The sequence below is a fragment of the Paraburkholderia silviterrae genome (assembly GCF_004353915.1).
Lineage (GTDB): Bacteria > Pseudomonadota > Gammaproteobacteria > Burkholderiales > Burkholderiaceae > Paraburkholderia > Paraburkholderia silviterrae.
Genome location: NZ_SMRP01000001.1, coordinates 857,472 through 939,484 on the forward strand (window position 1 = coordinate 857,472; position 82,013 = coordinate 939,484).

Here is an 82,013-nt window from a genome sequence, read left to right on the forward strand (position 1 = left end):
ACCGACCGTCGCCGCAAGGCCGTTCTGGCCGATGATCGAACCCGCCGCGTTGTTGAGCGCACCGGCCTGCGCCACGATCTGACCGTTGCTCTGGATCGTGCCGCCAGCGTTCGAGAGCGATCCCGCGCCGCTGTCTGCATCGATCGTCATCTTGCCCTTACCGGCGTGCGTGATCGTGCCGCCATCGTTGTCGAGCGAGCCGGTCGCGAGCGTGAGATCCGTGCTGTTGGTCTGGAGCGAGCCGCCGTTCGAATTGTCGAACGTGCCGCCAACATTGAATCCCATCGCCGACGTGCCGTACTGCGTAATCACGCCGCCGTGGTTCAGCACGTTCGCCGCAATCAGCGCGATCTGGTTCGCCTCGATGTCGCCACTGCTGTTATCGAGCGTGGAACCGATTGAGAGCGTCAGATTCGGCGCAACGATCGAGCCACCCTGGTTGGTCAGCGGGCCGCTATGGATCGTGGTGTTCGCGCCGGCGTTAATCTGGCCGCCATCGTTTTTCAGTGCGCCGCTTGCGAGGCTCAGATCGGTATTCGAAAGCAGCTTGCCGTTCGCGTTGTTCAGCACACCGTTGACCGTTGCCGCGAGACCGTTCTGTCCGATGATCGAACCCGACTCGTTGTTGAGCGTGCCGGCCTGCGCCACGACCTGGCCGTTGCTCTGGATCGTGCCGCCAGCGTTCGAGATCGATCCCGCGCCGCCGCCCGCGTTGATCGCGAGCTTGCCGCTACCGGCATGCGTGATCGTGCCGTTGTCATTGATGAGCGCCCCAGGCGCGAGCGTGAGATCCGTGCTGTTGGTCTGCAGCGTGCCGCCCGCCGCGTTGTCGAACGTGCCGCTGACGTTGAAGCCCATCGCCGACGTGCCGTACTGCGTAATCACGCCGCCGTGGTTCAGCACGTTCGCCGCGGCCAGCGCGATCTGGTTCGCCGCGATATCGCCACGGCTGTTGTCGAGCGTGGCGCCGATTGTGAGCGCCAGATCGGGAGCGACGATCGAGCCGCCGCTATTCGTGAGCGATCCGCTGTGGACCGTTACATTCGAACCCGCGCCGATCTTGCCGCCATCATTGTTCAGCGTGCCGCTGGCAAGGCTCAGGCCGGTATTCGAGACCACGTTGCCGTTCGTGTTGTTGAGCGCGCCGCCGACCGTTGCCGCAAGACCGTTCTGCCCGATGATCGAACCCGATGCGTTGTTGAGCGCACCGGCCTGCGCCACGACCTGCCCGTTGCTCTGGATGGTGCCGCCAGCGTTCGAGATCGATCCCGCGCCGCCGCCCGCGTTGATCGCGAGCTTGCCGCTACCGGCGTGCGTAATCGTGCCGTGGTCGTTGATGAGCGTGCCGGGCGCAAGCGTGAGGTCCGTACTGTTGGTCTCGAGCGTACCGCCCGCCGAGTTGTCGAGCGTACCCGATACCGCAACGCTCATCGGCCCCGAGCCCGTCTGCGTAATCCTGCCGCCTTCGTTCACGAGGTTACCCGGCGTCGAGATGGCGACCGCGACCCCGTCGATCGTGCCCTTCGTGTTGTCGATGGACGCGCCGCCAGCGGTTGTCGACGTGCCCGAGAGCGTGCCGCCAGCGTTGTTCAGTGCGCCAGTCGCGTTCGCCGTGAGCGAGCCGCCCGCGGTGATCTGGCCGCTGTTGGCGAGGTTCCACGCCTGCAATACCGCGCTCGAAAGCGCCGAGATCTGCCCGGCGTTCGTGAAAGAGTAGGCGCTCGCACTGATGTTGCCGTTGCCGCCGATTACGCCGTCCATGCCATTGAGCAGCGTTCCGGTCACCCCGAGGTTCAGACCGTCGCCGTTCAGCGAGAGGATATGACCGCCCGTATTGTCGAGCGACGACCCTGACACCGACAGACCGGCGGCACTCTGCATCGTCCCCTGGTTGTTCGCGATGGCGCCGCCGCGCACCTGCATCGCGCCCTGCGAGACGAACGAGCCGCCCTGGTTCGCGATCTGCCCGGCTGCCTGCGCGACCAGCGGCCCGTGTGCAGAGACCGCGCCGCCCTGGCTCGACAAGTTGCTCGCGCTGAGCGTCACGCTATTGCCGCCGGTGAGCGTACCGCGGTCGTTGACAAGCGTACCCGCTGCGTTTGCCGTAAGCGCGCCCCCGGCGCTTGTCGTGGCACCGGCGAGATTCAGGTCGCCGGCGTTCGCCGTCAGCGACAGATTGCCGTTGGCCGCCGTCTCGCTGCCCGCGAGATACACGCTGCTGCCCGAGAGATTCGCGTCGCCGCCCGAGACGTTCTGGCCGGTGGCCGTCAGCGTGCCCGACGAGCTGACGTTCAGGCTTGCGGCCCGCGTGACGTAGCCGTTGCTGTCCACACCCGAAGCGAGCGCGCCAGTCGATGACACGGAGCCCGCGCCGACATTCACGGCCTGCTGCGCGGCCAATGTGCCGCTGTTGACAAGCGCTCCCGCTGTGCTGGCCGAGAGCGCCTGCTGTGCGTACGTGGAGCCGCTGTTCTCGATGCCCTGCGTGGCGTTGAGCGCCACGTTGCCGCTCGCGCTGGTCTTGCCCGAGAGCACGAGCTTGCCGTCTGCCTGCAAGGTCAGGTCGCCCGACTGTGCCGCGAGCGTTCCGGCATTGCCCACGCCCACCCCGTGCTCGTTGCTCACGAGCAGGATTCTCCCGGCGTACATCCCACCCAGCTGACTGACGTCGATCGAGACGGGCGAAGGGGCGCCGTTACCCGCGATGGGTGTGGCCGCGAGCGTGTCATGGTTGACGTTGTTCGCACCAGCGATGACGTTCAGGGAGTTCGCATAGATCGCCGCATTGACCTGCAGGGCCCGCGTGATCAAGTCCACCTGATCGACGTTCGAGCCGTTGAACCCCTGGCCCTGCACGGCGATGTTGCCGCCCGTGACGTTGTAGCCGGTGAGTGCTCCGTTGGCGTCGATGAGCGGCACGCCGGTTGTCAGGACCGCGCGCGAGGTATTGATAAAGGAGCCGCCATTCACCGACAGGCCCGATGGATTGGCGATGACGACGGTCGCCCGCTGGCCTGCAACTTCGAGCGCCCCATTGAACTGCGAGGGATTCGGGCTATTGACCTGGTTGACGATGACTCTGGCGGACTGGCCCGGCGCAAAATTCGGGTTGCCGTTGATGTAGCCCGCCTGCTGCGTCTGGACGAGGGTCGGCGAGTTATTGAGGATCGCGCCGTTCCTCTGCACATCGAACTGGCCGTACGTATTCATCGATACGCCAGCGCCGCTCGGTCGATTGATGTTGACTTGAGGCAGACCATTGGCGGTCTGCTGCACCGTCGGCGCGTTTGCCCCTGACGGGACGATCTGCGCGAAGGCGCCGAGCGGCACGCCCGCGAGCAGCACCGCCGTGACGGTTGCCGTCACAACCGTTTCACCGCGTCCCCCCTTGCCGCTTGCGCTTGCCGTCTCTTCCACGGCCACGAACATCCCGCGCAGACGGCTATAAACCAGCCTGTAGTTTTGATTCACCGATCAACCCCGCGTCGCATTTATTTATCACGCGAGCCTGACTGCGGAGTGATCTCAAAACACTTCAAAAATTGTCAAAATCGCCCAAACAGGAACGACTTCAGATTTTTCTCAAACAATTTGATGCGCAGCACATATTTTCGTCGCTTGCTTACAACAAGCATTCACCAAGTCCCCCCGGGTCAGCCGCGCCCCACGAACGGCATCTTGGTCGCCATGATCGTCATGAACTGCACGTTCGCCTCGAGCCAGTCATGGTCTCTGCCTCGTTGCGATCCATTTCAATCGATTCCATCGTTCAAGTCGTTGCCGTTGCGCTACGGGCCAGGCTCGCTCAGCGCGCGGCCAGCATCGCGCGCAGCACGTCCACGAACGCGTTGCCGGCCTGCGAATCCATGCCGCCGTCGCGCCACACCGCGAACACGCCCACGCTCAGCTCCGGCTCCACGCGGCGGATCGCGACCGGCTCGCCCGCGCTCCTGGCGGTGATCTCGTCGAGCAGCACGCGCCCGATGCCGCGCGCCGCCAGCGAGCGCGCCACGTACCAGGTCTGCGCCTCGACGGCGGCAAGCCGCCCATCCACCCCCTGCGTCTCGAGCAGATGGCCGATGGTCTCGCCAAGCGGATCGACGTTGCCGATGCTGATCCAGTCGCCGTCGACGAATTCCTGCAGCGCGAGCGGAACGTGGGCAGGCGTGGGATCGTCGGGCGGCGCCACGCACACCACGGCCGTGCGGCCGAGTTCGAGCGCTTCGATGCCGGGCCGCGCGGGCGGGTTGAGCGCAACGCCCACGTCCAGCTCTCGTGTGAGCAAGGCGTTGAGCAGCTCGGCCGTATGGCGCGTCTGGACCTTGAGCGAAACGGCCGGGTAGCTCGCGCGAAACGCCTGCACGGCCTGCGGAATGAGGCTGAGCCCGAGGCTCGGCAGACAGCCGATGCGCAGCAGTCCTTGCGGATGCAACGCGAGATTGCGTGCGAGGTCGCGAATGCTGTCGAGGTTCGACTGGAGCTTCTGCGTTTCGGCGAACAGCAATTCGGCTTCGCGCGTGGGCTGCAGGCGGCCGTGCGCGCGCGCGAACAGCTTCAGGCCCGCGCTGCGCTCGGCATGCGCGAGCACCTTGCTCACGGCGGGCTGCGAGACGCACAGGAGCTCGGCGGCCTTCGAGAGCGAGCCCGTGCGCATGATTGCGTGGAAGACTTCGATATGACGTAGACGCATGAGACTCGAACGCAAAAATCAGATGCGAAAATCGGCGGCCATGTCCTCGTCGCTGCGCGCCACGATCTCGCCGCTGCGCGCGGCCTTGATGAACGCCTCGTAGTCGCGTTCCACTTGATCGGCGTAGCCGGCTCCATAGCCGGCCATCGCTTCGGCGAACTGATCACCGCGCCCGATATACGAAGCGATCTCGATGGCGGCGTTGCCCGACTTCGCATGCGCGCGCGCCATCGCCCAGCCGCACATGCGCGCATAGCCCGCGAGCAGCGTGCTGTCGAGCGTCTCGAGGTCCACCGAGAGCTTCATGTCGCGCAACTGGCGGAAGTAGAAATGACGCCCCGAGGGCCCCGTGGACCAGCCGAGGAAGAGATCGCTCGCGGCCTGCAGCAGGCGCTGCCCCTGCACCACACGCGCCCCCTCGTGCTTGAACGCCGGCGCCTTGAAATACTGGGAAATGACGGACTGGCGTGCCTCCTTCAACTGCAGGAAGAGCGGCTTGCCGTGATGGTCGACGAGCAGCATGACGAGGCAGCGCGTGCCCACGCTGCCCACGCCCACCACCTTGAAAACGAGATCCTGGATCTCGAAGTGCTCGAGCAGCTCGCGGCGGTCGGGGGCGAGCGTCTTCAGATAGGCCTCGTAAGTGGGCGTGATCAGCGAGCGCCAGTCGCCGAGCGTGAGCCAGTTGTCCTCGCGCTCGTAAAGCGAATTCGGGCCGTGAACGTGAAAGAGCGCGGGCGGCGCGTCGCGGATCGTCCAGTGGGTATTGGCTTTCCCTTCGCGCTCGTCGCGAAAGGCGAGCTTGTCCAGCATGCTCTCGTGCGTGCGGCCCGCGGCCTTCTCCATGCCGCGGCGAATCAGGCGGCGGCCCTCGGGCGTGAGTGCGGTCTCCACCATGCGGTCGAACGTGATCTTGTCGTACCAGAGTTCCAGCGCGCCGAAGTCCGCATACTGGCGCATGCGGTCGCGATAGGTGGTCACGGTCGTCATCACGAGCTCTTCGGCCACGCCGCGCGAGTAGCGCATGTGGCGCGCCGCCACCACGAGACTCGCGACGAGCCGCTTGAGATCCCACTCCCAGGGGCCGAGCGCCACTTCGTCGAAGTCGTTCAGATCGAACACGAGCTGGCGCTCGGGCGTGGCAAAGCCACCGAAGTTCAGCAGATGGCCGTCGCCGCAAATCTGCATGGCCATGCCCGTGTTCTGCACCTGGGCGAGATCGTGTGCCTGCAGGATCGCGCTGCCGCGAAAGAACGTGAACGGCGAGACGATCATGCGCCCGTAGCGCAGCGGCACGAGATTGGGCACCCGCCCCTCGCTGTTCTTCTTGAGCAGCGCGACCGGATCGCGCCGCAACTCGCCCAACTGCCTGTGGCTCGAACGCTTCGCGCGCTCGCGCGCGGCACGGCCGGCCGCCTCGCGTTCTGCAACGGTCCTTCCATTCATGAACGGCTCCCTTTCTCGAGGATGTTCGTGGATGCTCGTGATGCGCACCGCATTGGCTTGCAGGTAAAGCCTGACGCGCTGGCATATTTAAGCGTGCGGCCCCATTTTGTGCAAGCCGGCGCAGTCAGCGCGCACGGCATGCGCCGCTCATGTACCGTGCCCACTGGACGCCGCGCGCATTGACGCCATCGGCGGGTAGCGCCCCGGTAATATGCCCGAGCCCGTTCCTTCCCGCATTGCGAGGTCACCATGAACGTCGATGTCTACGGAACACTCGTCGCCGCGTCGCTCGTGCTGTTGCTCGGCAACCGGCTCGTGGCCGCGCTGCCGCTGCTGCGCAAATGGACGATTCCCGAGCCGGTGGCGGGCGGCCTCGTGGCCGCGCTGGCCGTGTTCGGCCTGCATTCGTTCGCGCACGTCGATGTGCGCTTCGACGTCTCGCTGCAAACGCCGCTCATGCTTGCGTTCTTCGCGACCATCGGACTGAACGCCAAGCTCGCGAGCCTGAAGTCCGGCGGGCCCATGCTCGCGCGCTTTCTTGCCGTGGTGGTCGGGTTGCTCGTGCTGCAGAACGTGATCGGCATCGGGCTGGCGTACGCGCTGGGCGCCGACCCGCTCTTCGGTCTGCTGGGCGGCTCGGTCGCGCTCTCGGGCGGACACGGCACGGGCGCCGCGTGGGGCAAGGTCTTCACGGAGCGCCACGGGCTGCAGTCGGCGACCGAGGCCGCCATCGCCTGCGCGACGTTCGGGCTCGTGATGGGCGGCATCCTCGGCGGCCCGGTCGCGCAGCGGCTCATCAAGCGCCTCGGACGCGGCGACCCTGCAGCGGCGCGCGCGGCCGGCGCAGGGACCGATCACCGTGCTCCTGCCGCCGAGCCAGGCCCGCAGGCGTTCGAAGAACCCCAGGCCGAGCAGCCGACCACCGCCGCCGCCTTCATCGAAACGCTCACGCTGATCGCCGTTAGCCTCGCCGCCGGCAACGTGCTCGCGCGCTGGCTCACAGGCACGGCATTCGAGCTGCCCGCCTTCGTGTGCGTGCTGTTCGTGGCGGTGCTGCTCGCCAATGGCCTTGCCGTGCTCGGCTTGCCCGCGATCGAGCACGCCGTGGCGCTGATCGGCAATGTGAGCCTCGCACTCTTTCTCGCGATGGCGCTCATGACCCTGCGGCTGTGGGACCTCGCCGCGCTTGCGCTGCCGGTGTTCACGATCCTCCTCGCGCAGACCGTGCTGATGGTGCTCTACGCGAGCTTCGTCACATTCCGCGTGATGGGCTCGAACTACGACGCCGTCGTGCTCGCGGCAGGCCATTGCGGCTTCGGACTCGGCGCGACGCCCACCGCCATCGCCAACATGCAGGCGGTGACCGCGCGCTTCGGCCACTCGCATCTCGCGTTTCTGGTCGTGCCGATGGTGGCGGCTTTCTTTATCGACATCGCCAACGCCATTGTCATCAAGCTATTTCTCGCGCTGCCCATTTTTCACTGAGCAGCCTCGCGCACGAAAGCGCCGATCCGCCACGGATGAACTTCGCGCTAGAATCGCTCGATGCGCCACCACGCGCGCTGCACCGAGCACGATCATGTCCCTCACTGCCTGGCTCCTTTTCCTGCCCGCCTGCTTCGCGCTGAACATGGCGCCCGGGCCGAACAACCTGCTGTCGATCAACGTGGCCGCGCGCCACGGCTTCATGCGCGCGCTGGTGGGCGGCACGGGCCGGCTGGTCGCCTTCGCCGCGATGATCGCGCTCGCGGCCACCGGGCTCGCATTCGTGCTGCGCGCCTCGGAGGCCGTCTTCTTCGCCATCAAGCTTGCAGGCGCGGCCTATCTCGTGTGGCTCGCCGTGCAGCTCTGGCGCAGCGACGCCGGCCCGATCGGCATCACGGGGATGAAGCTCGACGACGATACCACCCTCGCGCGCATCGCACGGCGCGAATGCCTCGTGGCGGCGGGCAACCCGAAGGCGATTCTCGTATTCACCGCGTTCCTGCCGCAATTCGTCAACCTCGCCAAGCCGATGCTCCCGCAATTCGGCGTGCTGGGCGCGAGCTTCCTCGTGCTCGAATGCGTGGCCATCGCGCTCTACTCGCTCGCCGGCATGTACCTGGGGCGCTGGCTCACGCGCGCGAGCGTGCGCCGCTGGTTCAACCGCGCGTGCGGCGCATTTCTGGGCGTCATCGGCGTGAGCTTCCTGCTCGTGCGCCGCGCCTGATCCCTTGCCTTCGCTTCGTCTCTGCGCACATCGGGAAAACGCGTAGTTCATAACGCATTCCTGATGATTCAGCCGAGAAACTTTAACTGTCGTTAATCGACGGCACCCCCTATGCTCGAACCATCGTCCGCATCCCAAATGCGGACACGCGGTTTTCAACGTCATTGGGGAATCCATATGAAGATCTGCATCTTTGGAGCGGGCGCCATCGGCGGCATGATGGGCGTGCAGCTGGCCCGCGCGGGCGCCGACGTGAGCTTCATCGCACGCGGCCCGCATCTGGCCGCCATGCGCGAGCGCGGCGCGCGCCTCTTGATGGACGGCGAGGAATATGTCGCAAAGGTCCGTTGTACGAACGATCCGCGCGAGCTGGGCGTGCAGGACGTGGTGATCATCACGCTCAAGGCGCATTCGGTGGCGGGCGTGATCGACGCGATGCAGCCGCTCATCGGCAAGCACACCGCCATCGTGACGGGCACCAACGGCATTCCCTACTGGTACTTCCACCGCCACGGCGGCAAGTTCGAAGGCTCGCGGCTCGAAAGCATCGACCCGGACGGCTCGCAATGGACGCGTCTCGGGCCCGAGCGCGCGATCGGCTGCGTGCTCTACCCCGCCGCCGAGATCGACGCGCCGGGCGTGATCCGTCACGTGTACGGCAAGAAGTTTCCCCTCGGCGAGCCTTCGGGCGAGCGCACCTCGCGCATCGTGCAACTGCACGAAGCCATGACGGCGGCCGGCTTCGACGCGCCGATCCGCGAGAACATTCGCGACGAGATCTGGCTCAAGCTGTGGGGCAATCTCTGCTTCAATCCGATCAGCGCGCTCACGCACGCCACGCTCGACGTCATCACGGAGGACCCGGCCACACGCGCCGTCGCGCGCACCATGATGCTCGAAGCGCAGCGCATTGCCGAGCAGTTCGGCGTGCATTTCCGCGTGGACGTGGAGCGGCGCATCAATGGCGCGGGCGCGGTGGGTGCGCACAAGACCTCGATGCTCGTCGATCTGGAGCAGCGCAGGCCGATGGAGATCGATCCGCTCCTCACCGTCGTGCAGGAGATGGGGCAGCTCGTGGGCGAGGCCACGCCCGCCATCGACACCGTGCTCGCACTCGTGAAGCAGCGCGAACGCATGGCGCAACGGGCAGCGTGAAAGCAGGCAGCCAATGCTCAGACGGGCCGCGTGAAAGCGCGGCCCGTTTTGCGTTGACCGCCAAGTTCTCTCTGTTTGGCGAAAGAGGGAAAAGCAAGACAAAAGGAAACGCGCTCGCGTATTGCGCGAATGGCCGACGACGGCCGGCCGGGAGGGAGGGATCAATCGATGCGCGCCAGTGCGGCGGCATCACGCTGGAAGCCGTCCGCTACGTGCGCAACGTGGTTCGCCGGGCCATCGGCGGCGGCGTCCGTCACAACGTGCCCGTCCGCGGCGAACTGCGACCAGGACGCCTGCGCGCAAGGACGCAATGAACGATCGCGGCGCCGCACGAGCAGCGCGCTCACCATCATGACGGGATGCAGCACGCGCGCGACGAGCGGCCCCGCCGGCATCGGCCAATGGCAGGCTGCGCCCGCCGCATCGCCGTGCGTCGCACGCGCGCCGCCGCCTTCGCTACTGATGGGCAGGATGCCAATGCCCATCCCCAGTTGCACCATGCGCGCAACGCCTTCGACGTGGGCGAGCTCCTGCACGGGTCGCCCTTCGGGCCGCAGCCCCTGGAGCGCGCGCATGACCACGCCACGGCAGCCCGCATCGCGATTGAGCGTGACGAGCGGCTCGCGCGAAAGATCGTCCCAGCGCAGCGCGCCCTGCAGCGCGAGCGGATGATGCGAGGGCAGCACGGCGCACAACGGCGCGGCGCCAAGCGGCTGCACCTCGAGGTTGGCGCTCTGGAACGGCATGGCCTCCGCAATCACGCCAAAATCGGCTTCGCCCTGCTCGACGGCCTGCAAGACCGCGTCTTGCGGCAAGTCGCGCAGTTGCAGCGCGAGCGAGGGAAACGCCGCGGCACAGCGCGCGAACGCAGCGGGAACCCAGCCCGACGAAAGCGCGGGATTGCTCGCCACGAGCACGACCCCGCTATACGCCTCGCGCGCGTCGCGGCCTTCGCTCAACGCCATCTCGATCTCGTCGAGCAGTCGCCCGATGCGCCGCTCAAAACCGCTGCCCGCGAGCGTGAGCTCGACCTGGCGTGTGGTGCGATCGAAAAGCTTCAGATCGATGGCCTCTTCGAGATCGCGCACGCAGCGGCTGACCGCCGACTGCGTGAGCCCGAATTCGCGCGCGGCGCGCGTGAAGCTGCGCTCGCGCGCCACCGCGACGAATACCTTGAGTTGCTGGAGCGAAACGTTCATCGACATGGTCGGGCCTGTTCCCCTGGAGCGCCGCTCATTCGCCCGCCTGGTTGGGCCAGGGCTGCAGGCCAGCCGGATTGGCGGCAAGCATGGCGGAGTGTTCGTCGCTGCGCTCGATCAGGCGTTGGCGCATGGGCGCGAGGATGAACTTGGCGCTCACGCCCGCCGCGATCGTGATGACGGCAGCCGCAACGAACACGGCGCTCCAGCCGCCCGTGGCCGAGAGCACGGAGGCCACCGGCACGAGCAGCGCGGCCGTGCCCTTCGCGGTATAGAGCGTGCCTGCGTTGGCGGCGGCGTACTTGCTGCCGAAGGTGTCGGCGCAGATCGCCGGGAAGATCGAGAAAATCTCGCCCCAGAACAGGAAGATGAGCGCGGCGAACGTGATGAACGCATACGGGTTCGTGCCGTACTGCATCATGCCGAGCAGCGCGAGGCCTTCGCCCACGAAGATGAAGAACATGGCGTTCTCGCGGCCGATCTTGTCGGAGATGAAGCCGCACAGCGGCCGCGTGAAGCCGTTGCAGATGTTGTCGATCGACAGCGTGAGCGTGAGCAGCGGCAGCGTCGCGCCGAACACGGTCATCGGCATGCGTGCGAGGCCCCAGTCCTTCGCGATCGGGCCGATCTGCGCGGTCGCCATCAGGCCGCCCGCGGCAACGGCAACGAACGCCAGATAGATGACCCAGAACACGGGCTGCCTGACCATCTGCCCCGGCGTGTAGTCGATGCGCGTGACGAGACGGCGGCCAGCCGCCATTGCGGCGCGCGGCACGGGCTTCACGAGCAGCAGCGCGAGCAGGAAGATCGCAACGCCCTGGAGGACGCCGAAGACAAAGAACGTGTGCTCGTAGCCCGAGCGCGTGATCATGTTCGCAATCGGAATCACGGTGACGGCGGCGCCCGCGCCGAATCCCGCTGCCGTGAGGCCCGCAGCCAGCCCGCGACGATCCGGGAACCACTTGAGCGCATTGCCCACGCAGGTGCCGTACACACCGCCCGCGCCCACGCCCGCGAGCACCGACCCCGCGTAGAGCATCGGCAGCGTCGTGGCATACGAGTAAAGCACCCATGCAAGGCCCGCACATACGGCACCGCCCATGACGACCGGGCGCGGGCCGAACTTGTCGACGAGCCAGCCTTCGATTGGGACGAGCCAGGTTTCAGTCAGGATGAAGATCGAGAACGCCAGCTGGATCGATGCTTCTCCCCAATGATGGCGTGCGTTCATGGGCGCGACGAACAGCGTCCATGCGTACTGCAGATTGGCAACGAGCGCCATGCATAGCATGCCCAGCACCAGTTGACTCCAGCGGCTCGTCCAAAACGGACCGCCCTCGCTCCTCTGACTGATTGCATTCATCCCGGTTGTCTCCACTATTCATTCACGGATTGCAGCCGCTTTGCCGGCATGCATAGATATTGATTTATGATCCTGAGCCCGCCCTCTTTTACCGCTCTTTCTTATTCGATCCGGCACACGAAAATTCGAATGGAAATTCGCAATCCCGCTTTCCTTCATTTAATTCATTAAATGCCTGAAAAGCCCATCCTCGAAGCCTTCAATTACGGGTTTTCCCGCTACAAATCACCTATCCCAAGCGTTAACCCGCACACCGACACACGGCATTCGAACTCCTTTCAAATCATGGTATGGTGAATACTCGATTACTAATAATTAAAGTTTGTTATTATCTTGATTCAGTATCCCTTATGGATCGGCCATGACCATGCGAAACGCCACGCTGCGCCAGTTGAAGGTCTTCGAGACCGTGGCGCGCCACCTCAGTTTTTCGCGAGCGGCGGAGGAGCTTCATCTCACGCAACCGGCCGTCTCCACCCAGGTCCGGCAGCTCGAAGACCACGCGGGCCTGCCGCTCTTCGAGCAGCTCGGCAAGAAGATCTATCTCACGCCTGCCGGCACGGAGATGCTGCACTACAGCCGCTCGATCATGCAGCAGTTCCATGAAGTCGACGAGGCCATGAGCCAGCTGAAGGGCGTCTCGGGCGGCAAGCTCAACGTGGCCGTGATCAGCGCAGGCGATTACTTCTTTCCGCGCCTGCTCGCCGAATTCACGCGCCGCTACAAGGGCGTGCAGCTCAATCTCTCGGTGCACAACCGCGAGCAATTGCTACAGCAGCTCTCGACCAATCAGACCGATCTCGCGGTCATGGTGCGTCCGCCGCACGCTACCGACGCCATCAACGAAGCGTTTGCCCCCCACCCCTACGTGATCGTGGCGGCGCCCACGCACCCGCTTGCCCACAAGCGCGGCATCAAGCTCAGCACGCTCGCGAACGAAGCGTTCATCGTGCGCGAACGTGGCTCGGACACGTGGAACTCCATGGAGGAAGGCTTCGCAGGCAAGATCACGAACCTGAAGATCGCGATGGAGATCCAGAGCACCGAGACGATCAAGCAGGCGGTGATCGCAGGCATGGGCATCGCGTTTCTCTCGGCGCATACCATCAGCCTCGAATTGCAGGTCGGGCACCTCACCGTGCTCGACGTCGAAGGCTTTCCGGTCATGCTCAACTGGTACCTCGTGCACCGCAAGAACAAGCGCCTGCCGCCCGTCGCGCTCGCGTTCAAGCGCTTCCTCCTCGAGGAAGGCGCGCAGCTCATCGAAAACATTACACGTGTGTCAGAGTTGACAGTTCATAAGTAAGGTTTGATGGGTCGATGCAAAATCATCAGGCGTAGTTGATCCTTCGCGCCCTTTGCCGCCAGACGGCGCTGCGCCAGACGGCGTTGCCATGGGGTCCGAATCGATGCCGTGCCCTTCCCCGACTATTTGAATGTCTTGCTTCAGTGTGGCCCCTGTCGCTGCCTGAGCGCGCCGTGGCGGCTGCGGTTGCGCCTTCGGCGCGGCAGGTCCTGCGAGGCATGATGCGATGCACGTGGCGCTTCGCAGGGCGGGTCGCAGTCCGCGAGCCACATGTCGAGGCTCGCGGACTCGAAGGCGTCACGGCCGCCAGCCGCGACAAGCCATTGGCCAGGCACGCCCACGAAGTGCGCTCGCGCGGGCGGCCTCGACGCGATCTGCGAAGGCACGCTGGCCTGCGCGCCGGCGGACGCGAGCACGGTGCCCGGACGCGGCGCAGCAGGTCGGCGCGCGCCGCCCATCAGACGCACGCCGAGCGCGGCAGCAAGCACACAGGCGGCCACGAGCACCGAGAGCCCGAATTCGGCCGAGGCCATACGCATCGCCGCGAAACCGTAGCCCAGTATCGCGAACAAAGCGAACGCAATGGCATGGATCACACGATCGCCCTGGCGGAACGGCAAGCGGCTGCGCTCGCTCGCGCGTGCACCGCATATGAGCGCGTTCGCAGCGGCGCCTGAAAGCACCGCGCCGAGCGTCGCCGTGATGTAGAGCGCGGCGCGCCCGGATGCGGGCAACTCAGGCAGCAGGAGAAAACTGGCGAAAGCGACGCAGATGGACGCCGCACCCACCATGCAGCCCGCCGCCGCCATTGCCCGTGCGCGCTTCGCGAGGTCGTGCCGTGCGCCCAGCCACAACCCGGCCAGCGCGCCGCATTCCGCAGCGGCGAGCGCATCGGGCACATGCGCAACGAGCGCCGCCAGCAAACCCGGCGGCACGGTCACGAGCAGTGCGAACGAAATGGCGAGCGCGATGCGCGATCGCGGCTTCACCTCGCGCACACGCTTGCAGCGCGGCTTCGCGCGCTGCGGCGCGCGAAGCGCCCATGCCGGCGCGAACGCAGACAATTGTGCAAATGCACATACAAGCCACGCGAACAGCAGGCCGCCACCCAGCCATGCCAGGTCGCCCGCCAGTTGCTCCGGCATCTCTCCTCCTCGCACGCGGCGCTCATGCCGCGCGCGTCATCAGTTCGAGCTTCGTATGCCTGCTGCGGCGCCTGCTGCCATCGCGCCCTCGATCGACCGTCTCGGCGCGCGATGCATCACGCCGTGCATCGCGCCCCGCTTCGGCACGCCGTCCCACTCGTTTTCCCGCTATGCAACCGTCGCCGACTGGCGCTCGCGGCCCGCGCCCGCCGGATCATGCGCGTCGCCGTCCGGTCTCGACCCCAGCGCGTTCGACAGCGTGCCAATGCCTTCGATGCAGACCTCGACCGTCGCGCCATCGCCGATCGAGCCCACGCCCAGCGACGTCCCGCACGCAATCACATCGCCCGGCTCGAGCGTGAGGTCCTGCGAAATCAGGCTCACTTGCTGCGCAGGCGTGAAGACCATGTCGTCGAGCGGATAGTTCTGCCGCTCCACGCCATCGAGCCGCGTGACGACGCGCGCGCTGCGCCAATCGAAGCCCGAGACGATGGCAGGCCCCAGGCAACAGAAAGTATCGAAACCTTTGGCGCGGCACCATTGCGGGAAGTGCGGATTTTCGGCGAGCAAGCCCGCAGCGGTCACATCGTTGACGATCGTGTAGCCGAAGATCGCGTCCTCGGCCTCAGCGAGGCTCGCGTTGCGGCAACGCTTGCCGATCACGATGCCAAGCTCGCCTTCGAAGACGATTTTTCCCGCATAGTGGGCCGGACGGCGAATCGGCATGCCCGAGCCGATCACCGATTGCGCCGGCTTGATCAGAAAGAGCGGATGCTCGGGCACCGCCTTCTCGAGCTTTAACGCGAGCGCGTGGAAGTTATTCCAGAGTGCAACCACTTTGCCCGGCGCGCACGGCGCAAGCGGCGCGAGTGTGCGCAGCGAGAGCACCGCGCCCGTGGGCACCGCTTGATCGAGCCCTTCGTATTCATGCAGATAGCCATCTTCTACGCGGCCGAACACGATACTGCCGTCGTCCGCCATCAAGCGCATCCATGTGTCCATGCTTCGCTCCATCGTTGCGTGGCGCGCGGCACACCTGCGCCGCGCGGTCCATCGGTTCAAAGACTCACTCGTTCATGGGCGCGGGCTTATAGTTGCGCCCGCATCGATATCCGCATGCTGCTTTTCATGTCGCTACGCGTGGCGACGCGCAGTGGTGTTCAGATCGCACCCGAAGCGCGCAGCGAGCGAATATCCGCGGCGCTATAGCCGAATTCGGCGAGCACTTCGTCCGTGTGCTCGCCCAACAGCGGCGAGCGCGTCACATCGGTGGGGCTGTCCGAGAGCTTGATCGGATTGCCGACCGTGAGGTACTTGCCACGCACGGGATGGTCGACCTCGACGATGGTGCCGGTGGCGCGCAGCGACTCGTCGGCGGCGATCTCCTTCATCGAGAGAATCGGGCCGCACGGAATGTGCTGACGATTGAGCACGGCCATCACTTCGAATTTGGTGCGATGCATGGTCCAGTGCTCGATCTCGGCGAAGATCTCCTTCAGATGCGGCAAGCGTGCATTGGCCGTGGCGTAGAGCGGGTCGTCGAGCCATTCCTCGCGGCCGATCAGCTTGCAGATGCGGTCCCACACGGGCGCCTGCGCGATGAAATAGATGTACGCGTTCGGATCGGTCTCCCAGCCCTTGCACTTGAGAATCCAGCCCGGCTGGCCGCCGCCCGAGGCGTTGCCCGCGCGCGGCACGGCATCGCCGAAACCGTCGTTCGGGTATTGCGGATACTCCTTCATGACGCCGGTGCGTTCGAGCCGCTGCTGGTCGCGCAGCTTCACGCGGCACAGGTTGAGCACGCCGTCCTGCATGGCGGCCAGCACCTTCTGGCCGCGCCCGGTGTGGGTGCGCTGATACAGCGCCGTGACGATGCCGAGCGCGAGATGCAGGCCCGTGCCGCTGTCGCCGATCTGCGCGCCGGAGACGACTGGCGGGCCGTCGTCGAAGCCCGTGGTGGAGGCGGCGCCGCCCACGCATTGCGCGACGTTCTCGTAGACCTTGCAGTCCTCGTAGGGCCCGGGGCCAAAGCCCTTCACCGAAGCGACGATCATGCGCGGGTTGAGCGACTGGATGTGCTCCCAGCTGAAGCCCATGCGCTCGAGCGCGCCGGGGGCGAAGTTTTCTACGAGCACGTCGCAGTCGCGAATCATCCGTTCGAGCACGCGCTTGCCCTGCGGATTCTTCGTGTCGAGCGTGAGCGAACGCTTGTTGCCATTGAGCATCGTGAAGTACAGGCTGTCCGCGTCGGGGAGGTCACGCAACTGCTCGCGCGTGATGTCGCCGGCGCCGGCGCGCTCCACCTTGATGACGTCGGCGCCGAACCATGCAAGCAGTTGCGTGCAGGTCGGACCCGACTGGACATGCGTGAAATCGAGAATGCGCACCCCATCCAGTGCCTTGCCCATGTCATGTCTCCCTTGGTTAGTCGTGGCCGGGCGAGTTTCGAAAATCGGTGGACTGCGGGAGCGCCTGGGCGTCCGCGGGTTACTGCCTTGCTGCGTCCTTGATCAATACAGTATGTGATATATCACAACGAAGCAAGAGGGGATTTACCGCGTGCAAATGCAGGTCGAATGAGTTGGAAGCCTTATCTGGCATGGCTTCGACGGGATTGATGGGCTCTCGTCGTGCCACGGGGGAGGGAAAACCCCGAGTCGATAGTCGCGAGATATTTCAGATTCAGTGTGCGACATGCTGCGACCGACCTTGATGCGCATAAAGTCTCGTGGGGCCTCTCCGACCGTCGCGCCCAAAATGAAAAAGGCGGAAGACCATGAGGTCTCCCGCCTGTCTCACGAGGAGGACTGCCCCGTCGCGCCGCTCAGTCGAGAAAGTCGCAATGCTTCTCGACGTACGCCGCGAGATCGAGTGAATGCTGGCGCACGAGCCGCTCCGCGAGTTCCGTATCGCGCTTCTCGAGCGCCTCGATAATGCGCAGGTGATCGACGATCGAGCGCGAAGCGCGGTCGCTCTGCGAGATCGTCATGCGCCGGATCGCGCGCACGTGCACGAAGATGTTCTTGATCGTATCGAGGATCAGTTGCGACTTCGACAGCTCGACGATCGCCTGATGGAACGCGATATTGGCGTCCGAATACTCGGCGATATGCTCGGCCGGCGTGCTGTCGCGGAAATTGTCGAACATGTGGCGCAGCTTCGCGATTTCCTCGTCCGTTGCGTGGATCGTTGCGAGGCGCGCGGCCATGCTTTCGAGCGCGGCCCACATCTGGATCATCTCGACGATCTCGCGCTTGCTCTTGCGCACGATATAGATGCCACGGCGCGGCACCATGCGCAGGAAGCCTTCCTGCTCCAGCAGCGTCATGGCCTCGCGCACCGGCGTGCGGCTCACGCCAAGCGTTTCGCTCAGCACGCGCTCGTCCAGCCGGATCTCTTCACGCGTCTGGTAGATATCGGCGTCGGCGATAGCCTGGCGCAACATCGCATAAGCCTGATCGCGCAGGCTCAGGGTGGCGTTGATGGGCTGCAGCGCCAGCTTGAGCGGCGCGGCGTCCCGGGTGGCGACTGCTTCAGTGTGTTCTGACGACATTCATTGCCTCTTTAACAACCTGCACGCCGGCTCGCGGGCGACGCTGTGCATGCTCGGCCGGCTTCGCGCGCGACGCCTCGCCGAGACCGACATAGCGGCCGTGTTCCGCCGCCTGTTCGATGGCCGACTGCGGCAGCCATTTGGCGATCATAACCGTAGCCGCCGCGCCCAAGCCCACAACTGCCAAACCGAAGAGTGCGAGAGAAACCAAATCCATTTGAAGCTCCGCAAGATTGAATCATCGAATGACTCAATCATATGCTGCGTCGCGGCAAAAATCAATATTTTGTATGTGATATATCAAATGCAGATACTCGACATGCAAGGACCCCATCCTGGAGGAAACCGCCGCGCGCGGCAAGGGGCGGGATGACCGCCAAGGAACACAACAAAGCAGCCGCACCGGGGTGTGTGCTGCCACCGCCGGCCACTGATCATGCAAATCTTGTTGACAGTGCATGCGCGCCCCCCGTCTACGGTGCGCGCATCTGGCTCACGCGCGCCCGTTTCCCCTACGACCATTGGCTGCCCCCCGGCGAAATGCTGCGGGTCTACCGCGGCGAACGTCTCTGGCTCAGCGCGGACGGCGGCAACGCCGCAGCGCGCGTGATGCTCACGAGCGCATGGCGGCCGCCCGCTGCGCCGGCCGGCTGGCGTAGCTCACGGTGCGTCTCGCGCGCTAGCGGCTGCGGCCGGTCAGCCATCGAGGGCGGTGCCGCAGCGCAAGCAAGCGGCGCCTCACGCCCTGCCCTCATGCGAAAAGGCCAGACGCGCCGCCCATGCGGCGCGTCTGGCCTTCGCGAAGCAAAGCGCGCTCGCGTCAGAACTTGTGCCGCAGGCCGAGGTTGAACATGGTCTGCGTGGACGTTCCGTTATAGCCGTATGAGCCGATCGACGCTTCGGCCGGCATCGAGCCGCCCAGGCCGTCACCCTGATCGCCGCTCGCGTGCTGCCAGCCCGCGGTCATGTAGACGTCGGTGCGCTTCGAGAGGCTGTAGTCCGCACCGATCGACACCTGATGGTAATTCGCGCTCGTGTCGCCGTTGGCATGCGTGTAGGTATAGCCAAGGCCGAGCAGGAGCACCGGGCTCAGCTGGTAGTTCAGGTAGCCCTGGCCCGTGTTGTACTTCTCGGTGCTGCGGAACACCGAGCTCGCGTCCGGCGCGTATTGCGAGTTGCTGTAGCCGAGGCCGAACGTGAACAGGCCCAGCGAGTATTGCGCCGCTGCCCGTGCGATGGAAAGTGAGTGAGCGCTCGCATAGCCGCTGTTGATGGGGCCGTCGAAGGTGCCGTCCGAGGTGCTGCTCCAGCCGGTCGAGCGAATGCCGAGGCCGGCCTGGCTGTTGGCCGCATAGAAGTAGCCGCCCGCCAGCGCGATGGGTCCGTTGTTATAGGCTACGGCCGCCGAGTACGACTGTTCGGAACCCGTGGAGCCCGCGATGCCGCCAAACGAATACATGGCGGCGGCTTGCAGGCCGTTCCAGACCGGCGTCGTGTACTTGACGGCGTTGTTGACGCGGAAGCTGTTGTCGTAGTTGTCGACGTCGCCGGGCGTCGCGAAGACCGAGCCGAAGTAGTTGTCCTCGGTGATGCCCTGCACGAGGTCGATCAGCGGGTCATATTGGCGCCCGAGCGTGAGCGAACCGTACTGCGCCGCGGTCAGGCCCACATAGGCCTGGCGGCCGAACAACCGGCCGCCCTGGGCCAATTGGCCCGTCGACGGATTGAAGCCGTTTTCCAACTGGAAGATGGCCTTGAGGCCGCCGCCCAGATCTTCGGCGCCCTTCAAGCCCCAGCGCGAGCCCGAGAGATTGCCGAAGCTGCTGTTGCCGAGCGCCCAGAGATTTTTGGTGCCGTTTGCGTGATTGACGTAGGTGATGGAAGTGTCAATGGTGCCGTACAACGTGACACTGGTTTGTGCATGCGCCACGCCGGCAGCGCCGAGCGCGACGAACGAAAGCGAAGTCAGGACGAGTCTCTTCACGTCTTTCTCCCGGCGCAGTCAAACTTCCGCAGTCAAACAGCACGTGATCGGATCAGACTACCTCCACCGACACGCGAAGTAAAAGAATTAAAAAGCGTGTCTCGAATTGGTAACAGCAGCTTCAGGAAGAGTCGCGCGCGGCCGTAAATCATTGCCTCGCGCGGCGCACTCATGCCAGACCACGCGAGCGTTGCAGCGCGTCCAGCCATGTACGTAGCGCATGATTCATTAAGGCCCCCGAGGCATCCGCCTCAATTGATCAGACAAAAGACGGAGCAACGCGCGGTAAAATCCGGGTCTGCGCTTTTTTAGGCGCTCATCCGGTCCCGTTTGGTCCCGTTTGCGGTTTCGTCTGACGTTTCTTCCGAGGCTCGGTCAACCGCTCATCCCCTCCGCGCGTTTGCTGCTTTACCAGTTATTTACTAAGCGTTTACGGTTGGGTTCGCCGCTACGGCCTGCCGTCCAGGCTCGCCGCTACGGCCCCTCGCACTGCGTGCCGCGAAAGCGCCCAGCAGCCGGACCAACGTAACGAACAACACACAATGCCGCCCCCGAGGACGCCGGCCACGGCGCCAGGGCGGCATCTGAGAATCGCCAGGCCAACCCACATGCTTGACTCGCCCCCTTCGCGCATTGCGCGCGCCGCCGTCGTGGCGCTGCGCCGCCGCGCCCGCGTTCTGCGCCTGCAGCGCTTCGTGGCGCCGGCCCTGGCCATCGGCATCTGCGCGCTCCTGCTGCTGGTGTTTCAGCATCTCTCGCGCTCCGTCGACTATCGCTCGGTGATCCGCCAGCTCTGGCACCTGAGCCCGACGCAATGGACGGGCGCGCTCGGCGCCACTGCCATCAGCTTCGTCGCACTCGTCGGGCGCGACGCCATCGGCCTGCGCTACCTCGGTGCGCGCGTCTCGCGCGGCGCGCTTTGGGTCGGCGCCATCGCCGGCTCGGCGCTCGGCAACGTCACGGGCTTCGGCGCGCTCACGGGTGGCGCCGTGCGCTGCCGTGTCTACGGCGGCGCGGGCGTCACGGCAGCGCAGATCGGCCGCATGACGGTGTTCACGAGCGCCACGCTCGCCATCGCCCTCGCACTCATGACCGCGCTCGGCATGGTGGGCGCCGCCGACACGCTAGCGGGACTGCTGCACCTCTCCCCCGTGGCGCTGCGCTGGATCGGCGGCGTCGTGCTCGCGCTCGGCGCCGCGCTCATCGCGGCCTGCCCCGCGCAGGCGCGCGAGATCGAGCCGTTCAAGCGCGCCTGGCTGCGCTTCGCGGTGCCGGCGCGGCGCGACCTCGTTGCGCAGTTGCTGCTCGCGGCGCTCGACGTGGCGGGCGCGGGCCTCGCGCTCTGGTCAGTGATGCCGCACGCGCATATCGGTTTCGCCGACTTCCTCACCGTCTACACCGCCGCCATGCTGCTCGGCCTGATCGGCCATACGCCGGGCGGCATCGGCGTGTTCGAAGCGGCGATGGTGTTCGCGCTCGGCGCAAGCGTGCCGGCTCCCAAGGTGTTCGCCGCGCTGCTCGCCTATCGCGCGATCTACTTCGGCGCGCCGCTCGCGCTGTCGGCCGCGCTGCTCGCCGTATTCGAAGGCAGCGCGCTCAAGAATCCGCTCAACACGAACCTCGCGCGGCGCGGCGCGCTGGGCGTCTCGCAACTCGCCCCGCTGTTTCTCGCCATCGTCACCTTCGTGACCGGCAGCATGCTCGTGATCTCGGGCGCCACGCCCGCGTTCACCCAACGCATCGAACTGCTGCAAAACTTCATCCCGCTCTGGGTGCTCGAAAGCTCGCAGTTGCTCGGCAGCCTGTTCGGCGTATTGCTGCTGTTCGTCGCGCGCGGCCTGTTGCGCCGGCTCGACGCCGCATGGTGGCTAGCCCTCGTACTCGCGGTGGCCAACCTCGCGCTCTCGCTCACCAAGGGTCTCGCCTTCGTCGAAGCGGGTGTGCTGTGCGTGTTGATCGCGCTCCTCGTCGTCACGCGCCGCCGCTTCAACCGGCATTCGTCGCTGTTCGCCGAGCCCTTCACGCCGGCCTGGCTCGCCTCGGTGGGCTGCGTGATCGCACTCGCCGTGTGGGTGCTGTTCTTCGCCTTCCGCGACGTCGAGTACACCCAGCATCTGTGGTGGCAGTTCGCCTTCGACGAACGCGCGCCGCGCGCGCTGCGCGCGACGCTCGGTGCAGGGGTGTTCGCGGCGGCGCTCGCCTCGTGGCAACTGCTGCGTCCGGCGGCGGGCCGTTTCGTGATCCCCGCGAGCGAGGATCTGGCCGAAGCCGCGCGGATCGTGCGCGCGCAGGAGCGCAGCGACGCGGGCCTCGCGCTCATGGGCGACAAGAGCTTCCTGTTCTCTTCGTCGCGCAACGCATTCCTCATGTACGCGAAGCACGGACGCACGTGGGCCGCGCTGCACGATCCGGTGGGCCCGCGCGACGAATGGCCCGCGCTGATCCGCCAGTTCGTCTCGCTCGCGCACGCGCACAGCGGCCGTGCCGCGTTCTATCAGGTGCGCGCCGACGCCCTGCCGCTCTATCTCGACGCCGGCCTCACACTGATGAAGCTCGGCGAGGAAGCGCGCGTGATGCTGCAGGAGTTCGATCTCAAGGGCCCGCAGCGCGCGCATCTGCGCTATGCGCTCAAGCGCGGCGAACGCGATGGCTTCACCTTCGAGCACCTCGACCCGGCGCAGATGACCGACAGCCTGCCGGTGCTGCGCGCGATCTCCGACGCCTGGCTCGAAGAGCGCGACGTGCGCGAGAAGAGCTTCTCGGTGGCCGCCTTCGACGACGACTATCTCGCCGCGCAGAACGTGCTGCTCGTGCGCCAGAACGGCGCGCCGCTCGCCTTCGTCACCTTCATGACGACCGACCTCAACACCGACGCGACGGTCGGCGTCATGCGCCATCTGCCGGGCGCCTCGCCTTATGCGATGGAGTATCTGTTCACGCAGCTCGCGCTGCATCTGAAGGCCGCCGGCTATCAATCGCTCTCGCTCGGCATGGCGCCGCTGGCCGGCATGGGCCCGACGCCGCTGGCTTCGTCGTGGCACCGCCTCGCCGGGCTGATCTGGCGTTTCGGCGGCAAGTTCTACAACTTCCGGGGGCTGCGCGGCTTCAAGAACAAGTTCGCGCCGCGCTGGGAACCGCGTTATCTGGCCGCCTCGGGCTCGATCAGCGTATTCATCACCCTCGCGGATCTTTCGTTGCTGGCAGGAGGCTGGCGCTCATGATTCTTCGTATTCTCTCGCTGCCGCGCCGTGCAGGCGCCGCGGCGGGCGGCGCCTTGCTCGCGCTTTGCGCGGCTCAGGCCCATGCGACGCTGCCGCCCGCGCACACTGCGGTCTCGCACGTCTCGGGCGGCCGCTATGGCGAGGTCGCCGTGACGAAACCCATCGGCGCGATGCGCGGCTTTACCGTGTTGTTCTCCGCGGGCGAGCACTGGAGCGACGCCGACCAGACCCGCGCCGACGCCCTCGCGCAACACGGCGCCATGGTCGTGGGTGTCGACACGGAACGCTACGCGACCAACCTCGCGGCAGTGAAGAACGAGACCTGCCACAAGCTCTACGGCGACGCCGAAGCGCTCAGCCATCAGCTCGAACGCCAGGAAGCGTCGCACCAGTATTTCGCGCCGATCGCGATCGGCAGCGGCGAAGGCGCGCTCATCGCGCAGCGCATGCTCTCGCAGGCGCCCGCGAACACGATGGCCGGTGCGGTGTCGCTCGATCCCGCCGCCAGGCTCGATGCGCGCTTCGCCCCCTGCCCCGCCGATCCGACGCTTTCGCGCGGCAAGGGCTTGCCCGGCTTCTTCGAGCAAGGCGTGACGACCGTTGCCGATGCAACCAAACCGGCAGTGGCCGGGTCCGGTGCAACAGGTGCAACAGGAGCGGCCGGCGCGACACCGCGAGCGTTTGCCGCAAACCTCGCCGACGCCGACAAGCTCGTCGCGCTGACCGCGCCGCATCTGCGCGTGCAGGCGGAGAACGAGGAAGACGTGTCGGACCTGCCGCTCGTCGAGCTGCCCGCCGCGCAGCCGACCGACATGCTCGCCGTCGTGATTTCCGGCGACGGCGGCTGGCGCGACCTCGACAAGACGATCGCCGAGGCCCTCCAAAAGCAGGGCATTTCGGTGATCGGCTGGGATGCGCTGCGCTACTTCTGGAGCGAGAAGACGCCCGCGCAGACGAGCCACGATCTCGCGCGCGTGCTCAAGACCTATGGCGCGCGCTGGCACGCGAAGCACATCGCGCTCGTGGGCTACTCGTTCGGCGCGGACGTGATGCCGTTCGCCTACAACCGTCTGCCCGATGCGCTGCGCGAGAAGGTGTCGTACATGTCGCTGCTCGGCTTCGCGCCCGACGCCGATTTCCAGGTCCGCGTGACGGGCTGGCTCGGCATGCCCGCGAGCGAGAAAGCGTTGCAGGTGCGTCCGGAGCTCGCGAAGGTGCCGCCTGCGATCGTGCAATGCGTCTATGGCGCCGATGAGAAAGACACGCTGTGCCCGGCGCTGGCGAACACCGGCATCGAGCTCGTGAAGACGAACGGCAGCCATCACTTTGACGGCGACTACGGCGCGCTCGCGGCGAAGATCATTGCCGGGTGGAAGAAGGAGATTGCGGCGCGGGGGTGAGGCAGCAAGGTTTTGTTGGAGTCCCTTGACTCCAGGCAGATTTTGGACCACTATAACGCCACGCGTCATATGATGCGTGGCGTTATGCTTTGGCATGGCGATCCAAAACTTCGAAGACCGGGAAACTGCGCTCATCTGGACAGGCGAGCGTTCGCGGCGTCTGCCTGCTGAAATGCAGCAGATCGCCAGGCGAAAGCTGCGCATGCTCCACGCCGCACATGAGCTGTCGGACTTGCGCATTCCGCCCGCGAATCGGCTTGAACTACTGAAAGGCGACCGTATCGGCCAATACAGCATCCGCATCAACGACCAATGGCGTATTTGCTTTCGTTGGCGAAACGCAAACGCATACGACGTCGAAATCGTCGACTATCACTGAGGCGCAGACTATGAAAAAACTCGCGAACGTTCATCCGGGAGTGGTTCTCCAGGAAGAATTCCTCACGCCGATGGAAATGAGCCAGAACGCGCTCGCGCGCGCCATGAACGTGCCGCCGCGCCGCATCAACGAGATCGTGCACGGCGAGCGCAGCGTCACCGCCGACACGGCGCTGCGCCTCTCCTTCGTGTTCGGCACCACGCCGCAATTCTGGATGAGCTTGCAGGCAGACTACGACCTCGAAGAAGCCGCGAAGCACGTCAACCTGACCGATCTGCGCCGTCTGGCCGCCTGAGCACCGCGCCTGCGGTGCCACCCTTACAGGCAAAAAAACGCCGGCTAAAGGCCGGCGCATTCAAAGAGAGACAAACTTGTCTGGCCTTCGGGGCTCAAGCCTCCACGGCCGCAGCTCTCGCGTCTTCTTCCTGCTCCACCGACGAGCGGATCAGGTAGTCGAACGCGCCAAGCGAAGCTTTCGCGCCTTCACCCACGGCAATCACGATCTGCTTGAACGGCACGGTCGTCACGTCGCCCGCGGCGAACACGCCCGGCACCGAGGTCTGGCCCTTCGCGTCCACCTCGATCTCACCGTGCTTCGAGAGCGCCACCGTGCCCTTGAGGAATTCCGTATTCGGCACGAGACCGATCTGCACGAACACGCCTTCGAGCTCGACGTGATGCTTCTCGCCCGAGGTGCGCTCGAGATACGCGAGACCCGTGACCTTCTGGCCGTCGCCGGAAATTGCCGTCGTTTGCGCGTTCACGTGCACCGTGACGTTCGGCAGGCTGCGCAGCTTGCGCTGGAGCACTTCGTCCGCACGCAGTTGCGCGCCGAATTCGAGCAGCGTCACGTGGCTCACGATGCCCGCGAGGTCAATGGCCGCTTCCACGCCCGAGTTGCCCCCGCCGATCACGGCGACGCGCTTGCCCTTGAAGAGCGGGCCATCGCAGTGCGGGCAGTACGCCACGCCCTTGTTGCGGTATTCCTGCTCGCCCGGCACGTCCACGGTACGCCAGCGCGCGCCCGTGGCCAGCACCACGCTCTTCGCGCGCAGCGTCGCGCCGCTTTGCGTGCGCACTTCGAAGCCATTGCCCACTGCGGTGAGCGCTTCGGCGCGCTGCAGATTCATGATGTCGACGTCATAGGCGCGCACGTGCTGCTCGAGCGCCGTCGCGAACTTCGGCCCTTCCGTTTCCTTCACCGAGACGAAGTTCTCGATGGACATCGTGTCGAGCACCTGGCCACCGAAGCGTTCGGCGAGCACGCCGGTGCGGATGCCCTTGCGCGCTGCGTAGATCGCGGCCGCGGCGCCAGCGGGGCCGCCGCCGACGATGAGCATGTCGAAAACGTCCTTCTGGTTCAGCTTTTCGGCGGCACGCGCCGAAGCGCCGGTATCGAGCTTCGCGAGAATCTCCTCGACGCCCATGCGGCCCTGGCCGAACACTTCGCCGTTCAGGAAGATCGTCGGCACAGCCATGATCTGGCGCTTCTCGACTTCGTCCTGGAACAGCGCACCGTCGATCGTGACGATCTGCACGTTCGGGTTGAGCGCGGCCATCGCGTTGATCGACTGCACGACTTCCGGGCAGTTCTGGCACGACAGCGACATATAGACTTCGAATGCGAACGTGCCGTCGAGCGCCTTCACCTGTTCGATCACTTCGTTCTCGAGCTTGACCGGGTGGCCGCCCACCTGCAGTAGCGCGAGCACGAGCGACGTAAATTCATGGCCCATCGGAATGCCAGCGAACGTCACCTTGACGTCGGAGTTCGCGCGCCTGATCTCAAACGAAGGGGCACGCGCGTCGCCAGCTTCGGCGCCACGGCGTTCCTCGAGCGTGATGCGATCCGAGAGCGATGCGATGTCCTGCAGCAATTGCTGCAGTTCTTGCGACTTCTCGCCGTCGCCCAGGTACGCAACGATCTCAATCGACTGCGTGACTTTTTCGAGGTAGCTTTTTAGTTGGGTCTTGAGATTTGCGTCGAGCATGGCGTGTTCCGGCTAGAGAAGAAGCGTGGGAATGCTAAGTAATTTTTGCTGTTGCGAAAGCCTTTTGGGCCTTGCAGCAAGGCGCCGGGCCGCAACCCGCTAGAGTGCGGCCCGGAGAACTGCTCAGTGTGATATCAGCGTCATGCGTTTCAGGCGAAACGCATTGAATGAGCGACGCTTAGATCTTGCCGACGAGGTCGAGCGACGGCTTGAGCGTTTCAGCGCCCGGCGTCCACTTGGCGGGGCACACTTCGCCCGGGTGAGCAGCAACGTATTGAGCAGCCTGAACCTTGCGCAGCAGTTCCTTGGCGTCACGGCCGATGCCGTTGTCGTGGATTTCGCACAGCTTGATCTCGCCTTGCGGGTTGATCACGAACGTGCCGCGCAGCGCCAGGCCTTCTTCTTCGATCATCACGTCGAAGTTGCGCGTGATCGCGCCGGTCGGGTCGCCAACGAGCGGGTATTGGATCTTGGCGATCGTATCCGACGTGTCGTGCCATGCCTTGTGCGTGAAGTGCGTGTCGGTCGACACGCCGTAGACTTCAACGCCCAGCTTCTGGAATTCTGCGTACTGGTCGGCCAGGTCGCCGAGTTCAGTCGGGCACACGAAAGTGAAGTCGGCCGGGTAGAACACGACAACAGACCACTTGCCGAGGAAGTTCTCTTCAGAGACCGGAACGAACTTGCCATTGTGGAATGCGGTGGCCTTGAACGGCTTGACTTGCGTGTTGATGAGAGACATCAGTTGTTTCCTCGCTCTGGGTTGGAAAAGGTATGGACGAAGGTTACGGGAACCGCGACCATTTGAAAAATTGATTACGTTGATCGCCGGAATAAAGCGGGTCTATCGATCCCCATAGAAAATCCTGGAGGGGCCTTCGAAGCCCGCCAGCACGGCGTTGCGCGCCCGCGTCAAGCGGCCCGAGCAACCCTCGGGGCGGTGAGCATACAACGAAATTGCGACATTGCGCCTCATGTGCCCGATGCGCGAATGCTTCATGGCCGTGCATTCGCGCGCCTTGCCGGCCGCACCTTGCCGGCCGCACCTGCTCAGCCTCAGCGCCAGTCGGCCGGCCGCGCCGGCAGTCTCCTAGATGCGGGCACAACCGCCGAATTTCAAGACCTGCGCACACATCCCGCAGACTGTCCGCATCAAAGCGCACCACCGCGCGCGGTTGCCGCACGGGCAGTCAAGCGCTCGCGCAGAAATTGCGTGAACGCGCGTATGGTCACGGAAGCTTCACGATGCTGCGGATACAGCGCGTGCAGCGCGTTGGGCGGGGGAATGTACGGCTCGAGCACCTCGACCAGCAGCCCCGCATCCACCGATCCCGCCACGATGAAGTCGGGCAGATAGCAGATGCCGAGGCCCGCCACGGCCGCATCGCGGAGCACCTCGCCGTTGTTGGCCCGCAGCGGCCCGTGCACCTCGAACGGCGTGCGCACCCCGTCGATCATGAACTCCCACGCGGCGCGCCCCTGCTGCCCGTATGGCAGGCAGGCGTGCTGCGCGAGGTCGTCAGGCGTTTGCGGCGCGCGGTGGCGGCGCCGGTAGCCCGGGCTGCAGCAAGGGATCATGCGCACATCGATGAGCTTCTGGGCGATCAGCGTGGAATCCGCGAGCCGCCCGATGCGCAGCGCCATGTCGAAGCCTTCTCCGATCACGTCGACGTTGCGGTCGCTCAGATCCATGTCGAAGTGCACGTCGGGATGCGCGCGCAGGAATTCGGCAACGAGCGGCGAGAGATGCGCCATGCCGAACGACATCGGCGCGCTCACCTTGAGCAGGCCGCGCGGCTCCGAGCGCCGGGCCGACATGGCCTGCTCCGTGTCGGCCACATCGGCGAGGATGCGCCTGGCGCGCTCGTAGAACTCCTGGCCGAGATCCGTCACGGCCAGCTTGCGCGTATTGCGCACGAGCAGGCGCGCGCCAAGGTCGGCTTCCAGCGCGGCCACGCGGCGGCTCACGAACTGCTTCGAAAGCCGCAGGCGGTTGGCCGCCGCCGTGAAACTGCCCGCGTCCACGGTGTTCACGAAGATTCGCATGTCGTCGAGTTGCATGGTTATTGTCTACTCATATATGACAGTGAGTCGTATTTTACGACGCTTCATCTCATGCTGGTTGACCTAAACTGACGTTCATCGCAGCAGGATATTGATCAACCGGCCTGGAGCAAGACGCCTCGGCGCCCACTCCGGCCAACAGGAGAAACGAACATGATCGAACTTCGCAAGGCAGATCAACGCGGCCGTGCCGAACATGGCTGGCTCAGCTCGCGCCACACGTTTTCGTTTGCCAACTACTACGATGCGCAGCAGACCGGCTTCTCGGACCTGCTCGTGATCAACGACGACCGCGTCGCCCCGGCGCGCGGCTTCGGCAAGCACCCGCACCGCGACATGGAAATCTTCTCGTACGTGCTGGAAGGCGCGCTCGAGCACAAGGACTCGATGGGCACCGGCTCGGTGATCGTCCCCGGCGATGTGCAGCTGATGAGTGCCGGCACGGGCGTCGCGCACAGCGAGTTCAACCACTCGGCCGAACAGCCGGTGCACTTCCTGCAGATCTGGATTGCGCCGAACGTGAAGGGCGCGCAGCCGCGCTATCTGCAGAAGAATATTCCGGGCGAGGAAAAGCGCGGCAAGCTGCGCCTGATCCTCTCGCCGGACGGCGCCGCCGAGTCGCTCGAGCTGCGCCAGGACGCGCGGGTCTACGCGGGTCTCTTCGACGGCGCGGAAAGCGCGAAGGTCGAGATCGGCGCCGATCGCTACGCCTACGTGCACGTGGCGCGCGGCAGCGTGAAGGTCAACGGCCTGGAGCTGGGCGAAGGCGACGGCGCGCGCATCCGCTCGGAGCGCGAGCTGACCTTCACCGACGGACACGATGCCGAGGTGTTGGTGTTCGATCTGCGTAATATCGAGGTGTCGGAGCTCTGGTCGTAACCGAGGCCCTGGCGTCAGCCTTTCATTCGACTGGCGCCGGCGGCCCGACGCGGTCCCGCAAACCAGCGGGCCGCGCCGCCGACAGGCGCAACAAAGCAAACAAACGACTTAAACGACACATTGGAGAAATAACATGCGATACAACCTCTTCGGCCAAGGCAACGACGCCGCCCTGCTCGTCTCGCGCATCCTGCTGGTCACCCTGTTCGTGATCTTCGGCTGGTCCAAGCTCACCGGATTTTCCGGCACCGTCGACTACATGACGCACGCGGGCGCGCCCATGCCCATGATCTCTGCCGTCATTGCCGTCGTCATGGAATTCGTGGTGGGCATTCTGCTCCTCGTTGGCTTCTATACGCGTCCGCTCGCAGTGCTGCTCGCGATCTACACCATCGCCACCGCGCTCATCGGCCACCGCTTCTGGACCATGACGGGCATGGATCAGTACATGAACATGATCAACTTCTACAAGAACGTCAGCATCGCGGGCGGCCTGATCGCGCTCGCCGTGACGGGTCCGGGCAAGTTCTCGATCGACAGGAAGTAACGCCGGCGCCGTAAAGGCGCGGTGCGGAAAAGCGCGATGGCCTGCAAGGCATCGCGCTTTTTTTGCGTCTCCTGCCGGTCTCTTTGCAGCCTCTTTGCGCTCTCTTTGCGCCGTGCTGGCCGCCTTGCCTGGCATAGCCTGTGACGCATGGCCTATGCCGTATGTCCGAATGTACTTCGATGCATGCGCATGCGAGGATCAGTCCAGATCCATACACGGTTCGCACGCGCTTCGCCTTGCACGCGCAGCGTCGAACCCAGGCATAGCCAGCACACGAGGAAACCTCCATGCAAGACCGCCCAGGCGTGAACCAGGAGCGTGCGCAGCGCATCCTGGCACGCGAGCGCGACGCCTTTGTCGCCGCGCGCCCGAAATCGCAAAGCCTCTCCGCGCAAGCCGCGCAGCATCTGCTGTTCGGCGTGCCGCTGCACTGGATGAACGACTGGTCCACGCCGTTCTCGCTCTACGTGGATACGGCGCGCGGCGCCGCCTTCACCGACGTGGACGGTCACCGCTACATCGACCTCTGCCTCGGCGACACGGGCGCGATGTTCGGCCATGCGCCGCCCGCCGTCGCGCGGGCGCTCGCGCGCCAGGCGCAGCGCGGCTTCACGACGATGCTGCCGGGCGCCGACGCGGTGGCCGTGAGCGCGGCGCTCGCGCAGCGTTTCGGCCTGCCGTACTGGCAGTTCGCGATGACCGCGAGCGACGCCAACCGCTTCGCGCTGCGCTGGGCGCGCGCGGCCACCGGGCGCGACAAGATCGTCGTGTTCAACGGCTGCTATCACGGCACCGTGGACGACGTGTTCGTGGATCTCGTCGATGGCCGGCCCACTCAGCGCGCGAGCCTGCTCGGCCAGGTGCACGACCTGCTGCCGCACACGCGCGTGGTGGAATTCAACGACCTCGATGCGCTCGCACGCGCGCTCGCCGACGGCGAGGTGGCGTGCGTGCTCGCCGAGCCCGCCATGACCAATGTGGGCATGGTGCTGCCCGAACCCGGCTTCTGGCGCGAGGCGCAGGCGCTCATGAAGCGCCACGGCACGCTGCTGCTGATCGACGAAACCCATACGATCAGCAGTGGCCCGCGCGGCTATGCGCGCGAGCACGGCATCGAGCCCGATCTCTTCGTGCTCGGCAAGCCCGTGGGCGGCGGCGTGCCGTGCGCGGTGTACGGCTTTTCCGCCGAGCTCGCCGCGCGTGCGCAGAAGGCGAAGCTCGATGCGCCGCCGGGCCACTCGGGCATCGGCACGACGCTCACGGCGAACGCGCTCTCGATGAGCGCGATGCGCGCGACGCTCGACGAAGTCATGACCGACGCTGCTTATGCGCATATGTTCGCGCTCGCCGAGCGCCTCGCGCAGGGCCTCTCCGCCACGATCGCGCGCCATGCGCTGCCGTGGTGCGTCACGCGCGTAGGGGCGCGCAGCGAGTTCCAGTTCTGCGCCACGCCGCCGCGCAACGGCAGCGAGGCGCGTGCGGCAATGGACGACGAACTCGAGCACATCATCCATCTGTATCTGCTCAACCGCGGCGTGCTCATCACGCCATTCCACAACATGATGCTCGTGTGCCCCGAGACGACTGAAGCCGACGTCGAACGCCTGATCGGCGCGTTCGACGCCTGTCTCGACGAGTTGTGCGCCCGATAAATAGAATCGGGCTGTAACGGCATGCGGAATTGCTATGCTTGACGGCCAGGCGGCGCGGCGCCCGGCCGCCTTTCCATTTCGCCTTCAAGCCGATCACAGCCGATGCACGACCCGCAAGAAAACCTCTTCGCCTATCTCACCTCGCTGCAGCAGTCCGCACTGAGTGCGCTCAAGCTCCTGCCGCTCAAGAGCCGCGCCGCGCAGGGCGCGCTGATGGCGCTGCGCGCCGTCTGCGGCGCGGGCCTCGCCTATAGCATCGGCCGCGCGCTGCACACCGAGCAGGCGTTCTGGGCGGCGATCACGGCCATCGCCGTCACGCAGCACGATTACGCCGATACGCTCACGCAGTCGCGCGACCAGTTCATCGGCGCGATCGCGGGCGGCATCGTGGGCTTTGCGGCGGCCACGCTCGGGCCGGAGAACATGGCCGCATACCTCGTGGCGGTAGCCGTGGTGATCGTCGCGTGCTGGTGCCTGCGCGTGAGCACCGCCGCGCGGCTTGGCGCGATCACCACCACCATCGTGCTGCTCGTGCCCAGCCACGGCCCCGTGTGGGGCGTGGCGCTCTTTCGCGTGGCGGAGGTGGCCATCGGCATGGCCTGCGCGCTGCCCGTGTGCTGGGGGTTTTCGTATCTCGAGCGGCGGTGGCTGCGTGTTTAGGCGATCAATGGGGGTAAGAATCTGCGCTATCATCGTATCCAGTACGCACTTCGAATGACTGCCACCCGACGAGAGATCACCGTGAGACCCTCCGCTGCCCTGAATGCGCATCGCACCGAAATCCGCGAAATCGTCAAGGCCAATAGGGCAATGAACCCGCGCGTGTTCGGTTCGGTGGCGCTCGGCGACGATAAGGACGGCAGCGACCTGGATATTCTGGTCGACCCGACACCGGAAACGTCGTTGCTCGATATTGGCATCATCCAGGACACCTTGGCCCAGTTGCTCGGCGTGGAAGTAGACGTATTGACGCCCAAGGCGTTACCCGAATCCTTCCGGGAGACCGTCATTGCCGAAGCGGTACCCGTATGAGTCGCGACAAACTCCGTCTGCCCGAATATCTGCAACACATTCTCGATGCCATCGCTCGCATTAGTCGATACACCGCCGGTATGGACAAACAGGCATTCGAATCCGACGAATTGGTGCGCGACGCCGTTATCCGAAATATCGAAATCGTCGGCGAAGCAAGCTACAACATCCGCAAACATCATCCCGATTTCGTCGGCGCACATGCGAATCTCCCTTGGGGTGGTGCATATGGGATGCGCAATGCACTGGCCCATGGCTACTACGCCGTCGATCTCGATGTTGTCTGGAATACACTGCTGAACGATCTTCCTACGCTCGCACGCGACGTCCAAGAATTGCTCGACGAGCTCGTTCGCCGGGGTTGACCGCGTGCTATAGGGGCGCCTCTAATGGCCGCCGCACCCTTCCGCTCTCAACCCTCGCGAAATAATCCATCTCCCAACGCTGTGCAATAAATGGCGCATTAGCGGCGATAATCAGGGCCGCCGTGCGCAATGCTTCCACGAGCCGCGCGCCCGCCTATTTGGGTGCGGCCAGTGGGCGCGGTTAGCGCCGAATCGCCCCGTGGATGCGAAAAACGTGCGAAACTCGTCGCCCCGCGCCGTTTCGGGCGCAAGCAACGCATCGCACACCCATCGCACGCAAATGAACACGAACCGCCAATCCGTCCCCGCCACCCCGAACGCCCCCGCGCGCAAGTCCATCTCGCTTCTGCAGATGCTCGCGCTAATCGCCTTCGGCGGCATCGCGGCCTCGCTGCTGCTCAGACAGTTCGTCTGAGCGCCGCGCCGCACGGGACGCCCGCTCTACCCCGTTTTCGCTTATGTACAAGAAAGGCGTCGCCCTCGAAATCCAGTTCTCACCCGAGCGCCTGAACGACGGCGCAGGCGATCCCTACTGGATCGACCTCACCGCCGAAGAAGCCGCCGCACTGCTCGAAACGCTGCAAACGAAGCTCGCCGCACGCGAGAGCACCTCGGCGCCGCTCGTCGTGGCGCTCGACACGCCGCGCGAGCCGTCCGCCGCCGATGGCACGGCGCCCGCCGCCGCTGCAAGCCCGGCAATCTCCGCCCCCGCCGACCATGGCCTCAAGCAATGGGTCTGCGTGATCTGCGGCTGGGTGTACGACGAAGCGGCCGGCGCCCCCGACGACGGCCTCGCACCCGGCACGCGCTGGGCCGACGTGCCCGACGACTGGCGCTGCCCGCTGTGCGACGTGGGCAAGGAAGATTTTGCGCTGGTCGAGTTCTAACGCGTGTGCCTCGCATGAGCGCCTGAATGCGTGCTCATGCACGCACACATCATGCGCTCACCCATTCACGCCCTGCCCTACGCCCCTTCGCGCCCGTTCTGCTCGTAGAAAAGCGCAAATAGTTCAGACTGCGAACTAACGCCGAGCTTCGCGTAAATGTGCTTCTTGTGCGCACGCACGGTCTCGAACGAGATTTGGAGCCGCTCGGCAATCGCGCGCGTCGAAAAACCGGAAAGACTCTGGCGCACCACCTCGATCTCGCGCGCCGTGAGCGCCGTGCGGCCGCTTTGCCGCGCCACCGCTTCGAAGCGGCTCGCGTAATCCACGTCGCGTGCGCCAGGCGCGGCCTCGCTCGCCGCGACGGCCTCCGACTGCGGCATACCCGCATCCGCTTCTGCCGCTTGCGGCGCGGTGAGCGGCTCATAGGGCAGCCGCTGCCGCAACAACGCCATCACCCATGGCGCGAACATCGCGAACATCGCAATGTCGCGCTCCGTGTAATGGTGCTTTGCACCGAGCGAGATAATCAGCGTGCGGCGCGCATCGAGCGGGTGATTGAACTGCACCTCGTCGCCGATGATGTTGCTCTTGAAATAGCGCTGGTAGTAGTCCGTCATGCGGAAGTTGTCGGGCGCGACTTCGGCGAGCGTGACGAGCCCCGCGCGCGGCCTTTCGCATGCGTTGATATAGAACGGATCGAGCTGGTACATCCCCTCCAGATACGCGCGGAACAAGAGATCCACGGTGCCGTCGGGCATCGGTGACTCGGCGCAGACCAGCGGCGCGCGATCGCGTATGAAGACGAGCGCGACCCAGTTGTCGAAGGCGATAAACCGCTCGATCACGCGCGTCATGCGGGTCCAGAAGTCGGGGCCGTCGAGGGCGTCGATGAGCGTCGCGATATGGTGATGGAATGCGCGGTCCTGCCAGTCGGGTTCCATCGTTCCTCCGGTCAGGGTAACCCTGCAGGGTAATTTCTATCCAAAAATAACGTGGTGATAATAGCCGCTCCTGAAGCTTGCGCGGCCAATTATCCAGACCGGCTGCCCGCGAGCCCGAAAAATCGAGGCCCATGGAACCCGCACAAAGCGCCATGGGACCGGAGCACGGAGACAAGCATGCAACTCGAACTCGCGCAGATCCCTCTCGTTGACGGCGTCGTCGCGCCCAACCTCGCGCGCACGCTCGACGCGATCGGCAAGCGCCGTGCGGGCACCGACCTGATGGTGTTCCCCGAAGCCACGCTCACCGGCTTTCCCACGCGCGAGACCGTGCGCGACGTGGCCGAAACGCTCTCTGGCCCCTCGCTCAGCGCCGTGCGCGATGCCGCGCGCCACGCCAATGTGGCCGTGGCGGTGGGCCTGGCCGAGCGCGACGGCCAGACTTTCTACAATACGACAGTCCTGATCGACGAGCGCGGCGAAATTGCGCTGCGCTATCGCAAGACCCACCTGTGGGCGACCGACGTAGGCGTGTTCACGCCCGGCGAGCGCTTCGAGGTCTGCGAATTCAAGGGCATGACCGTCGGCCTCCTGATCTGCTACGACATCGAGTTTCCCGAGACCGCGCGTGCGCTCGGCATGCTCGGCGCCGAGATGATGGTCGTCACGAACGGCAACATGGATCCGTTCGGCCCCGTGCATCGCCGCGCCATTGTCGCGCGCGCGATGGAGAACCAGGCGTTCGCGGCGCTCGTGAACCGCACGGGCGACGGCGACGACAACCTCACGTTCCCCGGCGAATCCGCACTGATCAGCCCGTTCGGCGACGTGCTGGCCGAGCTCAAGAACGAAGACGCGGTCCTGCCCGTCACGGTGGACCGCGCGCTGCTCGCGCAAAGCCGCGAGCACTACAGCTATGTGCACGACGCCCGCATCGCGCTGAATCTCGCCGACGAAAACAACGCGCAAGGGCGCCGCACGCTCAACATCCGCCCCCGCACTACCCGCTAAATCGGCGACGCAGCTCTCTCGAGGGCTGCGCTCGCGGTAATAACAATAAACGATTGACGCTCACGAGGCGCGCGCTGCCCTGCTGCTGGGGCCGCACGCTTGCGTGCGGGCTTCGCACGACCACGCCTCAAGGCAGGTCTTAAAAACCCGCGCAGACAAAACCCGCAGTACTCTGGAGACAACTGCATCATGAAGCCTTCCTCAACGCCGGCCACAAGCGGCACGAACGGTTCGAGCAGCGCACGCGAACCGCATCTCAAACGCACGCTCGGCCTGCCCTCGGTGCTGCTGTTCGGCCTCGCCTACATGGCGCCGCTGATCGTCTACGGCACTTACGGCGTGCTCGCCGGCGCGAGCCAGGACACCGCCGCGCTCGCCTATCTCATCGCGCTCATCGCGATCGTGTTCACGGCGCTCAGCTACGGCAAGCTCGCGCGCCTGTTCCCCGTGGCGGGCTCCGCCTACACCTACACGCGCAAGAGCTTCAACGCGCATCTGGGCTTCATGATCGGCTGGGCCACGCTGCTCGACTACTTCTTCCTGCCGATGGTGATCTGGCTGATCGGCGCGGCCTATCTGAACGCGGCCTTCCCGCATGTGCCCACGTGGATCTGGATCGTCTCGTTTATCGTGCTCACGAGCGGGCTGAACATTGTCGGCATCGAACTCGCCGCACGCTTCAACATCGTGCTGATGATCGTGCAGCTCGGCATTACCGCGATGTTCGTCGTGCTGTGCGTGCACTATGCCGCGGCAGCGGCGGGCCCCGGCGGCCTCATCGCCGCGCAGCCGTTCTTCCAGCCGCACGTGCCGCTGTCGGCCACGATGGCCGGCGCCGCCATCGCCGCGTATTCGTATCTCGGCTTCGACGCCGTTTCCACGCTCACCGAAGAAACCATCGAGCCGGAAAAGAACATCCCGCGCGCCATCGTGCTGATCGCGCTGGTGGGCGGCGCGATCTTCGTGATCGCCGCGTACACGCTGCAGCTCGCGCATCCGGGCGCCGTGTTCAAGGACCCCGATTCGGCCGCGTTCGAAATCGCACGCAAAGTGGGCGGCGACATCTTCGTGACGATCTTCCTCGCCGGCCTGATCCTCGCGCAGTTCGCCTCCGGTATCTCGGCGCAAGCGAGCGTGGGACGTCTGCTCTACGCGATGGGCCGCGACGAAGTGCTGCCCAAGTCGATCTTCGGCTTCATTCACCCGCGCTTTCGCACGCCCGCCATCAACATCGCGATTGCCGGCGCCGTCGGCCTGATCGCGCTGAAGCTCGACGTGGCCACGTCCACCTCGTTCATCAACTTCGGCGCGTTCCTCGCGTTCACCTCGGTGAACCTGTGCGTGATCCGCCAGTACCTCAGCCGCGCGCCCGGCACGCAAGGCTTCGGCGTCTTCGGCGGCATCGTGTTCCCGCTGCTTGGCGCCATCACGGACATCTGGTTGCTGGTCAGCCTCGAGAAGACCGCGATCATGCTCGGCGTGATCTGGTTCGTGCTGGGCCTCGCGTATCTCGGCTGGATCACGCGCTGCTTCCGCCGCGCGCCTCCGGAAATGGCCGTGTAAGACAGACTGCCGCTGGCGGCATCCACTCGCGCCCGCTCACGCGGCGAGCACGAGTGCGAGTGTGAGTGTGTGTGTGAGTGGCGATGCCGCTCCGCAAGCCGCCGCGTACGGTGGATCGAATCGGGCTTTCGCATCGCGCGAAAGCCCGATTTTTTATTCGCAGGTCGCGTGCAGGCGCGGGATTCGTGCGCCCCAGGCGCTTCGGCACGGTGCGTGCGCCGCGTAACGGCCTGCGCGGTTGCACGATTGCGGGGTCGGGGTGAAACAAGCGTTCGGTCACGCGGACCCGAACCGAACTACAATGCATGCCGTCCTCCGATTTGCAGGCACGTTCGTCGCCTCGTTAGTACGCACCATGCCCCGTTTTTCAAGAGTTGCCCCGTTCCTGCTGATTTCGCTCGCCGCCGCCCTCAGCGCCTGCTCGTCGACCAAGCCCGCGTTTCAAGACGACCAGCTGTTGAGCAGCGCCCCGAGCCCGTTCTCGCACGGCTTCAACAACGCCAGCACCGATGCCTGTGAGGCCTCGCGCCGCGCATTGCTGAGCCAGGGCTACATGACGACGATGACGCGCAACGACACCGTCGACGCCACCAAGAACTTCCAGCCGACGGTCGACCAGCACATCGTCGTGGAAGTGCACGTGGTCTGCACCCCCGCCGACGCGACGAACACGAGCATGGTCTACGTGAATGCCGTGCAAAACGGCTATACGCTCAAGAAGAGTGCGACGTCGGCGAGCGTGGGGCTGTCGATTCTCGGGTCGGTCTCGCTGCCGATCCATTCGAACAGCGACGAAATGGTGAAGGTCTCGAGCCAGACGATCCAGTCGGACGCGTTCTACAAACGCTTTTTCGATCTGGTGGGGCGCTATCTGAACACGGTCGCGCGCAGCGAGCCGGTGCCGGGCAGCGGCGATATCAAGTCCACGCCGTTGCCGCCGCCGCTGGAGCCGGACCCGATGCTGATCAACACAGCGGCGCCGGGCGCTTCCGCGGCGCCTGCGGCAGCCGCCGCAGCGGCTGCTGCCGCGGCGACCGGGGCGGCAGTGCTGCACACCGGCGTGCCGCCCGCGACGCCCGTGCAAGGTTCGCAAGCGGCGGCGCCTGCTGCCGCGGCAAGCGGCGTGCACGCGGTCTTCCCGGCGTCGCCCGCCTCGCAGGCGACGCTGCTCACGCCGGTCTTGCCAGCGCCGGCTGCATCTGCACCCGCTGCGGCGACGAGCCCGGCTTCGTCGCCCGCTGCTGCGAGTGCGCCTGCCGGGGCCAATCGTGCCGCGCAGCCGGGCGCGGCTGCAGCGCCGGCTTCTGGGGCTTCCGCAACTCAGGCGGCTGCGTCAGCCTCCGGCGCTTCCGCAACTCAAGCGGCTGCACCGGCCTCCGGCGCTACCGCGGCTCAGGCGGCCGCGCAGCCCGCTGCGGCGTCGGCTGCCGCACCCGCAGCCACCGCAACGGCACCCTCGAGCGCTACGCATTCGGGGACAGCCACTTCCTCGCCGGCACCCGCCGGCGGTACGCAAAACGTCGTGGCGGCCAACGCGTCAGGAGCGGCCAACGCGCCCGCCTCGAACTCCGCACCGGCCGCAGCCACGACGCACTAAGGCCCCACTAAGCGCCCCACGGTGCGCCCACCCGCGCGCACCGAACAACAGCGCCAGCACACCCGGTTCGGGTGCCTGCCCGGGCATCCGGTGAATGCCCCACAAGCCAGACGCGCGGCGCGCCTAGCGCAAGCCCGCCATCATCGCCCCCATGCCCACCAGCAAGCTCCCCATCAGCCGGTTGACCGCGCGCAGGCGCCGGGGCCGCTGCAGCACATGGCGCAGCCGGTGCGAGAACAGCGCCATCGACGCCACACCGCCCGCGAACAGCAGCGCGAACGTCGCCGCCAGCACGAGGTACTGCCGGTTCGCGCTCCAGGGCGCATCCGCGCTGATGAACTGCGGGAAGAACGACGGAAAGAACAGCAAGGTCTTGGGATTGAGCCCCGAGGTGGCAAACCCGCGCCAGAACAGATCCCGCCGGGAAGTGAGCGCCTGCTCCGCAGGCTCGGCGCCGGTCTCGCCCCCGAGCGTGCGGCTGCGCCATTGCTTGCAGCCGAGCCATACGAGATAGGCCGCGCCCACCCAGCGCAGCACGGTAAGTGAGTGTTCACTAATGAGCAGCAGCGAATTCAGGCAGAGTGCCGTGAAAACGAGCTGCAGCAAAACCGCGAGCGTGCCGCCCCAGACGCAAGGCAGCGCGCGCCGCCAGCCGGCGTGCAGCGCGTGGCTCATCGTAAGTACGTTGACGGGACCGGGGGTATAGACGAGGACCAGCGCGGCGGCGAGAAACGACAAATACAGCTGGAGCGACATTTCTGGGAGTTCTGGCGAAAACGTGGTGACGGACGGCGCTTGAGGATCAAAAACCGGCAACAAAAAACCGCGCTTGAGGCGCGGTTTCAAATGCCATCTGCCCGATCGGACGTCGCTGGCTGCGTGATGAACGCGCGCAACGCCCAATGGCCGCCGCAGGGTGCAACGGAAACCGGCTCTGACGGTCCACCGCGGCTCGTGGCTGCGGCGGCGCAGCCCAACGCGAGGAGGTGGCCGCGTGGGTCGTGCCGGGCAAGAAAGCATGGGGAAAATATACCGGGGATGAGCCTGTAAAGGCTTCCTGTTTTCGGGTAAATGGCCCCTATTTGCGGAATCTTCTTCCGCTAGAATGGCAATTCCCTGTAGAGAATTCCATTCATCATGAGCACCCGCGAACGCCCGCCCAAAACGCTCGACAACCAGGACCGCAAGATCCTGCGTGCGCTCCAGCAAAACGCCCGCCTTTCCAACGCCGAGCTGGCCGAGCAGGTTGGCATGTCGACCACGGCGTGCTGGAACCGCACGCGCCAGCTCGAAGCCGACGGCTACATCGACGGCTATGTCGCGCTCGTGAACCAGCGCAAGCTGGGTTTCGCCGATATCGTGATTCTCGAAGTCACGCTAGACCGCCACGAAGACGACGCGCTCGCGCGCTTCGGCTCGGAGCTCGCGGCGCTGCCCGAGGTGCTGGAGGCGTATCTCGTCTCCGGCGAATACGATTACTGGATCAAGGTGGCCGTGGACGGCACAGCGGGCTACGAGCGCTTCCTGCGCGAGAAGCTCTATCGCATTTCGAGCATCCGGCATAGCCGCTCGATGTTCGCGCTGCGCTGCATGAAGGACGTGGCGTCGATGCAGGTGTGAGCCTGCTCAACGCGCCACACTAATTAGTTCGGTATCCATATCAAATCTTCCACGTAGCTCACGCATCCGGCGAGCGCGCCCCGCTCGCGCGCAGAATCATCTTCACAACCTCTTCAGTCGTGGCTTCGAAGCTCGCGGCGGAAAGCGCGCGCTTGCCCGCGAGCGCGCGAATCTGCGCTTCGAAATCCGCGTAATGCTGCGTGGTCGCCCAGATCATGAAGAGCAGCGTCTTCGGCTCCACCGGCGCGAGCAACCCTTCGTCGATCCAGCGCTCGATCAGTTGCACGCGCGACTCCATCCACGGCTTCACGCGCTTGAGCAGAATGTCCTGCATGTGCGTGGCGCCGCTGATGATCTCGTTCGCCCACACCTTCGAGCCCAGCGGCCGGCGCCGCGAAAGCTCCATCTTCGCGCGCACGTAGCCGCCTATCGCGACGACCGGGTCGTCGCTCGCGTCGAAGGTGTCGGCGGCGGCATTCCATTCCTCGAACAGGTCGTCGAGCACGCGCCAGTAGAGCGCAAGCTTCGTAGGGAAGTAGTAATGCAGATTGGCCTTGGGCAAACCAGCACGCTCGGCGATCAGCGCCGTGCTCGCGCCCTCGAAGCCGCGTTCCGCAAAAACCGCCTCTGCGCATGCCAGCAAATGCGTTTCGTTCGACGCGCGGATCGACGCCTTGCGGCGCGGCTTGTGCGTTGCATCAGCGTCGTCGCGCACGCTCGCAGTCGTGCGCATTGCAAGGTTCGCGGCTGGCGTTTTCGTGTCGTCGTCGCGCATGGCATTCGGTCCGCTCAAGGATGGAAAGGCGTCGCGCGCATCGTCCGCCGCGCAACACCGGTTTCATTGTAGTCATGACGTAAGCACAACGTGCGTATGCACATGACGAACCTCAGGGTAAACCTGCGCGCCGTGTGTGCGCTTTCACGCACTGCAACATCGATGGCACGCTTTTCGCTCGTAACACCGCATTGAATTCCCGAAGTTTATCGGCTACAACCTGTCCAATCGGACAGGATTCGACTAACGCAGTTCAACGGCGTAGACCCACCGGCTCGACGCATGCACCGTAGTAGCGCAATGCGCCCCGGACGATGGCACGAATGCTCAACAGGAGAGCACGCATGAACACAGTAAGCGAAGCCGCGCTGACCACCGCGATTCACGTGAATGGTCAGCGTCTCTGGGACAGCCTCATGGAGATGGCGAAGATAGGCGCGACCGCGAAAGGCGGCGTCTGCCGTCTCGCGCTCACCGATCTCGACAAACAGGGCCGCGACCTCATCGTGAAGTGGGCGAAGGAAGCGGGCTGCACGGTGAGCGTCGATCAGATGGGCAACGTCTTCATGCGCCGCGCGGGCCGCAACAACGACCTGCCGCCGGTGATGACCGGATCGCACGCCGACTCGCAACCCACGGGCGGCCGCTTCGACGGCATCTACGGCGTGCTCGGCGGCCTGGAAGTGATCCGCTCGCTCAACGACCATGGCATCCAGACCGAGCACCCGATCGAGACGGTGATCTGGACCAACGAGGAAGGCTCGCGTTTCGCGCCCGCCATGGTGGCGTCCGGCGTGTTCGCGGGCGTGTTCACGCTCGATTACGGTCTCTCGCGCAAGGACGTGGACGGCAAGACCATCGGCGAAGAACTGCAGCGCATTGGCTATGCGGGCGAGCTGCCGTGCGGCGGGCGCAAGATTCATGCGGCGTTCGAGCTGCACATCGAACAAGGGCCGATACTCGAGGCCGAGCACAAGACCATTGGCGTCGTGACCGATGCACAAGGCCAGCGCTGGTACGAAGTCGTGCTCACGGGCCAGGAGGCGCACGCGGGCCCCACGCCCATGCCGCGCCGGCGCGATGCGCTGCTCGGCGCCTCGCGCGTGGTGCAGCTCGTCAACGAAATCGGCCTGCGTCATGCGCCGCTCGCATGCTCGACGGTCGGCATGATGCAGGTGCATCCGAACTCGCGCAACGTGATTCCGGGCCGCGTGTTCTTCACCATCGACTTCCGCCATCCGGAAGACGAAGTGCTCGCAAAGATGGACGCCGAGCTGCGCGAAGGCATCACGAAGATCGCGGAGCAAGGCAAGCTCGAAGCCCAGGTCGAACAGATCTTTTATTACGCGCCGGTGCCGTTCGACAAGGCCTGCGTGAAGTCCGTGCGCGCGGCGGCCGAACGCTTCGGTTATTCGAACCGCGACATCGTCTCGGGCGCGGGCCACGACGCGTGCTATCTCGCGACGGTCGCGCCCACTTCGATGGTGTTCGTGCCGTGCATCGATGGCATCAGCCATAACGAAGTCGAAGACGCGACCCAGGAATGGATCGAGGCCGGCGCGAACGTGCTGCTGCACGCGATGCTCGAACGCGCCTGCGAGCCTGGCTGACGCGGCTTAGGCGGCTGACGCAACACGAGCATCACGAGCATCGCGAGCGGCCATAGAGCCGCGTAGCCAACCCGCTGTTTCCCCACGTACCGGCTGCCGCGCACCGCGCGCAGCCGGCGGACCCGTGTTTTGCCTCGCAAGGAGCATCCGGATGTCCCACTCGAACTCGCGTGCCACGCATGGCATCGCCGCAGGACGCCTTGGCGCAGAGGAACTCGGCTGCAATTTCGCCGATGTCTCTCCGCCCCTTTCCGCCGACGCCGCCGTGGTCGCCGCCGACCGCTGCCACTATTGCTACGACGCGCCCTGTGTCGCGGCCTGCCCCACCGGCATCGACATCCCGAGCTTCATCCGCAAGATCGGCAACGGCAATCTCAAGGGCGCGGCGCGCGATATCCTGAGCGCCAATCCGCTCGGCGGCATGTGCTCGCGCGTGTGCCCCACCGAGATCCTCTGCGAAGGCGCCTGCGTACGAAATCATCAGGATGGCGAACCGGTTCGGATCGGCGCGCTGCAGCGCCATGCCACCGACTTCCAGATGGCGCGTGAAGCCGCGGGCGCGGAGCCGCTCTTCAAGCGCACGAGCGAGACGGGGCGGCGCGTGGCCGTGGTCGGCGCCGGTCCCGCGGGGCTCGCGTGCGCGCATACGCTCGCGCTGGCCGGGCATGCCGTCACGGTGTTCGACGCGCGCGAGAAGCCCGGCGGGCTCAGCGAATATGGCATTGCCGCGTACAAGACCGTCGACGACTTCGCCCAGCGCGAAGTCGAGTGGCTGCTCTCGGTCGGCGGGATCTCGATCGAGCAAGGCAAACAATTGGGCCGCGATCTCAAGCTCGAGGCGCTGCGCGAGACCTTCGACGCGGTGTTCATCGGCATCGGCTTGGGCGGCACGCAGGCGCTTCGCATCGAAGGCGAGGCGCTCGAGGGCGTGCGCGACGCCGTCGATTTCATTGCGCAACTGCGCGAGGCGCGCGACCTGGCCACGCTGCCCGTGGGCCGCCGCGTCGTGGTGATCGGCGGCGGCAACACCGCCATCGACGCCACCGTGCAAAGCCGCAAGCTCGGAGCCGAGCACGTCACGCTCGCGTACCGGCGCGGCAGCGCCCAGATGAGCGCCACATGGGCGGAGCAGGAATTCGCACGCACCCAAGGGGTGACGATCGTCGAGTGGATGAAGCCGCTGCGGATTGTGGGCGCGGGCCGAGTCGAGGCCGTCGAATTCGAGCGCACAGCGCTCGACGCGAATGGCGCGCTGCAAGGCACCGGCGAGATCGAGCGCATCGAAGCCGACATGGTGCTCAAGGCAATCGGCCAGAAACTGCTGCCGGCAGGGCTGGAAGCGTTGCAATTGACCGATGGCGGCGTGCGCATCGCCGTGGATGCCGATGGCGCGACCTCGCTCGAAGGCGTCTGGGCCGGCGGCGATTGCGCGGGCCACGGCGCCACCGATCTCACCGTGCAGGCCGTGCAGGACGGCAAGCTCGCCGCGCGCGCGATAGACCGCTACCTCGCCGCGCAGGCCGTGAAAGCGGCGTGAGCCGCACAAGCACGACGCGTACACCCGATAAAACGAACGCCCCATGTTTTGCATGGGACCGGAGCGAGCACCCAAGCGCTCACTCCGGATCGACAAGGAGCCGCATCATGGCCGATCTACGCTGCACGATTGCCGGTATTGAATCGCCCAACCCGTTCTGGCTCGCTTCCGCGCCGCCCACCGACAAGGCCTACAACGTAAACCGCGCCTTCGAGGCGGGCTGGGGCGGCGTGGTCTGGAAGACGCTCGGGCTCGACCCGCACGTGGTGAACGTGAGCTCGCGCTACGGCGCCACCACCTGGCGCGGCCAGCGCATCGCCGGGCTGAACAACATCGAGCTCATTACCGACCGGCCGCTCGACGTGAACCTCAAGGAGATCGCGCAAGTGAAGCGCGACTGGCCCGATCGCGCGCTGATCGTTTCGCTGATGGTGCCGTGCAACGAGCAGGACTGGAAATGGATCCTGCCGCTAGTGGAAGACACCGGCGCCGACGCCGTCGAGCTCAACTTCGGCTGCCCGCACGGCATGAGCGAGCGCGGCATGGGCGCGGCGGTGGGCCAGGTGCCCGAGTACATCGAAATGGTCACGCGCTGGGTGAAGGAAGGCACGCGCCTGCCCTGCCTTGTGAAGCTCACGCCCAACGTGACCGACATCCGCCACGGCGCGCGCGCCGCGCACAAGGGCGGCGCGGACGGCGTCTCGCTCATCAACACCATCAACTCGATCGTGGGCGTGGACCTCGACGCCATGGCACCGCTGCCCACCGTGGACGGCAAGGGCACGCACGGCGGCTACTGCGGCCCCGCCGCGAAGCCGATCGCGCTGCACATGGTGGCCGAAATCGCGCGCGACCCGCAAACCCAGGGCCTGCCGATCTCGGGCATCGGCGGCATCTCCGACTGGCGCGACGCGGCCGAGTTCATGGTGCTGGGCGCGGGCAGCGTGCAGGTGTGCACCGCGGCCATGCATTACGGATTCCGAATCGTCAACGACATGATCGACGGGCTCTCGAACTGGATGGACGACAAGGGCTACGCGAACCTCGACGCGATTCGCGGCCGCGCCGTGCAAAACGTCACCGACTGGCAATACCTGAACCTGAACTACGACATCAAGGCCCGCATCGACCAGGACCGCTGCATCCAGTGCGGCCTGTGCCATATCGCCTGCGAGGACACCTCGCACCAGGCCATCACGGCCACGCGCGACGGCAAGCGCCACTTCGAGGTGGTCGATGCGAATTGCGTCGGGTGCAATTTATGCATGCATGTCTGCCCGGTCGACCAATGCATCACGATGGAGCGCGTCGACTCGGGCCGTTACGCGAACTGGACCACGCATCCGAACAATCCGGCCCGCGTGGCCGACCCGAAGGCGGCCTGAACCTCACAATTCCAACCGCAACGAGCAGTCACGGAGAAACCGCACCATGAGCCAGCCCGCAGCAAGCGGCGGTGTAGACAGCGACGCGAGCGCGCGCCGCAGCGCCAGCGAGTTATATAACGACGACCTCGCGCCCACGGGCGCCGCACAGCGCACGTGGCGCTGGTACCACTTCGGCGCGCTATGGGTGGGCATGGTGATGAACATCGCCTCCTACATGCTCGCGGCCGGGCTCACCGAGCAGGGCATGTCGCCATGGCAGGCGGTGTTCACGGTGCTGCTCGGCAACATGATCGTGCTCGTGCCCATGCTGCTGATCGGTCATGCGGGCGCGAAATACGGCATTCCCTATGCGGTGCTCGTGCGCTCGTCATTCGGCACCCAGGGCGCGAAGCTGCCGGCCATGCTGCGCGCCATCGTGGCGTGCGGCTGGTACGGCATTCAGTCGTGGCTCGGCGGCAGCGCGATCTACACGCTCGCCAATATCCTCACGCACAACGCGCTGGTGGGCGACGCGCTGCCGTTTCTCGGCATTTCGATCGCCCAGGGCGCGTGTTTCCTGATCTTCTGGGCGCTGCAACTCTATTTCATCTTGCACGGCACCGACTCGATCCGCTGGCTCGAAAGCTGGTCCGCGCCCATCAAGGTCGTGATGTGCGTGGCGCTGGTCTGGTGGGCGTGCTCGAAGGCGGGCGGCGTGGGCTCCATGCTCTCGCAGCCCTCGCAGTTCGCAGCCGGCGGCAAGAAGGCCGGGCTCTTCTGGGCCACCTTCTGGCCGAGCCTCACCGCGATGGTGGGCTTCTGGGCCACGCTCGCGCTGAACATTCCCGACTTCACGCGCTTCGCGAAGACACAGAAGGATCAGTTCGTGGGCCAGGCGCTGGGCCTGCCGATTCCGATGGCGCTGCTCTCCGTGGTCTCGGTCGTGGTCACCTCGGCCACCGTCGTGATCTACGGCAAGGCGATCTGGGACCCCATCGATCTCACGAGCCGCATGGAAGGCATCGGCGTGGGCATCGCGCTCGTCATCCTCACGCTCGACACCATGTGCTGCAATCTCGCGGCGAACCTGGTCGGCCCCGCCTACGATTTTTCGAGCCTCTGGCCCAAGGGCATCTCGTACAAGGCCGGTGGCCTGATTACGGCCACCATCGCCGTCGTGATGATGCCGTGGAAGATTCTCGCCACCACGCAGGGCTATATCTTCACGTGGCTCGTCGGTTATTCGGCGCTGCTCGGGCCGGTGGCGGGCATTCTCATGGTCGATTACTTCCTCATTCGCGGCACGCGGCTCGACACCGCGCAGCTCTTCGAGGAAAACGGCGAATACGCCTACTCGAATGGCTGGAACCCGGCCGCCGTGATCGCGCTGGTGGCGGGCGTGCTGCCGAATCTGCCGGGCTTTTTGAACGTGGCGTTCCCGAACGCCTTCCCCTCGGTGCCCGACGCGTTCAAAGGACTCTATACGTACGCGTGGTTCGTGGGACTCGCGATTGCGGCCATCGTCTATGGCGTGCTGATGAAGCTCAGCAAGAGCCGCAGGCCGAGCATCGCGAGTGCGTGAGCACATAGACCAGACAACCGAAGGAGACATTGCATCATGGCGATCCTGATTCGAGGCGGCACCGTGGTCGACGCGGACAAGAGCTATCGCGCGGACGTGCTCTGCGAGAACGGCACGATAGCGGCGATCGGCGAGAACCTTGACGCGCCCGCCGGTGCCACCGTGGTGGACGCGGGCGGGCAATACGTGATGCCGGGCGGCATCGACCCGCACACGCACATGGAACTGCCCTTCATGGGCACGACGGCGAGCGACGACTTCTTCAGCGGCACGGCGGCGGGTCTCGCGGGCGGCACGACGTCGATCATCGACTTCGTGATTCCGAACCCGAAGCAGCCGCTCATGGACGCGTTCCGCGAATGGCGCGGCTGGGCCGAGAAAGCTGCCGCCGATTACGGCTTTCACGTGGCGGTCACGTGGTGGGACGAGAGCGTGCACCGCGACATGGGGCTGCTCGTGCAGGACCACGGCGTGTCGAGCTTCAAGCACTTCATGGCGTACAAGAACGCCATCATGGCCGACGACGAGATCCTCGTGAACAGCTTCGCGCGCTCGCTCGAGCTGGGCGCGCTGCCCACCGTGCACGCAGAAAACGGCGAACTCGTGTTTCAGCTCCAGCGGCAGTTGCTCGCGCGCGGCTTCACCGGACCGGAGGCGCATCCGCTCTCGCGTCCGCCCGAAGTGGAAGGCGAGGCCGCGAACCGCGCGATCCGCATTGCGCAGGTGCTGGGCGTGCCCGTGTATATCGTGCACGTCTCCGCGAAAGAGGCGCTCGAAGCCATCACGCGGGCGCGCGCCGAAGGCCAGCGCGTATTCGGCGAAGTGCTCGCGGGCCACCTCGTGATCGACGAGGCCGTGTACCGCGACCCCGACTGGACGCGCGCGGCCGCGCACGTGATGAGCCCGCCGTTCCGCACCAGGGAGCATCGCGACGCGCTCTGGCGGGGGCTGCAAGGCGGCTTGCTGCACACCACGGCAACCGATCACTGCGTGTTCTGCGCCTCACAGAAAGCCATGGGCCGCAACGATTTCACACGGATTCCTAATGGATGCGGCGGCGTGGAGGACCGCATGGCCGTGCTATGGGATCAGGGCGTGAACACGGGTCGGCTCACGCCGAACGAGTTCGTGCGCGTGACGTCCACGAACGCGGCGCAGATCTTCAACCTCTACCCGCGCAAGGGCGCGGTGGCCGTGGGCTCGGATGCGGATCTCGTGGTCTGGGACCCGCAGGCCACGCGCACGATCTCCGTGAAGACGCATCATCAGAACGTGGACTTCAACGTGTTCGAAGGGATGACGGTGCGCGGCGTGCCCACGCATACGGTCTCGCAGGGCGAGCTGGTGTGGGCGGACGGCGACCTGCGTGCGCGGCGCGGCGCGGGGCGCTATCTGAAGCGGCCCGCGAATCCGGGCTATCTGCAGGCCTCGCGGCTCGCGAAGCAGTTGAAGGAGACGCAGCCGGTGCATCGCGAGGGGGATCAGCCCGCCTGAGCGCCCGTCGCGACCGCAACGTCAATACTGCACCACGATCGTCACGCGCCGGTTGAGCGCGCGGCTTGCGGGGTCGGTGGCGGCAACGAGCGGAAAGTTGTCGGCCCGGCCGATCGCAGCAAGCCGATGCGGCTCGACACCCCGCTCGACCAGATAGCGCACGACGGCCCCCGCGCGCGCCGAAGAAAGCTCCCAGTTCGACGCGTAGCGCGCGTTCGAGATCGGCGTGCTGTCGGTGTGGCCTTCGACGAGAATATTGCCGTTGGGCACCTGCGCCAGCACGCGCGCGATGCGGCTTAGCACGCCGAACGAATCGGGCAGCAGCGCCGCATCGCCGGCATTGAAGAGAATCTTCGCGTTGATGCCGATCTCCACGCCGTGGGCCACCGGCACGATCGTGATCTCGCCGCGCTCGCGCAGCGGGTCGAGCGACGCGAGCAATGCGCTTGCGGCCGCCTGCGGTTTCGCGGCCGGCGCGGCGGCAACCGGCGCTCGCGCCGCCAGCGACTGTCTGCGAATCGCCTGTTCGCTGTGCTTCGCGAGCTGCATCGCGTAGAGCGCAAGGAACAGCACCATCATCGTGGTGATGAGATCCGCGTAGGAGAGCAGCCAGCGGCCGGACTGCTCACCGCCTTCGTCCTCTTCGCGGTCGAAGGCGCTAACGAGCATGTCATGCGCCGGCCGGCTTTCGGATGAGATCTTCATAAGTGAAAGCGCGCTGCGTTCTCAGTTTACGGGCGCGTTTGCGTGCACGCTTGCCTGCGCGCCCTGCCGCGACCACGCGTTCGCCTCACCGGGCAAGCCAGCGCCGCGCCCACCCACTTCGCCTGCGAGCCGCGTCGCGATCGTATGCGGGGTTTCCTTGCGTGAAATGGCGAGCAACCCGTCCAGATAGAGCTTGCGCAGCCGCAGTTCGCTTTCGATGTGCGCGCGCATCTTGCCGTAGAGCGGCAAGAACACGAGATTGGCCAGCGCGAGCCCGTAGAGCGTGGCGACGAACGCCACCGCGATGCCCTGCCCCAGCTGCGAGGGCTCGACCAGATGCGAGGTCACCTGGATGAGGCCCAGCACCGAGCCCAGAATGCCGAAGGTCGGCGCATAGCCGCCAGCCTGCTGCCAGACGCGCGCGGCCGCCAGATGCGTGCGTCCATACGCTTCCAGCTCGCGATTGAGCGCGTCTTCGAGCACGGCGGTCGAGACGCCGCTTGCCAGCAGTTCGAGGCCACGCCGCGCAAACGGATGAATGCCGCGCCAGTCCATCGACTCGAACGCGAGCAGGCCGTTGAGCTTGGCCTGGTCGCCCCATTCCAGCACGGCGGCGAGACTCGTTTCGTCCACCTGCTGCGCGCGCACGAACACCGTGCGCAGGCGCAGGACCGCGTCGAAGAAGCGCGCCCACGGGTTCTGGATCATCACCGCGGCCAGCGTGCCGCCCAGCACGACGAGCAGCGCCTCGGGCTGCAGCAGCGAGGTGAACTGCCCGCCTTCGAGCGCAAAGCCGATCGCGATGGCCGCCCCACCCAGCAGGACTCCGAACAAAGTCGAAAGATCCATACGCCTCCCTTATTGCACGCCGTTCGCCTTGATCTCGCGCACCGCGCCGACAAGACGCTGCTCGATCGCCTCGATCTCCACCGGATCGGCTTTGATCTCGCGCCGCATGAGCCACGAGACCTCGTTCTTGCGCGTCTCCGACATCACCGAAAGCAGGCGCTCGGAAACCGCCTTGTCTTCGAGCGAGGCGAGCAGCTTGGCGAGATCGTAGCTATCGAGCGAATTGACGGCCTCGAACAGCGTGCGCTGATCGACGAACAGCAGGTCGTCGAGCGCGTTGAGCTCGCCCGAGCCGCGCTTCACGCGTTGCGTGAAATACGCCACGCCCTTCTGCTCGACGAAATTGAGCACCTTCGACTTTCTGAACGCGAACAGCTCCTCGGCGATCTCGTCGTGCGAGAGCTTGTTGAGCAGCAGCTTGCGCTCGACGCCGATCAGCGCTTCGAGGTCGGCGAGTTCGATCAGTTCGAGTTCGCTGTTGATCGAGACGTCGAGGTCGTGATCGGCCACCAGCGAAGCGCGCTCCACGATACGAACGGGATCGAACGTGACGACCTGGCGGCCCAGTGCGCCCTCGCCAGCATTGCCGCCGGCCAGATTCGAGGACACCTGGCCCGCCTCGATCGCGACGAGATTGAGCTTTTCCATGCGCCGCAGCATCGTCATCACGTGCGGGCGCGAATGCCCCGCCACGGCGCGGCATTTCTGCACGACCTCGGCGAGCGCCACGCTCACCTCACCCGCTGCCGCACCAGGGCGCGGCCAGCCGCCCTTCGCATCGCCGCGCTCGGCACGCTCGGCGCCTGCAAGCAGCGAGAGCACGTGGGCATACGAGAGAATGCCCGGCAGGAAGTCGGCGTGCGTGTAGGTGGCGAGCAGATCGTCCTTGGCCTTCGTGCGGCGGATCATCGTGCGCAAAACGTGGCGCAGGAGCGGCGAAACGCGTTCGAGCTCGTCTTCGATGATGCTCGCGGGCACGACGGTCAACTGGCAAAACGTCAGCGCCTTGGCGGTGCTCGGGCGCGGCTCGGCGCCCAGCAGTGCGCTTTCCCCGAAGAATTCGCCGCGGCCGAGCGTTGCGGTCACGACCCGCTTTTCGTCGCAGCGCGTGGAGATTTCGACTTTGCCTTCGGCGATGACGAAGAGCACGCGCTCGCCCGCGAAGCCCTCCGAATAGATCACTTCGCCCGGCGCCGCGGTGCGCGACCATGTTTGACTGCGATTCAAGGTAATACCCCGTAGCGGATGTCTTTCTTTTCGATCCCGTAAGCTGTCCGGTCTGCGCCAGCGCAGTCAAACGGGGTCTCTCGTCAGTGCCGTTTACGGCTTGCGAGCGGGGGTTCTTGAATCGGTTTTCAAGGCGGCACGCGGGACTTGCGGCCTGGTCGATGGCAAGCTCACGCAGCAAACGATGCGCGCAATGCGTTTGCGGGCAAAATCGGCAGGCGCAAACGATTGCGCCCGCAAAAGCGCGATCGCGCGAAATGGTGGCTGGGCACACGATGCGCCCGACCATGTTTGAGTTGCTTAATGCTTACATCGATGAAGCCCGAGCTCAGGCTGCAAGCTTGCCGACAGCTCCATTCGCGGGCGGCACGACCACGCCAGCGCGCGCGAAGCGGATGGCCTCCATCAGTGCCTCATGGTCGCCCACGTGATTCGCGAGCAGCAGGATCAATTGCGCATTGGCCGACTGGCTCTGCGCTTCGTCGAGATCGCGATGCATGTCGATGAGCGCTTCGTAGAAGTCGTCGGGGCGCGTGAGGTTGGGTTGTGTGTTGAGCATCGTTGTCTCCATACAAGGCTGAATTCTTGTCATCTGCGCAATGAAATCGAAAGGCGGCCACAGCTCGCGTGCGCCCGCCTTTCGCATCACCACATCAAGCCGTACCGGCCACGCACAGCGCCCGCTTGAGCGCGCGCTCGACACGCGGCGCATCGGCACGACGCCAGCGCGCGCACACGTGCTGATCCGGCCGGATCAGATAGAACGCGCCGTCCTGTGCGCCGTAGCGTTGCGCGGCCAGACCCTCGGCATCGCGCACGACCGCCGTGCCCGGCGGCAAGCCCTCAGGCGCAGCGCCCTCGCCGTCGAGCACCGCCACGAAATGCATCGGCACCGGGCCTCGCGCAAGCGCATCGAGCGCCGCGCGCGTATCGCTTTCGAGCGCGAACCCCGCGCGGCAGAACAGCAGCCCCGCAAAGCGCCCGCCGAGCTGCGCGAGCAGCCATTGCGGCGCACCCTGCGCATCGACGAGAGGCGCATCGGCGCATGACGCGCCCGGCACCATCTGGCCTGAGAACGTCTCTTCGTCGGCCGTATTGAGCGTCGATTCGTGCAGCACCGCAGGCACCGAGAGCCTCCCGCTGTTCACCAATTGCCGCGCGAACGCATGCTCGCGCGCGAGTGTCAGCACGGCGTCGCGGAACACGCGGCTCACCGCGCTCTTGGGCGTGATGAAGTCGGTCGAGCGCGTGGAGTTGCGGATGTTTTCGTCGGCGGCGTATTCGCGCTCGCTCGCATAGGTGTCGAGCAGCGCGTCGGAGGCGCGCTGCTCCAGCACCATCGCAAGCTTCCAGGCGAGGTTCTCGCCGTCCTGGAAGCCGCTATTCGCGCCGCGCGCGCCGAACGGCGACACGAGGTGCGCCGAGTCGCCCGCGAACAGCACGTTGCCGTGGCGGAAGCTGTCCATGCGCAAACACGAAAACGTGTAGATGCTCACCCACTCCAGCTCGAACTTCACGTCGGGGCCGAGCAGCGCACGCACGCGCGGGATCACGCGCTCGGGCGTCTTTTCGAGCACCGGGTCGGCGTCCCAGCCCAGCTGGAAGTCGATGCGCCAGACGTTGTCGGGCTGGCGATGCAGCAGCACCGACTGGTTCGGATGGAACGGCGGGTCGAACCAGAACCAGCGCTCGGTGGGGAAGTCGGCTTCCATCTTCACGTCGGCGATCAGGAAGCGGTCCTTGAACGTGCGGCCGTGGCTGTCGAGGCCCATGAGCTTGCGCACCGGGCTGCGCGAGCCGTCCGCCGCCACCGCGTAGCGCGCGAGCAGTTCGTACTGGCCGTCGGGCGTCTCGATCTCGAGCGCCACGTGCGCGTCTTCCGCGCCCGGCGTGCCGCGCTGCGCGATGCCCGTCACCTTGCTCTTCCAGCGGATCTCGAGGTTGGGCAGTGCCTGCGCGCGTTCGAGCAGGAAGCCTTCCACGTAGTACTGCTGAAGATTGATGAACGCAGGCCGGTGATGTCCGCTTTCCGGCAGCAGGTTGAAGGTGTAGACCAGTTCGTCCTTGCGGAACACCTTGCCCACGTTCCAGCTCACGCCTTTCTCGACCATGCGCTCGCCGCAGCCGAGCCGGTCGAAGATATCGAGCGAGCGCTTCGAAAAGCAAATCGCGCGCGAGCCCGTTGAGAGCGTGCAATCGTCGTCCACGAGCACCACGGGCAAGCCGTGCTGCGCAATGTCAATCGCTGTGGCGAGGCCCACCGGCCCCGCGCCCACCACCACTACCGGACGCACGCACGCTGCGGCATCCGGGCTTTGCTCGCTACAACGCGTGTATTCGAAGGTCAGCGTTTGATAGTCGATCATCGTTGTGTCTCCCGTCCTTGCCTCGCAGCACCGCTCAATCCTGCAGCGCGTCCCACATTTCCTTGTCGCGCTGCGCGGTCCAGATGCGCGGATGCGTGATGCCGCTCGCCTCGTCAAAGGCGCGCGAAACATCGAACGGCAGGCAATGCTCGTAGATGAAGACATGGCCGAACTTCGGGTCCATCGCTTCGCGCGTGAGCGCCATCGACTGCTTGAGATCCAGCTTCTGCTCGACCGCCTTGCGGCCCTGCGCGAGCAGCGTCGTCACGAAGTCCTTCGTATAGTCGAGGCCCTTGTTCACCTCATCGGGCGTGACGAGCGCGGGGCCGCGACCCGGCACGAGCTTTTCCGCACCCAGCGAGCGCAGCGCTTCGAGCGTGGCGGGCCATTGCTCGAGCTGTGCATCGCCGCAATAGCAAGCCGCGTCGTATTCCACGAGATCGCCCGAGAACAGCACCTTTTGCTGCGGCAGCCACACCACGGTGTCGCCCTTCGTGTGGCCCGAGCCCATGTGCGCGATCTTCACTTCGAGCTTGCCGAGGAACAGCGTGATTTCCTTCTCGAACACGAGCGTGGGCCACGTGAGGCCCGGCACCGTCTCCACGCCCGCAAACAGGCGCGGGAAGCGCTCGATCTCCGACTTCATGTCGGCTTCGCCGCGCTCGACGATCATTTCGTATGTGCCGCGGCTCGCGATGATCTGCTGCGCGCCTTCCTTGAAATACGCCGAAGCACCCAGCACGCGCACCGCGTGATAGTGCGAGAGCACGACGTATTTGATGGGCTTGTCGGTGACGCTGCGGATCTTCGCGATGAGGTCCTGCGCCATGGCGGGCGTGGCGGTGGTGTCGACGATCATCACGCCGTCGTCGCCGATGATGACGCCCGAGTTCGGATCGCCTTCCGTGGTGTACGCGTAGGCGTTTTCCGAGAGCTGCGTGAAAGTGACCTGTTTCTCTTCGAGATCGGCCTGCGATGCGAACGCCTTTGCCATCTGAATCTCCGTATCGGTTGGGGAGCGAATAACGGAGCGAGGCGTGGCGCATGCGCCAGCAGGTGCCGGGAAGCGCCCACAGCGCCCGCCGGTTTGTCTCGCCCCGTCTGGTTGTGAATGAGCCGCTGTTTTGCCGGGGTGAGTCCATGATCGCCCGCCCGTTTTTATTTGTCAATAGCGAATACACTAGCCATATGCAAATCAATTGATGGCGAGTGCTCACGCGCCGTTCGGTTAACATGGACCCTTTTTCAGCCCGGGACAACGAGTGAAGACCCCTCGCAACGCCGCCAGGCCGCCGCAGCCCTCCCCGCCCGACGCGGACGCCGGCGGCGGGAAGACGCAGCGCGGCATTCAGAGCGTGGAAGTGGGCGCGCGCCTGTTGCGCGTGCTCGCCGACGCGCGCGTGCCGCTCGCGCCCAGCGATCTCGCGGCGGGCGCCGAAATCGCGTCGAGCCAGGCGCACGCTTATCTGGTGAGCCTCACGCGGCTCGGCCTGATCAAGCGCGACGCGCTTTCCGGGCGCTACGAGGCGGGGCCGCTCGCGCTGCGCCTCGGCCTGCTGCATCTGGCGCAGGAACCCGCGCTGCGCGAGGCCGTGCCGCGCGCAGCGGCGCTCGCGCACGCGCACAACTGCAGCGTCGCGCTGTGCATTGCGGGGCCGCAGGGGCCGACCATCGTGCGCTACGAGCACGCGAGCCTGCCGCTGCACGTGAACCTGCACGTGGGCACGGTGATGTCGCTGCCGGACACGTCCACGGGCCGCGTGTTCTGCGCGTTCCTCGACGAGGCCGCGCTGCGCGCGATGTGGACCAACCAGACGGCGCAGCCGGTCTGGCGCGGCACGGCGGAGCCCGGCGCGGCCAACGCGGCGGCGGCCGGCAAAGCGGCGTCAAAACAAGACCCCGCCGCGCCTGAACGCGACGCCGCTTTCGCAGGCAACTTCGCAGGCAACCTCCCAGGCAACTTCGCGGCCACGCTCGACGCCATCCGCGCGCGCGGCTTCGAACTCGGCATCGACGCGCCCAGCCCCGGCGTCAGCAGCATCTGCGTGCCGGTGCTCGATGCGCAGCGCGCGTTGCGCCTCACGCTCACGGCCGTAGGCGCGAGTGGCTCGCTCGACGTGCGCCCGGCAGGTGCGCTCGTGCGCGCGCTGCGCGACGCCGCGCGCGAGATCGCCATGGCCGCCTTTGCGGCTTCTCCCGCTTCCCCCACATCCGATTCGAACTGAACCGCCACCATGCCCCGAGCCCGCACCCCGTCCAGCGCCACGGACGACGCCCGCGCCGAAACCTCCGCTCCAGCGGAAACCGCCGACAAGCCGCAACGCGGCATCCAGGCGCTCGACGTCACGGGCGAGCTGCTCGCCGCGCTCGTCGCGGCCGGCACGCCGCTCTCGCTGCGCGATCTCTCGGCCGCCGCCGGCATGCCGAGCGCGAAGGCCTTTCCCCATCTGGTGAGCCTGCTCAAGACGGGCCTGCTCGCGCGCGACGAGGCGGGCCGCTACGAAGCCGGCCCCTTGAGCCTCGAATTGGGCCTGCTGGGGCTCGCCCGCCTCTCGCCCGTGCGCGAAGCCGACGCCGAGCTCGTTGACCTCGCCGCCAGCACCGGCATGAGCGTGGCGCTCGCGGTGCCGGGGCCGCTCGGGCCCACGGTTGTGCGCCTCGAAGAATCGCCGCGGCCCTTGCACGTGAGCCTGCGGCCGGGCACGGTCATGTCGATCGTGAACACGGCCATCGGCCGCGTGTTCGCCGCATGGCTCGACGACGACGTGCGCGCCGAACTGCTCGCGCAGGACGGCCTGCGCCTTGCCGGCGCGCCGGCGCAACAAGCACGCGAGGACCCGCGCTACACCGAACGCCTTGCCGCAATCCGCGCGCAACGGCTCGACACGGCGCTCGGCAATCCGATCCCCGGCATCAGCACCGTGGCCGCCCCCGTGTTCGATCACACCGGCAGCGTGTGCCTCGTGCTCGCGCTGATGGGGCCGTCGGGCAACTTCGACACGGCCAGCGAAGGCGACAGCGCACAACGCCTGGCCGTGGCGGCCGAGCGCCTGTCGCGCCGTTTCGGCTACGTGGCGGGGGCCGCGCCGCTATAATCGGCATCCTGCGTGGCGGCACCTGGCAGCGCGCCACTGCGCCTTTTGAGCCAGCCGGCAAGAAAGCAAACAAGCGGCACACCGGAAGCACAACCCGGCAGCCCACCCGCAGCCAGCAAGGAAGCGCTCATGAGCACGGCCTCCACCGGTTCCCACGCGACGCAGCGCCAGGTTGCCGACCTGCCCTGCCCGCGCGGCCTGCCGCTCGTCGGCAATCTGCTGCAGCTCTCACCCGCGCGGCTGCATCTGATCCTCGAACGCTGGGCGCAAGAGCTTGGCACTCCGTATCGTTTCCAGGTGGGCAGCATCCCCATCACGATCTGGACCGACACCGCGCTGATCCAGCAGATCATGCGCGAGCGCCCGCACCGCTATCGGCGGTATCAGCCTGTTGAAGCGGTGCTCCACGAGATGGGCTGCAACGGCCTGTTCTCCGCGGAAGGCGCGGCGTGGGAGCCGCAGCGGCGCCTCGTGATGCAGGCGCTCTCGATCCCGACCATCAAGGCGTTCTATCCCACGCTCGCCGAAATCACCGGGCGGCTGCGCGCGCGCTGGCTGCGCGCGGCCGAGCGCGGCGAGACCGTCGAGATGACCGACGACCTCAAGCGCTACACCGTGGACGTGACGAGCGCGCTCGCGTTCGGCGAAGACCCGCGCACGCTCGAGCGCGATCACGGCGTGATTCAGGAGCATCTGGAGCGCATCTTGCCGAGCGTGATGGGCCGCATCAACGCGCTCTTTCCGTATTGGCGCTACTTCAAGCTGCCTGCGGACCGCAAGCTCGATCAGTCGCTCGCCGAAGTGCATCGCCATGTGGACGCGATGATGGCGCGCGCCCGCGAGCGCATGCGCGACGAGCCAGCGCAAACGCCGCGCAACCTGCTCGAAGCGATGCTCGTGCAACAACAGCAACAGGCGCAAGCGGAGCCCGGCGCCGCGCCGATTACCGATGCGCAGATCCGCGCGAACGTATTGACGATTCTGCTCGCGGGCGAAGACACCACGGCCGATTCGATCGCGTGGACGCTGCCCTATCTCGCGGCGGACACGCAACTGCAAACGCATCTGGGCGCACAGGCGCGCCGCGTGCTGGGCAATGCGAGCGTGTGCCCGGACTATGCCACGCTCAAGGAGCTCGATCTCTTCGAGGCGATCTGCATCGAGGCGACGCGCCTGCGGCCCGTGGCGGCCGTGCAATCGTTCGAGCCGCTCGAAGACGTGGTGCTCGACGGCGTGGCCCTGCCCAAGGGCACGCGCATGTTCTTCGTGGCGCGGCCGGCCATGGTCGACGCGAAGAACTTCGTCGATCCGCAGCGCTACGATCCGTGGCGCTGGATGCGCAAGGGCGAGCAAGAGCCTCACGGCGGGCCGCACGACGTGCGCGCGTATCTGCAGTTCGGCGCAGGGCCGCGCGTGTGCCCGGGACGTCATCTCGCGACCGTGGAGATGCGCCTCGCGCTTTCCATGCTGATGAACGAATTCTCGATCGAGATGGCCGTCGATCCGGCGAAGATCAACGAGATCTCGCAGTTCACGATGGTGCCCGACACCATGCCGGTCAGGCTGACGAAGCGTCAACGATAGGCAGCCGGGCGCGAGTCCCGGTGCCGGGTGCCGCTTACTCTTTCGCTTCCACGCTGTCCGGGCCGCCGCGCGCCTGCGCGTCGCGCATCTTTGCGAGCGTCTTCGGCTCGAGTCCGAGCGCCACGCCCATCGCTAGCGCGTCGACCACCGCGAGATGCGCAATGCGCGACACACCGGGCGCTTGAGGCGCTTCCGAAACCGGCACGCGCAAGAGCAGCGGGATGTCGACCACCCAGGCCAGTCGCGAGCCCGCATTCGTGAGCGCGATGGTGGTCGCGCCACGCTCTTTCGCAATCTGGATGCTCTCGTTCACTTCTACGCTGCGGCCCGACTGCGAGATCGCGAAAGCCACGTCGCCGGGTTCGAGCAAGCCGGCATAAAGACGCTGCAAATGGGCGTCGGTAAACGCACTCGCCGCAATGTCCAGGCGCAGCAGGCGCAGCGCCGCGTCTTGCGCCACGAGCCCCGAGCCCGCGCCCACGCCGAAGAAGTAGACGCGCCGCGCGCTGCCGAGCGCCGCCACCGCCGCCTCGAACACGGCCGGATCGAGCGAGTCGCGCGCGTGCTTCACGCCCTGCACCACCTGCTCCGTCACGCTGTCGAGCAGCGTGCCCACTTGCGTGAGGTCGCCGCTCGCCACTTCCCGCGCCGCGGCGAACGGCATGCCGCCCGCCGCGCTCTGCGCGAGCCGCATCTTGAAGTCGCGCAGCCCGTGCGCCCCTACCGCGCGGCAAAAGCGCGTGACCGAAGGCTCGGACACCTCGGCGCGCAGCGCGAGCTCGGTGATGCTCGCGCGCATCGCGAAGTCGATGTCGGCGAGCACCATCTCCGCGACCTTGCGTTCGGCGGGCCGCAGCGACTCCGCTACGTTGCGGATGTGATGGATCAGGTTGGAGACCGGCAAGCTGTTTTCCGTGGATGAGCCGTGGAAGGTGCAAGGGTCACGATCGTCACGCCGGACCCGACGCTTGCGCCCTGTTCAGTCCGTCAATCGAGCCGCTTGCCGCTTTCGGTGTCGAACAGATGCAGGTGCGCGAGAGGCAGACCCAGCGTCATGCGCTGCCCCGGTTCGATGCCGGGCCGCGCGCGCGTCGTGACGCACCATGTCGTGCCGCCTATTTTCCCGTACAAGTGGGTCTCCGCGCCAGTCGGCTCGATCACCTCGACGCTGAACGGCACGTCGCCACCCTGCGTTTCGATGTGCTCGGGGCGGATGCCGAGCGTCACGCGCGCACCGGCTTGCGCGCGGCCCTCGGGAAGGGCGATGCGCACACCGTCCTCGAGCACGAGCGCCGTGCCGCGCGCGTCGCTCATCACGCTGCCCGTGGCGAAATTCATCGAAGGCGAACCCAGAAAGCTCGCCACGAACAGATTGCCCGGCTTGTCGTAGAGATCGAGCGGCTTGCCGATCTGCTCGATGCGCCCCGCGTTCATCACCACGATACGGTCGGCCATGGTCATCGCTTCGATCTGGTCGTGCGTGACGTACACCACCGTACTGCGCAGGCGCTGATGCAGCGCCTTGATTTCCGTGCGCATCTGCACGCGCAGCTTGGCATCGAGATTCGAGAGCGGTTCGTCGAAGAGAAACAGCGACGGCTCCCGCACCACGGCGCGCCCCATCGCCACGCGCTGGCGCTGGCCGCCCGAGAGCGCGCGCGGCAGGCGGTCGAGATAGCTCGACAGGTTCAGCATCTTCGCCGCGGCCTCGATGCGCGGCTTGAAGCCCTCTTCGCGCTCCTTGCGGATGCGCGGCCCGAACGCGATGTTGTCGTAGACCGAGAGATGCGGGTAGAGCGCGTAGCTCTGGAACACCATCGAGACGTTGCGCTGCTGCGGGGGCAGCATATTCGCGCGCGTGCCGCCGATGGTGAGGTCTCCGCCACTGATATCTTCGAGGCCCGCGATCATGCGCATGAGCGTGGTCTTGCCGCAGCCCGAAGGCCCGACCAGCACGACGAACTCGCCGTCCGCGATGTCGAGGTCCACGCCGTGCACGACCTGGGTGTCGCCGTAGCGCTTGTAGATGCCGTTCAGTTGTACCGCTGCCATGCTGTCCTCGTGGGCTGTCGTTGCTCGCCGTGCGTGTGTTTTGCTGCCTGCGCGTTGCACCTTCGCTTCACTGCCTCGCTTCTCGTGCTCGCTCCTCGTCCTCGCTTCACTTCCTCACTGCGCGCTTGTGTTCTCGCTTCAGAACGGATCGAGCGTGAGCTCACCCGCCATCAGCCGGTTGCCCGCCATGAGACCCGCGTCCACCGGCAGCGCCACGCCCGTGATCACGCGCGCCTGCGGCGAGGCGAGAAACTGCACGGCGTCGGCGATGTCCTCGGGCGTGGCCACGTCACCGAGCGGATACCATTTCTTTAGTTCTTCGAATATCTGCGGATGCTGCGCCACACGCGTATGCCAGGCGGGCGTCTTCACGGTGCCGGGGCACACGATGTTCGCGCGGATGCCATGCGGCCCGAGCTCCATGGCCAGCGCCTTCGTGTAGCTCACGAGCCCCGCCTTCGCCGCGCTATACGCGGGATGGCCCAACGCGGCGAGCCCATTGACCGAGCCGATCAGCACGAGCACGCCGCGCCCGCGCTCGATCATCGAAGCGCGCACGGACTCGACCGTGTAGTAGGTGCCGTTCAGGTTCAGATCGACGTCGCGCCGCCAGCTCGCGGCGTCGGTATGCGCGAGCGTCGTGCCAAGCGCGCCGCCCGCGTTGGCCACGGCCACGTCCACCGGACCGCGCACGGCCACGGCGCGCGCCACCGCGTCTGCCACTGCGGCCTGATCGCTCACGTCGGCGGCCAGTGCTTCGAGGCGCGCGGCGCCCAGTTCGTCCGCCAGCGCCTGCACACCCGACGCGTCGCGGTCGAGCGCGAGCACCGTATCGCCCGCCTCGTGAAATCGCTTGCACAGCGCACGGCCAATGCCGCCGCACGCGCCCGTCACCAGCACCACCCGGCTCATCGTCGACTCTCCGCGAATGATTCGAAAGACCCGGCCGGCACCACCGGCCGATCTGTAAATTTCCTACATATTGGTATTTTGCGCGACCTCTGCTGCGGGTTTACACGCACGACCTACTGCTGCGATGCCGCATGAATTTCCCATGCTTTACAGCATGTTAGGCAATTTCCGGCGTGCAAAACAATCTCGCGTTTCCCAGGTGACAACCTTTTTTTCATCCTGTAGGATTTTTTCAAACAACGCAATACGAACAATCCGATGGCCGGGCGACGGCGGCGGCAAGAACCGAAAAACCAACCAGCAACCACCCCGCATGGGATGGGACGCGGTGCGCTGCACCCGCTCCCATCAACACAGGAGACAGAGAATGGCGTTTAAGGCACGTGCATCCACCACGCTCGGCAAGCTGGCCGTCGCGCTTACGTTCGCGGGCATCACCTTCGCGGCGCACGCCGACACGGTCCGCGTGACCGTCGCGCACTACAGCGACGCCACGGCCCCGTACTTCGAGAAGATGGCCAAGCAGTTCGAAGCCGCCAATCCCGGCACCACGATCAAGATCGAAGACGTGAACTGGGACTCGCTGCAACAGAAGCTGCAGACCGACATCTCCGGGGGCGCGAACGCCGACCTCGCGATCATCGGCACGCGGTGGCTGCTCGACTTCGTCAAGGACGACATCGCCGAGCCGCTCGATCCCTACATGGATGCGAACTTCAAGGGCCGCTTTATCGGCCCGTTCCTCGCGCCCGGCGAAATCAACGGGAAAATCTACGGCCTGCCGATTGCCGCTTCCGCGCGCGCGCTCTACTACAACAAGGACATGCTCGCTTCGGTTGGCTATCCGAACGGTCCGAAGACCTGGAACGACGTGATCGACGCCTCGAAGAAGCTCAAGGCGAAGGGCATCGCGGGCTTCGGCCTGCAGGGCAAGGAAATCGAAACCGACGTGTACTTCTACTACGCGCTGTGGACCAACGGCGGCGAAGTGGTGGGCAAGGACGGCAAGGCCGCATTCAACTCGCCGGCGGGCGTGAAGGCCGCCACGCTCTACAAGACGATGATCGACGAAGGGCTCACGGAGCCGGGCGTGACGGGCTACAGCCGCGAAGACGTGCAAAACCTCTTCAAGCAGGGCCGCGTGGCGATGATGATCTCGGCGCCGTTCCTCGCCAAGCAACTCAAGAAGGAAGCACCGAATATCAAGTACGGCATCGACCCGATCCCGGTGGGCACGACGAGCGCGACCTATGCGGTCACGGACTCGATCATGATGTTCAAGAACTCCAAGGTGAAGAAGAGCGCCTGGAAGTTCCTCGACTTCCTGTTCACCAAGCAACCGCGCGTGGAGTTCACGAGCACCGAAGGCTTCCTGCCGACGACGAAGGCTGAAGCCACCGACCCGGCGTTCCAGGATCCGGACACGAAGGCGTTCGTCGCGCTGCTGCCGCATGCGCGCTTCGCGCCGACCGTGACGGGCTGGGAAGACACCGCCAAGGCCGTGACCAACGCGATGCAGTCGATCTACCTCGGCAAGGCCAAGCCCGCCGACGCGCTGAACCAGGCCGCCACAGAAGCCAACAAGTCGCTCGGCAAGTAAGCCCGGCGGCCTTTTCAGCCGCCTTTTTCGTCGGCTTTTCGGCATGAAGCAGGCGCTTTATATCGCCGCAAGAACCGGCGCGTGGCGTAGCATATTCGCTACGCGGCGCGCCGGTTCGCCCATGTAACGACCGCAATACCGGACGCCCCACGCCATGACTATGGGTCCCCTGAAGCAAACGCCGCCAGCCGGTCCGGCAACCGGCGAAGCGCCCGCACCCACCCGCGCCAGGAACCGCATGAGCCGCTCACAACGTGCTGTCGCCGTGCCCCGCGCCCCCTGGCTCCTGATCGTGCCAAGCCTCGCGCTGGCCCTCTTCATCATCAGCTACCCGATCTTCAACATCGTGTACCAGTCGCTGCACGATGTGTCGCGCTTCGGCCAGATTCGCGGCTTCAGCGGCTTGCAGAACTTCTACAACGTGTTCGCGGACCCGGTGTTCCTGAGCGCGCTCCAGAACACGCTGATCTGGACGGTCTGCGTCGTGGTGGGCACCGTGGCGATCTCGGTGCCGGTCGCGCTGATACTCAATCAGGACTTCTACGGACGCGGAATCGCACGCACGATCGTCATGCTGCCGTGGTCGGTCTCACTCACCATGACCGCCGTGGTCTGGCGCTGGTCCTTCAACGACGACTACGGCATGGTCAACGTCACGCTGCAGCGGCTAGGCATGATCTCCGGGCCGATCCACTGGCTCGCCACGCCCCAATATGCGTTTCCGGTCGAGATTGCCGTGGGCATTCTCGTGTCGATACCGTTCACCACGACGATCCTGCTGGGCGGCCTCTCCTCGGTGCCCGGCGACATCTACGAAGCCGCGCGCATCGACGGCGCGAGCGCCTGGCAGCAGTTCCGCCAGCTCACGCTGCCGCTGCTCAAGCCCTTCATCAACATGGCGATCCTGCTCAACGTGATCTATGTGTTCAACTCGTTCCCGATCATCTGGGTGATGACGCAAGGCGGCCCCGACGACAGCACGCACATCCTCGTGACCTACCTCTACGAGCTGGGCTTCCGGCTCGGCCGGCCCGGCGAAGCCGCCGCCGTCTCGCTCATCATGCTCGTGATCCTGTTCGCGTTCTCGGTGGCCTACCTGCGCGTGCAGGCCAGGCGTGGCGGCAGCGCGGAAGGAGACCTCGCATGAACCGCAAGCTCAAACGCTCGCTCTGGTGCTGGCTCGCGCTTTCGCCGCTCGTGGTGGCCGTGCTGTTCCCGTTCGCGGTGATGTTCTTCACCTCGCTCAAGCCCGCCTCCGAGGTGTTCGTCTATCCGGCACGCTGGCTGCCCGTGCACTGGCGCTGGGAAAACTATGTCGACATGTGGCAGGCCGCGAACTTCGGCGTCGCGCTGCGCAACAGCATCGTGATCTCGTGCCTCTCCACGGCGCTCGCGCTGGCTGTGAGCCTGCCCGCCGCTTACGCGCTCGCGCGCTTTCCGTTTCGCGGCCGCGGGCTCTATCGGCAGTTCCTGCTCGTCACGCAGATGCTCTCGCCCATCCTGCTGGTGGTAGGCCTGTTCCGGCTCGCTGCGATGATTCCTTATGGCGACGGCAATCTCGTCGATTCGAAGATCGGCGTGATCATCTCGTATGCGGCGTTCAACATTGCGTTCGCGGTGTGGATGCTGTCGTCGTATTTCCAGACCGTGCCGCGCGACCTCGAAGAGTCGGCATGGCTCGAAGGCTGCAGCCGCAGCGGCGCCGTGCTGCGCGTGTTTCTTCCGCTCGCGGTGCCCGCCGTGGTGGTGACGGCGATCTTCACGTTCATCAGCGCATGGAACGAGTTTGCGGTGGTCTATACACTGATCCGCTCGCCCGAGAACAAGACGCTCACCGTGCAGGTCACCGACATGGTGGCCGGCAAATACACCGTGGAATGGGAACTCGTGATGGCGGCCACGCTCGCGGCTACGCTGCCGGTCTCCGTGGTGTTCGCGTGGCTGCAGCGCTATATGGTGAAGGGACTCGCGCTCGGGGCCGTGAAGTAAGCGTGCGGCCGGTGGAGTGACGCCGGCGCGAACGCCGGCGTCACTCAGGCTAATCGCTGACGCGATGAATGTCGTGCGTGACGAAGCCCGTCTGATTGCTGGGCAAATCGAGCCAGGTGTCGTGGCTGAGGGTGCGGCGGATGTCGGTCAATCCGGCCTCCCAGTGGCTTTGCATGGTGGTCCGCCCGAACTGGTAGTCCTTGTCGCCGCGCTCGAACTTCTGCTGCTGGTAGATCAGCTGCAGCACGTTGTAGCGCTTGCTGCAAGCAAGATCCTCGACAACCTTGCAGAGATGGTCGCCCTCACGCGCGGCCTCGGGCACACGCTCCAGCAACTCGCGCAACAGATGCCGGTAGCGCTGCTCGCGTTGCAGCATGTCGGTGACGAGACGCGTGCGGCTCGAGTACTGAATGTCCTTCACGCGCGTGCCCACATTTTCCAGCGTCTGCGGCACGGGCCCGCGCGCGGACCAGAGGTCCACCTGGAACACCAGTGTGTCGCGGCGCGGCGATGCGCTGAGGACTTCGTGCAACGGCGTATTCGACACCACACCGCCGTCCCAGAAGAACTCGCCGTCGATTTCGACCGGCGCGAAGCCCGGCGGCAGCGCGCCCGAAGCAATGAAATGCTCGGCGCGCAGCGTCGTGCGCGTGTTGTCGAAATAGACGAAGTTCCCGGTCGCAACGTTCACGGCGCCCACCGACACCCGCGTCTCGCCGGAATTGATCCGTTCGAAATCGCAGAAGCGTTCGAGCGTGGCCTTGAGCGGCGTGGTGTCGTACCAGCTGACCCGGTCCGGCGCGTTCGCGAGCCAGGGCAGCGGCGCCGGCACCCGCGGCGCAAAGAAGCCGTGCTGGCCCTGCGCGGCGGCGCTCGCTGCCTGAAACGCCGTCAGCATCGACCGTGTTGCGTCGGAAGCCATGAATAGCGCGTGCTCGAACGGGGCAGGCATGGCCGGGGTGAAGCCCGGCCTGCAGATCGTCTCCCAGAACTCGCGCAGCCGCGGCACGCGCATGGCGGGCTCGTTCCCGGCGATGATGGCCGTGTTGAGCGCACCAATCGAAATGCCCGCGACCCAGTTGAGCGCAATACGCGCCTCGTGCAGCCCCTCCAGCACGCCAGCCTGATAAGCGCCCAGCGCGCCGCCGCCCTGCAGGACCAGCGCAACCGTCTCATAGTCGAGGCTGCGCGCGTGATGAGCATGCACGGCCCCAGAGCCAGCCTGGCCGCGCCCCGCAGGCGCCAACGACTCGGCGTTGTCGAGCTCGCTCATTGCATGAACCAGCCGTGGCTCACCACGAACGACTGGCCGGTGAGGGCCGCGCTCGGGAAGGTACTGAGGAACAGCACGGTCTGCGCCACGTCTTCGACCGTCGTGAAGATGCCGTCCACGGTGCCGCCCAGCATCACCTTCTTGACGACGTCCTCTTCGCTGATGCCCAGTTCCTTCGCCTGCTCGGGAATCTGCTTTTCCACCAGCGGCGTGCGCACGAAGCCCGGGCAGACCACATGCGAGCGCACGTTATGCTTGCCGCCTTCCTTGGCGAGCACGCGCGCCAAGCCCAACAGCGCATGCTTGGCCGCGACATACGCCGACTTCAGCGGCGAAGCCTCGTGCGAGTGCACCGAGCCCATGTAGATCACGACGCCGCCGCGGTCGTCCTTGTACATGTGCTTGAGCGCCGCCTTGGTGGTGAGGAAGGCGCCGTCCACGTGGATGGCCTGCATCTTCTTCCAGTCGGAGAACGCGTAGTTTTCGATCGGATTCACGATCTGGATGCCGGCGTTCGAGACCAGGATGTCGAGCGAGCCGAACGAGGCAACCACCTGGTCGATGCCCTCGTTGACGGCCTGCTCGCTGGTCACGTCCATGGCGATGCCCATGGCCTTGCCGCCCGCACGCTTGATCTCGTCCGCGACGGCCTGCGCGCCGGCGGCGTTGAGGTCGGCGATAGCGACCGCCGCGCCCTGCGCGGCGAGCGTCAGGGCGATCTCCTTGCCGATCCCGCTGGCCGCGCCGGTGACCACTGCAGTCTTGCCTTCGAGCTTGTTCATGATGTTGTTTCCGCCTTGCTTGAATTGGATTGGATGGAACTGGCCTGAACTGCGCTGAACTGCGCTGCGCTTACTGCGCGAGATAGTCGTGCACGACCTCACCGAGGCCGAGCGTGAGGTCCGCGAGCAGATGCCGCGCCTCGACGATCTCGAGCACCGGCAGGTCGGCGACAGGCGCGAGCGCATGCGGTATCAGATGCAACGCGGCAGGCCCCGTCCACGCGCCCTTGAGCACGATGTCCTTCATGTAGTAGCGCACCAGCTCGCACACGCGCGGCGAGCCGTCCACGTGCGGCACGATCTTGAGCAGATAGTTGGGCCCCGCGAGCCGCCGTGCCTGCTCCGCCAGGTCGAGCTCGCGGTGCTTGTAGCCCATCGTGCCGGTGGCGATGCGCACCGGGCCGTAATCGAGCGTGCCGACCAGCGTGTCGGAGTGCGGCGCGAGCTGGGGCGTGGCGAGCTTCTTGGGGAATCCCCACAACTCGCGGCCGCCGGCAATCGGCGGATGGTCGTCGAGGTACATCGAGTGCGTGTAGCTGCCGGGCTGGCCCTCGTACATCACCGGGATGACCTGGCCGCTCTCGGTGTAGTCGCCAAAGCCGGTCGAGTCCGGCATGCGGATGAACTCATAGCTCACGAGCGGCTCCGTGACCTCTAGCGGCTCGGGCACGACCTTGCGCAAGCGTTCGAGATCGGTGCGATACGTGATGATCAGGAACTCGCGATTGACGAACTTGTAGGGCCCCGGCGGAAATGCGGGGTTGGTGAACGGCATCGCGAAAGCGCGGGATTGTATGTCTTTCATATGAAGTCTCCGTGAAAGTTGCAACAAATGCTTGCAAAACATTTCGGATTACGAATTGCTTGACGCAGATGGTCGAGCGCGTGGACAACGGCAGCCCGACGAGCGGGGTGCCATTCGAGGAGAGACAACCGGGAAGAAAGGAACTGCGTTATCCGAGAAAACGGCATCTCGGCAAAAAGTATAGGCGCCGAACGCCGGGCGATGCGCCGATACTCAAGCGATCTTTGAGAATGATTAAACCATATCTTGGAAAAACAATGCACGAAGCGCGGCGACAGAACTGCCCGCTTGCACGACAACACAAATCTACGCCCGGTATTACATTGAGCTTGCAATTGCACGAGGACGGCCTCAGGCATCGTGCCATCGCTTTGCGCGCCGCGCGCGAGGCCATCGCCCCGCTACCGCAGCGTCAGCCGTGATGCAGATGCAGCAGGATCAGCGTAAGCGTGACGAGCGAGCCGAGTGTCGAATGCAGGATCGTGCGCGAGGTCACGTGCGCCTCGCGCCGGTAGTACTCCGCAAGCATGTACGGCCCAGTGCCGGTGGGCAGCGCCGCAAGCAGCACCGCGATCTCCACGAGTTGATCGGGCAGCACGAACACGCGCGCGGCAAGCCACCATGTCAATGCCGGCTGCACGACGAGCTTCGTGAGCGTGATCCACCACGACGACTCGGGCGGCGCGTCGCTTTTGGCGCGGCGTTCCGCGAGAAAGAGCCCAAGACTCACAAGCGCGCAAGGGCTCGCGGCGCCGCCCAGCAGCTTGAGGAAAGTCTCCGCGCTCGCGGGCAGCGTGAGATGCGTGCCCGATACGATCGCGCCCAACGCGGGCGCGACGAGCAGCGGATTGCGCATGAGCGAGCGCACCACCTTGATCAGCAACCGGTGCGGGCGGCGCTCGCTTTGCAGGCCCGTCTCGATCAACACAATGGCGAGCGCGAATAGCACGCACACCACGAGTATCGTCGCGATGGTCGTGGGCGTGAGGCTCGACGGCCCGAACGCGATCATGCACAGCGGAAAGCCCACGTAGCCCGTGTTCGGATACGCGGCGGCGAGAGCGTCGATGCTGGCATCGGCCAGAGGACGCCCGAGAAAGAGCCGCACGCCCGCCACGGCTGCGAACACGGCCAGCCCCGCGATGCTGAACGCCGCAACGAAAGCCGGCTGAAAGAGTTCATGCCATGTTGCGTGCGCAAGGATATCGAAGAGCAGCGCGGGCAGCGCGAGCCACACCACGAAGCGATTCAGCTCGGAGGCAGCCGTGGGACCTAGCACGCCGAAGCGGCGGCAAGCAAAGCCGGCGAGGATGAGGCCGAAAACGGGCAGCAGAATGGAGACAGCGGAGAGCATCGGTTGGGCGTGAATGTGCCGCGCGGGCATGTCGCACGGAGGGGGCGCGAACTATGCCCCACGCGAACGACGAACGAAAAAAGGCGCCAGAGGTCAGTCCATCGCCGCGTGGCTCGCTTCGACCGCCCCGCTGCCCGACGAAGGCCGGATCAGCACGAGCAACGGAATCACGAGCAGCGTGGCGACGAACATCATCTTGAAGTCGTTCAGATACGCAATCATCTGCGCCTGCTGTGTGATCGACTGGTTGAGCACGGCAAGATCGTACCGCGATCCGGCCGCGAGCATCGGCTGGACCGCGGGATTGAACGGCGTGATGTGCGCGGCGAGATCCGCATGCGCGACCTGCGTACCGCGCGTGACGAAGGTCTGCACGATGGAAATGCCGATACTGCTGCCGATATTGCGCATCAGGCTGTAGGTGGCCGTGCCGTCCGCGCGCAACTGCGGCGTGAGCGTCGAGAACGTCAGCGTGGAAAGCGGCACGAACACGAAGCCGAGCCCGAAGCCCTGCACCACGCCGGGCCAGACGATATCGGAGGCCGAGAGCACGAGCGTGTACTGCATCATCTGCCACAGCGCATAGGCAGACACCACGAAGCCGAACAGCAGCATGGCGCGCGCGTCCACGTGCTTGAGCAGGCGCCCTGCGATCAGCATGGCCAGCATGGTGCCCGCGCCGCTGGGCGCGGTGACGAGGCCGGTGGTCGCCACGGGGTAGCCCATGAGGTTCTGCAGCATGGGCGGCAAGAGCGCACGCGTAGCGTAGAGCACAGCGCCGATCACGAAGATGAAGAGCGTGCCCGTGGCGAAATTGCGGTCCTTGAGCAGTTGATAGCGAAAGAACGTATTAGGGCCGGAGGTGGCCGTGTGCACGATGAAGAACGCGAACGCCAGGGCGGCCGCGAGCGCTTCGATGCGGATTTCGAGCGAGCCGAACCAGTCGAGCTGCTCGCCGCGGTCGAGCAGGGCCTGCAGCGCGCCGATGGCCAGCGCCAGCGTGGCGAAGCCGAACACGTCGAAGCGCGTCTCGCGGCGCGGCACGCGCGAGGGCATGAAGGTGGACACGCCGAAGAACGCGAACGCGCCGATCGGCACGTTGATGAAGAACACCCAGCGCCAGTTGTAGCTGTCCGTGAGCCAGCCGCCGAGCGTGGGACCCAGCACGGGGCCGACCATCACCCCCATGCCCCAGACCGCCATGGCCTGCCCCTGGCGCTCGCGCGGATTGATGTCGAGCAGGATGGACTGCGAGAGCGGCACGAGCGACGCGCCGAATACGCCCTGCAACAGCCGTGAGCCGACAATTTCGCCCAGCGTTTCCGAGAGCCCGCACAGCGCCGAGGCCACCGTGAAGCCCGCAATGGCCACGCCGAGCAGCGGCTTCACGCCGAAGCGGTCGGCAAGCCACCCCGTGAGCGGCGTGGCAATGGCCGCCGCGACGATGTACGAGGTGAGCACCCACGTGATCTCGTCCTGCGACGCCGAAAGCGTGCCCTGCATGTGCGGCAAGGCCACGTTGGCGATCGTGCTGTCGAGCGTCTGCATCAGCGTGGCGAGCATGATCGACAAGGTGATCATGCCGCGATTGAGCGGCACGTCCCCACGCTGCGAGGCTGTGCCGTGCGAGACTGCGGTCATCGTGAGTTCGGCCGATGCGTAGGAGAATAATAATAAGCCTGCTTATTATACGACTCGCTCGACCCGGCGCAATCGGGAAGAATGGGCATGCCGTTGCGGGCCATTGCGTGCCATTGCGTGCCGTTCGCGGGCCAGGCGGCGCGGGGCGCCCGTATAATCGCGCGATGACTACCGACCTCGAAAAGCGCTTCGGCTTCCTGGTCGTCGACGTGGGCCGCCTGTATGGCAAACGTTACGACGAGCTTGCGAAGTCGTCGCTCGAACTCACGCGCGCGCAGTGCCGCATGATCGCGTACCTCGCGCATTACGGCGACATGAACCAGGCGAGCCTTGCAGAACGGCTCGAAGTCGCACCGATCTCCGCCGGCAGATTGCTGGAGAGGATGGAAGAAGGCGGCTGGGTCGTGCGCACGCCGAACCCCGGAGACCGCCGGGAATTGCTGGTGAGCCTCACGCCAAAGGCCGAGGCCGTGCTGGGCGGCGCGCGCCGCGTGGGCGACGAAGTGCAGGCGGAAGCGCTAGCCGGCTTCACACCCGAAGAAGCCGAGCAGTTCGGCCAGATGCTTCAGCGCGTGCGCGCCAACCTGGGCGCGCTCGTCGAGCGCTGAAACGTGCGCACGCGAGCCGCTTTTGCAGGTGCTCTTACGTGCACCCCTTTTTGTACTTTTGCGCGCGAGCTTGCCGCGTTACTTGCCGGCCACCTTGCGCTGCCGCCACAGGCATAGCAGATCGCAGGCGAGATGCGCTGCGGCGAGCGCCGTGATCTCACTCTGATCGTAGGCGGGCGCCACCTCCACCACGTCCGCGCCGACCAGGTTCACCGCTTCCAGGCCGCGCACGATCGCGAGCGCCTGCGCCGAGGACAGCCCGCCCGCCACTGGCGTGCCGGTGCCCGGCGCGAACGCCGGATCCAGACAATCGATATCGAACGTGAGATAGGCGGGCCGCTCGCCCACGATCTCCAGAATGCGCTCGCGCGCCGCGCGCGGGCCGTTCTCGTGCACCCACGCCGCATCGAGCACGTTGATGCCGAGAAAGTCGTCGTTCCATGTGCGTATGCCCACCTGCACCGATGTCTTCGGATCGATGAGCCCTTCTTTCACGGCCTTGTAGAACATCGTGCCGTGATTGAGGCTCTCCGGGTGATCGTCGGGCCAGGTGTCGCAATGCGCGTCGAAGTGAATGAGCGAGAGCGGCTTGCCGTACTTCTCCGCGTGGGCGATCAGAAGCGGATACGTGATGAAATGGTCGCCGCCGAACGTGAGCATCTTCGCGCCGGAGCGCAGAATCTTGCGCGCATGCTCGACGATCGCGGGCTTGATGGTGAGCGGATTGTGCGCGTCGAACCAGCAGTCGCCGTAGTCGGCCACAGCCAGCGTCTCGAATGGATCGAACCCCCACGGATACGGATGCAGTTCCGCAATCTGCACGCTCGCGGCGCGTACCGCGGACGGGCCGAGACGCGCGCCCGAGCGGAACGTGGTGGCGAGGTCGAGCGGCACGCCCGAGATTGCCACGTCCACGCCATTCAGATCGCGCGTGTAGTTGCGGCGCATGAACGAGAGCACGCCTGCGTAGGTGTTCTCGATGGAAGAGCCGTGTAGCGTTGGGCGGCGGATGGCGCCGTCACCATGAAGAATGTCCGACATGCATTGACTCGATTCGAAAAGCCGCGGCGAGGCACGCACGCCGCGGTGGACGGATTCATTGATCACGCGGCGGCACCCGTGCACCCTCAGCCGATGCACGTGCGCGCCGCCGCGCTGGCAACGCGAATCCTTTAGCGCAGCCGCACGAGCGTGGACTTTAGCTCGGTGTACTTCTCAAGCGCATGAAGCGATTTGTCGCGGCCGTTGCCCGACTCCTTGAAGCCGCCGAACGGGAAGTTCATGTCGCCGCCTTCGTCATAGCAGTTGACCCAGACCGTGCCCGCACGCAAACGGCGCGCGATCTCGTGAGCATTCGTGAGATTCGCCGTCCACACTGCGGCCGCGAGGCCGTAGTCGCTGTCGTTGGCAATGCGCACCGCTTCGTCGATGGTGCCGAACGTGATCACCGAGAGCACCGGGCCAAAAATCTCTTCGCGTGCGATGCGTGCGTCATGGCGCGTATCGAACACCGTCGGCTCCACGTAGAAGCCGCCGCTCGACGCATTCACGCGCTCGCCGCCCAGCAGCAGCGTGGATTCCTTGCGTCCGGCCTCGATATAGCCCAGCACGCGCTCCATCTGGACCTTGTCGACGATCGCGCCCATCGAGACTTCGGGATCGAGAGGATTGCCAGGCTTGTACGCCTTCGCCGCTTCCAGCAGTTTCGCGAGGAACACGTCCTTGATATCGCGGTGCACGAGCAGGCGCGAGCCCGCCGTGCACATCTCGCCCATGTTGTAGAAGATCGCGCCCGCTGCGGCCTTCGCTGCGCGATCGAGGTCCGGGCAATCGGGCAGCACGATGTTCGGCGACTTGCCGCCCAGCTCCAGCCACACGCGCTTGAGGTTGGACTGGCCCGCGTACTGCATGATCTGCTTGCCCACATTGGTCGAGCCCGTGAAGGCGATGCAGTCCACGTCGCGGTGCAGGGCGAGCAGCTTGCCCGGCTCGCCGCCACCGGGCAGCACGTTGAACACGCCTGCCGGAATGCCCGCCTCGCGCGCGAGCTGCGCCACGCGGATGGCCGTGAGCGGCGACTTCTCGGAAGGCTTGAGCACGACGCTGTTGCCTGCGGCAAGCGCCGGGCCGAACTTCCACGAGGCCATCAGGATCGGGAAATTCCACGGCACCACGGCCGCCACCACGCCGATGGGCTCGCGCGTGACGAGGCCCACGAGATGATGGTCGGCGGGCACGACTTCACCGCCCACCTTGTCGATGGCCTCGGCGAACCACTCGACGCAATAGGCCGCGCCCGGCACGTCCACCGTGGTGGTGTCGCCAATGGGCTTGCCGGCGTCGAGCGTTTCGAGCAGCGCGAGTTCGTCCTGGTGCTCGCGCATGAGCGCGGCCCAGCGCAGCAGGACCGCCTTGCGCTCGCGCGGGTTCAGGCCCGCCCATACGCCCTGCTCGAATGCGCGGCGCGCGGCAGCCACGGCGGCGTCGACATCTGCCGCGCCGCAGTCGGCCACGCTTGCGAGCACGCGACCGTCGATGGGGCTCACACAGTCGAAGGTGCGGCCCGAATAGGCATCGCGAGGGGCGCCGTCGATGAACGCGCGGCCGTCGATCTTGAGCGATGCGGCCTTGTCCTGCCAGTAAGCGAGATTTCTCTTTTCCATGAGGATGCCTCAATGATTTGCGATTCGTTCTGCGTACCGCGAACGCGGCCGAACTTCAGTCGAACTTCAGTCGAACTTCGGCCGGACGGCGGCAGCGAGAAGCGAACCGGGTTGGCGCGAGTCAGAAAGTGGGCGGCGAATTGGCCGACACCACCTCGCAAACATCGCTCGCGCTGGGATTGCGAAACCGGTGCGGAAGGCGGCTTTCGAAGTAGTAGCTGTCGCCGGGGTCGAGCAGCCAGGTCGTGCCGTCCACGGTCAGCTCGAGCTGGCCCGCCACCACGACGCCGCCCTCGTGCCCGGCGTGCATGAGCATTTCGGCCCCCGTGTCGGCGAGCGGCTGGTACACCTCGCGCAGGATGCCCATGTTGCGGTCCTTCACGTTCGCGCCCGCAAGATAGAACTCGATGGAGGCGTTGCCGAGGTTCGGCATCTCGCCGCGGCGCGACACGACGCTCGCGCCCTCATTCAGATCGAATGTGAAGAATTCCGCGAGACTCATGGGTATGCATTCGAGCAGCTTCTTGAGCGAGCCCACGGAGGGACTGACACGACTTTGCTCGATCAGCGAGATCGCGCCGTTCGTGACGCCCGCCCGCTTGGCGAGCTCGCGCTGCGACAACCCATAACGCTTGCGTACATAGCGCAGGCGTGTTGCGACTTCAGAGGAAACGGATACGGACTCGGTCACGTTCGAAAAGCCGGTTGATCAGGGAGCGCGCCGGAAAACGACTGCGGGTAGCAGTGAACGACGGACGAACAACAGCAAAAACGGCGCGGTGGACGTGTTGAATATTCTAATCAGTTTGTATTTTTTTGCGTTAGTAGAAACCCCTGTAAGTTATTCGAAATATAAAAGAAGGTAGCCATATTTCGCATTCCACGGTGTTTACAGCCTGCCACCCGGGAAAGTGCTGACTCAAAAACGTAAAAAAATAATTGACGCCCTTTTTGGCTCGTATATGCTGAACAACAGGTCGATCGAACGATGACCACCAGCATGAAACATCAATGCAACACGCTGTTCATGCGGGATACATCGAACGAAACCTATGTTTAGCGTGATGCAGTGCGAACTATTCAGATCGCGCTGAATAAGTCGGGCAATTTACTAACAACCCCAGTCGAGTGTAATTGTGAGAGTCCGTGGCCCTCTGGTGAGATGGGATCGAAGTCATGCGAGGTGTCTTCGCAGCGACTGCGCCGCCATCGCCGACGGCTGTAGCGGCAGGCTTGCCTCTCGCCTGTTTCTATCCGTCTTCACAGTCCTTTCCCGCCGGTCCGTCCGGCGCCATAACGCCGTCTCCGCACGCGCCTTCATCGCCGTCCATACGGACGAAGTCGCGTCGCTGCTGCCCTAGCGCCTCTCCTTCCTGCGCCGTTCGTTTTCATCGCCGTCGACCGCATGCGAGCTGTATTGCTGTGTGCGCGCGGCGTGGCTGTGCACGCCTTTCCACGGTGGCGCCCCACAACGGTCGAAAACGAACTGCCTACATGATCTCCACGCGCAGCGCGATGCGTTAGTGACGCTTTCGCGCTGAGCTTAAAGGCTTGTGGCCTTGCCCCGTGCAAGGTTGCAAGGTCATGTCACGCCCGCAGCATCACTGCAAAGCTATTTGCACCTGTGTTGCACGGGCAAGAGAAGTGAAACATTAGTCATGCGAACCAAGCCATTGATTGGAGTCACCGCCGATCGCACGATGATGGGGCCGCACGCATCGCACGTGGCCGGCGAGAAGTACATCGCCGCCGCCGTGGAAGGCTCGGGTGGGCTCGCGCTGGTGCTGCCGGCGCTCGGCGCACTGCAGGCAGCGGCGGACATACTCGATGCCGTGGACGGCCTGCTCTTCACCGGCAGCTACTCGAACGTGGAGCCGCATCGCTACGGCGGCTCGGCCAGCGCCGCGGGCACGCTGCACGACCCCGAGCGCGATGCCACCACGCTGCCGCTGATGCGCGCGGCCATCGACGCGGGTGTGCCTGTGCTCGCCATCTGCCGCGGCTTTCAGGAGATGAACGTCGTGTTCGGCGGCACGCTGCACCAGCAAGTGCATGCGGTCGATGGACTCGACGACCATCGCGAGAACAAGGCCGACACGCTCGAATCGCAATACGGCCCGGCGCACGCCATCGCGCTGGTCGAGGGCGGGCTGCTGCAACGGCTCGCCGGCGGCGCACGCGAAGCCCGCGTGAATTCGCTGCACGGGCAAGGCATCGAATCGCCTGGAAACGGACTGGTTGTGGAAGCAACGGCACCAGACGGCCTCATCGAAGCGATCAGCGTGGCCAATGCGGCGAGCTTCGCACTCGGCGTGCAATGGCACCCCGAATGGCAGTATGCGCAGAACGCGCTGTCCACCGCGATCTTCCGCGCCTTTGGCGAGGCCTGCCGGGCACGCATGCTGGCCCGAATACCGAACGGAGCCGGGCGCCAACCCGCGCACGTTTGACGCCCGCTCATACAGAACAGAGAGAACGATCATGAATGACATCGACGAATTCCTGAAGAAGCACCACATCACCGAAATCGAAGCCATCATCCCCGACATGGCCGGCATCGCGCGCGGCAAGATCATCCCGCGCAGCAAGTTCGAATTTGGCGAGAACATGCGGCTGCCGCAAGCCGTGATGATCCAGACCGTGACCGGCGATTATCCGGAAGACGGCAGCCTCACGGGCGTCACCGACCCCGACATGGTGTGCGTGCCGGACCCCTCGACCATCCGCATCATTCCTTGGGCCGTCGACCCCACGGCACAGGTGATCCACGATTGCGTGCACTTCGACGGCACGCCGGTCGAGATCTCGCCGCGCCGCGTGCTGCGCCGCGTGCTCGAGCTCTACGAGGCGAAGGGCTGGAAGCCGGTGATCGCACCGGAGCTGGAGTTCTATCTCGTCGACATGAACAAGGACCCGGATCTTCCGCTCACGCCGCCTATCGGCCGCACGGGCCGTCCGGAAACGGGCCGCCAGGCGTATTCGATCGAAGCGGTCAACGAATTCGACCCGCTCTTTGAAGACATCTATGAGTACTGCGATATTCAGGATCTCGAAGTCGATACGCTGATTCATGAAGTGGGCGCGGCGCAGATGGAGATCAACTTCCTGCACGGCGATCCGCTCAATCTCGCCGACCGCGTGTTCCTCTTCAAGCGCACCGTGCGCGAAGCGGCGCTGCGCCATCACATGTACGCCACCTTCATGGCCAAGCCCATGGAGAACGAGCCGGGTTCGGCCATGCACGTGCACCAGAGCCTCGTTTCCGCGGAGAGCGGCCAGAACCTCTTCACCGGCTCGGACGGCAAGCCCACCGACATGTTCTATGCGTACATCGCGGGCCAGCAGAAATACACGCCGGCGCTCATGCCGATCTTCGCGCCGTACATCAACTCGTACCGCCGCCTTTCGCGCTTCATGGCGGCGCCCATCAACGTGGAGTGGGGCTACGACAACCGCACCGTGGGCTTCCGCGTGCCTTATTCGTCGCCCGCCGCACGCCGCGTGGAGAACCGCATTCCCGGCGTGGACTGCAACCCGTATCTGGCGATTGCCGCCACGCTGGCCGCCGGCTATCTGGGCATGACGCAGCACCTCAAGCCCACGGAGCCGCTCGTGAGCGACGGCTACTCGCTGCCCTACCAGTTGCCGCGCAATCTGGAGGAAGGCCTCTCGCTGATGGGTGCCTGCGAACCGCTCAAGGACATTCTTGGCGAAAAGTTCGTGCGCGCGTATCTCGCGCTCAAGGAAACCGAATACGAAGCCTATTTCCGCGTGATCAGCTCGTGGGAACGCAAGCACTTGCTGCTGCACGTGTAACAGAAAGGAGAAACGAAAGATGAGCTATCGAATCGACGCCCCTGCCAGCGCGCTGCAAGAACTGCCGACGACGCTGCGCGCGCAAGCCGCGCGCTCGACTGCCGAGTACCGCGCACTCGACGCCGCGCACCATATCCATCCGTTCTCCGATATGGGCTCGCTCAACAAGGCCGGCAGCCGCGTGATCGTGAAAGCGAAAGGCGTGTACCTGTGGGACTCGGAAGGCAACCAGATCATCGACGGCATGGCCGGACTCTGGTGCGTGAACGTGGGCTACGGCCGCCAGGAGCTCGCCGACGCCGCCTACAAGCAGCTCCAGGAGCTGCCCTTCTACAACACGTTCTTCAAGACCACGCACCCGCCGGTGATCGAGCTTTCGGCGCTGCTCGCCGAACTCTCGCCCGAGCCGTTCAATCACTTCTTCTATTGCAACAGCGGCTCGGAAGGCAACGACACGGTGCTGCGCATCGTGCACCAGTACTGGCTCACGCAGGGCAAGCCTTCGAAGAAGGTCGTCATCTCGCGCAAGAACGGCTATCACGGCTCGACCATCGCGGGCGGCACGCTCGGCGGCATGGGCTACATGCATGAGCAGATGCCCTCGAAGGTCGAGAACATCGTCCATATCGATCAACCGTATTTCTTCGGCGAGGCGCAAGGCGACATGACGCCCGAGGAGTTCGGTCTCGCGCGCGCACAGCAGCTCGAAGCGAAGATTCTCGAAGTGGGCGCGGAGAACGTGGCCGCCTTCATCGGCGAGCCGTTCCAGGGCGCGGGCGGCGTGATCTTCCCGCCCTCCACGTATTGGCCGGAAATCCAGCGCATCTGCCGCAAATACGACGTGCTGCTGTGCGCCGACGAAGTGATCGGCGGCTTCGGGCGCACTGGCGAGTGGTTCGCGCATCAGCACTTCGGCTTCGAGCCCGACCTCATCACGATGGCCAAGGGTCTCACGAGCGGCTACGTGCCGATGGGCGCGGTGGGCCTTCACGACCGCATCGCGAAGGCGCTCATCGAGAACGGTGACTTCAACCATGGCCTCACGTATTCGGGTCATCCGGTGGCCGCCGCGGTGGCGGTCGCGAACCTCAAGCTGCTGCGCGACGAGCGCATCGTCGAGCGCGTGAAGACGGACACTGGCCCGTACTTCCAGCAACGCCTGCGCGAAACCTTCGGCAATCACCCGATCATCGGCGACATCTCGGGCACCGGGCTCGTGGCGGGCCTTCAGCTCGCCGAGGATCCGAAGGCGCGCAAGCGTTTCGCGAACGGCGGCGACGTGGGCACGATCTGCCGCGACTTCTGCTTCAACGGCAACCTCATCATGCGCGCCACGGGCGACCGCATGCTGCTCTCGCCGCCGCTAGTCGTCACGCGCGGCGAGATCGACGAAATCGTGTCGAAGGCGAAGAAGGCCATCGACGCAACCGCGCAACAACTGGGACTTTCGTAACGCTGCAAACGTAAGGGCCGGCGGCGCACAACGGGGTGCGGGCGCCGCCCGCCAACTTTTATCTTCTGGGGAATTCAACATGAGTGTCAGACATCTTCGTCATGCCGTCGCAGTGGCCGCGCTCGCCGTATGCGCGGGTCTCACGGCTACCTCGAGCCAGCCGGCTCGCGCCGCCGATGACGCACTGAACGTGTACAACTGGTCCGACTACATTGCGAAAGACACGATCCCGAACTTCGAGAAGCAGACGGGCATCCATGTGAAGTACGACAACTACGACAGCGATGACACGCTGCAGGCCAAGCTGCTCGCAGGCAGCTCGGGCTACGACATCGTGGTGCCGACCTCGAACTACATGGCCAAGCAGATCCAGGCCGGCGTCTACCAGAAGCTCGACAAGTCGAAGCTCCCCAATCTCGCGAACCTCGATCCGCTGCTCATGCACATGATCGCCGACGCCGATCCGGGCAATCAGTACGGCGTGCCGTGGGCATTCGGCACCGACGGTGTCGGCTACAACCAGGAAGCCATCGAGAAGGCGCTGGGCGCGAACGCACCGGTGGATAGCTGGGCGCTCATCTTCGATCCGCAATACCTCTCGAAGCTCAAGGGCTGCGGCGTCTCGTTCCTCGACCAGGCCGTCGACGCCTTCGCGGCCACCCTGCAGTACATGGGCAAGAACCCCAACAGCACGAACCCGGCCGACTATCAGGCAGCCTTCGAAGTGCTGAAGAAAGTCCGTCCGTACATCACCCAGTTCAATTCCTCGGGCTACATCAACGACCTCGTGAACAACGACGTCTGCGTCGCGTTCGCCTGGTCCGGCGACGTGGGCATCGCACACCGCCGCGCCGAAGAAGCGAAGCGCTCGTATCACATCAAGTTCTCGAATCCGAAGGAAGGTGGCCTGCTGTGGTTCGACGTGATGGTCGTGCCCAAGGACGCTCCGCACCCCGAAGCGGCCATGAAGTGGATCAACTACATCGAAGATCCGAAGGTCAACGCCGCCATCACCAACGAAGTGTTCTATCCCACCGCGAACAAGGGCGCGCACCAATTCGTGACGGCGTCGGTCGCGCAGGACCCGACGGTCTATCCGTCCGAAGACGTGCTCAAGAAAATGACGCTGATGAAGCCGATGCCGGCCGACATCCTGCGCCTCGAAAACCGTCTGTGGTCGCAGCTGAAGACCGGCCACTGATCGACTGAACGGGGCGGCCATCCGCCCCGGAAGAAAACCGAAGGAGAAGGAAGGAGACAACGTGCGGAAGAGGGATCGCTCGACCCCTCTCCGCCAGAAGTTTGCTGTTCGAAGTCCGGCTGCGCGCGTCGCCCCCAATTTGAAATCGACGCGTCAGTTTCCAGTGAGCTCCGTTCGCAGTACTGACGTCCGCGAGTCGCATTTGCGCCCCGTGTGGGGCAACTCGCGCCCGCATTCGCCCGCGTCATGCAAGGACATGCCGTACCGCGATCAGAAAGGAACCCAGGTTAGATCATGAATTCGACGTCCCAAGTCAACGCCTCCGAAGCCGCTCGCGCCACCGCAGCGGCCAGCTCCCGCGACGCATTCGTGCGCATCGAAAACGTCGTCAAGAAATTCGGCGACAGTGTCGCCGTCAACAACGTGAGCCTGAACATCGCGAAGAACGAGCTCTTCGCGCTGCTCGGCAGCTCG

At 65.4% G+C, this 82,013-nt stretch carries 73 protein-coding genes and 2 pseudogenes; 41 read left to right on the top strand and 34 right to left on the bottom strand.

Annotated features, from left to right (window positions below):
• The 3 genes from EYW47_RS41305 to EYW47_RS03760 form a co-directional block, all read right to left on the bottom strand.
• Window positions 1–3,471 (bottom strand): two-partner secretion domain-containing protein (locus EYW47_RS41305; protein ID WP_205710009.1); only part of this gene is annotated, 3,471 nt, incomplete at its 3' end.
• A gap of 334 nt (window positions 3,472–3,805) precedes the next feature.
• Window positions 3,806–4,690, bottom strand: a complete 885-nt coding sequence (locus tag EYW47_RS03755; protein ID WP_133193511.1) for a LysR family transcriptional regulator — start codon at window positions 4,688–4,690, stop codon at window positions 3,806–3,808.
• A gap of 18 nt (window positions 4,691–4,708) precedes the next feature.
• A complete protein-coding gene (locus EYW47_RS03760; RefSeq protein WP_133193512.1) occupies window positions 4,709–6,136 on the bottom strand; it encodes a DUF2252 domain-containing protein in 1,428 nt (475 codons plus the stop codon).
• Window positions 6,137–6,385: 249 nt separating this feature from the next.
• Between EYW47_RS03760 and gltS the strand changes: the two genes are divergently transcribed.
• From gltS to EYW47_RS03775, 3 genes are all read left to right on the top strand, one after another.
• Window positions 6,386–7,621 (top strand): sodium/glutamate symporter, encoded by a 1,236-nt coding sequence (gltS, locus tag EYW47_RS03765; RefSeq protein WP_133193513.1) that lies wholly within the window; start codon window positions 6,386–6,388, stop codon window positions 7,619–7,621.
• A 94-nt stretch (window positions 7,622–7,715) separates the two neighbouring features.
• A complete protein-coding gene (locus EYW47_RS03770; protein ID WP_133193514.1) occupies window positions 7,716–8,345 on the top strand; it encodes a LysE family translocator in 630 nt (209 codons plus the stop codon).
• Window positions 8,346–8,522: 177 nt separating this feature from the next.
• Window positions 8,523–9,500, top strand: a complete 978-nt coding sequence (locus tag EYW47_RS03775) for a 2-dehydropantoate 2-reductase (protein ID WP_133193515.1) — start codon at window positions 8,523–8,525, stop codon at window positions 9,498–9,500.
• Between the two features lie 161 nt (window positions 9,501–9,661).
• Here EYW47_RS03775 and EYW47_RS03780 read toward each other — a convergent pair whose 3' ends face one another.
• Together EYW47_RS03780 and oxlT are read right to left on the bottom strand one after the other, a co-directional pair.
• A complete protein-coding gene (locus EYW47_RS03780) occupies window positions 9,662–10,705 on the bottom strand; it encodes a LysR family transcriptional regulator (RefSeq protein ID WP_240763512.1) in 1,044 nt (347 codons plus the stop codon).
• Between the two features lie 28 nt (window positions 10,706–10,733).
• The gene (gene oxlT / locus EYW47_RS03785; RefSeq protein ID WP_133193516.1) at window positions 10,734–12,062 is read right to left on the bottom strand and encodes an oxalate/formate MFS antiporter; all 1,329 of its coding nucleotides are present in this window, start codon (window positions 12,060–12,062) and stop codon (window positions 10,734–10,736) included.
• Window positions 12,063–12,423: 361 nt separating this feature from the next.
• Between oxlT and EYW47_RS03790 the strand changes: the two genes are divergently transcribed.
• Window positions 12,424–13,368: a LysR family transcriptional regulator gene (locus EYW47_RS03790; RefSeq protein ID WP_133193517.1), complete on the top strand. Its 945-nt coding sequence runs from the start codon at window positions 12,424–12,426 to the stop codon at window positions 13,366–13,368.
• Between the two features lie 140 nt (window positions 13,369–13,508).
• Here the strand turns inward: EYW47_RS03790 and EYW47_RS03795 are convergent, their stop codons facing one another.
• The 5 genes from EYW47_RS03795 to EYW47_RS03815 all read right to left on the bottom strand — a co-directional run bounded on the left by EYW47_RS03795 (window position 13,509) and on the right by EYW47_RS03815 (window position 18,283).
• Window positions 13,509–14,513, bottom strand: a complete 1,005-nt coding sequence (locus tag EYW47_RS03795; protein ID WP_133193518.1) for a hypothetical protein — start codon at window positions 14,511–14,513, stop codon at window positions 13,509–13,511.
• 168 nt (window positions 14,514–14,681) lie between these two features.
• Window positions 14,682–15,515 (bottom strand): fumarylacetoacetate hydrolase family protein, encoded by an 834-nt coding sequence (locus tag EYW47_RS03800; RefSeq protein WP_133193519.1) that lies wholly within the window; start codon window positions 15,513–15,515, stop codon window positions 14,682–14,684.
• A gap of 158 nt (window positions 15,516–15,673) precedes the next feature.
• Window positions 15,674–16,921: a formyl-CoA transferase gene (gene frc, locus EYW47_RS03805; protein WP_133193520.1), complete on the bottom strand. Its 1,248-nt coding sequence runs from the start codon at window positions 16,919–16,921 to the stop codon at window positions 15,674–15,676.
• Between the two features lie 416 nt (window positions 16,922–17,337).
• Complete coding sequence (locus tag EYW47_RS03810; protein WP_133193521.1) at window positions 17,338–18,066, bottom strand: GntR family transcriptional regulator; 729 nt, start codon at window positions 18,064–18,066, stop codon at window positions 17,338–17,340.
• Entirely contained in the window at window positions 18,047–18,283 is a 237-nt protein-coding gene (locus EYW47_RS03815) for a hypothetical protein (RefSeq protein WP_133193522.1), read from the bottom strand. Before EYW47_RS03815 ends, EYW47_RS03810 begins: the two co-directional genes overlap by 20 nt.
• A gap of 152 nt (window positions 18,284–18,435) precedes the next feature.
• On the opposite strand from EYW47_RS03815, the gene EYW47_RS42645 reads away from it, so the two are divergent.
• Complete coding sequence (locus EYW47_RS42645) at window positions 18,436–18,915, top strand: DUF2917 domain-containing protein (protein ID WP_133193523.1); 480 nt, start codon at window positions 18,436–18,438, stop codon at window positions 18,913–18,915.
• On the opposite strand, the gene EYW47_RS03825 is transcribed toward EYW47_RS42645, so the two are convergent.
• Window positions 18,887–20,050 (bottom strand): porin, encoded by a 1,164-nt coding sequence (locus tag EYW47_RS03825; protein ID WP_133193524.1) that lies wholly within the window; start codon window positions 20,048–20,050, stop codon window positions 18,887–18,889. The two genes, EYW47_RS42645 and EYW47_RS03825, sit on opposite strands and share 29 nt — an antisense overlap.
• A gap of 608 nt (window positions 20,051–20,658) precedes the next feature.
• On the opposite strand from EYW47_RS03825, the gene mprF reads away from it, so the two are divergent.
• The 4 genes from mprF to EYW47_RS03845 all read left to right on the top strand — a co-directional run bounded on the left by mprF (window position 20,659) and on the right by EYW47_RS03845 (window position 25,345).
• A complete protein-coding gene (gene mprF / locus EYW47_RS03830; protein ID WP_133193525.1) occupies window positions 20,659–23,271 on the top strand; it encodes a bifunctional lysylphosphatidylglycerol flippase/synthetase MprF in 2,613 nt (870 codons plus the stop codon).
• Window positions 23,268–24,671 carry a virulence factor family protein gene (locus tag EYW47_RS03835; protein ID WP_133193526.1) on the top strand — a complete coding sequence of 468 codons (1,404 nt, stop codon included), beginning with the start codon at window positions 23,268–23,270 and terminating at the stop codon, window positions 24,669–24,671. The genes mprF and EYW47_RS03835 overlap by 4 nt, the downstream gene beginning before the upstream one ends.
• 94 nt (window positions 24,672–24,765) lie before the next feature.
• Complete coding sequence (locus EYW47_RS03840) at window positions 24,766–25,050, top strand: type II toxin-antitoxin system RelE/ParE family toxin (RefSeq protein ID WP_133193527.1); 285 nt, start codon at window positions 24,766–24,768, stop codon at window positions 25,048–25,050.
• Window positions 25,051–25,060: 10 nt separating this feature from the next.
• Window positions 25,061–25,345, top strand: a complete 285-nt coding sequence (locus EYW47_RS03845; protein WP_133193528.1) for a HigA family addiction module antitoxin — start codon at window positions 25,061–25,063, stop codon at window positions 25,343–25,345.
• A 94-nt stretch (window positions 25,346–25,439) separates the two neighbouring features.
• Here the strand turns inward: EYW47_RS03845 and ahpF are convergent, their stop codons facing one another.
• From ahpF to EYW47_RS03860, 3 genes are all read right to left on the bottom strand, one after another.
• Window positions 25,440–27,041 carry an alkyl hydroperoxide reductase subunit F gene (ahpF, locus tag EYW47_RS03850; RefSeq protein WP_133193529.1) on the bottom strand — a complete coding sequence of 534 codons (1,602 nt, stop codon included), beginning with the start codon at window positions 27,039–27,041 and terminating at the stop codon, window positions 25,440–25,442.
• A 178-nt stretch (window positions 27,042–27,219) separates the two neighbouring features.
• Window positions 27,220–27,783: an alkyl hydroperoxide reductase subunit C gene (gene ahpC, locus EYW47_RS03855; protein WP_133193530.1), complete on the bottom strand. Its 564-nt coding sequence runs from the start codon at window positions 27,781–27,783 to the stop codon at window positions 27,220–27,222.
• A gap of 410 nt (window positions 27,784–28,193) precedes the next feature.
• Window positions 28,194–29,102, bottom strand: a complete 909-nt coding sequence (locus EYW47_RS03860) for a LysR family transcriptional regulator (protein ID WP_133193531.1) — start codon at window positions 29,100–29,102, stop codon at window positions 28,194–28,196.
• A gap of 156 nt (window positions 29,103–29,258) precedes the next feature.
• Between EYW47_RS03860 and EYW47_RS03865 the strand changes: the two genes are divergently transcribed.
• The 8 genes from EYW47_RS03865 to EYW47_RS03895 all read left to right on the top strand — a co-directional run bounded on the left by EYW47_RS03865 (window position 29,259) and on the right by EYW47_RS03895 (window position 34,467).
• Window positions 29,259–29,984, top strand: a complete 726-nt coding sequence (locus EYW47_RS03865) for a pirin family protein (protein WP_133193532.1) — start codon at window positions 29,259–29,261, stop codon at window positions 29,982–29,984.
• A gap of 133 nt (window positions 29,985–30,117) precedes the next feature.
• Window positions 30,118–30,531 carry a DoxX family protein gene (locus tag EYW47_RS03870; protein WP_133193533.1) on the top strand — a complete coding sequence of 138 codons (414 nt, stop codon included), beginning with the start codon at window positions 30,118–30,120 and terminating at the stop codon, window positions 30,529–30,531.
• A gap of 287 nt (window positions 30,532–30,818) precedes the next feature.
• The gene (locus tag EYW47_RS03875) at window positions 30,819–32,183 is read left to right on the top strand and encodes an aspartate aminotransferase family protein (protein WP_133193534.1); all 1,365 of its coding nucleotides are present in this window, start codon (window positions 30,819–30,821) and stop codon (window positions 32,181–32,183) included.
• Window positions 32,184–32,285: 102 nt separating this feature from the next.
• Window positions 32,286–32,843 (top strand): FUSC family protein, encoded by a 558-nt coding sequence (locus EYW47_RS03880; protein WP_133193535.1) that lies wholly within the window; start codon window positions 32,286–32,288, stop codon window positions 32,841–32,843.
• 54 nt (window positions 32,844–32,897) lie between these two features.
• Window positions 32,898–33,215: a nucleotidyltransferase family protein gene (locus EYW47_RS03885; protein WP_240763513.1), complete on the top strand. Its 318-nt coding sequence runs from the start codon at window positions 32,898–32,900 to the stop codon at window positions 33,213–33,215.
• On the top strand, window positions 33,212–33,580 hold the full coding sequence (locus tag EYW47_RS03890; RefSeq protein ID WP_133193536.1) for a HepT-like ribonuclease domain-containing protein: 369 nt from the start codon (window positions 33,212–33,214) through the stop codon (window positions 33,578–33,580). Before EYW47_RS03885 ends, EYW47_RS03890 begins: the two co-directional genes overlap by 4 nt.
• 280 nt (window positions 33,581–33,860) lie before the next feature.
• The gene (locus EYW47_RS42385; RefSeq protein ID WP_276322927.1) at window positions 33,861–33,995 is read left to right on the top strand and encodes a hypothetical protein; all 135 of its coding nucleotides are present in this window, start codon (window positions 33,861–33,863) and stop codon (window positions 33,993–33,995) included.
• A gap of 43 nt (window positions 33,996–34,038) precedes the next feature.
• Window positions 34,039–34,467: a rubredoxin gene (locus EYW47_RS03895; RefSeq protein ID WP_133193537.1), complete on the top strand. Its 429-nt coding sequence runs from the start codon at window positions 34,039–34,041 to the stop codon at window positions 34,465–34,467.
• Between the two features lie 77 nt (window positions 34,468–34,544).
• On the opposite strand, the gene EYW47_RS03900 is transcribed toward EYW47_RS03895, so the two are convergent.
• Entirely contained in the window at window positions 34,545–35,408 is an 864-nt protein-coding gene (locus EYW47_RS03900; RefSeq protein ID WP_133193538.1) for a helix-turn-helix transcriptional regulator, read from the bottom strand.
• Window positions 35,409–35,585: 177 nt separating this feature from the next.
• Here EYW47_RS03900 and EYW47_RS03905 point away from each other — a divergent pair, with 177 nt between their 5' ends.
• The 3 genes from EYW47_RS03905 (at window position 35,586) to EYW47_RS03915 (ending at window position 39,579) form a co-directional block, all read left to right on the top strand.
• A complete protein-coding gene (locus EYW47_RS03905) occupies window positions 35,586–36,419 on the top strand; it encodes a carbon-nitrogen hydrolase family protein (protein WP_133193539.1) in 834 nt (277 codons plus the stop codon).
• 189 nt (window positions 36,420–36,608) lie between these two features.
• On the top strand, window positions 36,609–37,982 hold the full coding sequence (locus tag EYW47_RS03910) for an APC family permease (RefSeq protein WP_133193540.1): 1,374 nt from the start codon (window positions 36,609–36,611) through the stop codon (window positions 37,980–37,982).
• A 355-nt stretch (window positions 37,983–38,337) separates the two neighbouring features.
• The gene (locus EYW47_RS03915; RefSeq protein WP_133193541.1) at window positions 38,338–39,579 is read left to right on the top strand and encodes a DUF2242 domain-containing protein; all 1,242 of its coding nucleotides are present in this window, start codon (window positions 38,338–38,340) and stop codon (window positions 39,577–39,579) included.
• A gap of 123 nt (window positions 39,580–39,702) precedes the next feature.
• On the opposite strand, the gene EYW47_RS03920 is transcribed toward EYW47_RS03915, so the two are convergent.
• Window positions 39,703–40,335 carry a LysE family translocator gene (locus EYW47_RS03920; RefSeq protein WP_133193542.1) on the bottom strand — a complete coding sequence of 211 codons (633 nt, stop codon included), beginning with the start codon at window positions 40,333–40,335 and terminating at the stop codon, window positions 39,703–39,705.
• A gap of 381 nt (window positions 40,336–40,716) precedes the next feature.
• Here EYW47_RS03920 and EYW47_RS03925 point away from each other — a divergent pair, with 381 nt between their 5' ends.
• Window positions 40,717–41,199, top strand: a complete 483-nt coding sequence (locus EYW47_RS03925; protein ID WP_133193543.1) for an Lrp/AsnC family transcriptional regulator — start codon at window positions 40,717–40,719, stop codon at window positions 41,197–41,199.
• Window positions 41,200–41,257: 58 nt separating this feature from the next.
• Here EYW47_RS03925 and EYW47_RS03930 read toward each other — a convergent pair whose 3' ends face one another.
• Entirely contained in the window at window positions 41,258–41,932 is a 675-nt protein-coding gene (locus tag EYW47_RS03930; RefSeq protein WP_240763534.1) for a TetR/AcrR family transcriptional regulator, read from the bottom strand.
• Between the two features lie 386 nt (window positions 41,933–42,318).
• On the opposite strand from EYW47_RS03930, the gene EYW47_RS03935 reads away from it, so the two are divergent.
• From EYW47_RS03935 to hydA, 5 genes are all read left to right on the top strand, one after another.
• On the top strand, window positions 42,319–43,584 hold the full coding sequence (locus EYW47_RS03935) for a Zn-dependent hydrolase (protein WP_133193545.1): 1,266 nt from the start codon (window positions 42,319–42,321) through the stop codon (window positions 43,582–43,584).
• Window positions 43,585–43,735: 151 nt separating this feature from the next.
• A complete protein-coding gene (locus tag EYW47_RS03940; RefSeq protein WP_133193546.1) occupies window positions 43,736–45,121 on the top strand; it encodes an NAD(P)-dependent oxidoreductase in 1,386 nt (461 codons plus the stop codon).
• A 107-nt stretch (window positions 45,122–45,228) separates the two neighbouring features.
• Window positions 45,229–46,506, top strand: coding sequence for an NAD-dependent dihydropyrimidine dehydrogenase subunit PreA (gene preA, locus EYW47_RS03945; protein WP_133193547.1), 1,278 nt, complete (start codon window positions 45,229–45,231; stop codon window positions 46,504–46,506).
• A gap of 46 nt (window positions 46,507–46,552) precedes the next feature.
• Window positions 46,553–48,070, top strand: coding sequence for an NCS1 family nucleobase:cation symporter-1 (locus EYW47_RS03950; protein ID WP_133193548.1), 1,518 nt, complete (start codon window positions 46,553–46,555; stop codon window positions 48,068–48,070).
• A gap of 36 nt (window positions 48,071–48,106) precedes the next feature.
• Window positions 48,107–49,564 (top strand): dihydropyrimidinase, encoded by a 1,458-nt coding sequence (hydA, locus tag EYW47_RS03955; RefSeq protein WP_133193549.1) that lies wholly within the window; start codon window positions 48,107–48,109, stop codon window positions 49,562–49,564.
• Between the two features lie 21 nt (window positions 49,565–49,585).
• Here hydA and EYW47_RS03960 read toward each other — a convergent pair whose 3' ends face one another.
• The 6 genes and pseudogenes from EYW47_RS03960 to EYW47_RS03985 form a co-directional block, all read right to left on the bottom strand.
• Entirely contained in the window at window positions 49,586–50,233 is a 648-nt protein-coding gene (locus tag EYW47_RS03960; protein WP_240763514.1) for an OmpA/MotB family protein, read from the bottom strand.
• A 135-nt stretch (window positions 50,234–50,368) separates the two neighbouring features.
• Window positions 50,369–51,118, bottom strand: a pseudogene (locus EYW47_RS03965) (flagellar motor protein); the annotation flags it as partial.
• A gap of 9 nt (window positions 51,119–51,127) precedes the next feature.
• Entirely contained in the window at window positions 51,128–52,345 is a 1,218-nt protein-coding gene (locus tag EYW47_RS03970; protein WP_133193552.1) for a cyclic nucleotide-binding domain-containing protein, read from the bottom strand.
• Between the two features lie 328 nt (window positions 52,346–52,673).
• On the bottom strand, window positions 52,674–52,904 hold the full coding sequence (locus EYW47_RS03975; protein ID WP_133193553.1) for a DUF2783 domain-containing protein: 231 nt from the start codon (window positions 52,902–52,904) through the stop codon (window positions 52,674–52,676).
• Between the two features lie 94 nt (window positions 52,905–52,998).
• Complete coding sequence (locus tag EYW47_RS03980) at window positions 52,999–54,711, bottom strand: FAD-dependent oxidoreductase (RefSeq protein ID WP_133193554.1); 1,713 nt, start codon at window positions 54,709–54,711, stop codon at window positions 52,999–53,001.
• Window positions 54,712–54,745: 34 nt separating this feature from the next.
• On the bottom strand, window positions 54,746–55,705 hold the full coding sequence (locus EYW47_RS03985) for an MBL fold metallo-hydrolase (RefSeq protein ID WP_133193555.1): 960 nt from the start codon (window positions 55,703–55,705) through the stop codon (window positions 54,746–54,748).
• A 50-nt stretch (window positions 55,706–55,755) separates the two neighbouring features.
• On the opposite strand from EYW47_RS03985, the gene EYW47_RS40755 reads away from it, so the two are divergent.
• The 4 genes from EYW47_RS40755 to EYW47_RS04000 all read left to right on the top strand — a co-directional run bounded on the left by EYW47_RS40755 (window position 55,756) and on the right by EYW47_RS04000 (window position 59,390).
• Window positions 55,756–55,914 carry a hypothetical protein gene (locus tag EYW47_RS40755; protein WP_165976484.1) on the top strand — a complete coding sequence of 53 codons (159 nt, stop codon included), beginning with the start codon at window positions 55,756–55,758 and terminating at the stop codon, window positions 55,912–55,914.
• 59 nt (window positions 55,915–55,973) lie between these two features.
• Window positions 55,974–56,936: an IclR family transcriptional regulator gene (locus EYW47_RS03990; protein WP_133193556.1), complete on the top strand. Its 963-nt coding sequence runs from the start codon at window positions 55,974–55,976 to the stop codon at window positions 56,934–56,936.
• A 9-nt stretch (window positions 56,937–56,945) separates the two neighbouring features.
• Entirely contained in the window at window positions 56,946–57,806 is an 861-nt protein-coding gene (locus tag EYW47_RS03995) for an IclR family transcriptional regulator (protein ID WP_133193557.1), read from the top strand.
• A gap of 129 nt (window positions 57,807–57,935) precedes the next feature.
• On the top strand, window positions 57,936–59,390 hold the full coding sequence (locus tag EYW47_RS04000) for a cytochrome P450 (RefSeq protein WP_133193558.1): 1,455 nt from the start codon (window positions 57,936–57,938) through the stop codon (window positions 59,388–59,390).
• A gap of 34 nt (window positions 59,391–59,424) precedes the next feature.
• Here the strand turns inward: EYW47_RS04000 and EYW47_RS04005 are convergent, their stop codons facing one another.
• The 3 genes from EYW47_RS04005 to EYW47_RS04015 all read right to left on the bottom strand — a co-directional run bounded on the left by EYW47_RS04005 (window position 59,425) and on the right by EYW47_RS04015 (window position 62,354).
• Window positions 59,425–60,294 (bottom strand): MurR/RpiR family transcriptional regulator, encoded by an 870-nt coding sequence (locus tag EYW47_RS04005; RefSeq protein ID WP_133193559.1) that lies wholly within the window; start codon window positions 60,292–60,294, stop codon window positions 59,425–59,427.
• A gap of 83 nt (window positions 60,295–60,377) precedes the next feature.
• On the bottom strand, window positions 60,378–61,442 hold the full coding sequence (locus EYW47_RS04010; RefSeq protein ID WP_133193560.1) for an ABC transporter ATP-binding protein: 1,065 nt from the start codon (window positions 61,440–61,442) through the stop codon (window positions 60,378–60,380).
• 138 nt (window positions 61,443–61,580) lie between these two features.
• Entirely contained in the window at window positions 61,581–62,354 is a 774-nt protein-coding gene (locus EYW47_RS04015) for an SDR family oxidoreductase (RefSeq protein WP_133193561.1), read from the bottom strand.
• A gap of 367 nt (window positions 62,355–62,721) precedes the next feature.
• Here EYW47_RS04015 and EYW47_RS04020 point away from each other — a divergent pair, with 367 nt between their 5' ends.
• The 3 genes from EYW47_RS04020 (at window position 62,722) to EYW47_RS04030 (ending at window position 65,943) form a co-directional block, all read left to right on the top strand.
• On the top strand, window positions 62,722–63,954 hold the full coding sequence (locus EYW47_RS04020; RefSeq protein WP_133193562.1) for an ABC transporter substrate-binding protein: 1,233 nt from the start codon (window positions 62,722–62,724) through the stop codon (window positions 63,952–63,954).
• 238 nt (window positions 63,955–64,192) lie between these two features.
• A complete protein-coding gene (locus EYW47_RS04025; RefSeq protein ID WP_133193563.1) occupies window positions 64,193–65,101 on the top strand; it encodes a carbohydrate ABC transporter permease in 909 nt (302 codons plus the stop codon).
• Complete coding sequence (locus EYW47_RS04030) at window positions 65,098–65,943, top strand: carbohydrate ABC transporter permease (protein ID WP_133193564.1); 846 nt, start codon at window positions 65,098–65,100, stop codon at window positions 65,941–65,943. Before EYW47_RS04025 ends, EYW47_RS04030 begins: the two co-directional genes overlap by 4 nt.
• Before the next feature lie 49 nt (window positions 65,944–65,992).
• On the opposite strand, the gene EYW47_RS04035 is transcribed toward EYW47_RS04030, so the two are convergent.
• The 3 genes from EYW47_RS04035 to EYW47_RS04045 form a co-directional block, all read right to left on the bottom strand.
• A complete protein-coding gene (locus tag EYW47_RS04035) occupies window positions 65,993–67,216 on the bottom strand; it encodes a DUF3734 domain-containing protein (protein WP_133193565.1) in 1,224 nt (407 codons plus the stop codon).
• Entirely contained in the window at window positions 67,213–67,998 is a 786-nt protein-coding gene (locus EYW47_RS04040; protein WP_133193566.1) for a 3-hydroxybutyrate dehydrogenase, read from the bottom strand. The genes EYW47_RS04035 and EYW47_RS04040 overlap by 4 nt, the downstream gene beginning before the upstream one ends.
• 70 nt (window positions 67,999–68,068) lie before the next feature.
• On the bottom strand, window positions 68,069–68,845 hold the full coding sequence (locus EYW47_RS04045; protein WP_165976485.1) for an acetoacetate decarboxylase: 777 nt from the start codon (window positions 68,843–68,845) through the stop codon (window positions 68,069–68,071).
• Here EYW47_RS04045 and EYW47_RS04050 point away from each other — a divergent pair.
• On the top strand, window positions 68,815–69,225 hold the full coding sequence (locus EYW47_RS04050) for a hypothetical protein (RefSeq protein WP_133193567.1): 411 nt from the start codon (window positions 68,815–68,817) through the stop codon (window positions 69,223–69,225). The two genes, EYW47_RS04045 and EYW47_RS04050, sit on opposite strands and share 31 nt — an antisense overlap.
• On the opposite strand, the gene EYW47_RS04055 is transcribed toward EYW47_RS04050, so the two are convergent.
• Together EYW47_RS04055 and EYW47_RS04060 are read right to left on the bottom strand one after the other, a co-directional pair.
• On the bottom strand, window positions 69,216–70,157 hold the full coding sequence (locus EYW47_RS04055; RefSeq protein ID WP_133193568.1) for an AEC family transporter: 942 nt from the start codon (window positions 70,155–70,157) through the stop codon (window positions 69,216–69,218). The genes EYW47_RS04050 and EYW47_RS04055 overlap by 10 nt on opposite strands.
• Window positions 70,158–70,250: 93 nt before the next feature.
• Window positions 70,251–71,798: a DHA2 family efflux MFS transporter permease subunit gene (locus EYW47_RS04060; protein ID WP_133193569.1), complete on the bottom strand. Its 1,548-nt coding sequence runs from the start codon at window positions 71,796–71,798 to the stop codon at window positions 70,251–70,253.
• 164 nt (window positions 71,799–71,962) lie between these two features.
• On the opposite strand from EYW47_RS04060, the gene EYW47_RS04065 reads away from it, so the two are divergent.
• Window positions 71,963–72,406, top strand: coding sequence for a MarR family winged helix-turn-helix transcriptional regulator (locus EYW47_RS04065; RefSeq protein ID WP_133193570.1), 444 nt, complete (start codon window positions 71,963–71,965; stop codon window positions 72,404–72,406).
• Window positions 72,407–72,484: 78 nt separating this feature from the next.
• On the opposite strand, the gene speB is transcribed toward EYW47_RS04065, so the two are convergent.
• The 3 genes from speB to EYW47_RS04080 all read right to left on the bottom strand — a co-directional run bounded on the left by speB (window position 72,485) and on the right by EYW47_RS04080 (window position 75,760).
• Window positions 72,485–73,447, bottom strand: coding sequence for an agmatinase (speB, locus tag EYW47_RS04070; RefSeq protein WP_133193571.1), 963 nt, complete (start codon window positions 73,445–73,447; stop codon window positions 72,485–72,487).
• A gap of 131 nt (window positions 73,448–73,578) precedes the next feature.
• Entirely contained in the window at window positions 73,579–75,069 is a 1,491-nt protein-coding gene (locus EYW47_RS04075) for an aldehyde dehydrogenase (RefSeq protein ID WP_133193572.1), read from the bottom strand.
• 121 nt (window positions 75,070–75,190) lie between these two features.
• Window positions 75,191–75,760 (bottom strand): cupin domain-containing protein, encoded by a 570-nt coding sequence (locus EYW47_RS04080; RefSeq protein ID WP_133193573.1) that lies wholly within the window; start codon window positions 75,758–75,760, stop codon window positions 75,191–75,193.
• Between the two features lie 445 nt (window positions 75,761–76,205).
• On the opposite strand from EYW47_RS04080, the gene EYW47_RS41690 reads away from it, so the two are divergent.
• The 6 genes and pseudogenes from EYW47_RS41690 to EYW47_RS04110 form a co-directional block, all read left to right on the top strand.
• Entirely contained in the window at window positions 76,206–76,430 is a 225-nt protein-coding gene (locus tag EYW47_RS41690) for a hypothetical protein (protein ID WP_240763515.1), read from the top strand.
• 297 nt (window positions 76,431–76,727) lie between these two features.
• The gene (locus EYW47_RS04090) at window positions 76,728–77,519 is read left to right on the top strand and encodes a gamma-glutamyl-gamma-aminobutyrate hydrolase family protein (RefSeq protein ID WP_133193574.1); all 792 of its coding nucleotides are present in this window, start codon (window positions 76,728–76,730) and stop codon (window positions 77,517–77,519) included.
• Between the two features lie 31 nt (window positions 77,520–77,550).
• A complete protein-coding gene (locus EYW47_RS04095; RefSeq protein ID WP_133193575.1) occupies window positions 77,551–78,885 on the top strand; it encodes a glutamine synthetase family protein in 1,335 nt (444 codons plus the stop codon).
• A gap of 19 nt (window positions 78,886–78,904) precedes the next feature.
• Window positions 78,905–80,338 (top strand): aspartate aminotransferase family protein, encoded by a 1,434-nt coding sequence (locus EYW47_RS04100; RefSeq protein WP_133193576.1) that lies wholly within the window; start codon window positions 78,905–78,907, stop codon window positions 80,336–80,338.
• A gap of 79 nt (window positions 80,339–80,417) precedes the next feature.
• A complete protein-coding gene (locus tag EYW47_RS04105; RefSeq protein ID WP_133193577.1) occupies window positions 80,418–81,539 on the top strand; it encodes a polyamine ABC transporter substrate-binding protein in 1,122 nt (373 codons plus the stop codon).
• A gap of 294 nt (window positions 81,540–81,833) precedes the next feature.
• Window positions 81,834–82,013, top strand: a pseudogene (locus EYW47_RS04110) (polyamine ABC transporter ATP-binding protein); the annotation flags it as partial.

Coding starts and splice junctions, on each gene's coding strand:
- speB (WP_133193571.1), bottom strand. CDS start 73,447: ATGTCGGACATTCTTCATGGTGACGGCGCCATCCGCCGCCCAACGCTA.
- EYW47_RS04075 (WP_133193572.1), bottom strand. CDS start 75,069: ATGGAAAAGAGAAATCTCGCTTACTGGCAGGACAAGGCCGCATCGCTC.
- EYW47_RS03860 (WP_133193531.1), bottom strand. CDS start 29,102: ATGCAACTCGACGACATGCGAATCTTCGTGAACACCGTGGACGCGGGC.
- EYW47_RS03975 (WP_133193553.1), bottom strand. CDS start 52,904: ATGCTCAACACACAACCCAACCTCACGCGCCCCGACGACTTCTACGAA.
- EYW47_RS04045 (WP_165976485.1), bottom strand. CDS start 68,845: ATGTTTTGCAAGCATTTGTTGCAACTTTCACGGAGACTTCATATGAAA.
- EYW47_RS03885 (WP_240763513.1), top strand. CDS start 32,898: ATGACTGCCACCCGACGAGAGATCACCGTGAGACCCTCCGCTGCCCTG.
- EYW47_RS04030 (WP_133193564.1), top strand. CDS start 65,098: ATGAACCGCAAGCTCAAACGCTCGCTCTGGTGCTGGCTCGCGCTTTCG.
- EYW47_RS03760 (WP_133193512.1), bottom strand. CDS start 6,136: ATGAATGGAAGGACCGTTGCAGAACGCGAGGCGGCCGGCCGTGCCGCG.
- EYW47_RS03780 (WP_240763512.1), bottom strand. CDS start 10,705: ATGTCGATGAACGTTTCGCTCCAGCAACTCAAGGTATTCGTCGCGGTG.
- EYW47_RS03755 (WP_133193511.1), bottom strand. CDS start 4,690: ATGCGTCTACGTCATATCGAAGTCTTCCACGCAATCATGCGCACGGGC.
- EYW47_RS04035 (WP_133193565.1), bottom strand. CDS start 67,216: ATGAGCGAGCTCGACAACGCCGAGTCGTTGGCGCCTGCGGGGCGCGGC.
- preA (WP_133193547.1), top strand. CDS start 45,229: ATGGCCGATCTACGCTGCACGATTGCCGGTATTGAATCGCCCAACCCG.
- oxlT (WP_133193516.1), bottom strand. CDS start 12,062: ATGAATGCAATCAGTCAGAGGAGCGAGGGCGGTCCGTTTTGGACGAGC.
- EYW47_RS03895 (WP_133193537.1), top strand. CDS start 34,039: ATGTACAAGAAAGGCGTCGCCCTCGAAATCCAGTTCTCACCCGAGCGC.
- EYW47_RS03920 (WP_133193542.1), bottom strand. CDS start 40,335: ATGTCGCTCCAGCTGTATTTGTCGTTTCTCGCCGCCGCGCTGGTCCTC.
- EYW47_RS03790 (WP_133193517.1), top strand. CDS start 12,424: ATGACCATGCGAAACGCCACGCTGCGCCAGTTGAAGGTCTTCGAGACC.
- EYW47_RS03815 (WP_133193522.1), bottom strand. CDS start 18,283: ATGGATTTGGTTTCTCTCGCACTCTTCGGTTTGGCAGTTGTGGGCTTG.
- EYW47_RS04025 (WP_133193563.1), top strand. CDS start 64,193: ATGAGCCGCTCACAACGTGCTGTCGCCGTGCCCCGCGCCCCCTGGCTC.
- EYW47_RS42385 (WP_276322927.1), top strand. CDS start 33,861: ATGAACACGAACCGCCAATCCGTCCCCGCCACCCCGAACGCCCCCGCG.
- EYW47_RS04065 (WP_133193570.1), top strand. CDS start 71,963: ATGACTACCGACCTCGAAAAGCGCTTCGGCTTCCTGGTCGTCGACGTG.
- EYW47_RS03940 (WP_133193546.1), top strand. CDS start 43,736: ATGTCCCACTCGAACTCGCGTGCCACGCATGGCATCGCCGCAGGACGC.
- EYW47_RS03910 (WP_133193540.1), top strand. CDS start 36,609: ATGAAGCCTTCCTCAACGCCGGCCACAAGCGGCACGAACGGTTCGAGC.
- EYW47_RS03985 (WP_133193555.1), bottom strand. CDS start 55,705: ATGGCAAAGGCGTTCGCATCGCAGGCCGATCTCGAAGAGAAACAGGTC.
- EYW47_RS04100 (WP_133193576.1), top strand. CDS start 78,905: ATGAGCTATCGAATCGACGCCCCTGCCAGCGCGCTGCAAGAACTGCCG.
- EYW47_RS03915 (WP_133193541.1), top strand. CDS start 38,338: ATGCCCCGTTTTTCAAGAGTTGCCCCGTTCCTGCTGATTTCGCTCGCC.
- EYW47_RS03960 (WP_240763514.1), bottom strand. CDS start 50,233: ATGCTCGTTAGCGCCTTCGACCGCGAAGAGGACGAAGGCGGTGAGCAG.
- EYW47_RS03995 (WP_133193557.1), top strand. CDS start 56,946: ATGCCCCGAGCCCGCACCCCGTCCAGCGCCACGGACGACGCCCGCGCC.
- EYW47_RS04095 (WP_133193575.1), top strand. CDS start 77,551: ATGAATGACATCGACGAATTCCTGAAGAAGCACCACATCACCGAAATC.
- EYW47_RS03880 (WP_133193535.1), top strand. CDS start 32,286: ATGCACGACCCGCAAGAAAACCTCTTCGCCTATCTCACCTCGCTGCAG.
- EYW47_RS03775 (WP_133193515.1), top strand. CDS start 8,523: ATGAAGATCTGCATCTTTGGAGCGGGCGCCATCGGCGGCATGATGGGC.
- EYW47_RS03905 (WP_133193539.1), top strand. CDS start 35,586: ATGCAACTCGAACTCGCGCAGATCCCTCTCGTTGACGGCGTCGTCGCG.
- EYW47_RS03925 (WP_133193543.1), top strand. CDS start 40,717: ATGAGCACCCGCGAACGCCCGCCCAAAACGCTCGACAACCAGGACCGC.
- EYW47_RS03865 (WP_133193532.1), top strand. CDS start 29,259: ATGATCGAACTTCGCAAGGCAGATCAACGCGGCCGTGCCGAACATGGC.
- EYW47_RS04055 (WP_133193568.1), bottom strand. CDS start 70,157: ATGCTCTCCGCTGTCTCCATTCTGCTGCCCGTTTTCGGCCTCATCCTC.
- EYW47_RS03845 (WP_133193528.1), top strand. CDS start 25,061: ATGAAAAAACTCGCGAACGTTCATCCGGGAGTGGTTCTCCAGGAAGAA.
- EYW47_RS03890 (WP_133193536.1), top strand. CDS start 33,212: ATGAGTCGCGACAAACTCCGTCTGCCCGAATATCTGCAACACATTCTC.
- EYW47_RS04090 (WP_133193574.1), top strand. CDS start 76,728: ATGCGAACCAAGCCATTGATTGGAGTCACCGCCGATCGCACGATGATG.
- EYW47_RS03950 (WP_133193548.1), top strand. CDS start 46,553: ATGAGCCAGCCCGCAGCAAGCGGCGGTGTAGACAGCGACGCGAGCGCG.
- EYW47_RS04015 (WP_133193561.1), bottom strand. CDS start 62,354: ATGAGCCGGGTGGTGCTGGTGACGGGCGCGTGCGGCGGCATTGGCCGT.
- EYW47_RS03810 (WP_133193521.1), bottom strand. CDS start 18,066: ATGTCGTCAGAACACACTGAAGCAGTCGCCACCCGGGACGCCGCGCCG.
- EYW47_RS42645 (WP_133193523.1), top strand. CDS start 18,436: ATGACCGCCAAGGAACACAACAAAGCAGCCGCACCGGGGTGTGTGCTG.
- EYW47_RS03840 (WP_133193527.1), top strand. CDS start 24,766: ATGGCGATCCAAAACTTCGAAGACCGGGAAACTGCGCTCATCTGGACA.
- EYW47_RS03875 (WP_133193534.1), top strand. CDS start 30,819: ATGCAAGACCGCCCAGGCGTGAACCAGGAGCGTGCGCAGCGCATCCTG.
- EYW47_RS04000 (WP_133193558.1), top strand. CDS start 57,936: ATGAGCACGGCCTCCACCGGTTCCCACGCGACGCAGCGCCAGGTTGCC.
- mprF (WP_133193525.1), top strand. CDS start 20,659: ATGCTTGACTCGCCCCCTTCGCGCATTGCGCGCGCCGCCGTCGTGGCG.
- EYW47_RS03795 (WP_133193518.1), bottom strand. CDS start 14,513: ATGCCGGAGCAACTGGCGGGCGACCTGGCATGGCTGGGTGGCGGCCTG.
- EYW47_RS04060 (WP_133193569.1), bottom strand. CDS start 71,798: ATGACCGCAGTCTCGCACGGCACAGCCTCGCAGCGTGGGGACGTGCCG.
- frc (WP_133193520.1), bottom strand. CDS start 16,921: ATGGGCAAGGCACTGGATGGGGTGCGCATTCTCGATTTCACGCATGTC.
- gltS (WP_133193513.1), top strand. CDS start 6,386: ATGAACGTCGATGTCTACGGAACACTCGTCGCCGCGTCGCTCGTGCTG.
- EYW47_RS03980 (WP_133193554.1), bottom strand. CDS start 54,711: ATGATCGACTATCAAACGCTGACCTTCGAATACACGCGTTGTAGCGAG.
- EYW47_RS03935 (WP_133193545.1), top strand. CDS start 42,319: ATGAACACAGTAAGCGAAGCCGCGCTGACCACCGCGATTCACGTGAAT.
- EYW47_RS03900 (WP_133193538.1), bottom strand. CDS start 35,408: ATGGAACCCGACTGGCAGGACCGCGCATTCCATCACCATATCGCGACG.
- ahpC (WP_133193530.1), bottom strand. CDS start 27,783: ATGTCTCTCATCAACACGCAAGTCAAGCCGTTCAAGGCCACCGCATTC.
- EYW47_RS04020 (WP_133193562.1), top strand. CDS start 62,722: ATGGCGTTTAAGGCACGTGCATCCACCACGCTCGGCAAGCTGGCCGTC.
- ahpF (WP_133193529.1), bottom strand. CDS start 27,041: ATGCTCGACGCAAATCTCAAGACCCAACTAAAAAGCTACCTCGAAAAA.
- EYW47_RS03835 (WP_133193526.1), top strand. CDS start 23,268: ATGATTCTTCGTATTCTCTCGCTGCCGCGCCGTGCAGGCGCCGCGGCG.
- EYW47_RS40755 (WP_165976484.1), top strand. CDS start 55,756: ATGCGCCAGCAGGTGCCGGGAAGCGCCCACAGCGCCCGCCGGTTTGTC.
- hydA (WP_133193549.1), top strand. CDS start 48,107: ATGGCGATCCTGATTCGAGGCGGCACCGTGGTCGACGCGGACAAGAGC.
- EYW47_RS03800 (WP_133193519.1), bottom strand. CDS start 15,515: ATGGACACATGGATGCGCTTGATGGCGGACGACGGCAGTATCGTGTTC.
- EYW47_RS04040 (WP_133193566.1), bottom strand. CDS start 67,998: ATGAACAAGCTCGAAGGCAAGACTGCAGTGGTCACCGGCGCGGCCAGC.
- EYW47_RS04010 (WP_133193560.1), bottom strand. CDS start 61,442: ATGGCAGCGGTACAACTGAACGGCATCTACAAGCGCTACGGCGACACC.
- EYW47_RS03770 (WP_133193514.1), top strand. CDS start 7,716: ATGTCCCTCACTGCCTGGCTCCTTTTCCTGCCCGCCTGCTTCGCGCTG.
- EYW47_RS03930 (WP_240763534.1), bottom strand. CDS start 41,932: ATGCGCACGACTGCGAGCGTGCGCGACGACGCTGATGCAACGCACAAG.
- EYW47_RS04105 (WP_133193577.1), top strand. CDS start 80,418: ATGAGTGTCAGACATCTTCGTCATGCCGTCGCAGTGGCCGCGCTCGCC.
- EYW47_RS03870 (WP_133193533.1), top strand. CDS start 30,118: ATGCGATACAACCTCTTCGGCCAAGGCAACGACGCCGCCCTGCTCGTC.